Here is a 112,667-nt window from a genome sequence, read left to right on the forward strand (position 1 = left end):
AGCCGGTATACAATATCTTCATTCATATAGAATACATGAAGACAAGGTAAATGTGAATTCAGCGGAATTTTTGAAAAAAGTGAAATGAGAGCAGAAAAAGTCGAATCAAATGTTTGCTTTACGAACAATGAAGCTTTAAAATAAAGAAAATGTACATACATTCTCGGTTTTTACAACAACGCTACGAATAAAGTGAGGTACTTCTCGTGAATACAGAAACTAACAACCCTAAAGCAGTCATTGTCATTTTTGGCGCAACAGGAGACCTTGCCAAACGCAAGCTCTACCCTTCTATACATAGACTTTATCATAGCGGAAAGCTAGGTGATCAATTCGCTGTTGTCGGAGTTGGACGCCGTCCGTGGTCTCATGAGGACCTCAGAGCTGTGGTAAAGGAATCTGTTTCTTCTGATGATGCAGAAGCGAAAACAGAGGAATTCATTTCACATTTCTATTATCACGATTTTGACGTATCAAGCCCTGCTTCCTATCAATCGCTTAACACGCTTCTAACAGGCCTTGAAGATACGTACAGTATCCCAAATAACCGCATGTTCTATTTAGCTATGGCACCGGAATTCTTCGGAACGATTGCGAAGTTCCTAAAGAGTGAGGGCGTATCAGAAACAACCGGCTGGTCACGACTTGTCATTGAAAAGCCATTTGGGCATGATCTGCCAAGTGCCAAAACATTAAATGAAGAAATTCGTGATGCATTCACAGAAGATCAAATTTATCGTATTGACCACTATCTTGGTAAACAAATGGTTCAAAACATTGAGGTCATCCGCTTTGCGAATGCTATCTTTGAACCACTTTGGACAAACCGCTATATTTCAAACATTCAAATTACATCCAGTGAATCCTTAGGGGTTGAAGACCGGGCTCGATATTACGAAAATTCTGGTGCACTAAGAGATATGGTCCAAAACCATATGCTTCAAATGGTTGCCCTTTTAGCAATGGAGCCGCCAATTAAACTCAATACAGAGGAAATCCGCAGCGAAAAACGGAAAGCATTGCGCGCTCTTCGTCCTTTCTCTAAAGATGAGGTCGATCAATTCTTTGTCCGCGGACAGTATGATGCTGGGACGATGAATGGAAATGTCGTTCCTTCTTATTTGGAAGAGCAAAATGTTGATCCGAATTCAAACACAGAAACGTTTGTGGCAGGGAAACTGCTGATTGATAACTTTAGATGGGCCGGCGTGCCATTTTACATTCGTACAGGAAAACGGTTAGAAAAGAAATCTACTCAAATCGTGGTTCAATTTAAAGACATTCCAATGAACCTGTACTATGGAAACGGGAATGCCATGCATCCAAACTTACTTGTCATTCACATTCAGCCAGATGAAGGCATCACCCTTCACCTGAATGCTCGCAAGCTGGATGGCGGCACGTATGCGAAACCGATTAAGCTCGACTACCAAACAAACTACAACGACATCATGAATACACCAGAAGCATATGAAAAGCTGATTCATGACTGCTTGCTAGGCGATGCGACAAACTTTGCTCACTGGGACGAAGTAGCACTTTCTTGGAACTTCGTTGATCCGATTTCTGAGAAATGGGCAGAAAGCAAAACATTAAAACCAAACTATCCTGCAGGTTCTATGGGACCGAAAGAAGCAGATGAGCTTCTCGAAAAAGATGGTTACCATTGGTGGAATATATAAAATCATATGAAAAAAGAGCAGTCTCCCTTGGGGGTTCTGCTCTTTTTTTAACGTCCTGTTTTCGTGATTTCAACCGTTGAAAAGTCAAATTTATCATAGCGATGATGGCTAAATGAATATTCAAATGGCTGCCCTGCGTTTAAATAAGCAACCTGCTCGACTTCAAGCACGGGATCTGTTGGGTCACAGCCTAAATACTGCTGATCCAGCTGATCTGATTTAGCCGCTCTAATTTTCTTGTGCGCTCCTGCTATTTTTAAATGAAGCTGATTTGAAATGTAGCCATAGATAGAACCCAGTAGAACTTCTTCATCTATGCCCTTAATGAGATTGACAGGCATAAACGTTTTTTCTAATACGTAAGGCTCTTCATCCACAAGACGGAGCCGGATGATATCATAAACAGGTGTGGTTGAGTCAATAGATAGATGGGCTGCCACCTCTTCGCTTGGAAAATGGACATCAAAATGAATGATTTGAGTCGTGACGTTTTTATCCGCCATGACTTTTGTGAACCCTTTATTTTCATGGCCCGATACATTGATTGCCCCTTGATTAAGCGCTGCCTTTACTATAAATGTACCGTGGCCTCTTTTTCTAAAGAGCAGACCTTCTGCAACGAGTAGATCTAGCGCACGTTTCATTGTCATTCTGCTGCATTGAAATTCAGCGGCAAGCGAGTTTTCATCTGGAATGGGTTGATCTTCTGGATAATATGCTGTTCCTATTCGTTTTCTGATTTCTTCTGAAATGAGTTCGTACTTCTTCATCTCACACCACCAACTGACTTGTTTTTTCATAGCGCTTTATTCTAGAAGGAAATATGGCGTTTTTTAGCCTTCCTCTCATTTTACACTAAGGGATGTGAGCTTAAAAGGTGCCAGCCATTTTTGTTTCATCCACTTACCGTCACATAAGAAAAATACCTGCTCTTTTCAAGGAAAGAGCAAGTATTTTGATTAAAAACCGTTATTCTCTGAAACTGATTGAAACCAGTATCCACTTTTCTTAATCGTTCGTTTCCCGTCTTCTTGAAGATCAACTGAGACAAATCCATAACGATTTTTATAAGCATTCGACCAGGACCAGTTGTCCATAAAGGTCCACAGATGATAGCCTTTCACATTGCTTCCTTCTTGAATGGCTTGATGCACCCATTTGAGATGCTCAGAAATAAAGTCAATGCGGTAATCGTCATGAATCATTCCTTCTTCATCCTTAAACCGCTCTTCTCCTTCGACCCCCATGCCATTTTCAGAAATAAAGCATTCAATATTATCATAGTCTGTTTGGACTTTTTTCAATATATCGTAAATGCCCTTTTCATAGATTTCCCAGCCACGATACACATTCATTTTTCTTCCCGGCATCTCAAAAGAATCAAAATAATGGTTCGGCATAAATGGTGCTTGAGGATGAGGCATATGCTCTTTCGCTTTCACTCTTCTTGGCTGATAATAGTTGATGCCAAGAAGATCAATCGTGTTCTCTCGAATGAGTTCAAGGTCCCCTTCTTCCATACTTGGCATAAAGCCTTCTTTCTTTAAGACTTCTACTAGCTTTTCAGGGAAATGCCCCTTCACCGCAGGATCTAAGAAGGAACGGTTAAAGAAAGCATCGGCCATCTCTGCTGCTTCTACATCGCGCGGATTCTGGCTTCGCGGGTACGAAGGGGTCAAGTTTAGGATAATGCCAATCTTACCACCTTGCTGCAACTCTTTATAAGCCGCAATCGCCTTAGCATTTGATAAAAGTTCATGAAAACCGACCTGTACAGCCTTTTGGAAATCAACTTCGTTTGGATAATGAAAGCTATACATATATCCGCCTTCTACAGGAACAATCGGTTCGTTATGGGTAAACCATTTTTTCACCCGGTCGCCAAATAATTGGAAGCATAAAGCCGCATAGCTGACATAGTCGTCGACCACCTGTCTGTTCACCCAGCCGCCTTTCTCCTGAAGCGCCATTGGCATATCGAAATGGTATAGGTTCACAAATGGTTCGATATCATGTGCAATCAGTTCATTGATCACATCATTGTAAAAAGACACCGCTTCTTCATTGACAGCACCTGTTCCTTCAGGTAAAAGGCGTGACCATGATATCGACAGCCGAAATGAATTGTGGCCAATTTCTTTCATGAGACGGATATCCTCTTTATATTTTCGATAAAATTGAGATGTCACGTTTGGCCCTACGCCATCAAAAAAACGAGTCGGTTCTTGTTCAAACCAATGATCCCAAATGTTCGGTCCCTTTCCATCTCCAGGGACGCTGCCTTCTGTTTGCGTCGCAGAAGCAGAAGATCCCCACCAGAAACCTTCTGGAAATATATATGATAGTTTGTTAGTTTCCATCGACATGTATAGAGTCTCCTTCACCTTTGATGTTTGCTGCCTTCGTTTTTTCTGTTGTCGCGATTTTTTCATTTTTCACATTCATACGGTCAATAAATTTCAGGAACGGGAACCAAATGACAAACACAATCATCAGGTTAAACAACTGAAGCAGACCGCCCGCTAGTGAATTTGTTGCCATCATTCCGCTAATAAAGATCGGCACTGTCCATGGGATATTCACCCCTGTCGGCGGCGGTACAATCCCTGATGCCATCGCAAAATAAGTAATACATGTAATGACCATTGGCGCCAAAATCCACGGAATGAGAATAAGCGGATTCATGACAATCGGTAAACCAAAGATAATCGGTTCATTGACGTTAAATAATCCTGGTCCTAAGCCAAGCTTGGCTACTTGTTTTAATTGCTTACTTTTCAGGAAAATTAAAATCGTAAACACAACAGCAAGCGTCATACCGGTTCCACCCATTCCAACCGTATAGATTTCAATAAACTGCTTGCTGATGATATTAGGAACCTCACCTGTTTTTGTGTAGCTCTCTAGGTTTTGAATGGACAATGTATTCCAAATCGGATCCATGACAGAGTTGATAATAATTTGGCCGTGGAGCCCAAAGAACCAAAGAATTTGTATAAAGAAAACAGCGATCAACGTCGGAATGATACCGCTTCCAAGACCGACAAGCGGCGCCTGAATGGCATGATAAATCAAATCATGCATATTTGTTTTGAAGCCTTGTGTAATGATGATATTAATGAACAAAAAGGTTGTAAGTGTCAAAGTAGCCGGGATCAGTGCAGCAAAAGACTTGGAAACAGCTGGCGGAACCCCTTGCGGCATATTAATCACAAATTTCTTTTGGACAAAATAACGATAAATTTCAGCAGACAAAAAGCCTGTGATCATTCCTAGGAACATCCCCTTTGCACCTAAACGATCGACTGGGATAACGCCTGCAATCGTTGCACCACCTTCTTGTTCTAGTAAAAACGGAGTCAGAAGCAAGAAAGAGGCTAAAGCAATCACGCCGCCAAAGACAGCTTCCACATCATAGCTTTTTGATAAATAGTAGCCAATCCCAAATACAACAAACACACTCATAATGCTGATGGTCGCACTCGGTGCGATATTCAGCGCAGACTGGACGCCTTCCAGTGCTGTTTGACTCATGATTTTATCTAAAAATGGCAAATTCATCAGCACAACCATAATGGAACCAAAGATGGTGAGCGGGAACGCAAGCATAAAGGCATCCCGTAATACGCCTAAATAGCGGTTGTTGTTCAATCTCCCAGCAATCGGAACCAAAATGGCACTTATTTTATCAAACATTGGTTTCCCCCCTTGTTTACACCCTTTATTGTTTAAGCGATTGGAATATCGGCAGGAGCTCTCCCACAAGCTCCTTGATGGTAATGGTCGACATTAAGTGATCTTCAGCGTGCATGAGCAGTAAGGAAAAGGATGCCCTTTCTCCTCCTGCCTCTTTCTGCACGAGTTGAAAATGAATGTCATGTGCATGCCGTAAATCTTCTTCCGCTTCTTTCATAAGACCAAAAGCCTCTTCTTCTAGACCTTCTCGATATTGTTTAAGAGCTTGAAGCAATTTGCTGCGTGCATTCCCGCTGTGCAAGATCAATTGAAAGCTTACTTGTTCCTCCGTGAGCCCTTCGAGTGTTTTCTTTTCCATCCTTTAAGATTCCCCCATCAATGTAAGTGCCTGTTCATACGCTTTTTGCCCATCAGCAAGCCCGTACGCCTGCATATCAATGACCTCTACCTCAATCCCGTATTTTGTTGCTTCTTTTTGAAGGTCACCTTTTAAAAAGCTCATTTGCGGTCCGATTAACACTACATCCGCATTCGCCATTTCTTTTTTCGCTTGATCTTGCCCAACTGCCCAAATTTCTGCTTCGTCCCCAATTGAATCGGCATGTGCTTTCATCTTTGTCACTAGTAAACTCGTAGACATTCCCGAACTGCATGCTAATAAAATACGTTTCATTTCTCTCACCCCATTGTTGTAATAAAAGCGCTTCCAATTAATATTATATATTTTTATTTTTAAATGTCTAGACATTTAATTTTATTTGTCTGTATTTAATATAAAAAAGAGCGTATTGTACGCTCTTTGTCTTCATTGTCTTATCCTTTTCCTGCCTGGAACCCAGGATACTTCGTCATGCCGCCGTCTACATATAACGTCAAGCCTGTGACATAGCTCGCCTCTTTTGATGCCAGCCAGACAGCACATGCTGCCACTTCTTCTGGCTTTCCAATATAACCGATTGGAATCAGCTCAATCACACCTTTTTTCAATGCTGGATCATTGAATTTCTCCGCATTAATCGGGGTATCAATGGCGCCTGGTGCAATGCTGTTTACACGGATTTTTTTAGGGGCATATTCAAGGGCCAATGTTTCTGTCAAAAGCTTGGCGCCTCCTTTACTAGCTGCATAATGCACGAAATGAGGCCAAGGAATTTGCTGATGAACCGACGACATATTAATGATCGAGCCTTCTATCCCATGATCCGTCATATACTTCAGTGCATCACGGCATCCTAGAAACATACCTGTTAAATTGGTAGCCATCACTTTGTTCCAATTATCCAGCGTCATTTCGGTAGAAGGTACTTCATTTTCAATGCCTGCGTTATTGATCATGACATCAAGACTGCCAAATGTATCAACGGCTTTATCAATCATCGCCTGCATATCCTCTTCCTTTGAAACGTCTCCCTTGATTTTCACAGCCTGTCCGCCATTTTTTTGAATATCTGCAATGGTGTCATCCGGATTTTCTTTATCGGAGAAGTAATTGATCACCACATTGGCTTTTTCTTGTCCAAATCGGCGGGCCATCGCTTGACCAATCCCTGTACCTGCGCCTGTAATCAGAACCGTTTTTCCTTCTAAATCTGGATACATTCGTGTAACCTCCTATTTTGTAAAGCCTAGCAGCACACCGCCTGCAATGATCATCAGGCAGCCTGCAATGACAAAGCTTTTTCTAGATGCTTTCTCTTTCAATAAGTAAATGCCGCCTAGTGTTGAGATGACAATTCCTGTTTGTGACATCGAAAAGCTTACGGCTACGCCAATTAATGGAATGGCCAAAAGCAGCCCAAGATTTCCTGTTGACCAAACAAGACCGGCAATGATATTTCTAAACGTATATTTACTAAACGGATCCTGCTTTAAACTAATCGCTAAGGATGAAAGCAGCATGCCGACTGATTGCGGAACAAGTGCAGACCAGCCATCAATATCAAACCATCTTAAAATGACGACATATCCGACGTAGCCAACGGTTGAGATGAGCAGAATGATGATTCCTTTTTTAAAATTCCCTCCATTCTCGCCGCCATTCTTTTTTTGACCGAGCGATGTCATGACAACACCTGCTATGATCAGTAAAATGGCGCAAGAACCAATGAGTATGACCGTCATCGTTTGCCATTCTTTGAAGACCATAACGCCAAATAGCGTTGTGCTCACAAGCTGCATGCCGGTTGATAAAGGAACAGCTTTAGACACACCGAGAAAAGCGACACTTGAAAGCTGATTCATTTGTCCAATACTCCAAAAGATGCCTGAAATGACGGAAACCGCAAAAATAAGCGGTGTCAGCTCTGGCATTTTGATGAAAAAGGCAGCAATTGAAAATAAAAATGCACCGAGCGTAATGCCGAGGGTTTGTTGATACGCATTCCCGCCTAGTTTGACACTGATGAGAACAATACTTCCCCAAAATATCGCTGGGAGAAGTGCATATAAGATGCCCACTTCTATCCCTACTTTCTTGTCTTTTTTACATAGCATCCCTCTTTTTCGCATTTTTAGCCGAAAAGATACAAACAAAAAAAACCTTACCAAAGGTAAGGTTTTTCAGTCGTTCTCTGTTTATTTCATCCATTCAGTATGGAATACGCCTTCTTTATCTGTGCGCTCATACGTATGTGCACCAAAATAGTCACGCTGTGCTTGAATTAAATTCGCTGGAAGGACAGCTGTGCGATAGCTATCAAAGTAAGCAAGTGCACTTGAGAATGAAGGAACAGGAACTCCTTGTTCCACTGCAAGCGAAATGACTTTACGAAGTGATGATTGATAGTTTTGAGCAATATCCTTAAAGTATGGATCAAGCAATAGGTTTTTCAGTTCAGGATTACGGTCATATGCTTCTTTAATTTGTTGTAAGAAGGCTGCACGAATGATACATCCGCCGCGGAAGATCATCGCAATTTCACCGTATTTTAAATCCCAGTTATATTCATCAGATGCTGCTTTCATTTGCGCAAAGCCTTGCGCGTAAGAGCAGATTTTACTCATGAATAAGGCTTTTCTAACCGCTTCGATCAGCTCTTGTTTATTCTCAGCTGATTGCGCCGGCTCAGGACCTTCGATCAATTGACTTGCTTCCACACGCTCATCTTTCATTGCTGAAATGTAGCGCGCAAAAACAGACTCAGTAATGATTGGAAGCGGGACACCTAGATCAAGTGAACTTTTGCTTGTCCATTTTCCAGTTCCTTTTTGACCAGCTTTATCTAAGATCACATCCACAAGCGGCTGGTTTGTTTCTTCATCCACTTTTGTGAAAATGTCAGCTGTAATTTCGATTAAATAGCTGTCAAGCTCGCCTTTATTCCACTCTGAGAATACTTCATGAAGCTCCCCTGCTGACAATCCAGCAACATGCTTCAAGATAAAGTATGATTCAGAGATCAATTGCATATCTCCGTACTCGATACCGTTATGAACCATTTTGACATAATGTCCTGCTCCATCTGGGCCGATATACGTTGTACAAGGCTCGCCATCTACTTTCGCAGAGATCGCTTCTAAAATTGGTTTCACTAGCTCATGCGCTTCTTTTTGACCGCCTGGCATGATGGAAGGACCTTTTAGCGCGCCTTCTTCACCGCCGGAAACACCAGTACCAATGAAGTGAATACCACTTTCTGCAAGCTCTTGATTACGTCTTTGTGTATCCTTGTAATATGTATTTCCACCATCAATTAAAATGTCACCTTTCTCTAGGTGAGGAAGTAATGATTGAATGGTTGCATCTGTTGCTGCACCAGCTTTTACCATTAAAAGAATTTTACGCGGTGTTTCAAGCGACTGAACAAATTCTTCGATGCTGTATGTGCCAACAACGTTTTTTCCTTCTGCTTCTTGAAGAAACTCTTCTGTTTTGCTGCTAGATCTGTTATAAACGGATACGGAGAAACCGCGGCTTTCAATATTGAGGGCAAGGTTTTTCCCCATAACGGCTAGTCCAACCACACCGATTTGTTGTTTTGACATAATTCTGACGTCCCTTCTAACACACTATATTGATTACTGCTGAAATGATGTACCCTTTGAAATTACCACAACATCACCTCTTTTATCAAGTTTTCAGGCTAGTCATTTCCTCTTTCGTCCTGAAAAAAATCTTTATTAAAACTTGTCCCGCTTGTTTTGCTCTCTTTTTCCTTAATGGTGATCCCTCTTTGCACCAAAGGCTTTCCATATTTTTCTTTCAGTCCATCTAAAATGGTCTGGAGAGGCTCTTCTTTTGCATCTTCTGTATATGAAAATAAATCAAGCTGTTTAACAGCTGCTTTTCGTTCTACAAGGTCTGTCCCCGTCACACCTAAGAGCCTCACTGGCTGGTCATTCCAATGTTTAAGGAATAACTGCTTTGCCGCTTCAAATATGTCTTCCTTTCGATCCGTTGGATTCGTAAGCATGACACTTCGCGTGATATTTTTCCAGCTTGCATACCGAATCATGATGAGCAGACGATTTGCCATCACTTCTTTTCTCCTTAACCTTGCACTCACAGATTGTGACAGCTTATCAATTAACGTAACAAGTTCATCTGAATCGTCAGAATCATGAGGAAGAGTGGAGGAATTGCCGACGGATTTAAATTCGTATATTCTTTCTGGGTCCACGATGCCGTCATGTTCACCATTCGCCTTTTGCTTTAATCTCGGTCCATTGATGCCGAGCAATTCTTTTAGCGTATACTCATTCGCTTTCGCTAAGTCTTCAATGGTATGAATTCCGACCTTTTTTAATTTATCTGCCGTTTTTTGTCCAACCCCGTGCATATCTCCAGCAGGGAGCGGCCAGAGCATGTTCGGAACATCTCGTTTACGCAATATGGTGATGCCCATTGGCTTTTTCCAATTAGACGCCATTTTCGCTAAAAATTTATTCGGTGCAATGCCGATACTTGAAGGAAGCATCAGCTCCTCTACAAGCCTTGTTTGAATATCATGAGCCGTTCTTACCGCATGCTCGGCATATGGTGTATGCGTTAAATCAATATAGCCCTCATCAATAGATACAGGTTCGACTAAATCACTGTATTCTCTTAGTATTGTAAACATCTCTTGTGAGGAGCTGCGGTACCGGTCAAAGTTCGGTGTGCGGACTATGAGACCCGGACATAGCCGCTTCGCCTCCCACAAGGGCATCGGGGGCTTCACACCTAGTGCTCTTGCCTCGTAGCTGCACGTCACAACAATCCCTTTACGCTCTTTTGCATTTCCGCTGATGGCTAAAGGTTTCCCTCGTAAGGAAGGATCATACGCCATTTCTACATTGGCATAAAAAGCATTCATGTCTATATGAAAAATAATATTTGACATTGGCATAACCCCATTTTCTTGTCTACCTGTATTTTGATCAGCTGTTTCCTTATATATCAACCATGATGGATCCCTTTTATGCTCAATTATACATTGATTTATTTCATCTTTCCTCAAAAAAACCTTCTCTAAAAAAGAGAAGGTTCAACGTTCATTTACACTTTTTCTTCAAGTATACCATGTTGATATTGAATGTCCTCATATGTGAATACTTCATTTTTTTGATGATATAAATGTTTCACAACCGGAGTGGGCTGTTGATTAAAATTCATACTTAAACTTTGATTGGAGTAGTGTCCAGCCGGATCAATGTAATACTTGTAATCAATGACTCGTTCTACATCAATTTCAGCGTAAGCAATTCCCTCTGTTTCAGCTGGAACCATATCACTGATCGGTTCCCCATCCGGCCCGTAAATGCACGTATGCCCGCTTTTAAATGTTTCAAAGTAATCTCTTTGCTCCTGTGTTAAGCAAATCATCTCTTTCATTTCTTCCGTATATATAGATGAAGTCATCAGCACAAATGTCTGTGTCGCGATAGCATAATATCTGCTTGAAATTTCATCATCAAAATAACCTGGCCAAGAGGCTACATGTACCTGCTCATTTTGGGCATTCATCGCCATAAGATCAAGTGGGACTTGATGCTCCCAGCACATCAATCCGCCAAGGTTTCCAATTTCAGTTTGAAACACCGGCATCATACTTCCACTTCCGTCCCCCCAAATGAGTCTTTCTGCTACAGAAGCTCTCATTTTCCGATGTTTTCCTATTAAATCCCCATTAGGATTAAACCAAAGCTGAGCTAAATAGAGAGAGCCGCCATCTTTTTCACTGCATGATATACAAACGTACGTTTCATTTCTTTTTGCTGCCTCACTTATTTTTTGAATGGCTAAGCTAGGGATTTCAACTGCATTTTTATATAATTCATGATAGAACTTTCTCGTATATTCTGGATGACCAATAAAAGCAAACCAAGGATAACCAGGTAAAAATGCTTCTGGGAATGCCACAAGCTTTGCACCATTTGAAGCTGCCTCGTCAATCAGTTCACATGATTTCTCAACTGTTGCTTCTAAATTTAAGTAGACAGGTGCTGCTTGTACCGCAGCTGCTCGAAACTTTGGGTAAATACTTGTCATTTTCAAAACCTCCATTTCTTTTCATCCCCCTCATTATAGGATAGGAAATATGAAGTTTGGATGACATTTACTATTTTATGCAAAATAAGGAATTTAATTTAATAGAGTAAACACGCGGTTCTGTTAGACATTTAACCATGTGTATAGTACACTGTGAGTAATGAAATGGATGTGATAATCATGATTATTGATACATTCAATGAAGTCTTTTTCCTTGTTGAATTCTTTACGATTATTCTTCCAGCGCTGACGGCCATCGGCATTGCGTTTTTACTAAAAGACTGCCGTATGAACGAACATCTTGGTGGACATCGTTTGGAAGAGTTGGACGCATCTTGCTTGAATCGAACAGACTTTCTGTTTATCATATATGATCGCATTACAACTTGGATTAGTAAAGTCATTCGAATGAAAAGATCATCTAATGATGATGAAGACCATTCGCTTCCTCTCACTAATTAAATTTTTTTAATCATGAGGAGGAAACGAATTGAAACGTTTATTGACTATTTGTACGACTTTATGTTTGATGATGATTGCGTCACCTGCATTTGCAGCGAGTGCGCAAACGAATACGAGCTCTGATGGGTTTTTCCATCATTATTTTGTTCAGCCTTTTTCTGAGCTGATCATTTGGCTTGCGAACTTCTTCCATGATGATTATGGTTTATCCATTATGTTCGTCACCTTGATTGTCCGCCTGCTGATTTTCCCGCTTTTTGCGAATCAATTTAAGAAGCAAAGAGTCATGCAGGAAAAAATGGCACTGGTGAAACCTCAGATTGACCAAATTCAAAGCAAATTGAAGAAAACGAAAGAACCTGAAAAACAAAAAGAGCTTCAAATGGAAATGATGAAAGTATATAAAGAGAACAATGTGAACCCGCTGGCAATGGGCTGTCTGCCTATGCTGATTCAAATTCCAATTGTTCTTGGCTTTTACTCAGCGATCCGCTCAACACCTGAGATCGCAACTCATACGTTCTTATGGTTTAACTTAGGACAAACCGATTTATTGGTGGCGATTTTTGCAGGGGCTATGTATTTCTTGCAATTTTATGTCACGCAAAAATATGCGAAGCAATCAGGCACCCAGACAGAGGCTGCGCTGAAGCAGGCGAAAGTAATGGGCATGATTTTCCCAATCATGATGCTGTTTCTTTCAATCAATGCACCCGCTGCTCTTCCTTTATACTGGATGACAAGCGGACTACTACTCACGATTCAAACGATTATTTTAAATGTCATGTACCAAAAATCAAAAACGAAAGCTGCGGCTAACGAACAAGCCAAACCAGCTGCTGAATAAAAATAACCCCCTTATCAGAGATAAGGGGGTTTCCATTTGTCTTCTTTCAGCGTGATAGAAAACCTTTGCAGCCCTAGGAAGGACGAGTACCGGAACGGAGCGAATTTGACATTCGTGAGCACCGGCACGCAGACCTGACACCGAATGCGAGGGTTTGCCTACACGCTAAAAACCCCTTATCATTAGATAAGGGGTTTTTCATTATGCCAATTCTTCTTTCAACCGGTCTGGCAATTGATCGAGGTCCTCAATTTTCCCAAGGAACTTATTTGGGTCCACTTGTAAAATCATTTTGTTTTCTCTCTCCACAACGCCGAAGAAATATTCAGAGGCCTTCGTGTTCATATGAAATGGCTTGATCTCGCTTTGCTCGATATCGATAATATCTTTTGCATCTGAGACAAGACAGCCAATCATTTGATCGTTTACTTCAAATAGCAGCACCTTGGACTGCTCGTTCACATCAAGAGGCTTTCCGTGAAGCATCACACCTGTGTCACTGACAGGAATGACCTCTCCTCTTAATGACATCAGCCCTTTAATTTCTTTTGGAAGGTTCGATACTTCTTGTAAGTAAGGAACCTTTTCAATCGAACGAATATGCTCTACACTGATGCCAAAATCCTCTTGCCCCACCTGAAAAATAATAATCTTTTGCGTGCTCACAGAGTCTCCTGCCTTTACGATGGATTTGTCGTTTCTTCGATAATGGCGAGAACCATTTCAGCTGTTTTGACTAATTCTTCAATCGGCATTTTCTCATTTTTCGTATGAATATCTTCATATCCAACAGCTAGGTTGACAGTTGGGACGCCGTTGCCAGCAATGACGTTTGCATCACTGCCTCCGCCGCTCGTCTGCAGTTCTGAAGGACGGCCAATTTTTTCTGCCGCTTTTTTCGCCACTTCTACGACTTGATCGCCGTGTGAGAATTTGAAGCCTGGATACATGATGTCAATTTGTACATCGGCACTTCCGCCCATTTCTTTAGCGGTTTTTTCAAAGGCTTCTTTCATCTTCGCTACTTGAGCTTCCATTTTTGCTGGTTCTAAAGAGCGTGCTTCCGCCAAAATATCGACTTGATCGCACACAATATTCGTTTGTGTTCCGCCTTCAAAACGGCCGATATTCGCCGTTGTTTCTTCATCAATCCGGCCAAGCGGCATACTGGCAATTGCTTTAGATGCAATGGTAATCGCAGACACACCTTTTTCAGGCGCGACACCTGCGTGAGCTGTTTTTCCGTAAATCGTTGCGCGTACTTTTGCCTGTGTTGGTGCAGCTACGATAATCGTACCGACCTTACCATCTGAATCAAGGGCATAGCCGTATTTCGCTGTCATCAAATTCGGATCTAACGCTTTTGCTCCAACAAGTCCTGATTCCTCACCTGCTGTGATAACAAATTCAATCGTCCCGTGCGGTAAATTTTTCTCTTTCAGCACGCGAATCGCTTCAAACATAGCAGCAAGTCCTGTTTTATCGTCAGCGCCAAGAATGGTTGTTCCATCTGTTTTCACATAGCCGTCCTCAATGACTGGTTTTACGCCATTCCCGGGTACAACTGTATCCATATGAGAAGTGAAATAAATCGTATCTGCCTCTTGATTTCCTTCTAATGTGCAGACAAGGTTGCCTGCGCCGTGGCCTGTTACCGCTTTTGAATCGTCTTCAACCACTTTTAGACCAAGCTGCGAGAATTTTTCTTTTAGGACTTCAACAATTTTCTCTTCGTGTTTTGTTTCTGAATCAATCTGAACTAATTCTAAAAATTCGTCTAGTAAGCGTTTTTCATTGATCATAATGATGCTCCTCCTCTTATAGCGGCATGTTGCCATGCTTTTTTAACGGTCTATCTTCTTCCTTACTGCGAAGTACATCAAATGAGCGGATCAATCGCTCTCTCGTTTCAGCCGGCATGAAAATATCGTCTATCAGACCTGCCTGAGCCGCTTTCCATACACTTGGTTTGTTCTCAGTCTCGCGCGAAGCAGGATGAACGATTTCGTCTGCGAACGTTTTCCCCATGACATCAATTTCGGCCTCTGGCCATGCATAAACAAAGTCAGCGCCTAAGCCCTTACTATTCATCGCGACATATGCACCGCCAAACGCCTTTCTTAAAATCACAGTGATTTTTGGAACGGTTGCTTCAGCGTACGCATATAAAAGCTTTGCACCGTGGCGGATAATTCCCGCATGCTCGGCTTTCTCCCCTGGTAAAAAACCAGGAACGTCCACAAGGGTTAAGATCGGAATATGAAACGCATCGCAAAATCGAATAAACCTGGCCGCTTTATCGGCCGCGTCAAGATCAAGACTGCCTGCAAGCACCTTTGGCTGATTAGCAACAACACCAATGGAGGCTCCTTGTAGTCTGGCAAAACCAGTGACAATATTTTTTGAGAAACAAGGCTGCGTTTCAAAGAATGAGTCTGGATCGGTTATCGCCGTCACGACTTGTTTGACATCATAGGTGCGTGATGGATCCTTTGGCAAAATGCTGCCTGGATCAGCGGTATCTTGCTTTCGTGCTTCAGCCTGCATGACAGCCTGCTGTTTCGTTGGTATGTACGTTAAAAGAGTTCGAACCGCTTTTAACACGTCCTTCTCATCTTTCCCAGTATAATGCACATTTCCGCTTGTCTGATGCTGAACACTTGCACCGCCAAGACGGTCAGGACAGACCGTTTCTCCTGTTGCCTTTTCTATTACTTTCGGACCAGTTAAAAACATATGAGCTGTTTGCTCTGTCATGAAGACAAAATCAGTCAATGCAGGAGAATAGACTGCACCTCCAGCACATGAACCTAAAATAACAGATATTTGCGGGATTAGACCAGAGTACAGCACATTCCGTTTAAAAATCTGTCCGTATCCTTCTAATGATACCACACCCTCTTGAATTCTCGCACCACCTGAGTCTTTTAGACCGATGACCGGCATCTGATTCTTAGCTGCCAGATCCATTAAAGAGGTAATTTTTTTGGCATGCATTTCGCCTAATGAGCCCCCATATACTGTTGCATCTTGTGCATAAACACAAACGGGCTTACCATGAATGAGTCCCGTTCCAATGACGACGCCGTCACCAACATGCTCTGACAAATCGCCTGTTGCAAATGACTGAATTTCCATCAAGCTGCCCTCGTCAAGAAGTTCGTGCAGCCGCTCTCGAACCGTCAGCTTTCCTTTGCTTCTGTGAGCTGCTGCTCGTTTTTCGCCGCCGCCCATTAACGCTTTCTTCCGCCATTCGGACAAGTCATTGAACGATTCATTCATCGCTATGTTTCTCTCCTTTCAAGGACTCGCACAATTCAAATAACACACCTGACGTTTCTTTAGGTGAAATAAATGCAATCTGCTTTCCGCCGGCGCCCATCTGTGCTGTTTTTTGGAGAAGCTGCACCCCAAGGTGATCGAGACGGCTCAGATCAGTTTGAATGCCACCTGACTTTAGCGCAATATGATGAAGCCCCTCTCCTCTTTTTGTTAAAAAGGTATGTAGTTTACTGCGTGCTGACATCGGTTCAATTAATTCAATGTGCAGATCATGAAGTGAAGCGAAGGACGCTTTAATCTCCTGCTCAGGAATCTCTTGTATGTCTGAAAAATGCCAGTTAAATAGCTGATGAAGCGTTCGAGATGTTTCTTTAATAGAAAAGACGGCAATGGCAATATGATCGATTTGGTTCATCCGTTCACTTCCTTTGCTGATCACTTGTCGCATATGAAAAAACCAGATAAAATAAAGACAAGTGCGCTTGTCGCAAAAATCTTCGGTTATAGGGGTGCGATATGTCTCAAAAATTCATGAAATTTATGGTATTGCTTATGATTAGCCTGCTGTTAGTTTCTTCACTTTTAGCAGGAGCAGCAGCCTTTTTATAAGATTTGAATAAAAAGCAGACAAGCAGGTGATTCGTGATATCAACGAATGGCCTGTTTGTCTTTGGCAAGCGTTTCAAAGGAAGCTCTTGATTTTGTAATCCATACCTTGGTGCCAATTGGAAGCTGATCAAACAAAAGCTCTACATCTTGATTATGAAGCCTTACACAGCCTGCCGTGATAAATTTCCCAATCGATGTTTCGTCACTCGTTCCATGAATTCCGTAGGTTCTGCCATCTGTTCCTCGTGCATCAAATCCAATCCATCTTCGCCCTAGTGGATTATTCTTCGCACCGCCTTCAATATTTTTTCTTCTGTAATAGGGATCTTTCGCTTTGATCATAATGGTAAATTCACCTTCTGGCGTTAAATCCTCTGTTTTTCCTGTTGAAGCCGGATATATTTTTTGAATTTTCCCTTGATCAATAAAGGCCAGTTCATTCGTTTGTTTATTAATAATGACAAACGGGTCACCTGGAAGCGGGTTTTGTCCAAGCGGCCAGATAGGTGAAAGGGACATGGTCAGTACAGTATAAAATAAAAGACGCATAGGCTCCTCCTTTTTCATTAGATTGACCAATGAAGGAGGAACTCATGCGTCTCTATTCTTTCATCCCTTTAAAATAGCTTTTCAGTACTAAATATTGTTCCATTTCACCGAGGAAATGAAAGAGTGCAGCTCTTGCCTCAAATTCTTCTCGTGTTTGCGGGAGCGGAAGTGCATCGAACTCTTCTTTCATATCAATGAGACGTCTTAAAAACTTATGCGCCGTGTTCCCTGGGTGGATATGTTCGCGTAAGTCTCTAATATATTCTGCAATGATTTGTCCATGCTCCGTTGTGACAGAAATCGACGTAATTTTAGGCAGCACACGCTCAATGATTTCAAATTGCTTTTGTCTCATGTTGAAATAATGATAATACAGGTTTTCATGTCTTAATACATGGTTTTCAACATCACGATATGCGAGAGCTTTCGCTTCTTTGATCAATTGATGTGTCTCTGGTATTTCTTTTCCTGTCCAGTCTTGTTTCCCAGTCATTAAGTATTGCTCGATTTCCTCAAAAATTTTAGCAAAGTTGGCTTCAATCTGTTCGCTGTAGCGTTTGAGCTTTTTATCAACACTTGGCATATAGAGGTTCATAATGAGCGCTACCCCAACACCAATGGTAATCAGCAGCAGTTCATTCCAGATGAGATGCAGGGTAATCCCGCCAGACATGTATAAGTGGAGGATGATGACTGAACTTGTGACAATCCCTTCTTTAATTCGAAGCAAAACCGTTGTCGGAATAAAGACAAGCAGCATTAAACCGATCACAAAAGGATGATACCCAATCAGATCGAAAAATAAATAAGAAAATAAAATAGCAAGACTGCATGCTGCAAAACGGGCTCCCGATGCTAAGAGGGATCTTTTCTTTGTCACCTGAATACACAGGATCGTAATAATCCCGGCAGCTGAATAATTTTGCAAGCCAAGCAATTGTGCAATATAAATAGCGATCGCTGTTCCTAATGCTGTTTTCAGCGTTCGATAGCCGATTTTAAACATGATGTGATTCACTCTTTTCTGTCTTGTTTCCATTCACTTTTGTGAAATGATGAACTTTTTTTACTTTCCCCATTATAATCAAAAAAAGAAGGAGATGTTAAGTCTCCTTCTCTTTTTTCTTTATAATATTTTTTGCAAGAAGTCTTGCGCACGCTGTGAAGACGGTGATTCAAAAAATTGTACAGGGTTTGCATCCTCTACTATTTTCCCGTCATCCATAAAGATCACGCGGTCAGCCACTTCTTTTGCAAAGCCCATTTCATGTGTGACGATGACGAGTGTCATTCCAGACTGAGCCAGCTCTTTCATGACCTCTAGTACTTCCTTGACCATTTCTGGATCTAGGGCAGACGTTGGTTCGTCAAACAGCATAATGTCTGGTGTCATCGCAAGCGCACGCGCAATCGCCACACGCTGCTTTTGACCGCCGGACAAACGGTTCGGGAAATCATCTTTTTTCTCTAAAAGCCCTACCTTTTTAAGCAGGTCTTCAGCTTGCTTGATGCTGTCTTCCTTCGATTGATTTTTCACATTCATTGGAGCATACGTGATATTTTCCAGTACAGTTTTATGCGGGAACAGATGGAAATGCTGAAATACCATTCCGATGTTCTCACGCACTTTTAGTGCATTCGTTTTTGGGTTGGTGATTTCGGTGTCCTTAATCGTAATGACACCAGAAGTCGGCTTTTCAAGTAAATTGATGCAGCGAAGGAACGTCGATTTTCCTGAACCAGATGGTCCAATGACCGCAACAACTTCGCCTTCTTTAATGGTGGTGTCGATCCCCTTTAACACTTCGTTTTTACCAAAAGATTTTGTGAGTTTCTCTATTTTAATCATTTGATTTTAACTTCCTTTCCACCGATTTGCCGACAAAGGTGAGAACAAGCACGATGACATAATAGATAAGACCCGCAAAAATAAGCGGTTCAAGATAATTATACGTGACAGCCCCTGCTTGATAGGCTCGTCTCATGACATCGCCCAGTCCGATGACTGTTACAATCGCTGATTCTTTTGTCAGTGTAATCGTTTCATTCACAAGTGCAGGTGAAATATTTTTAAACGCCTGCGGAAGCAATAAGTCCTTCATCATTTTAGCATAAGGGATGCCTAAAGCAACGGCTGCTTCTTTTTGACCTTTATCAATGGCATTAATACCCGCACGAATAATTTCAGATACGTATGCCGCCGAGTTGAGTGAAAATGCCGCTACAGCAGCCCAGTATTGATCTATTTGAAACCCAAGAAGCTGAGGCAGACCAAAATAAATAATAAGCAATTGAAGCACAAGCGGTGTGCCTCGGAAAATTGACGTATAAAAATCTGCAAGCCAAATGAGTGGTTTAAACACACTAATTTTACAAAGCGTTAATAAAATTCCTAAGATAAACCCAAGGAAAAGGGATACCACTACTATAGAAAGCGTGACCTTAAGTCCTTCTAGAATAAAGGGCATCTGAGGTATTACATCTTTAAAATCCAACATGACATTCTCCTTTTATTTGCCTTCAGACGAAATCAAACAATAAAACAGGAAAAAAGTTCAACACAAGTTGAACTTTTCAGCGCTTTCTATTTTCATGAATGACGCTGATCCTTTTCCTGACTTACTTTTCATCAGCAAACCATTTTTTAATTAATTTATCAAGTTCGCCATTATCTTTCATTTCTTTTAATGATTTATTAAATTTCGCTGTTAAGTCGCTATTTTTCTTGAATGCAATGGCTGAACCTTCGTTTGAGCTGTTCAATCCAAACGCTTGGAAATCTTTTTCCTTTTTCAAGTAGCCAGCAGCTACTTTATCTTCAATAATTGCTGCATCAAAACGGCCTGCTTTAATCTCTTGAATGATATCAGAAATTTTATTACGGTCTTCAACTGTTAGGTTATATTTCTTTTGCAGACCATTTGCTTCATCCTGTTGAATAGAACCTAATTGAACGCCGACTGTTTTGTCTTTTAAATCTTTCTCTGCCTTAATACCGCTAGATTTCTTTGATACAATCAAGTTTTCAGCATTGTAATAAACATCAGAGAAATCAACTTGCTTTTTACGTTTTTCTGTAGGTGTCATTCCTGCAAGAACAATATCAGCTTTGTTTGTTTTAAGGGCTGATACAAGGCTTGCAAAGTCCATATCTTGAATTTCTAGCTTGTAGCCGTTCTTTTTCGCTAGTGCAGTTGCAAGATCTACATCAAAACCGACAATTTTATCTCCGTCTTTTGATTCAAACGGCGGATAATCTGCTGATGTCGCCATCACGAGTGTCTTGTCATCTCCTGATGCGTTTGAATTATTAGAAGAAGTTCCGCAAGCTGCGAGTGCAGCTGCAAGACCAGCTGTCATAAGTAATAATAACCACTTTTTCATATGATGATGCCTCCCAGTATTTAAAATCATGTGTCGATCTGAATATTTATTCACTATAATGTATTTTAAACACTTTCTTTTTAAGATGCAATAGTATTTTGCTAAAATTATTTTGATTCTATTGTCTTATAAAACAAAAAGCAGACCGATCTAAAGACCGGACTGCTTTATAATTATTCATTCAAAAGTCATATGTTAGATTTCTTCGCAATGCTCATCAAAAGCGGCTTGTAGTTTTGACACGACTTCCATTGGCTCGTGCCCTTCAATTTCATGACGCTCGACCATTTTAATGATTTTTCCATCTTTTAATAATGCAAAAGATGGTGAAGATGGCGGGAAGCCTTCAAAGTATTCACGGGCTCTTGCCGTTGCCTCTTTGTCCTGTCCAGCAAACACTGTCAGCAATTGATCTGGACGCTTATCGTAATGAACAGAATAGCCGGCAGCTGGTCTTGCAATACCGCCTGCACAGCCGCATACTGAATTCACCATGACAAGTGCCGTCCCTTTTTTAGTCAGTGCTTCGTCTACCTCTTCAGCTGATGTGAGCTCAGTGTAGCCTGCCTGCTTTATTTCATCTCTCGCTTGTTTCACAATATCATTCATAAATAAATTAAAATCAATATTCATGTCCGTCCACTCCTTTTGCGTACCAAAACCATTTTAACTCCATCATATCAAGGAAAACGCCTGCGGGCAAATGTGTTGTCTTTTCTTTCGCCTCTTTTTCCGAACATCGTTTATGAGCTGTCAAATTGGGGAAAAGTGATGATAAAGAGATGAAAGGGAGAACTGCGTGATGGCACAATTCAAAAAAGCGATGCTCATTTATAATGGAAATGCTGGACAAAAAAACATGGAAAAAACACTCGGTCAAACAGTGCCTCTTCTTTCTCTACATATTGATGAACTCATTCTGAAACCAACAAAGCAGCCAAATGATGCTTATGATTTCTGCCGTCATATTGATGAGACGGTGGAATTGCTCATTATATTAGGCGGAGATGGTACCGTGCATGAATGCATGAACGGTATTGGCGGTTTAGAAAAAAGGCCCGCTGTAGCAATATTACCAGGCGGGACATGCAATGATTTTTCTAGAACACTTGGTATTCCTCAACAAATGCAAAAAGCCGCTCAAATGATTGTAGACGGCGTAGAAAAAAAGGTCGACTTAATCAAAGCAGAAGATCGATACGTGTTAAACTTTTGGGGAATTGGGCTGATCGCAGATACGTCCAACAATATTAACGACAAGGAAAAAGCCGTACTCGGCAAAATCAGCTACTTCACAAGTGCCCTGCGCACCTTGCAGCAAACAGATCCTTTTCACGTACGTATTGAGACCGAAGAGGAAAGCTGGGAAGAGGAAGCCGTCATCGTTCTTGTCATGAATGGACATTTTATCGGTACAAATAGAATTGATTTGCCTAGAGCAGCGATTGATGATGGAAAAGCAGAAATCTTAATTTGCAGAAATACGAGCTTCTCTGCTTTAAAAGAAATCTTCTCAATGAACCGGGAAGAGATGGAGGATTTCACAGGCGATCTGTCTCTCATTCAAGCGTCCAGTATTCAAATCCACACTAAAGAGGAAATGGATGCTGATACAGATGGTGAGGTTTATATGACAGCCCCAGGTTCTTTAGAAGTGTTAAAACAGCATTTGACCTTTATTGTTCCAGCAGAATAAAAAATGCCCGATATCATTTTGATTCGGGCGTTTTTTTGATATAGCGTCTGTATAAATATTCAAGTGCATATCCGAGCAGTGTCCCAGCGAGAAGTGATATTCCTAAAAAGCTATTGGCTGCTCCTTTAAACCCACCGACAATCAGCAGACAGTACACGATTTGAATGATTGAAACGATCGATATGATAAGCAGTAATCGTTCAGGATGATTGCGTGATTTAGAAATGTACCGCAGAAAAGCGAAGGCAATCGCTGTGATAAACATGAGACCAATCGTTAGAAAAGCAAAAAAATCTAGTCCAGACATATCATCGCTCCTTTCTCCTAGATGTGGAAATCCCCCTCTCATGCCGGGAGGGGGAAAATATTGTTTTAATAAACAGATGTCTGCTCGTCGATGCCTTCAAGAATTTGTTTAATTCGTTGAAGGAATCTGCCGCATACAAGACCATCTAGTACTCTGTGATCTAATGAGAGACAAAGATTGACCATGTCTCTTGCCGCAATCATTCCGTTTACAATCATTGGACGCTTTACGATCGATTCTACTTGTAAAATCGCCGCTTGCGGATAATTAATGATTCCCATTGATTGTACTGAACCAAATGAACCCGTGTTGTTGACAGTGAAGGTACCGCCTTCCATATCACTTTGCTTGAGCGTTCCTTGTCTCACCTTAGACGCCAGCTCATGAATTTCTTTGGCGATGCCCTTAATGGTCTTTTCATCCGCATCCTTAATGACTGGAACAAAAAGAGCGTCATCTGTCGCGACAGCAATCGAAACATTGATTGCTTTCTTTTGCACAATTTTATCTCCGGCCCACATGCTGTTCATTTCAGGGAATTCCTTTAAGGCTTGAGCCACTGCTTTGACAAAGAACGCAAAGAACGTCAAATTAAAGCCTTCTTTTGCTTTAAACTGATCCTTCAGCTGATTCCTTCTTGTCACTAGATTTGTCACATCGACTTCCATCATCGTCCATGCATGCGGAATTTCATGTTTGCTTCTCAGCATATTGGCCGCAATTGCCTGACGGATCGGCGTGACTGGCACCTCAACATCACCAGGCATGGAAGGGACGGCAGACGCCACTTTTGCTTTAGATGACTGCGCAGGCTCCGGTTGAACGGCACGTTCATTGACAGCTGCTGTCTTCTCTTTGACGCCGCCGTTTTCAATGAGCTGCAGCAAATCTTTTCTAGTAATTCGCCCGCCTGCTCCCGTACCTTGAACAGCCGCTAAATCAATGCCATGCTCATCTGCTAAACGAAGAACGGCTGGAGAGTAACGTTTCTTTTGACTTTGATCCTCATTTGTTTGATCTGCTTCAGGCGCTTCGCTTTGCTCAGGTGCGGCTTCTTCTTTCACGCTCTGCTGCTCGCTTCCTTCTACTTCAATTTCACAGAACACTTCTCCTACTTGCAGCGTTTCGCCTTCCTCAGCCGATAGCTTTGTAATCGTTCCTGTAAAAGATGACGGGACTTCTGCGTTCACTTTATCTGTCATGACTTCCGCAATCGGATCGTATTTATTCACATGATCGCCAGGTGAAACGAGCCATTTACTAATGGTTCCTTCTGTTACACTTTCACCTAGCTGAGGCATTTTCATTTGTTCAATTGCCACTTTGAAACCCTCCTCTTTCTTAAAACGCCGCTAGCTCTCTCATTTCAGCTTCTACCTTATCCGGGTTGACCATGAAGAATTTCTCCATTGTCGGCGCATAAGGCATTGCCGGAATTTCTGGTCCTGCCAGGCGTTTGATTGGTGCGTCTAAATCAAATAAGCAATGCTCCGAAATGATTGCCGCAACCTCACTCATGATGCTGCCTTCTTTTGTATCTTCCGTTAACAGAAGCACTTTACCTGTTTTAGAAGCCGCTTCTATAATCGCTTCCTGATCAAGCGGGTACACTGTTCTCAAATCGAGAATATGAGCGGAAATGCCGTCTTTTGCAAGGCGGTCTGCTGCTTGCAGCGCAAAATGGACACAAAGGCCATATGTAATGACCGTAATATCATCGCCTTCACGTTTCACATCTGCTTTTCCAATCGGAAGAGTGTAATCCTCTTCAGGCACTTCTCCTTTAATAAGACGGTATGCACGTTTATGTTCAAAGAACAATACGGGATCTGGATCACGCACTGCAGCCTTTAGAAGACCTTTGACATCATAAGGTGTAGAAGGCATCACAATCTTCAAACCAGGCTGGTTAGCAAAAATGGCTTCAACCGATTGTGAATGATAAAGTGCTCCGTGTACGCCGCCCCCGTAAGGTGCGCGGATGACCATTGGACAGCTCCAATCATTATTTGATCGGTATCTAATTTTTGCAGCCTCTGAAATGATCTGGTTGATTGCAGGCATAATGAAATCCGCGAATTGCATTTCTGCAATTGGGCGCATTCCATACATCGCTGCCCCAATACCTACACCAGCAATGGCTGATTCTGCAAGAGGTGTATCCATGACGCGCGCTTCTCCAAATTGCTCGTAAAGACCCGCTGTCGCTTTAAATACGCCGCCTTTTTTCCCGACATCCTCTCCGAGCACAAACACTTTCGGATCTCGCTCCATTTCTTCTTTCATCGCCAGTGTAATGGCGTCTATATATGACATAACAGGCATTTTTCTTCCCCCTTACTCCGCATACACGTAACGAAGTGCGCTTTCTGCCTCAGCATAAGCTGCGTTTTCCGCTTCATCAGTAGCTTCGTTTACGATTTGCATGATTTCTTTTGTCATCTCTTCTTTCATTTCAGAAGTCATGACGTTTCCTTCGATTAAATACGTTTCATATTGGATGAGCGGATCTTTCTTTCTTGCTTCGAGCACTTCTTCTTTTTCTCGATAGCTTGAATCATCGTCATCGCTTGAGTGCGCAGTTAAACGGTAAGAGATTGTTTCAATCAATGTCGGGCCTTCGCCTCTAGCCGCACGGTCTCTCGCTTCTTTGACAGCGGCATATACTTCAAGCGGATCATTTCCATCTACGGTGACGCCAGGCATACCATACCCAATCGCACGATCTGAAATGCGTTCACAGGCCACTTGTTTATCATATGGCACGGAAATCGCGTACTTATTGTTTTCACACATGAAAATAACAGGCAGTTTATGAACAGCAGCGAAGTTAGCGCCTTCGTGAAAATCTCCTTGGTTTGATGAGCCTTCACCGAACGTGACAAAGCTGACAAAGTTTTTCTGCTCTAATCGTCCAGCAAGGGCAATCCCCACCGCGTGAGGAACCTGCGTTGTGACAGGCGATGATCCGGTCACAATTCGATTTGCTTTTTGTCCAAAATGCCCCGGCATTTGTCTTCCGCCTGAGTTTGGATCGTCTTGTTTTGCGAAACCAGACATCATTAAATCTTTTGCTGTCATCCCAAAAGCAAGGACAACCCCCATATCACGATAGTAAGGTAAGACGTAATCTTCTTCTCTATTAAGAGCAAATGCAGCGCCGACTTGCTGCGCTTCCTGTCCTTGACAAGAAATGACGAATGGAATTTTCCCCGAACGGTTTAAAAGCCACATCCGTTCATCGATTTTTCTCGCTAGAAGCATTGTTCTATATATATCAATTGCTTGTTCATCTGATAATCCTAATTCCTGATGACGCATGTTACTCATCATGTTTCCCTCCTTGATTAAAAATGGATCGCCTTCCCGTCAACAGCAAGAGCTGCCTCACCAATCGCCTCTGATAAGGTCGGATGCGGGTGTATCGTCTGCCCCACTTCCCACGGGGTTGCATCAAGTACTTTGGCTAATCCAGCTTCAGATATCATATCTGTTACATGAGGACCAATCATATGAATTCCTAAAATATCATCTGTCTTTTGATCGGCAATGATTTTGACGAATCCATCAGACTCCCCGTACACAAGCGCTTTTCCAATCGCCATAAATGGAAATTTCCCTATTTTGACTTCAAAGCCCTGCTCTTTTGCCGCCTGTTCAGTGAGTCCAACACTAGCGGTTTCTGGGTGAGAGTAAACACATTTAGATACGAGCGTTTCATCGAGCGGCTTTGGATCTTTCCCAGCCATATGTTCTACAGCAATCATCCCTTCGTGTGAAGCGACATGTGCCAGCTGAAGCCCGCCAATGACATCTCCTATTGCGTAAATATGCGATTCTTTCGTTTGATAATGTTCATTCACGACAATGCCTTGTTTTTCGGTTTGGATGTCCGTGTTTTCAAGACCTATGCCTTCGATATTAGGTACTCTGCCGACTGAAAGAAGGAGTTTTTCCGCTTCAAACGTCTGAATGTCTCCATCCTTTTCCGCTTGAATTTTCACGAGATTTTCCTGCTTTTCTACGCTATCTGGCAGTACCTTCGCATTTGTCACAAAAGTGATGCCTTTTTTAGATAACAGTTTTTCCATTTCTTTAGAAATGTCATGATCCTCTGTTGGCAAAATGCGATCTGCAAACTCAATCACAGTGACGTTCACACCAAAATCATTGAGCATAGACGCCCACTCGATTCCGATCACTCCGCCTCCGACAATCAGGATCGACTGCGGAAGCTCTGGCAGTTCAAGTGCATCATCTGATGTAAGGATGTGTGTACCATCTGCTTCAAGCCCTGGCAGCACACGCGGTCTTGACCCTGTCGCAATGATGACCTGCTTTGGAATCAGCATTTCATTTTCCTCTCCATTTGCCATTTCTACGGAGATGGTTCCTGGCATTGGCGAAAAGATAGATGGGCCAAGAATACGGCCGATCCCTTCATATACATCAATTTTTCCTTGTTTCATTAAATGTTTGACGCCGCCTGCTAGTTTTTCGACGATCTCTGTTTTTCTTTTCTGCACATTGGCAAATTGCAAGGCAATGCCGTCTGCCTCAACACCAAAATCAGCTGCGCGTTTGACGGTTTGATAAACTTCTGCACTTCTGAGCAGCGCTTTAGACGGAATGCAGCCTTTATGTAGACATGTTCCGCCGAGCTTTGATTTTTCTACAACTGCTGTTTTCAATCCAAGCTGTGAGGCACGGATGGCAGCTACATAGCCGCCTGTGCCTCCACCAAGAATGACGAGGTCATATTCAGTTGCCATGACTTGTCACACCTTTCTCGATCCGTTGATCATTTGGGTATTCTTTCGGTGCTTCTTCTTCTTTTAAAATACGAAGCGCACCTTCTGCTAACGATTGCAGCTCATTTTCACCTGGATACACGACAACATCAGAAATCCAGTCAATATAGCCGCGAATACTTGAAGTAATCTGTTTGCTATATGCAAGGCCGCCTGTTAATACAATGACGTCAACTGCTCCTTTTAAGACAGCACTCGCTGCACCGATTTCCTTGGCAATTTGATAGCACATCGCTTCATAAATAAGCGCAGCCCGCTGATCACCTGCTTCAATCATACGTTCCACTTTCACAGCGTCTGTCGTGCCAAGATAGCCCGCAAGCCCGCCTTCACCAATAATGCGTTTGAGCATTTCCTCTTGGGTATACTCACCTGAAAAACAAAGATTTACAAGATCACCTGTTGGCAGAGTTCCCGCACGCTCGGGGCTGAAAGGACCTTCGCCGTGCAGACCGTTATTGACATCGATGACTTTTCCTTTTTCATGAACACCAATGGTGATACCGCCGCCCATATGAGTAATAATCATGTTCAAATCTTCGTAACTTTTTCCAAAAGAAGCCGCTGTTTTTCTTGCGACCGCTTTTTGATTTAATGCATGAAAGATGCTTTTTCTTTCGATCGTTGGCAGCCCTGAAATACGAGCAATTGGTTTTAGTTCATCCACTACAACTGGATCGACAATAAAAGCTGGGATATTCAGGCCAAGTGCAATTTCTCTCGCGATGATTCCGCCGAGATTGGATGCGTGCTGGCCGGCATATCCTTCTTTTAGGTCTTCCACCATTTGCTCATTGACTTCATATGTGCCTCCTTCAATCGGGCGAAGGAGCCCGCCGCGCGCGCAAACTGCATCAAACTTTGAGATGTTCATTCCCTGTTCATGCAGTGTTTTCAATATGGTTTCTTTACGGAATGAAAATTGATCAATAATATGAGGAAACTGCTTTAATTCCTCATCTGTATGTCTTAGTGTCGTTTCAAAAATAGAACGTTCATTGTGAAACACACCGATTTTTGTTGAAGTAGAGCCAGGATTAATCGTGAGAATACGCCATTCTTTTGTCAGCAAAAACAAAACCTCCGTTTCAACTCATTCTTCAAATTAGCGACGACTTAAAATATGTTGACCATTTTGCAAGAATTGACTTCTTGATTTGCGCATTCTTTCAATTCGCTCTTCAGCCAATCGGTCTGCCGCTTTATAAGTTGGAATGGCATCACGGTTTGAAATTTCAATCACACGTTCAATATTTTGATAAATGCCTTCGACTTTTTTCATCGCACGATCTGCATTATAGCCATAAAGCTCATCAGCAACGTTAATCACACCGCCTGCATTGATCACATAATCAGGAGCATATACAATCCCCATTTCATGGATAAGGTCTCCGTGATGCGTTTCTCTTAGCTGGTTATTTGCAGCACCTGCAATCACTTTTGCTTTTAACTTAGGAATGGTTACATCGTTAATCGTTGCACCAAGTGCGCACGGTGCATAAATATCACATGTTTGATCGTAAATATCGTCAGGGTCGACTGCTTTTGCGCCGAAGTCTTCAACAGCTCGCTTGACAGAGTCTTTGTTGATATCTGTGACAATGAGCTGTGCGCCTTCTTCATGCAGATGTTTACACAGGTTGTAAGCGACATTTCCAACACCTTGGACGGCAATTGTTTTTCCTTCTAATGAATCGGTTCCAAATGCAGCTTTGGCAGCGGCTTTCATCCCTTTATATACACCGTAAGCAGTGACTGGAGACGGATTTCCGGATGAACCAAATGCAGGAGAGATTCCTGTGACAAAATCTGTTTCTTCATGAATGAGATCCATATCTTCTACCGTTGTACCGACATCTTCCGCTGTAATATAGCGGCCATTCAGCCCTTGAATGTAACGTCCAAATGCACGGAACATTTCTTCATTTTTGTCTTTTCTCGGGTCGCCGATGATGACCGTTTTTCCGCCGCCAAGATTAAGTCCTGCTGCCGCGTTTTTATAAGTCATTCCTCTTGCTAGACGCAGTGCATCTTCAATGGCTGCTTCTTCGTTTTCATACGTCCACATTCTCGTTCCGCCTAGTGCTGGCCCAAGTGTTGTATCATGAATCGCAATAATGGCTTTTAAGCCAGACTGCTCATCCTGACAAAATACAAGCTGTTCATAATCGTATCGTTCCATATATTTAAAAAGTTCCATCGTGTTATTCCTCCTATTACTTCCGCTTAATTTGATGTACAGATGGCAAGCGCAATTGAATAAAGCTTACTTTCGGCTGAATCAGACCGGCTTGTTAAAGCAATCGGCGCCTTCGCTCCTGCCACCACAGCTCCCACCTTTGCATGTGCAAAGTAGATGAGCGATTTATAAAGAATGTTTCCTGCCTCAATTGTTGGCACAAGCAAAATATCTGCATGGCCGGCTACATCACTCGTAATATTTTTATGAGAAGCTGCCGTTTGAGAAATAGCATTATCTAAAGCAAGAGGCCCATCAATCAGGCATCCAGAAATTTGCCCCCGCCGATTCATTTGCGCAAGACTTGCCGCAGTCAAAGTTGAATCCATTGCCGGATTCACGACCTCGACCGCAGACAATACTGCAACCTTCGGCATGTCATTTCCGACAGCTTGTGCTACTTGAACAGAATTGATCGTAATCTCTTTCAGCATATTTAAATCGGGCGCGATGTTCATCGCAGAATCCGTGACATAAATAAAGCGGTCAAAGCCCGGCACTTCGAATGCCGCGACATGTGATAGGACACTTGCCGTCCTGAGCCCATATTCTTTATTCAGTACCGCTTTTAAAAGAACGGCTGTCGGGACATGCCCCTTCATCAAAATATCTGCATGCTTCTCGCTCACTGCCTGCACGGCAATTTTGGCCGATTCTTCGGGAGAATCTGAATGTATAATATCAATCCAGTCCTCATTGATTTCATGCTGCTTCACTAGCTCCTTCAGGTTGCGTTTGTTCCCAACCAGGAGAAAGCGAGCGACCTTTCGTTCAATTGCCATCTTGATGGCATGAAGCACTTCTTCATCTTCTGCATGAGCCACAGCCGCCGTTTTATTCTGCAGCTGGGCGGCTTTCATAATCAGATCGTCAAGCTTCATATATGCCCACCTTTCCTTGTGCTCGGTTCATGTTTTATATGCAAGTTCCGTGCCAGTTTGAAATACAGTGAAATGAGGCAGTTTGCATGACATCCGCGCAATAATTTGCAGGTTAAATGCATTTTATTGCATGCTATCTTTTGCAAGTTGATATTTATCCATTTTATAGTAAAGGTTCCGAATACTGATCCCTAACGTTTTCGCTGTTTTCGTGCGATTGAATTGGTGCTTTTCAAGGGTTTGTTTAATGAGCTGCGCTTCAAATGCCTCAACAGCATCCGATAGCGTCTCTCCCTCAAATTGACTGACAGCCAGTTCCTGCTGCTCTTTTTCTTCCGGATCTTCTGACTCCATGAACGAAATATGCCCCTCATCAATCCATTCTTCTTGCGGGTTCAAAAAGATCATAGCTCGTCCAAGTACATTTTCAAGCTCTCTTACGTTTCCAGGCCACTTATATGATCGCAGTCTTTTGAGAGCCTGTTCCGTTAAGCCGCTTACGTTCCGTCCATAGTCTAAATTGATCTTTTGGATGAGACGTTTGCTTAACGAATCAATATCCTCAAGACGCTGCCTTAGCGGCGGGATGGAGATCGGATATCTGTTCATCCGATAATATAAGTCCTCTCTGAACTTTCCTTCCGCCATCGCTTTTTCAATATTGACATTCGTTGCCGTGATGACACGAACATCGACCGGTATAGCCTTTGTTCCGCCTACTCTTACAATTTCTTTCTCCTGCATGACGCGCAGCAGCTTCGCCTGTGTACTTGGCGTCATTTCACCAATTTCATCTAAAAAAATGCTGCCTTGGTTTGCCTCTTCAAACAGCCCTTTTTTCCCGCCGCGCCTTGCACCAGAAAACGCTCCTTCTTCATAGCCAAAAAGCTCTGACTCTAAAAGGGTCTCTGATAAGGCCGCACAGTTGACCCGTACAAAGCGATTATATTTCCGGTCACTTTCATTGTGGATGGCGTGCGCAAACAGCTCTTTTCCAGTACCTGATTCACCCCGGAGTAATATCGTGGCTGGTGTTTTCGCACCTAGCTTTGCCTGCTCAAGCGCCACAAGCATTTGCTCACTTTCTCCAATGATGTCTTCAAAAGTGTACTTCGCTTCAAGTGTGCGGATGAGCTGTCTTGCTTTATTTAATTCATTCGTGAGTGATTGAATTTCTGATACGTCATGAATAACGCCGACACTGCCTTTTAAGATGCCATCAACGATGACTGGTGCTACGTTGACGATCACATCCTTTTTATTCGGCCCGACTTTCATTCTGACGCCTCGAACTGGTCTTCTTGTTTCAAGTACCTTCAGATGCATGCTTTCTCCTTCAGAAATATCTGCACCTGCTGGTTTCCCCACAACTTCTTTATCTGATAATCCAGTCATTTTCGTATAAGCTCGGTTGATTAAGATCCCTTTTCCCTGCTCATCAACAACTGATATGGCTTCATCCGACGATTGAATGATCGCCTCCAGCATCGTTCGCACTTCTTTAAGGTTGGTCACTTCCTCCGCAAGCTCAACGGCATCTGTAATATCTTTAAAGATGGATAAAGCGCCTAGCATTCTCCCCGCGTCATCAATAATTGGCAAACGCGTTGTGACAATTTGTATTTGCTGATTCAGAAATTGCTTTTGATTAAATTCTGGCTCTCTCGATCTTAATATGCCTGGAAGCTTTGTGTTTGGGATTACTTCTCGTATGTGGCGGCCAATCGCATTTTTTTGCGAACATCCAACCATTTTGGCCGCTGATCGATTAAACAGGACGACTTCTTCATCCATGTTTATAAAAATCATCCCGTCGTTCGTTGCATTAAAAATGCGGTCATGCTTATAGGTTTGTTCCTTTAATATTTGAATCAGCTGCTGTTTTTCTGACATTAATTCTGAGATCACGTAAGCCATCGAACTTGGAACAATGACAGCATGCTCTGGCTTTTCTTCCATCAGTTCTTTCAGCACTGCTGAACTGCCTGTTGTTTCAATGATGATATCAATGTCATCTTTTATGTATTCTTTCCAATCCGTTGTCGTATCAATTCCATTCTTTTTCGCTTCTGCCATCCCCGGTGCCTCAAGATCAAGGTCGGCGATCGCAATGATTTGAATCGTATTTGTTTTCAGCAATGTTTCAAGCAATGCTGATCCACCCTGTCCTGCACCGACAATCAAGACTCTCTGCATCCCGTTACCCCTTTATATGAAAAAATTTGCACACCATATTTTTCCGTTGCAAAAAATTGCACAACTCTTATATTACCACGTTTTCCTTTCTTGACAAAATATTTTTTGAATTAGACAATGGAAGTAAATTACGTTTAAGGGGACATTTGATGGGGAGAATACTTGCACTAGTGATTATTTTAATACCTGGCGCGCTTGCAGCACTTGGGATTAAGCTGCTGCGTGATACTGTTTTCGGCATCATCATTGAGCCATTTCCATTTTTATGGCTGCAAGGAATTGCAGGGTTGGTATTTTTAGGGGTGGGACTTTATGTAGTGGCTGGCTTTATTTTATATAGAGACCGTAAACGAAATAAAGTGACTACTCGCTTTAAGCAGAGATAAAACATGAAAAAAAGACCCGCTGATGATAGCAGGTCTTTATTTCATTTCTTCTCTTATTTTCACGGCTCGATCAGGAAAATCAGTGAAAATGCCATCGACTCCTAAGGAAAACATGTTTTTCATTTGCTTTTCACTATTTACTGTAAACGGTCTGATCACTTGCTGAGATGCATGGAGAGCTGACAAAACCTCTTTGGTCACACCTGCACCTTTGATATTCGGATGGTAGCCTCTTGCTGGTACTGTTTTTATATACATCTCCGGCTGATGAATCACATCCATTGTGAGTACAGCTAGTTCAACATGCGGCATCAGTTTGTGAAAAAGAGCTAAACTGCCGTGATGAAACGATGAAACAAGTACACGGTCTTCTATTTGAAAATGCTCGATTTGCTTTTTTACTTTCTCCTCGATACCTGGATATCGATAAATAGAGTTTTTCAGTTCAATATTAATGATCAATGATGATTGCTGCGTCACTAGCTCTAATACTTCCTCTAAAAGCGGAATGGTTACAACACCGGTTTCTTCATAGAAAGAATGACTCGCATCTCCTACTTTTAATTCTTCATATGTATGGTCTTTCACTAAACCTTTCATATTCGTGGTTCTGTTCAGTTTCTCATCGTGAATGACAGCAAGTCTGCCGTCTTTCGTCAGCTGAACATCCAGCTCAATTCCGTCTGCTCCCGAATGGAGTGCATGCTCGAAGGCTATCATGGTGTTTTCAGGATAGATGCCTTTAAAGCCTCTGTGTGCAAAAATTTTCGTCATAGGTCACCTCTAAATATGATGCTTCCTTTCATTATGACTTGTCTTTTTTCGTTTTTCCAGTTTTGAGCACATAAAAAAACCTCTTCTGATTCGTACGAAGAGGTTGACAGATAAATTCGATCACGTAATCGCTCTGATGGCTTGCTCTGTCGTCTCTGCGTCAAGAGCAAAAAGGGAAGAAACAACTGCGACTGCTGTAACAACGGTTACACCTAACAACAACTTTTTCATAAAATAACCTCCACTTTCTTTTGAAGTATTTGTGCATCGAATTTCTTTTCAAGAAAACGAATGGCATTTTGATAATCATTTCGTTCCTTGAAGTATTTCGATATTTGTTCAGACAAATCCTCAAGCTCCACATATAATCTATTTTTTTCTATGTAGTCTAATTTTTCAGAGAATATGTCTGCTGCCCCACTATTCTCGCACATCAAATCCAAAATTTCAAATTTTACTATATATTCATTATTTTGGATATCACAACTATACAGAATACCCTCTTTAATATATTCCCTCGCCTCTTGATCTCCTAGATGCACTAAGGCGTTTGCCAGAACATATAAAGATTGGATGTAATAATGACTATTGTCACGGTGAATTTGAATGCCCATTCCTTTTTTTGCATAATGTGCGCTTTTTTCATAATCATGCTTTGCATAATAAAGAACAGCTAAATTGTGATAGCATTTCCCAATCAGCACTTCATTGTTAATGCGCTCACTTTTCTCAAGAGCTTCTTTATACTTTTTCTCCGCTTCATCGAATTGGAACAAATCAATACAATTACTTGCATGTAAAATCAAGCTGTCAATCGCCTGCGCTGTGTACTCTTCATGCGCTTTGAATGTATCAATGGCTTTTTTAATATGATTAATGGATATGAAATTTTGTTTCAGTTCGTAATAGATCGAAGCAACCTTATGGTGAAACGTTCCTACTTCAAGGTCTTCATTCACACGTTTTAGCCGCTGTTCTGCAATTTTGTAAAAACTAATGGCTTCATCATACTTTTTCACATATGCAGCATATTGGCCTTTGTAAAAGTAAAAATAAAAATTAATAATGTCATCTGCCTTCTCATCGAGCGTTCCGACACTTTTCATAATTTGATTGGCTTTTTCAATATTTCCAAGTAACATTTCATGTCTGCCGTCAACAAGCTGATAATAAAGGAGAACTTCACGGTCTTCATCTGTATTTTTTAGCAAATTCTGAATTTTCTCTTTATAGACAGCAGATTTTTCTAGGTCATTCTGAGAAATGACCCTCGTCCACTTGCTAATTTCGTTCGCTACCTCAGCAGAGTGGATTTTCAGCTTTCCCATAACCTCACCCTCTTCTTTTCATTATTATAGCATAGTAAAAGAATGTGAAAATTATTAAATTCGACAATGGGAATATTCAGTTCAAATGGCACAATCTCTAAGAAGCCAGTGACTTTAAAACGCCAATCAATCAGGTCGATAGAAATAGAACTTTCGATCTCGTTTGCTTTAATTACCAAATCCATAAGACCTTTTACTCTCATCCTTTTTCTTACGAATGAGCGTTTCTTCTTCTATTTTGTAAACTTAACGATTGATTGGCGCAGCTGATTACCACTACTTTATGTCATTTTTATTTTATTCATGCTTTATTTTTCATTTTATTCTGAAAATAAAGCTGCCCGTTTGTCCAATTTAAACATTAAGATGATTTTATCAACCCAACCAATTTTTGACAACATCTTTCAAAATAAAAAAACGTCTCAATGAAGAAACGTTTTTTCATGAAAAATATACTAGCTTGCTCTATGCTCTAAACGCAGACGATCAGCTACCATGGCAATAAATTCTGAATTCGTTGGTTTCGCTTTTGACATGCTGACAGTATAACCAAAGAGTGAGGAAATGGAATCAATGTTCCCTCTGCTCCAAGCCACTTCAATGGCATGACGAATCGCTCGTTCTACCCTGCTGGCAGTCGTGTTAAATTTCTTCGCAATGTCTGGGTACAACACTTTAGTGATGCTTCCGAGAAGCTCAATATCATTGTACACCATAGAAATCGCTTCTCTTAAGTATAAATAGCCTTTAATATGAGCGGGCACGCCAATCTCATGAATGATGGTCGTAATGCTCGCATCTAAGTTTTTACGTTTCGGTTCAGGTTTGTTACGAAGAACACTGTTTTGGATAGATGAAGAGCGATGGGTGACTTGTGTGCCGTTTCCACTGACTTGACGAATATGACCTACTAGGTTTTCCATATCAAATGGCTTTAAAATGAAATAGGATGCGCCCAAATCAACTGCTTTTTTCGTGACATCTTCTTGTCCAAATGCCGTTAGCATAATCACACTTGGCTGTTTCGTCATTTCATTGTTTTCACGGAGGCGTTCTAGTACAGCAAGACCGTCTAAATGAGGCATGATAATATCTAAGAGGAGAACGTCGGGCTCTTTATCTTTAAATAATGTCAGGCATTCCTGACCATTATACGCCACGCCAAGTACTTCCATATCTTCCTGTCCCTCAATGTACTCTGTCAAAAGGCCAACAAGCTCTCGATTGTCATCAGCTACACACACTTTAATTTTCTCCACGTTCTTTCCTCCCCAATGTCGATTCCTTTAGTCTTTTGCATTTCTCTTCTGAGTGTTCAATTCGACAAAACCATGCTATCCCCTTTAAAAAACTTTAATTTTCCGAATAATAGAGCATTATCTAGCTTTTTCTACGTTTTTCTTAACGAATCGACGATTATTGCAATTTGACAACATGCTTTTTTTCATTTTGTCGAAAAATCTCTTTTTCCTTATTTTATAACATGATGAAAGAGAAAGAAAGGGTAGAAAAAAACTGCCGGAAGATTCGCGGCAGTTTGATGATCAGCTTGCTTTTTTGTTTTTTTGATAAAGGTCGATTCCTGCTTCTGACAGCATCCATTCAATGTGTACACCGTACCCGCTAGTCGGATCATTGACGAATACGTGTGTGACTGCTCCAATGACTTTGCCATTTTGAATGATGGGGCTTCCGCTCATTCCTTGGACGATTCCGCCCGTTTTGCTTAAAAGACGCTCATCCGTTACCTTTAATACCATTCCTTTAGTTGCTGGGAATTTCTGCGGTGTTGTACTGACGATTTTAATATCAAACTTCTCCACTTTATCATGATCCACAACCGTTAAAATTTCTGCTGGGCCTTCTTTTACTTCATTTGATAAAGCGACTGGAAGTGGTTTATCAGCTATATGATTTTCAAGTTTTTCGGTTAACGTACCAAAGATACCAAAAGGGCTGTTGCGGGAGATATCTCCTATTGTTTTTCTTTCGGAAGAGAATCTCGCCAATTTTTCTCCAGGATTGCCTCCTGTGCCTTTTTCAATCGATGTCACGGTTGATCTGACAATTTCACCATTGTCGACAACAATTGGTTTTTTTGTATCCATGTCAGAAATCACATGCCCAAGGGCACCATATTTTTTAGTCGAAGGTTCAAAAAAGGTCATCGTGCCGATTCCTGCTGCGGAATCACGAATGTAAAGACCTATTCGATAGATGCCTTCACTTGCATCTTTTGCGGGTGTTAATGTTGTTTGAAAGGTTTTATGATCTCTCTTTATGAGCAAACGAAGCGTTTCACCCGTTTTCCCTGCTTTCTGAATAAATGGGGTGAGGTCATTCATTTTCTCCATTTTTTGACCATTGATTTCAATGATCATATCCCCTGATTGAATGCCTGCGGCTTCACCTGGTGATTTTTTGCCGTCTGCTGTTGTGATTTGATGAAAACCTACAACGAGAACTCCTACAGAGTGGAGTTTGACGCCAATGGATTGTCCTCCAGGAATGACTTTTAATTCAGGGAGAACGTCAACTTTTGTTTTCTTAATAGGAAATCCTTTAAAATCATAAACAATTTCAGCTTTTCCCGCCTTTTGTCCTGTAATATCCAGCTGATTCTTTTTCTCTGAAAGGCTAAAGGCTGGCGAAGAAGCATTGGCTGACGCTTCAATCGATGTGTCAATTGAGTGCTTCTGTTTTTCAAATACAGCAACATTTGTTGGGATGCTGATGTACTCCTTCACTATGCTCATAAACCCTGTACTTATTAAAGAAACAAGGAGAATCACACCAATGGCTTTTCTCATCTTTTCGGGCATTCATTTTTCACTCTCCTCGCTCCTTACCCACACCAGAACACTCATGTTTTGGCTACATCTTTACTTTTGCCTTCTTCGAGAGGATTTATAACCGGCAGCTTTAGAAAATGATTGGATAAATTGATAAAAGAAAAAGACGATTTTATGGGTATATACGCGGGCTTTTAGACAACATAAAAAAAGGCAGCTGATGATTCAGCTACCCTGTTGTTTTGACATCATTTGCTTGGTGCAATAGTTCTTTTGCGTGTTGTTTTGTCAGCTCAGTCACTTCCACACCGGCAATCATCCGGCCAATTTCACTCACTTTTTCTTCATGACTTAATGGTTTGACACTCGTCAGTGTTCTGCCCGCTTTCGAGCGTTTCGAAATGAAAAGATGTGTGTCGGCCATTGCGGCTACTTGAGGCAGATGTGTAATGCAGAGCACTTGTGACCCCGACGCTACTTTGTAAATTTTTTCGGCAATGGCTTGTGCGACTCTGCCGCTGACGCCTGTATCAACTTCATCAAAAATAATGGATGTGACGTCTTGTTTGGCTGAGAAAATACTCTTCACAGCGAGCATGACACGTGAGATTTCTCCGCCAGAGGCTACTTTCGATAAAGATTTCATCGGTTCGCCTGTATTTGTAGAAATGACAAATTGTGCTTGGTCGATTCCATTTTTCCCGAGCTGGACAGGTTTTCCGTCTAATAGCGGACAATCTGTGCTGCCAAAAGGTGCATATCGAACAGAAAAAGCTGTGTCAAATGCGGACTTCTCCATATACAAATCCTTGAGCTCCGTTTGAATTTGCTTGGCTAGTTTTTTGGCCCATTTTTTACGCAGCTCCGAAACGTTAAGTGCTTCGAGCAGGGCATCACGGCTCATCGCATCCAGTTTATTCTTGAGCGTCTGCAGGTGGCTGTCTCGATTTTGGATTTGATCTATTTCTTCTTCAATCTTCGCCGCATACTCCAAAATTTCCTCAACGGTTGTGCCGTATTTTCGTTTTAACTGCTTCATTTCATTCAGCCTGGATTCAATAAAATCAAGACGAGCCGGATCGAATTCTAATTGATCCAGCATGCTTCTCATTTGGAAGGTTGAATCCTCTAATAAGTAGTAGGAATTCGACACTTGTTCAGATAGCTTCTTCAAATCATCGTTGATCTCAGACACCTGCTCAAGCTCGCTTGAGGACATGCCCACCCAATCTAGTCCTCCTTGCTCATTACGCAAGGCGTTATACGCATTTTGAAGTGAGGAATAGATTTTTTCGTAGTTGCTGATTTGATGACGCTCTTCCTGAAGCCTCTCATCTTCGCCCGGCTCTAATTGCGCCGCCTCAATCTCCTCTAGCTGAAATTGCAGTAAATCTAACCGGTGCACCATTTCCTGCTCGTTCTCAGACAGCTGTCTGAGCTTTTGAGACGTCTTCATATATTGATCATATGCTTCTTGATACTGCAAGAGAGCCGGTGCAATTTCTTCTGCCCCAAATTGATCAAGCAAATGCAGATGATTTTCATCTTCCATGAGCAGCTGGTTATCGTGCTGACCATGTATATCAAGCAAAAGCCGTCCTACTTCACGTAAAATTGAGATGGTGACAAGCTTTCCATTAATGCGGCAAATGCTTTTCCCGCTGTTGTTAATATCACGGCGGAGGATCATCATTTCATCTGATGCGTCAATTCCTTGCTCTTCGCAAAGAGCAAATACAGGATGATCGGCTGGTACAAGAAAAAGCCCTTCCAGCTCTGCCTTTTTTTCACCATAGCGGACAAATTCAGAAGAACCTCTTCCTCCCACGAGAAGTGAGACAGCGTCAATCATGATGGATTTTCCGGCACCTGTTTCCCCTGTTAGGACCGTGAGTCCTTTTTCAAATGAAACCGTTAACTCTTCAATGATTGCAAAGTTTTTAATGGTTAGTTCTGCTAACACTCATTTGACACCTCTTTTAGTAAACCTGATTCTTTATAGAAGCTCTAAAATTTTGCTCGAAACTGTCTCTGTATCATCTGGGGTGCGGCAAATGATTAAAATGGTATCATCCCCGCAAATCGTTCCCATAATTTCTTCCCAATCTAAATTATCCATTAAAGCACCAATCGCCTGAGCATTACCCGGCATTGTTTTAAGAACAATCAAATGACTGGCAGCATCCATTTTAATAAATGCATCCATTAGGGATCGCTTCAGCTTTGACAGCGGGTTAAACCGCTGATCCGCAGGAAGACTGTATTTATATGTCCCATTGTTCGTCGGAACTTTCACTAAATGTAATTCTTTAATATCTCTAGAAACGGTCGCTTGTGTGATGTTATATCCATCGGCTTTCAAAATATCGACCAATTCATCCTGTGTTTCGATTTCTTGGCTTGCAATGATTTCTCTAATTTTAATATGCCTTTGACCTTTATTCATAAATTAGACCCCCCTAGGCGTTTCATTCTCAGTTTGTCTTCTTTACGTTCTATGTTATATGATGCATAGTTCAAAAAACAAGCATTACGTGAGATACAGCCGATTCTCGTCTTTTGACCATGTAAAAAGGAATAATAGCGAGCTATTATTCCTTTTGTTTCAATGATTTCATGTGTCAGCCGGCTCAGGGCTGTTTTTCTTTTCTTTCAATACGGAGTGGGCTTCCTTGACGACCTTCTCAAGTTCTGAAGCAGGAAGTGCCGCATTTTCTTCTTGATCAGGATGAAGCACTAAATGAAGCAGAAATTCAATATTTCCGTCTCCACCAGTAATAGGTGAAAATGATACATCCTTTACATCATAGCCTTCTTTTGCAGCAAATTGATTCATCTCTTCTAGTACACCAAGATGGACAGACGGCTCGCGCACGATTCCTTTTTTTCCAACAAGCTCTCTGCCTGCTTCAAATTGAGGCTTGACGAGTGCAATACAGTCACCACCTGGAACAAGAATATGCTTTAAAGCCGGAAGAATGAGTTTAAGTGAAATAAAAGATACATCAATTGATGCCACTTCTGGCAATCCTTCAGTAAAATCAGCTGGGACGGAATGGCGGAAATTGGTGCGCTCCATGACGATGACCCTGTCATCCTGCCTTAATTTCCACGCAAGCTGATTGTAGCCAACGTCTACAGCATATGATTTGACCGCTCCATTTTGAAGAGCACAATCTGTAAATCCGCCTGTTGAAGAGCCAATATCAATCAGCAATTTCCCTTCAACTGTCAGGTCAAATTCTTTGAGCGCTTTTTCGAGCTTTAACCCGCCGCGGCTTACGTATTTGAGAGGATTCCCTTTCACTGTGAGCGGTGTATCACGAGCAATTTTCTCTCCTGGTTTATCCAAACGGTTTTCATTTGAGTAAACGATCCCTGCCATGATGGCACGCTTTGCTTTCTCTCTTGTTTCCATTAGTCCTTGTTCGACTAATAAAACGTCAAGTCGTTCTTTCTTCGATGTCATGATCCAATTCCTTTTCTTGGTGCTGCAGGAAGCAGGTCACGTAAAGTCTCAGCAACCTTTGCTTTCGTCAGACCAATTTCTTCAAGCAGAGCATCAACACTTCCATGCTCAATAAATTCATCTGGGATACCCATGCGTTCTACTTTGATATGTGATGCTTTTTTGTCGTGTAGATATTCTAATACGCTGCTGCCAAACCCGCCTTGGAGCACAGCTTCTTCAATCGTTAAAATTGGAATCCCTTCAGAAAGAATATCATTTAGCATCGCTTCATCAAGCGGCTTAATAAACCGCGCGTTGACGACACGAATAGATTTCCCTTCTTTTTGAAGTTCCTCAGCTGCTTGCAGCGCCATTTTAATCGTCGTACCGAATGTTAAGATCACGGCATCCTTCCCTGGACGAAGAACCTCCCAAGACCCAATCGGAATGGTTTTGAGCTGTTCATCCATTTTCACGCCCAACCCATTTCCGCGCGGGAAGCGCATGGCAATAGGACCGTCATCATACTGAATGGCTGTATTGACCATGTGCTGGCCTTCATTTTCATCCTTCGGCATCATGAGCACCATATTCGGCATATGACGCATGAAGGCAATATCAAACACACCTTGATGTGTTTCTCCATCAGCACCGACAAGACCCGCACGGTCAATCCCGATAAATACATTGAGGTTCTGTCGGCAAATATCATGCAGCACTTGATCATAAGCTCTTTGCAGGAATGTTGAATAAATCGCTAAAAATGGCTTCATATCCTGCGTTGCAAGGCCAGCTGCCATTGTTGCTGCATGCTGCTCAGCAATCCCTACATCAAACATCCGCTCTGGAAATTCCTTTGCAAAACCTTCAAGTTTTGAGCCAACAGGCATCGCAGGCGTGATGGCAACAATCCGCTCATCTTTCCGTGCCAGCTTTCTGACTGTTTCACTGACAAGACCACTCCATGACGGTGCAGCAGCTGCTGGTTTTACAAAATCACCTGTATCAATTTTGTATGGACCTGTGCCGTGCCAAGTCCCAATTTTATCGGATTCTGCCGGCTGATAGCCTTTTCCTTTTTTCGTGATGACATGCAGCAGGACAGGACCTTTTGTTTTCTTTGCATATTCAAGGTTTTCAAAAAGATCTTCATAAGAATGTCCATCGACAGGACCTAAGTAAGTGAATCCCATTTCCTCAAAGAACATACCAGACACAAGTAAATACTTGAGGCTGTCTTTAATACGCTCTGCTGTGGCAGCAAGCTTTCCGCCTACAGCTGGGATTCGCTTGAATAAATATTCGAGCTCGTCTTTTACCCATTGGTATTTGCCTGCTGTGCGCAGTCTACCAAGCATTGTGTGAATCGCACCGACGTTTGGAGCAATGCTCATTTCATTATCGTTTAAGATGACGATCATGTCTTTCTTTTCATCACCGATATGATTCAAGGCTTCCAGCGCCATACCTCCGGTTAATGCACCATCTCCGATAATCGGCAGGATATATTCATCTGTCCCTTTAATATCCCGCGCCGCCGCCATACCCATCGCGCCAGATAATGAGGTTGAGCTGTGGCCCGTTTCCCAAACATCATGCTCACTTTCATTTCGTTTAGGAAAACCGCAAAGTCCTTTATATTGACGAAGTGTATCAAACTCCGCTCCTCTTCCAGTTAACAGCTTGTGAACGTAAGACTGATGTCCAACATCCCAAAGGAATTTGTCTTTCGGGCTGTCAAATACTTTATGGAGGGCAACTGTGAGTTCCACGACACCCAGGTTCGGACCGATATGCCCGCCAGAGTTAGCTAAGGACTCAATTAAAAACATGCGAATGTCAGCACTAAGCTCCTCTAATTCTGCATTTGACATTCCTTTTAGAAACGTTGGATTTTTTATTGATAAAAGATCCAATCAGGATCAACTCGCTTTCAACAAAATTTCTATCTACATATATAATGCCTTATTCCTAGGAAAACCAAGCAGGAATAAGAGTTGTCTCATCATGTTAAACTGTTTACAGTTTACCACAATTGCTCGAAGACCCTCAAATCTAGGCTGTTTTTAATGATCTCTTGAAGCGATCAGATCACATAACTCATGCAGCAGTTGCTGCTCTAATTCAAGATTTGAGACAATTTCTTTTGCACGTGTGATGTGCTCCTGCAGCTTTTCTTTTGCTCCTGAAAGCGTTAATAAAGAAGGATATGTCGACTTTTCATTCGCTGTATCAGAGCCGACCCGTTTTCCTATTTTTTCTTCGCTTCCTTCGAGATCTAAAATGTCATCACGGATTTGAAAAGCAATGCCGATATGATAGCTGAATTCTCTTAGTTTTTCGATATCGTCATCTGATGCTCCTGCCAGCATTGCACCTGCTGTGACGCTGAATGTGAGAAGCTTTCCTGTTTTACGGGCGTGAATGGATTCTAGTTCAGCAAGCGGCACTTGTTTTTGCTCTGCTTCCATGTCATCAAATTGACCGCCAACCATTCCTAGTGCACCTGCTGATCTCACAAGCTCATCTACGATTCTGAGCTTTTGGTCAGGAGAGACGCTGCTAGATAGCTGCGATGTAATAAGGCGGAAGCTTTCCGTTAAAAGGGCATCACCAGCGAGAACCGCGGTTGCTTCCCCGTATACTTTATGGTTGGTCGGCTTTCCTCTGCGAAGGTCATCATCATCCATGCAAGGAAGGTCGTCATGTATCAATGAATACGTATGAATCATCTCTACAGCACAGCCAACCGGTATGCCATCTTCTTCGTTTTTTCCGTAGGCATGTAATAAAGCAAGAACGAGAACAGGACGAAGTCTTTTCCCACCAGCTTCAAGAGAGTAAAGCATCGAAGATTTTAGTTCTTCTGGAATCTTCAATTCCTGAACATATGTAAATAAATAATCTTCAATGGCCTGTTTTCGTGTTGTTAAAAAAACCTGCAAATTACTTGTCACCAGCATCTGCCTCCTTCACTGAGAAAGGAGCCAGCTCACCGTCCTCTTTTAAGATGAAATCCATCTGCTTTTCAACATGCTGTAATTTTTCATGACAAAGCTTTGAAAGTGTCATGCCTTCTTGGAAATAATGAATGGCTTGCTCAAGTGGTACATCTCCTTCTTCGAGCTTTCCAACGATCTCCTCAAGACCTTTCATCGCTTCTTCAAATGTCATTTGTTCTTCTTTTTGTTTATTTGATTCTGTCATGATGATTGCCCCTCCTTCTCAATAACCTCACAAATCAGACGTCCATCCTTCATGGTGATAGCCAGCTGATCCTTCGTATCGACTTGGTTCACACTTTTAATCAGTTCATCGTCTTTATAGGCTAAACTATAGCCTCTTTCCATCACTTGAAGTGGATTTAATGCATTTAGTTTACCAATAACAGATTGGAACTGCGAATGTATTGTTTTCATTTGCACATTCATGCTGCGAACGAGCTGTTCTGTTTCATTGGCGTGGCGTTTTTTCGCCTGAAGCAGCTGCTCTTTTGGATGAAGCGGCTTCAGCCTGTATGTCTGGCGGTCTAGTTGACTGCGTTTTTGTTCAATTTGTCTCGTCAGTTGTTTTTGAAAACGGTCAAATACCAAATCGAATTGCTGCTCTTTTTGCTCCTGCAATCGTTTTGGAAAACGGAAGGCATAAGAGGATTGCAGCGCCACAAGACGGTCTTTCGCTTGTGAAGTTCGATTTTTCACAGCCCTTGTGAGCCGAATGTCAATGGATTTGATTCGTTCTATTAAATCGGCTGTACTTGGAACAGCGAGCTCGGCTGCTCCTGTTGGTGTGGGTGCTCTCATATCTGCAGTGAAATCACTGATTGTAAAGTCCGTTTCGTGCCCCACTGCAGAAATGATTGGAATGTCTGATGCGAAGATCGCTCTTGCGACAGCTTCTTCATTAAAGGCCCAAAGTTCTTCGATCGAACCGCCTCCTCTTCCGACAATCAAGACATCACAGAGCTGTTTTTCATTTGCTTCCTTGATCCTCTCTACGATTGAACGGGTGGCATTCTCACCTTGGACAAGCGCTGGAAGTACAATGATTTTCGCCTGCTGATAGCGCCGGTTAATTGTTGTGATGACATCTCGAACAGCCGCTCCTGTTGGGGATGTAATGACACCAACAACCTCTGGATATTCAGGAATTGATTTTTTATAGCGCGCATCAAATAAGCCTTCACTTGCCAGCTTTTTCTTCAGCTCTTCATAAGCAAGATGAAGAGCACCAACACCATCAGGCTGCATTTCTTTTGCATATAATTGATAGTTGCCGCTTGGTTCATATACTTGAATCCCGCCACGTACAAACACTTTCATTCCGCTCTTTGGTGAAAAAGGCAGCTTTGATGCGGAACGCTGAAACATGACAGCTTGCATGCGTGCGTTTTCGTCTTTTAAGGTGAAGTACACATGACCTCTTGAATGAATCTTCACATTGGATAACTCACCTTTGATCCAAATATCTTCTAAATGCGGATCAACATCAAATTTTCTTTTTATGTATTTTGTAAGGGCTGTGACCGTCACAAAGGCTTTTTCACTCATGACGTATTCCTCCTCTTCAAAAACGCACATTCATCCACCGGCAGCATGCAGGTGGATGAATGGATAAAGCTTATGCTAATGTACGTTTTGCTGATTTAACCGTATTGTGTGCAAGCATCGTAATCGTCATTGGACCGACTCCGCCAGGGACTGGTGTAATGTAAGAAGCTTTTTCTTTTGCTTCTTCAAAATCAACATCCCCAACAAGCTTCCCAGTATCCAAACGATTAACTCCTACATCGATGACAATTGCGCCTTCTTTGATTTGGTCAGCTTTAATAAAGTTTGCTCGACCGACGGCAACAACTAAAATGTCCGCTTTTAACGTATGTTCTGAAATATTCGCCGTTCTTGAATGGCAGTAAGTAACCGTTGCGTTTTCATTTAACAGCAATTGTCCAACTGGTTTGCCGACAATATTGCTGCGTCCAACAACAACTACTTCTTTTCCAGAAAGACTGACACCCGTTTTTTTCAGTAATTCAACAATGCCTGCTGGTGTACAAGGAAGGAATGTATCTTCCCCAAGCAGCATTTTCCCGATATTTAATGGATGGAAACCATCCACATCTTTCTCAGGTGAAATACGTTCAATGACGGCTTTTTCAGAAATGTGTTTAGGCAGTGGAAGTTGAACAAGAATCCCGTGGAATTGATCGTTCGCATTGTACTGATCAATCAGCTGAAGCAATTCTTCTTCTGTTAAAGAAGCATCTAAATGATCAAGCTGGAAATGCATGCCCATTGCTTCTGCTGCTTTTTTCTTCCCGCGTACGTAAGAAAGTGAAGCCGGATCATCACCGATTAGAATAACGGCAAGACCAGGTGTGACTCCTTTTTGTTTTAGCTCTTCTACTTCTTTTGCTAATTGTTCACGCTTTTCTTTTGCTGTTTCTTTCCCATCGATGATTGCTGCTGTCATGTCGAATCCTCCTATTGCTGCTTTAGGTCGTTTTTAATGTTTGAAAGTACACCATTTACAAATTTCGGTGCTTTATCATCGCCGAATAATTTGGCGAGTTCAATCGCTTCATTCATTGAGACACTAACTGGGATGTCTTCTTGATACACCATCTCGTACACAGACAGCCTTAAAATGGCTCTGTCTACATTTGCAATACGATCGAGTTTCCAATTCACTAGATGCCGAGAGATCATGTCATCAAGCTTGTCCTTTTGTTCAAGCACACCGAAAACCAGTTCCTCGAAAAAAGGATCTGATTCTTGTTCATCCAGCGCATGTGTAATGGCCTCTTTCGGATCAATATTGCTCACATCAATTTGAAATAATGTTTGTAGCGCCTTTTCTCTTGCAGTTCTTCTTTTCATTATTTACTCCTTTAACCACTTTATCCGCTTGTCGTTAAGCCATACAGAGATCATAACATATTTTGACCGTGGTCGCACCAAGATCCATGCGAGCTGTGACGAAAAACGAATCAATCAACGCGTGACGTTATCAATATTCGGAAATGACCCAAAAATGGGCTTTAAAAAACCAAAGAGGCAATGCCTCCTTGGTTTCACTTAAACCCTTCTTTACATTTCTTGATCTACTTCAGCCTCAGGTGCTTTTGTATCAAATTGAATGCCAACGACATGAATGTTAATTTCATTAATCGTTAAGGCAGTCATGTTCAAAAGGGTTTGACGGATATTTTCTTGTACAGCAGTGGATACCTTTGGAATGGATAGGCCAAATTCAACCACACAATACACATCAATTGTGATGCCTTCATCAGAGACATCTACTTTTACACCTTTACGGTGATTTTTCTTACCAAAGCGTTCTGCTACATCAGCAGCGAAATTGCCGCGCATTTCGGCAATGCCTTCGACTTCTGAAGCGGCGATCCCAGCAATGACTTCAATCACTTCTGGTGCAATTTGCACTTTTCCCAATTGATCTTCATCAAGGTTCATTTCAAGCAAATTGTTTTCTGACACGATCATTCACCTCCGAAAGCTGTGATTATTTCATGATTTGGTATGTTTCTAAAAACTTCGTATTAAAATTACCGCTCACAAATGTTTCATGTTCGAGCAATCTAAGGTGGAATGGAATCGTTGTGTAGACTCCTTCAATAACGAATTCTTGAAGCGCACGTTTCATTTTCGCAATCGCTTCTTCTCTCGTCTTACCATATGTGATCACTTTTGCAATCATGCTGTCATAATATGGCGGAATCACATAGCCCGGATAAGCGGCAGAATCAACACGTACACCTAAACCGCCTGGTGGAAGATACATTTTAATTTCACCAGCTGAAGGCATGAAGTTTTTCTCTGGGTTCTCTGCATTGATACGGCATTCGATCGCCCAGCCTTCATATACGACATCCTCTTGTGTAAGAGAAAGCTTCTCACCTGATGCAACCTTGATCTGTTCTTTGATCAAGTCTACACCTGTGACCATTTCTGTCACAGGATGCTCTACTTGAATACGAGTATTCATTTCCATGAAGTAGAACTTCTCTTCATTATAATCATAAATGAATTCGACTGTTCCAGCACCTGTGTATTCAACAGCTTCTGCTGCTTTTACGGCTGCTTCACCCATTTGCTCACGGATGTCTGCATTCAGTGCTGGTGATGGCGTTTCTTCAAGAAGCTTTTGCATTCTTCTTTGGATCGAGCAATCACGCTCTCCTAAATGAATTGTATTGCCATGCTGATCTGCAAGCACTTGGATTTCCACATGTCTAAAGTCTTCAATGAACTTTTCTAAATAGACACCAGGGTTCCCAAAGTTTTGCGCCGCTTCCTGCTGCGTGATGGTGACTCCGTTAATAAGCTCTTCTTCTGTACGAGCCACACGGATTCCTTTACCGCCTCCGCCTGCAGTTGCTTTAATAATCACAGGATACCCAATACTAGCTGCTGTTGAAACAGCATCATCAAGATCTTTTACAATTCCTTGAGAACCAGGAACGATCGGGACGCCTGCACTCTTCATTGTTTCACGCGCGACATCTTTCGTTCCCATTTTGGAAATCGCTGACGCAGTTGGTCCAACAAAGATCACATTACATTCCTCGCAAAGCTCTGCAAAGTCTGCATTTTCTGCTAAAAAGCCGTATCCTGGGTGAATGGCATCTGTCCCTGTTAATTTTGCTACACTGACAATATTCGTGACATTTAAATAACTATCTTTAGAAGCAGTCGGTCCGATGCAATATGCTTCATCAGCCATTTGTACATGCAGCGCATCGCGATCCGCTTCAGAAAATACCGCAACAGTTTCAATTCCAAGCTCTTTACAAGCGCGGATAATTCTAACTGCGATTTCTCCTCTGTTTGCAATTAATAGCTTTTTAATCATGATCGTACTCCTTACTCTGCTTTCACTAGAAAGAGGGGTTGTCCGAATTCTACAAGCTGACCGTTTTCAGCTAATACTTCGACGATTTCACCTTTTACTTCTGCTTCGATTTCATTAAACAGTTTCATCGCTTCCACGATACATACAACTGAATTTTCCTTCACCTTAGAACCTGTTGTCACGTACGGATCTGCTTCTGGTGAAGATGAAGCATAAAATGTGCCAACCATTGGGGATGTGATTTTATGCAGATTTTCAGACACAGCTGCCTCTTGTGCAGGGGCTTCGGTCTGAGCTGGAGCTTGTGCTGTAGGAGCTTGTTGAGCTGGAGCTGCTTGGACAGGAGCCACTGGTGCTTGTGCCGCAACTTGCTGAACGATTTCTTTATTTTTCTTCAGTTTGATTTTCGCACCTTCGTTTTCGTACGTAAATTCATCGATTGTAGAGTCGTCAATTAATTTAATCAGTTCATGAATTTCTTCAATTTTTAACATGGATTTGCACCCCTATGTATGGATTTATCTTTTTATTATAGGCTAGTACTAAAAGTACGTACTATACCCATCTTACAGGAGGATTTCAATGAATTCAACTACTATTGTGGCGAAGCGTCTCGCGAAAGCACCTTGGAAGGGGCGTCAAGCCGCATCAAAAAACGCCCTTTTCGGCAAAGGGCGCCAGTTCATTTTTTATTGATTAGTGGGCTCAAAAGTGACAGCTACGTTATCAAGACCTCTCATTTCTTTTGTGACCATATCAATAATATCGGCCGCTTGAGACTTTGATTTTTTATCAGAACGAACCGTGATGCTCACTTTATCTCCTTCAGCACTTACGAGCGCATCTTTATAGCCTTTTGTTTTGATCAAGGTTTCGAGCTGACGCTCAGTTCCTTCTGCCTCACTAAGTGCGGTCATTTGATCATATGCTTCACTTTTTTCTTGTGCCGTTGCATCGTCACTGGACACGATTTCGTTGAATTCTTCGCGCTGCTTGCTTCGTTTATCTTCAAGTTCTAGTCTGTATGTTGTAAAAAGCTCATCATCTGTTTGCTCTGACACAGCCTTTCCTTCTTCACCGCTTGTTTCGATATCCTCTTGTTTGCCGTTTGTTTCTTTGTCAGTGGATTTCTTATCAGCGCCTTTTTCCGTTCCTTTATCCGTCCCTTTTTCTGTTTCAACCTTTTTCTCCTCAGTGCCTTTTGATTTCGTATCTTCTACTGTCACTGCATTTTCACCCTGTGGAGACATGATATAGTACACACTTAATACGACAACTAAACTTAGCATCGTTAATAGCCAAACCGTTTGTTTTTTTAACATCATTCCGAATCCTCCTTGATTTTTTTAGGGGCAACAGCCACTCTATGGCTCGGTACATCAAGCACTCGTGTAACCGCTTCAATGATGGTTTTCTTTATTTGAACGTTGTCTACTCCTTGAGCAACAACGAGGACACCTCGAATTTCTGGTTTTTTCGTTTGAACAACGACTGGTGTTTCTTCATTGCCATTTTTGATGATGACGACTTCTTCTTCTTTTGTTTGATCGGTGACACTTCGCACGCCGCCTTCTTTATCTGTTTCCTCGGTCGTTGTACTTTTATTGGATTTGTTTTTTTCAAACACTTTTAAAGAAGTTGCATCCACATTGACCACAATTGATACATCCTCAACGCCAATGATGGTCTCTAAAATTTCTTTCAGCTGATTTTCGTATTCTTGCTCCACGTCCTCAATTGAATTCTTTGGTTTACCTGAGGATGACGGTTTGAATACCTCCTGCTCTTCTGAGGATGTTTTTTTAGATGCAGGAACCGCAGCTTGTTGTTTGCTTGACGGCGGTGACAAGATCTGACTGACTAACATGAAAGATACGCCGATAATGAATACAAGCAGCAAGTAATGGTGCTTCGTTAATTTGGGTTTTCCTTCACCTTTTTCAGGCGGCTGGAAGAATGATTTCAGCTTTTGTTTCCAGTCCTTGTTATTCATGATCTGCTGCGTCACCTCCCTCAATGTTCAGCGCGATGTGCTCAGGACTCGTATTCCAAACATCAGCAAGTGTCTCTTTCACCCTCGTGATCTCTTTGCTAGAAGATCCAGCGCTTTCCTCCTTTTGCCTGGAGAGATCAATGTCCACCTTTGCCACCGTTTCTACAGCATCACCTGTGAGCGGGGAAAGAACTGCTTTGATGCGAAATTGATCCGCCTCCATATTCTGATCCAGATGCTCCTCATCAGCCAGCACTTCTACGTGTTTCATTTCATAGCTCTCCTTCTCCAGTGGCTCCTTTGCGCTTTTTTCTAGTTGGACAGCCATTTGCTTTAAAATATATGCACGCTGAGAGGCTTGTATTTCTTTTTTTTCTAAATTCATCTGATTTTTTATTTCTTCTGACTGCGCTTCTTGCTTCCCTTTCATCAATTCTGAAAAAATTTGGTCAGGATCTGCTCGAAATAAAGCAAAAATCGGATTGAGCATCACCACGATGAGCAGCAGGCTGACGACCATTTTTGCATACTTTTGCATGCTCGAATTGGGAAGCAGAAGATCAATAACAATCGCAAATAAGATAAAGAGAATAATACTTGTGATCCATTCCGTGAGAAAGCTCAAAAGGTCTCCCCTCCTTACTTCATCATCATGGTCAGGTTACCCGCAGTGATGATGACGGTAATGCTTAAAAAGAACATGAGCGACACAACAGCAAGTGCGGCAAATATATACAGCACACTTTTTGAAATGACATCAAGACAGCTGATGATGGGTCCGCCGCCTAACGGCTGAAGGATGGCAGCCGCAAGCTTATAGATAAGGGCTAACGAGAGTACTTTAATTGCCGGGAAGGCGGCAATTGAAATCAAAATGGCGACCCCAACTAGTCCGACTGTATTTTTGAGTAAAACTGAGGCGCTGATCACGGTATCCGTCGCATCTGTAAACATTCTGCCTAGGACAGGGATGAAGTTTCCGGTAATGAATTTGGCTGTACGAAGAGCGATTCCATCCGTAACGGCCGCAGATGCACCCTGAACGGAAATGACACCAAGAAAAACGGTTAAAAAAACGGCAAGCCCGCCAATTGCCACATTTCTTAACAGCTGGGCAAGCTGGGTGACCTTGTATTGTTCGGTCAGCGTACTAATAATGCTCAATATTGCTGATAAAAAGATGAGCGGGAGAACGACATACTGTATGAAAACACCGCTCGTGTTCATTAAAAATAAAATAACAGGATGAAAGAATCCGGCTGAGACAAGCCCGCCAGATGAAGCAATAAGCGCTAGTAAAAGAGGAATAAGAGCAAGAATAAAACTGGTCATCGTTTGAATGGCCTCTGTTGCATAGGAAATCGCCACATGAAAGCTGTTGAGTGCAATAATGATCAGCACCATATAAACAAGAGCATATGCGACTTTGCTGACAGTACTTTGTTCAAAGGCATTTTGCAAAAGCTGCAAAAGCGAACAAAAGATGGTGAGTAAAATGAGAGTACCTAGGAGCTTTCCGTTTGCGATGACCTCGTGAAATAGATAATGTACAAAGGCTTTCAGCCATGTTTGGGGAGACAGCTCTTTATCGCCGTCAATCATTTCCTTCACTGTGCCTTTTTGGCTTTCTGGCAAAAAACCTCCATACTCGTCCAATATGGTTTCCCAAAAGTCACTGATAGAATGAAGCTCAAGTGCGTCAGCCTGTCCATTCGCCACTTCTTGTGCTGCTGGCTGTTCATTAGATAAAGGTTCTTTTTCTTCTGCACCTGCATGAGGAGCAATCAGCCAAAAGAAAAGCATCAATCCCATAACAGCAGTCACCCGTTTCATTGTCATCACCTCTTTTCATTTACGTCATGGACGGGATCATTCCTAAGATCGTCTCAATGATGACTGTTAAAATCGGGACTGCCATAACCAAGATGAGGATCTTGCCGCCTAGCTCTATTTTTGATGCAATGGCGCCTTGTCCAGCATCCTTTGTCAGCTGAGCGCCAAATTCCGCAATATAGGCAATGCCAATGATCTTCAATATGGTTTCAACATACTTCATATTGACGCCGGCACTTGCCGCAATTTTTTCAATCATCGAGATAATGGCATAGATTTGATCAATTAAATAAAGGAAAATCACACATCCGGTAAAAACCACAAGCATAAAGGCGAAGGTTGGCTTTTGTTCTTTGACGATTAATGCTAAAAAAGTAGCAATTAAACCAAGTCCAACAATTTGTATGATTTCGATTTGTAAGCCCTCCCCTATCCTTGAAATAGAAATACGGCTTTAATCTTTTTAAACAAATCGTCTACAATGGTTGCCACCATAAACAAAATGTAGATAAACCCAAGCAGCGTCACCCACTGAGCGTACTCTTTCTTCCCCATTTGGTCTAAAATCGTATGGAGAAAGGCCACGACGATGCCTACTCCGGCAATTTGAAAAATGACGTTTACATCAACGCCCATGCTCTCGACTCCCTTCCTCTCACATCAATAAAAGAATCAGTAGTAATCCGCTTAAAAACCCGAGGCTTCTGACCATTTTTTCATTTTTTGCTTGGGCGATTTCAGCTTCTTTCTCCTCTGATTCCAAATGGCCTAAAGCAAGCTTGATATACTTTTGCTGAGAAGTGACATCATGCTGGCCAAGTGTTTCTCCAAAGTGCTTCAGCGCCTCATATTCGCCTTTTTTCAATACGGTTTTTTTCCAAACATCCTCAAGACTTTCGTTCCATGCATGCCGTGCAGAAAAAGTTCCCTCTTTCAGCTTTTCTGCAAATTGTTCAAACAGCTGATTCACAGGAGGTCCTACCTGCGCTGCAATTTGCTCTGCCGCCCGCGCTAAAGGGGTTTGACCATACATAATTTCAGCTTCAAGAGACTGGAGAGCAAACCGCAGCTGCCGAATTTGTTTAGGTCTGTCACTATATCGTTTGGCAAACTCGAACCCGCCCCAAGTCGTGGCCGCGACAATGAAAATAGCGCCAATGAGCTTTAACACACTCCCCGCCTCCATTTCATCTCTTGGCCGTCCCCGCCGTACATCCGCCCAATCGTGCCTGGTCCATTGTTTCGATTTAATTCAACATATCGTTCAAACACACGAAGCTCCCATAACGGCTTAAATGAAGGACGTTTATATACATCTTCAAGTGAATAGCCATGAGCTGAGACGATGATGTTAACTCCGGCATGAATCGCTTCTAAAAGTGCCTCGACATCCTCACTTTTTCCGATTTCATCGACAATCATGACCTCTGGGCTCATAGACCGAATCATCATCATCAACCCTTCAGCCTTTGGACATGCATCGAGTACATCAATCCGGTGGCCAAAATGGTGCTGCGGGACCCCTCTTATACATCCGGCGATTTCAGAACGCTCATCAATAATGCCTGTTTTTCTAGGAGGAATTGTCTTTGTGCCTGTACTAGCAAGACGTGCTATATCCCGCAGAAGTGTGGTTTTCCCCGTTTGCGGGGGACCGATGATGAGTGTATTGTGCCAGTGCTCTTCATATAAATAAGGAAGAAAAGGAAGCGCAATTCCGATTTTTTCTTTGGCAATGCGGATATTAAATGAAGAGATATCTCTTAACCCTTTGACGAATCCGTTTTCAACGATCACCTTTCCTGCAAGTCCCACCCGGTGCCCGCCAGATATGGTGATATAGCCCTGTTTTAGCTCTTCCTCAAGTGTGTACATGCTGTAATTGCTCAGCCTGCCTAATAGCTGAGATGCATCTTCCCCTGTTGTGTGATAAGAAAGAAAACGTGGTTTTCCTCCCTGCATCAGTTCTATAGGACGATCCGTGCGAATGCGGATTTCTTCTATTTGCGCCCATTCTGCCTCTTTCAGCAGTCTGAGTTCTTGTCCAATCGAGTGCGGGAGAATATCCAACAAACTCCGCAACGAATTCCCCTCCTTTTTTTCTTCTCTAAAATGTATGATGTGAGCCGTTAATTATGCCAAGCCGTTTCACTTATAGATCCCAACGAGAATAAACACGACACCAATGAAAATAAATACGAGCTTGGCATAGGATAGCTGCCCTGCAATTTGATAGATTCCAATCGTCATCGTGATAATAAAAATGAGCGGCCCGATAATCGCCAATATACTATTGATGACTACCGCTTTCCGTACATCATTTGTGATTAAAATGAGGATGGCGGCCGTCAGTTCAATGGCGGCAGATAAGAACCTCATCCCTGCCATTGCAGCGACTGACGGGTGTAGACCTGGGAGAAATTGTTTCATATAGAACCTCCAGCTTTTTTTACACTATATGCTTGACTAGCTGGAAGTAGTCTTGTTTTTCAGGAAGGAAGAGAGATGAATGAGAGAATTGAGAGAAGGCCTGTCTTGAGGAGTCATTATTCCAATAAAAAAAGGCTGTAAACACGAGGTTTACAGCCTTTCTTCGTTCATTACGCTCTTGAGACGTATGAGCCGTCTGATGTATTAATCACTAGTTTATCTCCTTGGTTCACAAAGAAAGGAACGTTGACGATTAAACCAGTTTCAGTTTTTGCAGGTTTTGAACCGCCTGATGTTGTGTCACCTTTAATACCAGGCTCTGTTTCTACTACTTCTAGTTCTACTGTGTTTGGAAGTTCTACTCCCAGTGTTTCAGCACCGTACATTACGATTTGAACAGACATATTTTCAAGCAAATATTTCAGCTCATCTTTAATTTGTGCTTCACTAAGTTCAAGCTGCTCATATGAGCTTGTATCCATGAAAACATGCTGATCGCCATTTGCATACAAGTATTGCATTGTTTTTGTTTCAATTTGAGCTTTCGCTACTTTTTCGCCTGCGCGGAATGTTTTTTCTTGAATGGCACCAGTACGCAGGTTACGCAGTTTCGAACGAACAAACGCTGCGCCTTTCCCTGGTTTTACGTGCTGGAAATCTACTACTCGCCAAATACCGCCGTCCACTTCAATTGTCAGGCCAGTACGAAAATCGTTTACTGAAATCATTTTGTCATCCTCCTACATTTCACCATCATAATATGATAAGTTCTTTCGGTGAGTGGGTCAATCGTTTATTGCCGTCAGCTGTCAGGACAATATCATCCTCAATTCTCACGCCGCCGACATCCGGCAAGTAAATTCCAGGCTCAACTGTGACGACCATTCCCTCTTCTAAGACGACCTCTGATCGTGAGGAAAGGCCTGGCGCTTCATGTACTTCCATACCTAGCCCATGCCCGGTTGAATGCCCGAAGTATTGACCATAGCCATACTTTTCAATGATGTCTCGTGTGATGCGATCAGCTTCTTTTCCTGTTAAGCCTGGCTTGATTCTATCCACACCAGCGTTTTCTGCTTCTAATACGATATGATAAATTTCCTTGAGCTTGTCGCTTGGTGTTCCGACAGCAATCGTTCTTGTCATATCAGAACAATAGCCTTTATAGTAAGCACCGAAATCGAGTGTCACTAAATCACCAGATTCAATTACCTTTTCACTCGCTCTCCCGTGTGGAAGGCTTGAACGAACACCTGAGGCCACAATCATATCGAATGAAGATCCTTCAGCACCTTCTTTTCTCATGAAAAATTCAAGCTCGTTCATGACAGCAATTTCCGTCAAGCCCGGCTTGATGTAAGTGAGAATATGATCAAAGGCGTGATCTGCAATCTTCGCAGCTTCCTCTAATATCTTAATCTCTTCACTAGACTTAATCAAGCGCAACTTTTCAACTGATTCAGAGACTGGAACAAGCTCTATATCACCTGCTTTGGCTGCGTACTGCTGGTACGTGGCAAATGTCATATGGTTTTGTTCAAAACCAAGGCGTTTTACTCCAAATTCCTTTGCCGTTTGGGCAGCCGTTTCCACAATGTTTCCTTTATGTTCAATGATGTCATAGCCTTTGACTTGGTCCTTCGCTTGCTCTGTATAGCGGAAGTCCGTGATAAAAGCTGCCCGGTCCTTTGAAACGACAGCAAGTCCGGCAGATCCGGTAAAGTTAGTCATATACTGTAAATTAAAGCTGCTCGTAATGACAAGGCCATCGATCTCTAATTCGCTTAAAAGTGTTCTTAGTTTTTCAAGCTTCATGATACTGCTCCCCCTTCACTGACTAAATAACGAATCGCCAATTTATACCCTTCTAAGCCAAGTCCAACGATTTGCCCTTGGCATACTGGCGCCAGTACAGAATGATGGCGGAATTCTTCTCTCTTATGAACATTTGTGATATGTACTTCAATGACAGATAAAGAAATACTTGCAATGGCATCTCTCAGCGCATAGCTGTAGTGGGTAAAAGCACCCGGGTTAAACACGACACCATCGTACTGACCTTCTGCTTCGTGAAGCGCATCAATCAAATCCCCTTCATGATTCGATTGAAAGAACGTTAATTGGATATTTGCTCGTTCTGCAAACTGGAACAAATCCGTTTCTAAATCTGTCAGCGTCTTACTTCCATAAACAGCAGGCTCTCTTTTGCCAAGCCTGTTTAAATTGGGTCCATTCAGCACAAGAAAATGAGGCATATGACCACTCCTTCACCCTAATTTAATCTATAGCGATATCTATTTCTTTTTCCTTAGAAACCTTTCGTTTCCAAAAATATTTTATCATATGAATAGGTGATTTACACTTTATTCTGTCTTTTTCCCGAGTGCCCTCGCAAGCTTCTGACTCGTCAATTCATTATATTCAAACGAAATGCTGTACCCGACAAACATGCCATATAAAATATATAGGCAAAATGTCGTGACAATGGTGCTTTGCTGCAACTCTTGTACTTGCTTTACATCTGGGAAAATGGGATTAAACACGTAAAAAACGAGCAGCCATAAAAGCCCGCCATATATCAATCCCATCCAAAAACCTTTGATCCTTTTTAAAAGCCCATAATAAATAAAGGCCGCTCCAATCGATAAAATTCCTAACAGCACAATACTGATAAAAGTGCCAAGTCCTCCCTTTTTCCAATCTCCAAGCACAAATGGCTGAAGCAGCATATTGGGACTCACCTCTGAAAAATGAAACACATGGGTCAGAAACCCGATAAAGCCCCAAAAAACACCGCCGACAAAGCCAGTAGCAGCTGCCCTTGCCACCAGTGATGACGTTTGCACGGACTGATTTTTTTCATCTTGGTTTTTCTTTTCATCACGTTTCAATTGTGAACACCTCCAGCAAGTAGTATGTCCAAAATGTCATGAAAAAAAAGGATTTCCATGCGTGTGTGTAAAATTTTTATAACAGGGTATACTGGCTAAAAAGAGGTAGATAGAATTCTAGTAGATAATCGACCTGTGCGCTAGTGATTTCCCCTCATTTACTGTACAATAAAGGTATAAGGAAATGCATGTAAATTACAGGAAACAGGCAGGTTGATGAAATATGTCCAATCAAACAAACCCTCCAGCATATGGAGGGCAGGCAGTTGTCGAAGGTGTCATGTTCGGAGGTAAAAAGAACTATGTGACAGCGATTCGGCGAAAGGACCAGTCCATTGAGTTTTTGAAGCTTCCCCGGACCTCCAATAAACGAACCGCCTTTCTCAAGAAAATCCCCTTTGTCAGGGGTGTTGCTGCACTTGTTGAAGCAAGCGCAAACGGCAGTAAGCACTTAAACTTCTCCAGTGAGCGATATGACTTAGATCCTTCTGAAGATCATACTCTTGAAAAAGAACAAAAAGGCTCGAAATTATCAATGATTTTCGGCATTGCTGTGATCGGAGTTCTCTCTCTTCTCTTTAGTAAATTTGTCTTTACACTAGTACCTGTCTTTTTAGCAGAGCTTGTGCGCCCCATCTTTTCAGGGAACTTCGCACAAATCGCAGTTGAAACATTCTTCAAATTGATCCTTTTATTAGGCTATATTTACTTTATTTCCATGACCCCTTTAATTAAAAGAGTATTTCAATATCATGGGGCAGAACATAAAGTCATAAACTGCTATGAACAGAACCTTGACATCACAGTGGAAAATGTCCAAAAGCAATCCCGTCTGCATTATCGATGCGGCAGCAGCTTTATTTTATTCACTGTCATTGTCGGGATGTTCGTCTATTTACTCGTACCGACAGATCCTTTATGGGTGAGAGTTCTGAACCGCTTGGCGCTCATTCCGGTTGTTCTGGGCATTTCATTTGAAGTGCTTCAGCTCACGAACAAACTCCGAGAAGTGCCTGTGCTTAAAGTGCTTGGCTATCCTGGCCTTTGGCTGCAATTGCTAACAACAAAAGAACCCTCTGACGATCAAGTCGAGGTAGCCATTGCAAGTTTTAATGAACTTCTTCGTTTAGAGGAAGCGTCTCTGAAACAAGCGTCAGATTCTGCTCATCAAGTGATCTAGCTTATAAATCCGGTAAATTCCTTCGGAGGTGGACAGTTATGAATCGCCGAGTACATCCTGCTTTTACCATTATTTTCGCTTTAGGTGTTTTGGGATTTGTGTACTTACTCACAACGAACCCTGGCAGACTTTTTACCATGCTGCTATCTGTTGTGATCATTGGAGCGGCTCTATTTTTCCTATTTAGATGGCTGATGAATCGAAGAACTGGAACAGAAGGCAATCTTTATCGTAAAGCAGTCAAACAATCAAAACGTCGCTACCAGCAGCCTAAACCAAAAACGAAAAGCCAGATGAAAAATCGGGTCACTCATCTGCGAAGCGTGCCGACTGACCACAAGTCTAAGCCCGTCCTTCTCAAAAAGAAAAGCCAAACACATTTGACTGTGATTGAAGGCAAGAAAAACAAAAAGAAGAATCGCGCCTTATTTTAAAATGTCCAGCTTTTTAAAAATTGCTCGGCCTTCTGTCTGCCTAGATCGACGAGCGCCTTTTTCTTTTCTGTCATGAGTTGAAAATCAGTGGCAATGACGTGTTCTACAGGAATAAAAATAATATGACGTTCGTGTTTTGTGGCGATATGTCTTTCGTCATGAGCACCACGCATCGTTTCAAAAAGAGCGCCAAACAGTTCAAACGCATTGCGGATGGAATGTTGAGGGCGTTCTTTTTCGTTTGGCGTTAATGTGACACCGACGAACGGTCTTTTTTTCTCTTCAGCAAACAGCCAAATTGGAAAATTGCTAAGCACTCCTCCATCTACAATGGTACAAATGCCTTTTGAAGACTTCAGTTTGACAGGTTCGAAAAAATACGGCAGGCTGCAGCTCATTCGAATGGCCCTCGCAACGGAAAATCGCTCTGGATTTAAACCGTATGAAGGAAGGTCGTCTGGCAGCACGAGGATTTTTCCATTCGTTAAATCGGACGCAACAATTTTCAGCGAATCTTTTTTGAGGTCTCCAAACACGGTGACCCCTTTTCGTTTTAGCACATCGGTCAGCCATTTTTCCAGCCGGTCTCCTTTATAAAGACCGAGACGCCAGTAAATGGATATCCATCTGAGCATTTTAAACGGGATGAATTGACATCTCCTATCAAGCAATTTGTGTTCATCCATTTCATCTAAAAGCGCCCGAATTTCCTGGCTTGTAAAACCTGCTGCGATGAGTGAAGCAATGATTGCTCCAGCACTTGTACCAGCAAGGCGGACAAATTGAAATCCTCTCGCTTCAAGTGCTTCATAGGCACCTGCAAGCGCTGCCCCCTTAATGCCTCCACCTGAGAACACACCATCTATCTTCATCAAGGAGCCCCCTTTGATTTCACGCTAATAATAGTGTAGGAGCATTTGCTTTCAATTAGAACTTTAATCAAAAAGGACACCCTTAGCACGGGTGTCCTTTTTGATTAAGATTCTTGATTTGTTTGTTCGTTTTTCTTTTGAATCGCTTTCAGCTGAACGGATCGCTCATCGTTTTCTTCGAAAAATTGAACGAGATCACCGATGCGGTCAATGCTGTTCCAGCTGAGATGATGTTCAATGCCTTCTACATCATCATAAATTTTCTCTTCATCTACACCAATGATTCTTAAAAATTGCTCTAGCAGTTCATGTCTGTATACGAGACGTTTTCCAATTTTTTTGCCTTTCGGGGTTAAAATTAGACCACGATACTTCTCATAAATGAGGTATTCATCTTTATCTAGCTTCTGAACCATTTTTGTTACAGAGGAGGGATGGACAGCGAGTGCTTCTGCAATATCAGAGACTCTGGCATATCCTTTTTCTTCTATCAGCATATAAATTTGTTCAATGTAATCTTCCATACTAGGCGTAGTCATAAAACCCCTCCATAATGCACCTTTACTTAATAATCAACCCAATTCTACACCAACGTTCATTAAAAAACAAGGAGAGTCCATCGTCTTAACGCTTGTAATTCCAATCATCTGAGGCATATTTCGTTTTGGCGAGATGATGGACAAACGCTAATTCTTCATCTGTCAGCTCATAAGGTTCAAGTTCAATATTTAATCCTTTTTCAAAACCTCTTTTAAACGCTGCACGCGCATCGTCTATCGTACATGTTCGGTCTGAGATTTCATTGATGGCAACCGCTTTGTTTTTAAAGCTTCGCTGCATCCGCTCTCTCACCCGGTCGTTTGGATAAAGGAACAAATCGAACAATTTGTCCTCATCAAGGTCAATTAAAATAGATCCATGCTGGAGGATGACACCTTTTTGTCTCGTCTGAGCACTGCCCGCTACCTTTCTGCCTTCTACAACAAGCTCGTACCATGAAGGGGCATCAAAGCATACAGATGATCTTGGGTTTTTTAAGCTTTCTTTTTCTTTATCTGTACGAGGAATGGCAAAATACGCATCGAGTCCCAGCTCTTTAAAGCCCTCTAAAATGCCTTCTGAAATAACGCGGTACGCCTCTGTCACCGTCGCCGGCATTTCTGGATGTTCCTCTGACACAATCACGCTGTAGGTCAGCTCCTGATCATGAAGTACTCCCCGTCCTCCGGTTGGTCTGCGGACAAATCCAAGACCATATCGCTTGACGGCTTCTAGGTTGATTTCTTTTTCAACGTTCTGAAAATACCCAACAGATAATGTCGCCGGATCCCATCCATAAAAGCGGATAACAGGCGGGATGAGCTTCTCACTATGCCAATAAAGCAAAGCTTCGTCCATTGCCATGTTAAAGGCAGGGTCTTGGTTTCCTGAATCAATGAAACACCATTTCTCTTTTTGCATATAAAATCCCTTCTCTTTTACGTAGTCAATGTTAGATGATGGTGGTGACCACCGATTTTCTCTCTTCATCAGTCTATCAAATAGGGACGGAATTGAAAATAATTCTTACCATTTATGATGACAAGTTTCTTATGCTTTACTATAATAGTATTTGTCTAAAACGTACCATCAGACAGGCGACTGTGCTGATGCTCAAGAAGGAGTCGAGTTGTATTGTCAATATTCAACTATATCGTCCTCTCACTTTGTGGACTTTTCGTTCTTTATTCCATCGGCAGCTACATTTATCAGCAGCGCATTATGAAAACGCTGACGGAAGAAGAATTTATTAAAGGTTACCGCAAAGCCCAGCTCATTGATGTGAGAGAGCCAAATGAGTTTGAAGGCGGACATATTTTAGGGGCAAGAAATATCCCCCTTTCCCAGCTAAAGCAGCGCAAAAATGAAATACGTCCTGACAAGCCTGTTTATCTCTATTGTCAAAATAATTTCAGAAGCGGAAAAGCAGCCCAAACTTTACGTAAAAACGGCTGCCGTGAGATTTATAATTTAAAAGGCGGCTTTAAAAAATGGGGCGGCCGCATCAAAACGAAGAACTAACAAAAAAGACTCTGGGAGCATGATTCCCCCCGAGTCTTTTTTCTTTATTTTCTTTCAAAAACGAGAACTGGATTCCGCGCGGCCTTTGTTTCGTCCATACGTTTGACAACCGTAGTATGCGGCGCTTCCTGCACCACTTCAGGATTCTCTTCTGCTTCTTTCGCAATTTGAATCATTGCTTCGATGAATGCATCAAGTGTTTCTTTTGATTCTGTTTCAGTCGGTTCAATCATGATACATTCCTCTACATTAAGCGGGAAGTAAATCGTTGGCGGATGATAGCCAAAATCAAGTAATCGTTTGGCAATATCCAGTGTCCGCACACCTAATTTTTTCTGACGTTTACCTGAAAGGACAAATTCATGCTTACAGTGACGATCAAACGGCAAATCGAAATGAGCACTTAAACGGCGCATCATATAGTTCGCATTTAACACCGCATTATCGGTTACAGCCTTTAAGCCGTCTGGACCCATAGAGCGGATGTACGCATAAGCTCTGACGTTAATGCCAAAGTTGCCATAGAATGGCTTCACGCGTCCAATTGATTCTGGACGATCATCATCAAAGTAAAAACGACCTTCCTTCTTCACAAGCACCGGCTTTGGCAAATACGGAATCAAATCCTTTTTGACGCCAACAGGACCTGAGCCAGGACCTCCGCCTCCGTGCGGGCCTGTAAAGGTTTTATGAAGATTTAAGTGGACAACATCAAATCCCATATCCCCCGGTCTTGCTCTGCTTAAAACAGCGTTCAAGTTAGCTCCGTCATAATAAAGCTTACCGCCCGCTCCGTGAACGATTTCAGCCATTTCTAAAATATTCTCTTCAAATAGGCCGAGTGTATTCGGGTTTGTGAGCATTAAAGCAGCTGTTTCTTCATTGACAACGCGGCGTAAATCTTCTAAATCAACAAGCCCGTTTTCATCAGATGCAACGGTAATGGTTTCAAATCCAGCCACTGTCGCAGATGCCGGGTTCGTTCCATGAGCAGAATCAGGCACAATGACTTTTGTACGCTGATGATCTCCTCTTGCTTCATGATACGCACGGATCATCATGAGTCCCGTCCATTCGCCATGTGCTCCTGCCGCAGGCTGTAATGTCACAGCGTCCATCCCCGTAATTTCTTCAAGATGATCACCTAGATCGTACAGTAATTCTAATGCACCTTGCACAGTGTCTGCCTCCTGTAGTGGATGAACCTGCGAGAACCCTGCAAGGCGTGCAACCTTTTCATTAATTTTTGGGTTATATTTCATCGTACAAGAGCCAAGAGGATAAAATCCGGAATCAACCCCATGATTGCGTCTTGATAATGCTGTATAATGACGCATAATATCAAGCTCAGATACTTCAGGAAGCTCAGCATCCTCATCACGGATGTACGTCTCATCAAATAAAGACGGGATCTCCTGTTCAGGTACATCTAAATCAGGCAGGCTGTACCCTATTCTTCCTTCTTTAGATAATTCAAAAATAAGCGGCTGATCTTGTTTATTCATGGCGATCCCCCAATTCCTTGATAAACGTATCAATTTCTTCTTTTGTTCTTAGCTCTGTCACGGCTACAAGCATGTGCTGCTGAAGCTCTGGGTAGTCTAGCCCGAGGTCGTAGCCGCCGATGATTCCTTTTTCAAGCAATCGTTTATTGGCTTCTTTCACAGGCTCCTGTAACTTGATCACAAATTCATTAAAATGAGCCCCTTCTACATCCGCCTGCAGTCCATATTTTTCTGCCTGCGTCTTGGCATAATGGGCTTTTTGCACGTTTTGATAGGCGATGTCTTTTATGCCTGTTTTCCCTAGTGCCGTCATGGCAACAGAAGCAGCTAACGCATTTAATGCTTGGTTTGAGCAAATATTTGACGTCGCTTTATCTCTTCGGATGTGCTGCTCACGTGCTTGAAGGGTCAGGACAAATCCACGAACACCATTTTCATCTTCTGTCTGCCCGACTAAACGACCTGGCACTTTTCGCATCAGCTTTTTCGTCACAGCAAAATATCCGCAATGAGGTCCGCCAAATGCAGCTGGGATGCCGAACGGCTGCGCATCACCGACGACAATATCTGCCCCAAGTTTTCCAGGCGGCGTCAATAGCCCTAGTGCGAGGGGATTACTAGAGACAACGAACAGGCTTTTTCCTTTATACGCAATGGGTTCAATGTCTTTTAACGGCTCGACTACACCAAAAAAGTTTGGATATTGCACGAGAACTGCTGCTGTATCATCGCAGACCGCCTTTTCCAATGCAGCTAGATCTGTCTGCCCTTTTTTCGCAGGCACTTCAACGACTTCAATATGCTGTCCTTTGGCGTACGTTTTCAGCACCGCTCTTGATTCGGGGTGAACCGTTTCAGAAACAACCACTTTTTTCTTCTTTGTGTGTCCCGCAGCGAGCATCGCCGCTTCAGCTAGTGCCGTCCCGCCATCATACATCGAGGAGTTGGCAAGATCCATACCAGTCAGCTCAGCAATCATTGTTTGAAATTCAAAAATAGCTTGCAATTCACCTTGCGAAATCTCCGGCTGATAAGGTGTATATGCTGTATAAAATTCAGAGCGTGAGATGACATGATCGACAATGACAGGCTGGTAATGATCATATACACCTGCACCAAGAAACGATGCATAAGAAACTGTATCCTTATTCTTTGCAGCTAGTCGGGATAATTCCCTGACAAGTGCTGTTTCAGATGCGGCTTCTTTGATGTTGTATGCTCCTTTGAATCGAACTTTCTCTGGGATATCTGAAAAAAGCTCATCAATCGACTGAACGCCGATGACATCCAGCATTTCTTTTTGATCTTGCTCTGTTTGCGGCAAATACCTGTGCTTCATCCTCTATTCCCCCTCGTTATTTGGCTCTTTTATAAAATGGTGTTGCGACGATTTTGGCTTTTAGACGTTTTTTGCGAATTTGAATTTCCACCTCTGTTCCAAGCTCCGCCTCTGAGGTTTCGATCAAAGCAAGCCCGACATTTTTCTTTAATGTTGGGGATTGGGTGCCCGTTGTGACAATCCCAACCTGCCTTTCTCCTGAAAAGACTGGATAATCTGTACGCGGAATCCCTTTATCAATCATTTCAATGCCGACAAGCTTTCGCTTCAGTCCCTCTTCTTTTTGTTTTTTAAGTGCGGCTTTCCCGATAAAATCAGCTTCTTTATCCGTTTTGACAGCAAAACCAATGCCGCCTTCTAATGGAGAGATATCCTTTGTCAGCTCCTGGCCATAAAGCGGGAGTCTTGCTTCAAATCTCAAGGTGTCTCGTGCACCGAGTCCGCATGGAATGAGTCCTTTTGGCTGCCCCGCTTCTAATAAAGCAGACCAAAGGTGGACCGCATCTTCTGACTGGCAGTAGATTTCAAAGCCGTCTTCCCCTGTGTAGCCTGTTCTAGAAACAAGCACTTCTTTATTTGCGACCTCAGCTTTTGATAAAAACGTAAATGGCTTAAGCGATGTCACCTCTTCACCTGCCACCTCTTTGATGATGTCAGCTGCAAGAGGTCCTTGAAGCGCTAGCAAGGCGGTTTGATCAGAAATATTTTTGATCAATACATCATCCTTCTCTTGGTGCTTCAAAAGCCAATCAACGTCTTTATCGATATTTGATGCATTGATGACAAGTAAATAGTGATTTTTTTCTTTTTGGTAGACGAGCAGGTCATCTACCGTTCCGCCATCTTCATAACACATGGCTGTATATAGTGCCTTACCGTCTGTCAGCTTAGACACATCATTGGTTAATAACCTTTGTAAAAAAGGTAGGGCATCTTGACCTTTGACGTCCACCTCACCCATGTGAGACACATCAAAAAGCCCTGCTTTTGTTCGAACAGCTTCATGTTCTTCTTTAATGGAAGAAAATTGGACAGGTAATTCCCAGCCCCCGAAGTCAATGGTTTTTGCGCCAAACGTTTCATACGCATGAAAAAGCGGTGTTCGTTTCAACATCAATCGTTTCCCCCTTTTTTCTTACAGTGCACATGCAAGCTGAATTTTCAGAAAAAAATCACAGCAAAAAAGGACAGAGCGCTCCCTTTTATCAAAAAGAAGTCTCTGTCCTTGCACCTGAAAGTTTACAGCACAACATCATTGTGCGTTTTCCCCTTTGGTGGTTTGCTAAAAACCGATGAGCAAACACTCTCCAGAGTTGCGTCCGGTAAGAGTACTTTTGCCTGAGAGATTCACTGAATCATTCAGCTTGCTCCTTCGGCGCCTGCCAGTGCAAAATAACCGCCAAGTCTCTCCCCATACCATCATCCGCTCATATTTTTCACATCTATTGGACATACTATCAAAATGGGTGACTTATTTTCTAGATCACTTACCAACATCCTACCATTAGAAATGGATGAAGAGCAACAGAAAAATCATTAACATTTTTAAAACAACCTTTCGATATCGTTCGCTTTTATTCATATATCAAGTCTTTTAAAGACCTCTTAAAAAATGAAGCGTTTAAAAACAGAACAATTTTATTAGACCCTACTAGAAAGAAAGGCAGGCGACCACATTGAATATTCAAACGATTTTTGATCAGGAATGGGCAAATGAATTTCAGCAGCGGCTTTCAGCAGACGGCCCCTGGGCGAACTGGGATATGTATCGTTTAGCGACACAGGTTCAAAAAGTCACAGCCATTGATTCATTCGAGGGGCTGCAAGCTCCTGCGCATCTGCCTGCATTCACACCTTTAAAGCACCAGCTCGAAGTAGCCAGAAGAGTCGTAGAAGAAATGAATGGGAAAGCCATTCTAGCAGATGAAGTGGGACTTGGAAAAACCGTAGAAGCAGGACTCATTATCAAAGAATACATGATTCGTGGACTCGCCAAAAAGATTCTCATTCTCGTCCCCGCCTCCCTTGTGTCTCAGTGGGTACAGGAGCTGCGGACGAAATTTTATATTGATGCTGTTGAGCAAAAAAAGAGCTATGTGTGGGAGCAGTGTGACGTTGTGGTTTCTTCCATTGATACAGCGAAAAGACAGCCGCATCGAGACACGATTTTATCGATTGCGTACGATATGGTCATTATCGATGAAGCACATAAACTGAAAAACAATAAAACGAAAAACTATGAATTTGTGAGAAACCTGAATAAGAAGTTCTGCCTGCTGCTAACAGCGACGCCTATTCAAAACCGGATCGGAGAAATATTTAATCTCGTTTCCCTTCTGAAGCCAGGCCACCTAGGAAATGAACATCAATTTAAAGATGTCTTTGCCAAAAAGGACTTGCAGCTTGAAGACCATGACCGATTAAAACAGCTCGTCAATAAAGTGATGATTCGAAACCGAAGACAAGACACAGGCATCGAGTGGACAAAACGGCATGTCAAAACGATTTCCATTGATTTCTCTCGGACAGAACAAGCATTGTATGATGAAATCTGCAAGCTGAAAGAGAATCCGTCTTATACAAAGCATATGTTTTCCATTATGACCTTGGAACGAGAATGCTGTTCAAGCCGTGAGGCAGTTTATATGACAATTAAAAAAATGCAGGAAGAAGAAAAGCATATTCTCGGATCGTCTGCTATAGCGCAAATCATGGAGAAAATCAATCAAGTTGAGCAAAACTCAAAGGCGCTTGAAGTCGTCAAACTCATTCAGCAGTTAAATGAAAAGGTGATTATTTTCACCGAATACCGTGCGACACAAATTTATTTACAATGGTTTCTACAGCAAAATGGCATCAGCTCTGTTCCATTTCGGGGCGGCTTTAAGCGGGGCAAAAAAGATTGGATGAAAGATTTATTTAGAGAACGAGCGCAAGTGTTAATTGCTACAGAAGCTGGCGGTGAAGGGATCAACCTTCAGTTTTGTAACCAAATCATCAACTACGACCTCCCGTGGAACCCGATGCGTTTAGAACAGAGAATTGGACGTATCCACCGACTTGGCCAAGAGCGAGATGTCCACATTTACAATATGTCAACAAACGGAACCGTTGAGGAACATATTCTAAAGCTTTTATATGAAAAAATTCAGCTGTTTGAAAACGTCATAGGCGATTTAGATGATATTTTAACGAGAATTGATATTGAAGAAGTCGAAACAGAATTGCATCAAATTCTCTTTCAGCATGAACCAGGCGGAGACATGAAAAAGAAATTAACCCAGTTTGCTTCTTATTTAACTGAAGCACAAACACCACTTTTAGAAAAAAGACAGCAAGGCTCATAAAGGAGAGTTGATCAATGGAGCAGCGTGACATTCACACCTTTCTCATCCGTTTTTTCCAGGCGAATCAATGCAGCATATTAGAAGAAAGTGCAGGACATATGACCGTCCAGCTGACAATCGAAATGGATAAACTGATTATGAACCGTCCTTTTTATTGGCACTGGCTTGAAAAAACTGGCGGTGTACCTGAACCGCGGCAATTGACTTTCATTACAGATCAAAAAAAAGCGGGTGATACGGCCGAGGGTGAATTTATCCATTTCGGCTCCCCCCGGTTATTTCAAATATTTGAGGCGGTCAAACAACAGGGCCGTTTTATCCGGCTTTATGAACGAGTTACCCCGCTTTCAAACAACCAGATCCCACTTGAGCCATGGCTTGGTCTCAATGTAAAAATTTCTTATCTTGCAGACCGGAAGAAAGATAAGCTATTATCATTAGGCCTTCATCTCATACGCGGAGAAGTCATTGAACAATTTCAAGAAAAGCTGGAAGCCCGCGAGCTTTCGTCTCAAATTCCCGATTATTGCTTTACGATGAGCACAATGATTAAGCCAAAAAGTGGAATCAAAAGGCTCTACAGCCTTATGGAGCGTTATGCCCATGAGGAGCCAGACGACTGGGCAGTGCGAGCCGTACAAAAATGGAAGGAAGATTCCGAACTTTTAAACCAATTTTATGAAGGGACTTCAGACACATCTGTAGAATATGAAATAGAAAGACAAGCACTCAAAACTTTATACGAACCAAAAATCAGTCTTACGATTGAAAATGGCGGACTTTTTTACTTACAGCAAAAAAGAGGAGGTTGACTGATAGTCCCCTCCCTTTTATGTGACATACAATTTTCGATCAGTCTAAAGCTAAGTTTGTCTGTTTGTATTGGGCGGAAACATGACGCAAGCAAACTATGAGGTCTTACCACCTAAGTCTTTCCATTTCATGCGTTAAGTGCCTGAAATACATCATTCAGTATTTTAGGAGGGTATTTGTATGGAAAAGAAAACGAACAAATTAGACAGTGAATGGGTTCAACTATTACGCGAAGCTCGTAATGCAGGACTAACAGTTGAAGAAGTCCGTCATTTCCTCAAATCAAATGAAAAGTCCTCTAAGTCTCCCCCTCTGGTAAGAAGTCATTCTATCAAACCTTTCTGAATGTGCTATAATATCGAAAGGAAGGTGATGACATTGATTGGCCAGCGTATTAAACAATACCGCAATGAAAAAGGCTACTCACTATCAGAACTGGCCGAAAAGGCTGGGGTAGCGAAGTCTTATTTAAGCTCAATAGAAAGAAACTTGCAAACAAACCCCTCCATTCAATTTCTTGAAAAAGTCTCCGCTGTTCTGGACGTCTCGGTTCATACACTTTTAAACGAAAAAGATGAAACCGAATACGATGGTCAATTAGATAGTGAATGGGAAAAACTAGTTCGAGATGCAATGACATCAGGGGTTTCGAAAAAGCAATTTCGTGAATTTTTAGATTATCAAATCTGGAGAAAAAAGCAAGAAGAGGAGTAAAGCGCACGTTTTAGCGCATACTCCTCCAATTGCTATGCAGATCTTGATATCAGCCTAAAGACTGGCTTTATTTTTTATCTTCGCTGTGTGCTTTTTCGTTTTCTTTCACGTAGCCTTTTTCATCCGTATGCTTTTTTGGATTGATCGTTAAACCATTCCACTGAGTCGCTTCGAAGGAAAGATCAATTTGAATCGCATCGCCTTGGTATTTATTTTGGATATAGTGACCAGCTTTATCCTTCGTCTGGTCATTGATAAATTCAATGATCATTTCCATTTTATCGTAATCAAACGGATTCTTTGGAATGCCGTCATACTCTGGAGCCACTGTTCCATCAACAGTTGCTACATTAATTTTCCCACTTTCATGTAAAAACTTCTCATCGACGGCATGACGAAGCTTTTCAAATGCGGTCTGATCCTGTTTTGACGTTAATTGATGCAAGTCAAGCAGGTTTGCATGGTCTAAAATAATATTTTTCGGATAACCATTTCCACCTTCGGCTCCAACCGTAAGAACACTCACCTGAAACTGGCTGAGAAATTCTTCAGCTGTATTTTTACCGCCATTCTTCGCGGAAGATCCATCTGTAAACTGGCTGTAATCAAGACTCATCAGCACTTGGTTTATCGCTAGTGATCCCTTATTATCAAAATGAAATTCTTTCTTGATCCGATCACCAGGTTTTAAGTTCGCAAGGTTGATGGCGCCGGAGTTCTCTTTAGCAGATAAATCCAGCTCTCCTGTCGAGTAGACCGCGTTTGCCTTTTCAATATCATTAAACGCTGCCCATGTTCCCCCGCCAATTAATGCAAGACCTAAAGCCCCTGATAATACACCTAAACGAATTGATTTCTTCATTGCCATGAATAAACCCCCTAATATATTGTTTTATTGAAACCTGATTAGGTTACAAACGATTTAAGCTTGTTCCTCTGACATATGTACATCAGCTGTGTGTCTACGATGTTTCGCTGCCCCCACAAAATGAATAGTTGAATAAACAAGCAGCATGACACCTGGTATAATGAGGAGTAAAGCAGTTCCAGCTGATGTCCCTACATACGAAAGAAGCTTTCCTGCATAAGGAATGTTCACTCCCATATACTGCGCAGTCACCTGATCCGCTTTTACCAGCGTGCCGTCCTGATACATATTATTGTCACCCTTCGTCTCAAACGCTTTATTTGCTCCTTTTCCCTTCACCCCAACAATTCGGTGGGTCACAAATGACTGATCCTGCTTTGTTTGAAACGTGATAATATCTCCTTTTTTGAGCGACTCAGGTGTGGCTACCTGCTTTACGACAATCAGTGACCCAGCTGAAAATTCTGGTTCCATCGAGCCTGATAATACCTGCTTCAATTGATAACCGAAAATCTGAGGTTCTCCTCCTGTTGTTCTTGATGACAACACGACAATAATACAGGCTATCATCACCGTGAACACCATCACATAAAGAATACTCCCAGACATCTTCATCCATTTCTTCATGACTCCTTCTCCCCTTCGCCTATCATTTTTTCACTCTAAAAGACAGCCCATTTAGGACGCCTTTTCTTGACACTTTGAGAGCACCATCTGTTTAGACCAAAAGTATGCCTGATCAGATGCGCTAAACCCTTTAGGATAATAGATTTTAAATGCATAGATTCCATTTGTTTTCGCTTTATCTGTCGTGACAGTCGCTATTTCTTGCGACAATAGGGACTTTATGGAGCCCTTTTCAAGAATATGACCATCTTGTAATGGCTTCTGATCATTTCCTACTTTATGTAATTCCCACTTCCATTCAGAGTACGCGATAGGCTGTCCACTATTTTTTAGTGACATGCTCAGCCTTTGAGGCGCGCAGACTGTTCCTTCGATTATCGTTTGATCGATAAGCTCCAATTGACTTTGATCCCATTTTTTCGGCTGACAATGCTGATCTGTCTGTTCAAAATTTTCACATGTTTTCATGACAAAGTTTTTGTGCTCAACATCATTAAAAGAGGCATTCGTTGGTGTCATGATGCAAGGCGTCAAAATCAAACAAATGGCACAAAAGAGTACAAAGAGCGACTGTTTCATTGATTCCTTCAACTCCTTGAACGGTTGTTCTTTAAAAAGAACGATTATATACAGTATAAGGAAATAACTATCAAAATCAAAACGTCAAATTAGTCCATTTTGTTCTTAAACAAGAACCATCCCGAGAAAATTCTTCCATTTTCTCGTTCTTTCGCCATATTCAATATTTTTTTGTGTGACATTTGTACTTCTTAAAACTTACATAAAAATGTAGGATTTGGTCAGGATAATAAAAGGTGAGGTGATGTTAAGTGAAATATGGAAAAATCATAATAATCATGCTCAGTTTACTGCTGAGTCCTATGATCCTAGACGTAAAACCTGTTGATGCGAGAGGTTTGACTGCCGCCGCAGATCAATGGGAAACGCGAGCAGTCAAAGAAGCAAAAAAAAGATATCCGCTAACGCAAGTCTTATTTAAACAAAAAGTATGGGACCGCCACCGCGATAAGGAATCTGTGAAACAGTATCACATTACGTTAAAAGACCATACAAAAGAATTTGGGGTGTTTGTCACCATTTCCTATAATCCTTACTCAAACAAGGTGAATAAAGTGATTGTTGTGGAGGAATACAGCTAAAGTGGCATAAAAAAACCGCCTGCTGGCGGCTTTTTACTTTCGGCGGTGTCGCTGACGTTTTTTAAGCATCATGGAGAAGCCAAACGGCAGAACCCCAAATAAACGCTGTGAAAACGGCGGTTTCGTTTCCATTTTTTCCTGTTTGTGTTCCTTTCGTTCGTCTCGTGGTGTATTCATATATTTAATGATTTCCTGCGTCATATATTTTACATAGTCATTTGTTTTCAAGCACAATCACCTCTTCTTTCTTCAAGTGTTACCAGGAAGAGGATGATTTTATACACTGGCTATTCAGGGTTTGCCCATCTCATGATTTCACCAGCCTGCCCATCCAGCATTAGTTCCCGCTCATCGGATAAACCATCCTTTGTTTTCACCTTCACCAAAAGGAGGACAAGTTTTTTCTGTTGATCGCATTTTATCCCCTTCAGTGTCACACGGCCTTCTTCAGTATCAATATGGGTTTTCTGCTTCTCACAAATACGTTCTACTGTACTGGCAGCTTCACTCACCCCCACCCTAAAAAGCTGCTGTTTTTTATAAAAAGAAATCGTCAGCTCTGCACTTCTTAGCTCTTTTTGAAAGCCCATCGTTATCGCCCCTAGGATCAAGAGAAAAAATAGAATCGCAGCAAGTACATGCGGATAGATAAACCCTTCCTCTCTTTTCAAGATGTAGGAACCACCCCTTTATATGTGAAAAAAACGACTTCGTACACCTTACCAGATCCATCTGTGACTTTCAGGATAGCTCTATGCCGACTCGTTCTTACATGAAATTGTTTCACCTTATGCAATAAAGGAAGATGTCCAGCTTGATCCGTCCGTTTTCGAAGCATCTCTTGGTATTGCTCAATCGTTATCACTCGCCCTTGATCGGAAATATACTCTAACGCTTTTCCTCCTTTCACCGATTTAACAGCAGCTGCGCGACTTAATTCCTCATCTAATTGCAGGACAGTCTGTTTCCACTCCATCTGGGAAAATAAGTCAATGTCTTCAAAAGGACGAGCTTTCTCAGCTGCTGAAAAGATCAGCACACAGCCAAAAGAAAGAAACAAAAATAGCTGCAATTGCCACAAAGCTTGCAGAAGGGTAAAAGCTTGTTCATCGCTCCACTTGCCGAAAGCATATGGTCTGCTTTTTTTGTACTTTGTATGAAACACATCCTTTCTGTTTACGCCAATTGAGAACATATGTGATCTCGCCTCTCTTCTTTTTGATGGAAGGTGTTGTCCCATTTATGAACGCTTCATTCATCTGTTCATGCAAAATCTGATAAGCTTCAAGCTTGGCTCTTACTTCCTTTTTCCCCATCATGAGTTTTTCATAGACAGGCATGAGCACAAGGGCAGCAAATAGAAAGAGATGACAGGCAAACAGCGTCTCAAACGTACTAAATCCTCTATTGTTTTTGAACATGGATTCGCCCGCTTCCTAAATAAATCGTGAGTTTATACGATTGACTGCCAAATTCGACAATGAAAGATCCACCGCTGCTTGGATGTCCGTTTGCATTAAAATAGATACCTTGCGAGAATGTAGAAGTTTTGATGCTGCCATTTTTATGCTGATAAGAAGCAATGACTTCGTTACTCTTTTGATCTATTACCTGATAAGATACATGCGGCGGATGGATCTCAACATACACACGTGTTTTTTTGATAAATGCAGTATATGATGCCAATTGGAGATCTTGTTTCATGATGTTTACTTGTCTTTTCGCTTCAGCGCTCTCTATTATATTTGGGATTTTCCCTCCCATGATCGACAATAAAATCGATAAAACAAGTAAAATCAACAGCTGTTCAATCAGGGTAAAACCCTTCTCATGTAAAAGTAATTTATTCATGCTTCACGTTGCCGTTTTGAATGACAATCGCTTTTCCATTAGGACAAGTTAACCCCTTTTTGACATAACCTTCTTTTTCTAATTCAGCTAAAGATGGCGTCTTCCCATCATGCTCTAATTCATATGCCATCACTTGTGTGCTGACCATTGATTTGAGCCCTTCACAGCCCTTTTCCTGAATAGCTTGGTGATGACGTGTGATATTCGGTATGGTAATGAGTAAAAGAATGGATATTACGAGCATGACAATTAACATTTCTAAAAGGGTAAATCCTTTATCATTCATGTTTCTGTCCTCCTTCTTACACTTGCTCCATTAATTGATACATTGGTAAAAGAATAGATAAATACACGATCAGTATCAGAAGTGCTGTCACCCCATAAATAACCGGCTGCAGCCAAGAAATCGATTTTTCAATTTTCAGTTCTGCATTCTCTAATAGAAATTGGCTGTACGTGTACATTTCTCTCGCAAGCATTCCGCTGGCTTCACCATGCTTGATGATGGCTGCAAAATGTTTTTCAAAAAAAGGACTCACGCTTACTTGATGTGCCATGCTTTCTCCTTTTCTTAACTCATCCATCATTTGTTCACCTATTTCTTGAAGAAAAGGCAGGTAGCTTTGCTGTTTAAAAGCTTGCAAACTCTCGTACATCGATAATCCAGCCTGAAGCAGTCCGCTGAGCTGAAGAGAAAAAAGGTACGTATGCATCAGCTGCATCCCTTTATATAAAAAAGGTAGCTTACTCATCACCCTCAGTTTCTCAAGGGTCGACTTTTTCCTAAAAAACACAGCATAGTATCCGGTAAGACAGATACACATACAACTGGAGATGAGCAGAAAAGCATGAAGGAATTGAAAAATTCCAAACATTCCTTGAATCAGCCAAGACATGTGGGTATCCATCGATGAGTACAAAACAGAAAATTGAGGAATGATCATTTGCTGAACGAGTATCAGCACGACCAAAACCGTGAAGATGAGGAAAAGCGGGTAACGTAACATGCGTTTAAACGTGTCTAACTGCTTGACTTTTTTCTCTAAAAAACGGGCGCTTTGTTCTAAAGCACGGGCTAGGCTTCCATGCTTCTCAGAAAAACATAGTATGGCGATGACTTCACGCTGAAAATGGAGTCTCTCGAGCACCACATAAAAAGGCTCCCCTTCGTGCAGCCACTGAATACCTAGTTTTAATTGCTGCCGCTGTTGTTTTGATAACTGGATATTCACCATCACTAATGCCTCAATCAATGTATATCCTGCTTGAATCAATTGAGCAAGTTTCGATAAGAATTCAGCTTGTTCTTTTTTAGACCAGGCTTTAGAGGTTCGCTTCTTCATAAACCCAGCGATGATATGTGCTTTTTGATAAATAGCCGAGTGCCACTCCTTTCCGAATTAATCTTTGTAGTGTTTCGTATGACGAATGGGCGTATTCTCCTTTTGCCTCTTTGATACACTCACTAAGCTCCTTTCCATAAAGCAATTCAAATACATTTGTTCGTCTGACTGCCCGATTTAGTTTGCAATAAAGCTCACACGTTTCACCGCAAAAAGGACATGCGAGTTCGATTAACCGCTGAGCAGCGATTGCAACCATTGTTTGTTCGAGTTCATTCATCGTCACACCAAATTCAAGCATTCGATAAAGGGCTCCTTTTGCATTTTTTGCATGAAGCGTACTCAATACTAAATGGCCTGTCAGTGCTGCCCTAATCGCCGTTCTAGCCGTTTCAGCATCTCTTATTTCTCCTAGCACAATCATATCTGGATCATGTCTTAAAATAGCGCGTAATCCAGCGGCATACGTGATGCCGGCTTTTTCATTCACTTGAACTTGTAACACTTCTTCATTTCTCGTTTCCACAGGATCTTCAAGGGTAATAATATTTCGATTAAAATTCTTTTTTGCAAATTGGATTAATGAATATAGTGTTGTTGTTTTCCCTGAATTTGTTGGCCCAGTAAATAAAATGAGTCCATGCGAGTGATTTAAAAAGGATAATAATCTGGCTGAGGCTTTCGGAAATAATGATAGATGTTTTATTTTCGGAACATGATCCTGCGGTAAAATTCTAATCACTAAGCTCTCATCATTCACTGTCGGTAAGGTAGACATCCGAATAAACACTTGGCCGTTTCTTAGCATCACAGCTAGCGAGCCATTTTGCGGCCTTCTTTTTTCCCCGATATCCATAGAAGATAAAAATTTAAAATGTGCAATAAGCCTCTCTCCGCTTTTTTTATCAATGGTTCGCTGCTGGATTAAATCTGAGTCAACACGAAAAGACACCGAAGCTTCCTTTTCTTTTGGCACAATATGCACATCAGAAGCCCTCATGCGGCATGCTTCTTCTAGCAGCTCTTGCCCCAAATATTCAATCCCATACAAGTGGTTCACTCCTTTCTCTGACCACATTGTAGGATGGAGAAACCTGAATGACAAAAGAGCATTTTATGATTTTCATGTCTAATCAAGCATGAAAACCCTCAACTCACGATGCATCACATCATTTTTTAGAAAAGAGCATATAAAAAAACCTGACTTTTACAAGTACAGGTTTTTTGGTCATGATGTGGCTTCTTGCTGCTGCTCTTCAAAAATGCGAAATCCTCTTTTTTCTAAAGCTTTTGCAAGGCTGTGTTCAGTATTTACTTTTGAGAAATCAATGCCGAGTTTCACCACAGTTTGAGCGATCTCTGGGCGAATGCCTGATATAATCGTCTCAATTCCTAGCAGTTTCGCACTATCGACCACTTTAAACAGCTGAAAAGCAACCATCGTATCAACAACGGGAACGCCAGATATATCAATAAATAAATGCGTTAGACGCAGTCTAGATGCCTGTTCTAGTACGGATTCCAAAATGATTTTGGCCCGGTACGTATCGATTTCTCCGATCAGTGGCAAAATCCCGATTTCCTTTGATACTGGAATAACAGGGGCACTCAGTTCTTGAATCATCTCTCTTTGTGCATTCAGCTGACTGAGTGTCACGCGGTCATATTCTTCTGATAAACGCTCAATCATATCATCAAATGTGGCGTGAAAGTGCTGATTCCACTGACACACATCTTGCAGCGTCACTTCAAGCTCTGTTACTTGGGTGAATGTCTCAATCCTCGAACAGAAAATGTGGCGGAAGATCTTAAATTGTCCAATGATTTCATATAACGGCACCTCGTGCACTGCTCGATCACGAGCAATATCAACAGACCACTTTTTCAAATGGTTTTCTACTTTGTCTGACAGTGTCACAAGTGTTGCTGCAATGGTTTGAATAAACGCTGTGTTCTGTTCCTTCAGCTTCATTTCCGTTTCCTCTGAAGCATGTTTAGAATATAATGAGCCTTCTTCTGTTCTTGTCTTTAGCCATTCTTCGGTCATGACAGGGGCTTCTTTTAGGATAAATTCGTATAATTGCTTAGATTTTTCATTTTTCATTTACTTCTTTCGCTCCTTTTTCACTTCAAACTCGTGACATACAACTTTTATGTATAAATGACCGTAGATGGAGAACAATATCATTACACGTTTGATATTGGGCTATAGCCAAGTGGTAAGGCAATGGACTTTGACTCCGTGATCGTTGGTTCGAACCCAGCTAGCCCAGTTCAGCACAAAAACGAAGACGGCTGAAGCTTGTTTCAGCTGATCTTCGTTTTTTATTAGGAAACTGATTGATGAATCGCTTTCTTCTTTGATATTTTCATGAGTTCTCCGGGATTATAGCCGACCACTAATTTATTCCCATCAATGATGATTGGTCTCCGTAGTAGTTTTGGTTTTTCAATGAGAAGCTGCAAAACCTCGTTTACTTTTAAATCATTAATATTTAAATTTAAGCTTTTAAAAGCTTGACTTCTTGTGGCTAAAATTTCATCCATTCCTTCTGTTGTTAAAGAAAGAATCTTTTTTAATTCATCTAGAGTTGGCGTTTCTCTGAAAAGGTGACGCTCTTTAAAATCAATTTGATTCGCCTTTAACCAATGTTTTGTTTTGCGGCAAGACGTGCAGCTCGGGTATGAATAAAAAGTAATGTCACTCATTAGTCTTCCTCCTTAGGTCGTTAACCTTTTCTCTTATGGAGTAAGTACCCTCATGTATTTCGCCATAAACACTTTTTCTTCACTTTTTCAAAAAAATTTTTTCTACATTCGAAATAAATTGTTCACACGTTGTCAAAAATGTAAATGTTTACATAACAAGTGGTGATCAGCTATAATATGAATCAAAGGGGTTTTTTAAGGGGAGGGAAAGAAATGAATCGCATGTTCCGCGTGCTTGGCTTTTGGACGGGTATTTTTGCTGTCATGTTCTATTTAGGACATATGAAAGATGCATCGCTGCTGTTCTTCGGTCAAACCGTTCTTTTTGTATTTTTATCCTACTTGAATTTATCCGAAAGAATGTATATTTACATTTTCGGAGCGTACTTGACGATTTTCTTTGCCGGATTTACATATTATTCGATTTTCATCATGGTTCCCGGTACCGGACATTAATTGAAAAAAGCATCTCTTTTAAAGAGATGCTTTTTTCATGCTTGCGATTAAAAAGAAAATCCATTAATAAACGGATTTTGCTCCTGCTCCGTAAGCACAGTCGTTTCCCCGCCATGCCCACTTAATACAAGAGTTGATTCTGGCAATGACAATAATTTATGATGGATTGATTGAAGCAGCACTTCCTGACTGCCGCCTACTAAATCAGTTCTCCCGATACCGCCTTCAAATAGCGTATCACCAGAAATAACAAATCCTTCTTCCGCCGAATAGTAAGACACACTGCCAGGTGAATGCCCCGGTGTATGGAACATTTCTAATGTAAACGACCCAATTTGAAGCGTTCCTTCTGACGTAATCAATTTTTCAGCTTCTTTGACCGTAATTCCATTCCCAATCAAACGAGCTGAACCATTTAATTCAGCATTCGTGAGCCATTCTTTTTCATTTTCATGTACATATAGCGGCACTCCCCACTCTTCGCGTACCTCATCTGCCGCTCCAATATGATCAAAATGAGCATGTGTCAATAAGACAGCAAGCGGTGTGAGCTGTTTTTCTTTTACATAGGAAATCAGCTTTTGCGCTTCACCGCCTGGATCAAAAATTAAGCACTCTCCCTGCTCGTTTTTCCAAATATATGCGTTCGCTTGTACATAGCCTAATGGCATTCTTCTCCAATTCATTTTCATCACCTACTTTATTCATTCTTTTTTATTATGAAGGCTATTCAATAAAAATTCAAACAATCGTCAACTTGAATCTACTCGACAAGCTTTATGAAAACGGTTAAAATGAAAAGAAAGGAAATCAAGGGGATTGATGACAAAGGGGGACTTTCACATGATGCTCGTCATTATTTTTGGTCTAGTCACGATTTTAGCTGCGCTCGGCATCTATCGCTCACTAAAAAAAGTGAACGTACTTGCCATTGCTTTTGCTGGCGCTACATTTTTGGTTTTTGGATGGTTTACTGTCATGACCATCATCTATAGCGGTTATCCAACTGCACATTAAAAGCCTGCATAATAGCAGGCTTTCAGATTGTCGACAAAGGGCTAAAATGAACTTTATTTTAGCCCTTTGTCTTCTTTTCAGCGTGATAGAAAACCTTTGAAGTCTAGGAAGGACGAGCACTGGCGCAGAGCGAATTTGAAATTCGTGAGCACCAGCGCGCAGGACTGACAAAGAATGCGAGGGTTTGTCTACACGCTGAAAGCCTGCATAATAGCCGGCTTTTTTTATTGATTTAAGTGCTTATTCACGCTTTCTAATTTGCTTGTAAGCGTTGTGGTTTGATCCCGTCTGTCATCGATGCGAATATTGGTCGCTACTCGCTGCAATCCCTTTTCAAAAGGGGCTTCATGAATTCGCTGAATGACCTCAAATAAAACGGATAATTCTCCTTCAATTAACGTATTCATCGGTGTTAATTGATATTTGATTTTTCCTTCTTGTTGAAAGCCTTCTAAGATTCTTTGTACATCTGCTACGTAAGCACTGACACTTGGTGTTTCAGTGCCTATTGGAATGATGGTGACGTCTGCTATAGCCATAATTTTTCCCCTTTCAATCAAATTCTTATGTAATCTCGTCCTCATTGTACCCTATCCTTATTCAATCATGCCACGCTCACGTTGCATTTAAGCCAGGTTTGTCTCGTTCTATCGTCAAATCCGCTCTCTCTACCTTCCCGATCTTTGTAAACAGAAGCAGGCATATACCTGAAACAGCTTCAATGATGCCGCCAGCCGCAATGACATACCCAGACCCAAATATTGTTGCCATATAGCCGCCAAGGAGGGCGCCTAACGGAATCATTAAGTAGGAAATCATGTTGATGATCGCATACACTTGCGGCTGATCCTCTGCCTTTACTGACAATTGAATCATCGTATGTTCGGGTACGTTAACTGCACTTATGGCTGCTCCTAAAGCAAAAGCTGATATAAACACAAGAGGCAACAATGCGTTCATACCTGTGATGAAGAAGGCGATTCCATCAACAATCCCAGCGCCTATAAACAGCAATCCATACCGATTCACTTTTATCTTTGTCAACACAAATCCCATCAAAAATGCGCCTAGTGCAGTTGTGACTTTGATGAATGAATAGACGACTGGTCCACTATGTAAGTCTTCCGTTAAATAAATAACAGACAATGCTTCCCATGGTGCCGCAGCAAAGTTTGAACAGACACAAAAAATCGCTAATGGAAACAAAATATGATGGCTTCTAACAAGTGAAAAACCTCGAATTAATCTTTTGCCGTAAGATAATCCTTTTTTGGCTTTATCGATGATGGCTTCTGTTTGATATGAAATCATTAGCACCAATAAAGCGGACAAAAGGTAAAGTGGAATGATCACAAGCATTGTATAGCCTACCCCTACAAATGCAATCATGACACCACAAATCGTTACCGTCACAAGTCTTACTACATGACTTGCTGATTGGATGGTTGCATTTGCTTTTTGTATGAGGTCCTCATGGACAAGCTTTGGGATAATCGATACAGATGCCGGTTCATAGGAGCCTCCTGTCGCCGAATGCAGCAGCATACAGCCAATGATGAGGACTAATGGTGTGAAACCATAAAAATAACTGACCACGATCACAAGGATAATTGCTCCTCGTGTTAAATCAGCAAAACACATCCAAAATTTCAATTGATGCGGCTTCATCATGGGCGTAATAAATGGCCCAACAATGGCTTGAGGAACAAAGCTGACTGCAATAAAAAAAGCTGTCCCTATGGCCCCTTTCCCTCCTAGTACTAAAAGCCACAAGATGGTGTTGAAAGATAAACTATCAGCCGTAATTTTGCACATTTTAGAAACAAATAAATAAGTAAAATTTCTTTTCCACAGGCTTTGAGCACTCAATAGTCGACATCTCCCTAAATCATATCCTTTTTTTTACATCCATACCTTTCACAATAGCTTACATGGGGTTCTTCGTCAATTACTTCAACATTGTTTTTATTGACCATAAGCAATTGAATATTTCCCAAATATGAAAAAGCACCAGACAGGTGCTTTTAACACTTACACGCTTCCCACAAAAGCCGCTTTGTTTTTTCATAGATTGAATCAAATTGATCCATGGAAAGAGGATTTTTCCCTAGACCAAGCTCGACTGTATAGCCCTCACTATGAAATTGATAAATAAACCAATCGCGATAGCCTGCATAGCTGTCGAGATATTGGATCGGTTTGTAGCCGCTCACTTGTTCGAATCGTTTGACCGTTTCTTTTGAGATGGCTGGCTCATGGCCAAGAAAACCCCAATAGATCTCTTCTCCTTGTGTATGAAGGGCGATCAGCCGGTCAAATCGTTTTCGCAACGCAAGATTTGCCATCGCTTTCGCTTCTGGTTCTGTTAATGGCTCGCGTCCAGGATAATCACGGTAGGACGGTGCCTTCGAATGATGACGATAGTACTCGATCTCCCAATAAGCAGGGAATTGATTGTTTAAATCCACCCCTCGAATATTTGCTTTCCATTCCCGGTAATCGGAATATCCACCGTTTAGCAGTGTGAATTCTTCACGATGAAGACCTAGTGACTCCGGTCCATTACGAACTAAATCCACTCCATCTGGATTGACCATTGGCACGATGGATAAAGCGGTGGTCTGCAGGATATGAACCGCTTCGTAATGTCTTGCTTGCACCGGGTCAGACGCTGCTAAGCAAAGCGATTTCAGCCATTTTAATAAAACAGATGTCGTGATCCATTCATTTGCATGAAATGAGGCATTGAGATGAATAGAATGTAAATGCTGAACAGGCTCTGTTCGGATCTCATAAATAGGTGTATCAAGCACTGATTGGCCAATGACGCTGATATGAAGAAAAGGAAATACAGCTTTCAAGCGGCTCAGCTCTTCTTCTAATTGAGCGCTATCATATTCAAATGTTCCATTGATCCAATCATCGGATTGCTGCAGTCTGTAAGGTGCAATAAATCTCTGCACATCACCTATCGAATCACATACATGGACTCCTTCTGGAAGTCTATATCCTGGTAAAAGAAGCTCATCAGTGCTTGTTTGATTTGATAAATGAAAAGCCGCTTTTCCTATGCCAAGCTGCTTTGCCACATCATCCTTCCCCGCTTCATCCAGCTGCCATTCAATTTTTCCAAACGACGTTGTCTTCATTTACATCCCTCCTCTCATACTATATGAGCCGGCAGGCAAAAAAAGAAAACCTCTGCTTCTAAAATAGCAGAGGTTTTTTCATCTGTTAGGACGCCTTTTTCAGCTCCGTTTCACCTTCTTTTTTGGATGGTGAATGGTCCGGGCTGTTTCGATCATAAAATCTAAGGAGATCCCCGTAGATGATTTGATCAGAGAATTGAAGCTCCTGCTTCGCTTTCTCTTCATAAGACTGACACACGTTTTTATCATCTGCTGGCTCGCCTGTTTCTTTGTTGTAGCAAACACCATCTGTAAAAATGCTGTCCTTCGTAATAAAGCTTCCATCACGGAGTACTGTAAAGTCATTCGTATCTTTCGATAAAAGGTCATGACCAAATTGAATTTGTTTACTTGTATCAATTCCTAGAAGATTGAGTACAGTTGGACGGATATCGACCTGACCGCCTACCGTATCAATTTCTTTTGGATGTTGATCTGTCACCCCTGGAATGTGTACAACAAACGGGACTTTTTGAAGCTGCACTTCTTCAAATGGCGTAATCTCTTTATTTAAGAATTGTCCCATGGCTTCGTTATGGTTTTCAGAAATTCCGTAGTGATCCCCATACAAAACAAAAATGGAGTTATCGTATAACCCAGCTTCCTTCATCTTTTTAAAGAAAAGCTTAAGAGCTTCATCTTGATAACGCACTGTAGGGAAGTACTTGTTCAGCGTTTTACTCTTTGAATCATATTCATCAATGAGCTTATCTTCTTCATCTAAATCAAAAGGGAAATGGTTCGTTAATGTAATCAATCTCGTATAGAAAGGCTGCGGGATCGATTTCATTAATTCAGCGGACTGCTCAAAGAATGGACCATCTTTCAGTCCCCAGCCAACTGAGTTTTCTTCATTCACATCAAATGATTTAATATCAAAGAACTTGTCGTAGCCAAAGCTATCGTAGATAAGGTCGCGGTTCCAGAAACTTTTGTTATTCGCATGAATAACAGAAGAATGGTAGCCCTCATCCTTTAACAGCTCAGGTGTCGCTGTAAACTCATTGCTTGGATTTGTGAAGAATACAGCCCCTCTTCCAAGTGGATAAAGAGAATTATCTACTATAAACTCTGAGTCAGATGTTTTCCCTTGACCTGTTTGATGGTAAAAATTAGTAAAGTTATAACTCTTCTTGATCAATTTGTTTAAAAACGGAGTAATTTCTTTCCCGTTTAATTTTTCATTGATCACGAAACTCTGTGTAGACTCAAGTGATACAAGAATGACATTTCGTCCTTTTGCTTGACCAAATGTCTTTTCATTACGGTCCGTTTGATTTGCGCTTACATAGTTTTCAATTTCAGTTAAGCTATTACTGTCAGCAAGAGCTCGTTGGGCGGACTGCTTCGATTGCAATACCCCATCATAAATATGGAAGTTATATAAGCTGATATTTTTCACCAGCATCTCACGGTCAAATGAGCGAGTAAGCAGTTCTGGTCTTTCTGTTTCAGCTAAACCAAGGTTAAAGAAAAATGTAGCTGCCACAAATAAGTAATATGCCGCTCGTTCTTTTCGTGAAATGGTGACATCTGTTCTAAAGGAAGGCTGTTTTTTATAGAGCCAAATTAAAATGATGATATCAACGAACATCAGTAAATCGACTGGTTCAATTAAAGAGGTAATACTTGACCCGAGGTCACCCATATTGTTTGTTTGAAATAGGACGGGGATGGTTAGAAAATCACTATAGAATCGATAAAACACAATGTTGGCTAACAAAATGAATGTTAGGATAAAGCTTGTCACGATGATATATCGATTGCGATTTTTTTCTTTGAAAAATAAACCGATACCGAAGATAAACAAAAGAAAGCTAAGCGGATTAATAAACAGGATAAACTCCTGCATGAAATTTTCAATTTTAATATTGAAGCTAGATTTATAGATAACATAGGTTTTGACCCACATGAGCAATGTCGCAATCAGTAAAAATGAAATCGCCTTTAATCTTTTCTTTCGCATTGTAACCTCCTTATGCTAAGCACGCACCCAGGCTCGAGATATACCCTAATTATTGGTGCTTCTTGAAAAATAACTAAAGTATATCTTATCCTGTATATGATGGAAAATCAATGTCTTTTTCCTCATGACAAACTTATGAATATGCTAAACATCCAATTTCATGCCTATCTATCGCTTTTTTTAATAAAAATGACATCATTATGACTTTTTTGTTCAGGACAGCCATTTGGTTTTTGCCATCCATGCTCCGCCGATGACACCTGCATCGTTTCCGAGTGATGCAATCAATACTTCGACATCGTCTGCGCAAGGCGGGAAAGCATGCTGTTTCACAATGCGCTCTACTTTACTGCGAAGAAGCTCACCTGCTTTTGAAACACCGCCGCCAATGACAATTTTTGTAGGGTTTAAAGCACTAGCAAGATTCGCTAGGACAAGTCCAAGATGTGTCGTCACTTCTTCTACGACACGCATTGCAAGATCATCTCCGTTTTCTGCCGCTTCAAATACATTCTTTGCTGATAGCGAAGCGAGCGTGCCAAGTGAAGATGTATGCTGCTCGGTTTCTAATTTATCCTTTGCAATCCGGACGATGCCGGTTGCAGATGCGATCGTTTCAATACAGCCTGTTCTTCCGCAGTTACACGGTGCTCCTTGGAATGGAACGGCACAAATATGGCCTATTTCTCCTCCAGCACCTGTCTCCCCTTGAACAACTTCACCGTTTACGATGATGCCGCCGCCAACCCCCGTTCCAAGTGTGACCATCAGGATATTTTTTGCGCCATCTCCTGCACCCTTCCACATTTCACCGAGTGCAGCAATATTCGCATCATTTTCAATGACAGATGGAAGTCCCGTCTCTGCCTCTAGGTGATCTTTCAAGGGGTAGTTTGTCCAGCCCAGATTCGTTGTTTTATAGACGATTCCCGATACTTTATCTACAGGTCCAGGTGCACCCATTCCGATCCCAATAAGTGCTGATTTCGGCATACTGATCTCAACCAGTTTATGGTCAATTGATTTGGCAATATCGACTGTGATCGTCTGCCCAGATTTATCCGTAGGAATCTCCCACTTATGCTGTATTTCACCATATAGATTAATGAACGCAAGCTTAATTGTCGTACCGCCAAGATCAATACCTACAAACCAATCCCCTGTCATATGCCCTCCACCTTCACATTGTTTTTCGATTTAATTTGGCTAGTTCCATTTGAAGAATGGTCATTGCGTTTGACCATTCTGTCCGGTCAATAACGCCCGATGTATACATTTCCTTCAATTCGTCTGCCATAAATTCTAGTTCTACTTCACGATCTCCGAAATACACATAATTTCCAAATCTCATGAGCAGCTGCTGTACATCATATAACGTTTTCATTGTTTCCACCATTTCTTCTCATCAACAGATAGGATAAGCGTATTCATAAATGCGCTTTCAGTCAAGTCATTCAACGTGTTTGACTATTTTCTATATATTGTTTCAACTTTAATAATTGATCATTTTGAGGATCTTGTTTTAACGCTTTCTCTAATAGATCCTCTGCTTTCGCTGTCTCTCCTTTTTCTACAAATAGCAACGATAAATGATACAGTTTATTTGGATCATCTGGATCTTTTTCAAGAGACTTTTGCAAAAATTGAATAGCTTTATCAAGGCGGCCCTGCTGCGCTTCGGATAGTGCATAGATATGAAGTGCTTCAGCTGATGCATCTTGATCGTGCACATATTCCTCTAGTTGTTCACTTGCTTCGCTATACTTTTTCTCATCAAATAAACTTGCTGCCTCACTTGCTGCCGCTGCTTCCTTTTGATCGTCAGAATGAAACCCTGTATACAACCCAAAACCGCCAATAAAGAGCAAAGCAGCACTTGCAAGAAGCATTTTGACAGGCTGCACCTGTTTAGGCAGACGGACAGCTAATGCCGTGAAAAAACCGCCAACCAGACCGCCAAGATGCCCTGCATTATCAATACCTGATACAGTGAAGCCTATTCCTAGGTTAATGAGTATAATGACAATAATATTTGTCCCCATCGTCCGAAAGAAAAGCTTTCGGTTTGAGATGGCTAAATATAACAGTGCACCTAAACAGCCAAAGATCGCGCCTGATGCGCCGGCTGCAATTGCCGTATTAAACACAAAGCTCGCAATGGAGCCAAAAATGCCGGAAATGAAATAGATGAGCAAAAATCTTCCCGACCCATAAATTCTCTCAACAGCTGCTCCGACGGACCAAAGAGCAAAAGTATTAAAGAGTAAGTGCGTCAAACCAATATGTAAAAACATTGGTGTAATCAGGCGCCACCATTCACCATCTAAGATCAGCACATTATTTTTAGCACCGAATGCTGTTAAAGTTGCGGTATTGGTACTTCCGCCTGACAGTTCAAGTAAAAGAAACATCACCACTTGAACAGCGATCAGCAAGTAGGTGAAAATGGGTCTGCCATTTTGAAAAACGGCCAAATCTCGTTCACGCTGCTTTTCCTGATCATCAAATGCCTGAAGCACGTTCATTTTCAGCTGCATTGCATCCTCAGCTGTGTCTCGCTTCGCTTCTTCTACATCAACTGCAAGAGATGTATTCAGCCATTTTTGCAGTTCGTTTACATCGTTTTGAAGCGTGTCTGCATTAAGTAACACAGGAGTAACTGTCACCTTATTCTCTTTTTGCGGCTGACCGCTTAGGTCTTCCCAATCATCTACTGGAACATCAGTTGTAAATTGCAGCTGCAGGAGATGAAGAGATCGTTTGCGCATTGCTTCTCTGAGCTGATTGATCCGATATGTTTGCTCCTCGATATCTCGAACGATCTCTTGCCTGAAATTCACATCTTTTCTATATAGACGGATGAGATCATAACCTGAGTTTCGTGGTGCTTCAAAAAAAATTTCATTTTCTGGGTACGGACTTTGAATCATCTCGTATCCTTTTTGTCTTAATTCATCAACAACTCGCCAAAATAGACTATCTATGACATTCATACATTCGCGCTCCATTTTTTACATTATTATAGCAAGAATCGTTCTTATCCGCATTTCTAAACAAAAAAATCCCGGCTTTTGCGGGATTAGAATGCTTGGCGAATAAATTTCGTCCGAAAATATGGGATTTTCATCAGCCATTTAATTAAAAAGTGACGTACTTGATTTTGGCCTAAAATCAAATTCATGAGCCGATAACGATTTTGCACGAGAACGAATGCAAACAGTGTGAACACAATGCTCCAAATCATTTTATTCATCATATTCCCTCCTATGTTCGTATCGTGGCTTAAATAGGATTTGTTTATGCATGAACCATCGTTTTTATCGCTTACTATGGCTTCTTTTATTAACCAGCCTTCACAATCTAATCCCTTGTTCTTTTGATTGAATATAATAGACCTCTCCGCAATCTGATTGATCAAAAGAAACGTCAAAATGATGAAGATCGATTAAATCCTTGAAAGTATGAGGCAGCTTACAATTCCGCTCTAACTCTTCAAGCTTGTGCGGGAAGTAACTGTCGTATGGATTTGGTGTATGAACATATACAGCGTCTAAACCAGGGTCATGTTCGTGAATACAAATCCAAGTTTGGTATGGCCTTTCAAAGCCTTCTAGCTGTTTTAGCAGCCTATAATATAAAGCGATATGAGCTTTAATATGCTCTCTTCTTATTTTTAAGCTATTTCCCCCAAATCCAAAAAAATCAAGGTGCGTATGCCAAAAATAAAACCATGAATCATGATCAAGTTTTAAGTCACAAGTATTCACTTCCTCCCACATATGACGGAAGTATCTTTTCTTTCCGCGAAATTTTTTCAAAACATATCCCTCCGTCAGCTAAAATGTCCTTTAATGAAGAATGTTGATCGCTATCGTTCATGTGACTTTTGATCACAAGCAAGCACCTTCGCTCAACACAAAAAGCCCGTTCTTACGTATAAGCAGCGGACTTTTATTTTCGATATAAGGTACCTTTCTCACTGACCATGATTGAGACCGGGATGTCGTGTGTTTCAGCCGGAATATGCTCAGTTTGCTGTACTGTCAAACAAAGGGCAAGTGTTTCGCCGTGATAATCAGCTAAATACCGGTCATAATAGCCGCCCCCATATCCGATACGGTAGCCTTGTCGATCGAAGCATACCCCAGGAACAATGATAAGATCGATCACTTTTTTATGTACAGCTGACGATGACGCAGGATCGGGTTCCCACAGCCCAAAGTATCGGGATATCATTTTCGTTTCCAGTGTATATTCATAAAACGTCATCTCTTTTGTTTCCGGAAAACAGGTGGGTACACATACTGTTTTCCCCTCCTGCCATGCTTTTTCAATTAGAGGCTTTGTCGGTACCTCTTTTCCTCTAGACATGGTAAGTGCAATCGTATTCGCTTGTTTCCATGCTGGCAGTTGAAACAAGTGCTCATGAAGTAAAGCAGTGCTTCGCTTGAATTCCTCAGCACTCATCTGTTCCAGCTTGGCTAATGTTTGAAGACGAAGCTCTTTTTTCACACAGATCATCTCCCATCATAAAAAAACAGCAGGAAAATTCCCTGCTGCTTACTTTGTTTCACGATGTAAAGTTTGTTTTTTATCACGTGAGCAATACTTTTTGAATTCAACGCGATCTGGATTGTTTCGCTTATTCTTTTTAGTAATATAGTTACGCTCACCGCATTCAGTGCAAGCTAGAGTAATATTTACGCGCATGTTTTTCCCTCCAAACTAAAATCAATTCACATTCAGACCTAACTATAATACCACTTCTAGCTTAGGAATGCTAGAATGTTTTTTCACCAATTTCAATTTCAGTGCAATCCTGTCCGCGTTCTGATCCATATCGCACGTTCATTTCATGAAAAATGGCCTGCTCCCCTATAAAACCTCAATCTTTGTCGTACTGTATACATGAGAATCCCTCTTTTCCCCCACTGCCTCTTTTATTTTGACAGCGGGCAAGGTTTTCATACTCGTTTTTCATATAAAAAGAAAAAAGATGAAAAAAAGGTGATTTTTTCAGCAATTCCTTTTGAAACTAGCTTTTTTATGGTATAAAAAAGAAGGGTCGAAAACTGTCTGAAACAATCATGAAAGCCTTTTATGGCTTTCAGCATTAAAATATGAATAAAAGGTGATGAAACATGGAAATTGCAATTATCGGATTGCTTGTTGTCAGTATCGTACTGATCGCATTCTCATATTTTCAAAGAGAGCCGATTAAAGAAGTCGAGCAGGAACTTGAAACACTTCAACTATCTGCAATGCAAGAAATCTATAAACTGAAAAAGAAAATGAAGGTTCTTGAAGAAGAATTGCTTGAGACAAACATCGTCGTCCGCAAACATTCAGAAATTGATCCATCTATCGCAAGACAAATCATTTCAAAGCATCAAAATGGCATGTCTCCTGAGGCCATTGCGCGCGCTGAGCATGTATCTGTAGATGAGGTCAACATGATCATTAAAGACAACGAGAAGGTGCTTGTATGACGAAAAAAAGCATCCAAACGTTTGCGGCAGGCATGATTCTTGCAACTGGTGTTCTGGCGATCGTTTTTTTCCTCACTGGAAAAGATGAAGCGGCTGCTGATACAACAACAAAAGAAACGCTCGCAGCGAAAGTAACAGACACTGACGTGAAAAACTATTTAGACTCTAAAAAAGAAGTCTCCGTCAGCCGTGAAACATATCAGCAGCTTCTCGATTATAAAGAAAAAGCACTGAAAGCAAATGAAGACGGTGATTCTAAGAATGATAAAGAAACATCGGACAAGCCTAAAGGCAAATCGGTCAAATTTGTCATTAAAAACGGGATGAGCACAAGTGATGTTTCAGACATGCTTGAAAAAGACGGAATCATCAACTCGTCTAAAGATTTTAATGATTACGTGATTGACGCCGGCTACCATAAAGAAATTCGTGCGGGCAAGTTCAATTTAAAAACAGGGATGACGTTCAAACAAATCGTCAAAGCCTTAACAAAATAACAACAAAAACCCTCTGGCGGCGCTGACCTCCAGGGGGTTTTTATTATCCAAATCGACCAGATATATAATCATTTGTTCTTTGGTCATTTGGCTCAGAGAACATCACATTCGTATCATTGACCTCAACAAGCTCCCCCATTAAAAAGAAGGCTGTTCGGTCTGATACCCTAGCCGCTTGCTGCATGTTATGCGTCACAATGGCAATCGTGTATTTCTCTTTTAATTTCATAATCAATTCTTCAATCTTTAATGTTGAGACTGGATCAAGCGCTGATGTTGGTTCATCCATTAGTAAAATGTCTGGACTTGTGGCAATGGCTCTTGCGATACAAAGACGCTGCTGCTGACCGCCGGAAAGACCTAATGCAGGCGCACTTAATCGATCTTTCACTTCATCCCAAAGGGCAACATCACGAAGCGCTTTTTCAGCGATTTCTTTCAATTGCTGCTTGCTCTTCACTCCATGAATTCTTGGTCCGTAGACGACATTATCAAAGATAGACTGAGGAAATGGGTTCCCTTTTTGAAAGACCATCCCGACGTTTTTACGCAGCTCCACTAGATCGACACGGCCTTTTAAAATATTGTCACCGTTATACATCATATCCCCGGTAATTTTCACACCTGGCACTGTTTTGACCATGAGATTTAAGGTCTTTATAAATGTTGACTTTCCGCAGCCGGACGGACCGATAATCGCTGTGACTTCATGCTCTCTAATGTCTAAATCAATATGCTTCAGTGCGTGATGCTGTCCGTACCAAAGGTTCATATCATTCACACGAAACACTTCTTTTTTGGCTGTTTCAGTAGCTACTGCATTCATCAAAATCCACCCGCCTTATCCAAATCGACCATTGATATAGTCTTCTGTTTTTTGCTGCGCAGGACGTGTAAAGATACGTTCAGTGGCATCATATTCTACTAGATCACCGTTCAGGAAAAAGGCCGTATGATCAGATACACGTAACGCTTGCTGCATGTTGTGTGTCACAATGACGATCGAATAATCATTTTTCAACTCTGATAATAGCTCTTCAATTTTTGCATTTGAGATCGGGTCTAGGGCAGAAGCAGGTTCATCTAATAAAAGAACGCTGGGCTTCATCGCAAGTGTACGTGCAATACAAAGGCGCTGCTGCTGACCACCGGATAATGACAACGCCGAGCGGTGCAGACGATCTTTGACTTCATCCCACAGCGCCGCTTTTGTTAAACTTTCCTCTACCGCATCATCAAGCACTGATTTTCTTTTTTCACCCGCATACTTTAACGCATGGGTAATGTTATTGTAGATCGATTTAGGAAATGGGTTTGGTTTTTGGAAAACCATACCGATTTCTCTTCTTAAATTCACCACATTAATGCGATCATCTAAAATATTGAGCCCTTCGTACATGATCGCCCCTTCACTTCTCGCACCTGGGATCAAGTCGTTCATGCGGTTAATGCTGCGTAAAAAGGTTGATTTCCCGCAGCCAGATGGGCCGATTAATGCGGTAATTGCGTTCTTCTCAATTTCAAATGAAATGTGATTGACCGCTCTTTTTTCACCATAATAAATGCTTAAATCCTGCACCTGTAAAATCTGTTCCGCTTGAAGTGGAGCCTTTTTTGCTGCAATCTCTTTTTTTTCTGCTAGCATTTGAACCATATCCCCTTCACACCTCTCTCACATTATTTTGACGTTAGCTTCTTATGAATAAATGAACCAAGCCATCTAGCTGCTAAGTTGAATACTAAAACTGAAAGCACGAGTACGGCTGATGCACCATTTGCAATGGCCTCTGCATCTGGAATGATTCCTTGTGTATTGACATTCCATATATGAACGGCTAATGTTTCTGCCGGTCTAAAAATATTCAGCGGTGACGTATCAGAAAATGGACTCCAGTTTGTAAAATCAAGACGTGGTGTGGTGAGGCCTGCTGTGAAAAGAAGCGCTGCTGCCTCCCCGAAGACTCTTCCTGACGCTAAAATCGCACCGGTAATAATAGAAGGAATCGCACCTGGAATCAGGACCGTCTTCACTGTATGCCATTTCGTCACACCGAGCGCTAGTGATGCTTCCTTTTGATCCTTCGGTACAGAGCGAAGCGCGTCTTCTGTCACCCTGACCATCACTGGCAGATTAAACACCGTGAGCGCAAGAGCTCCTCCGATGATCGTATAACCCCAGCCTGTTAAATTAACAAACATGAGTAAACCAAACATACCAATGACAATGGAAGGAAGTGAAGACAGCACTTCAATACATGTGCGAATAAAATCAGTGACTTTGTTTTGAGGCGCATATTCAGCCATGTACACTCCGCCGCCGACACCAAGTGGTACTGTGATCAGCATTGTAATAAACAAAATGTAAAACGAGTTAAACAGCTGATCCCTAATGCCTCCGCCAGAGCCAATTGCACTTGAGCGAGTTGTCAAAAAGTCAAAATTTAATTCTTTTGCACCGTTGAAGATGATATAAGAAAACAAACCAACTAGGATCGCCGTAATAATGGCGGCACATAATCCAAAAATAAACGTGGCAAAACGATCGGTCATTTTGCTATTCATTAAATTTTCCTCCTAGACGACAAGTATCTGATAATGAGAATGAACATAAACGATACAACTAGAAGGACAAGCCCCATTGACCAAAGTGTATTGTTTTCAACACTTCCATACGTTGTGTGACCCATGTTTAACGTAATAATGGTTGTTAACGTACCAGCTGTATCCATAATGCTCTCTGGTAAATTACGCGTGTTTCCAATGACCATCTGAACGGCAAGGGCTTCTCCAAATGCTCTTGCCATCCCAAGAACGACCGCTGTCATTAATGTTGGAAGAGCTGCCGGTACAAGCACACGTCTAATCGTTTGCCATCTTGTTGCGCCAAGTGCATACGATCCCTCACGCAAACTTTTTGGAAGGGAAGCCATTGCATCAGTTGCAATGGATGTAACGGTTGGCAGAATCATAATAGACAGGACAATTGTTCCTGCTAATACGCTATGCCCTGAGCCGCTTGACTTGAAATGTCCGATAAACGGCACCAATACTGTAAGACCTATGAATCCGTAAACAACGGATGGAATCCCTACAAGCAATTCAATGACTGGCTGGAGAATTTTCCGGCCCCATGCAGGTGCAATTTCTGTCATAAAGATCGCTCCTGCGATGCCTAGCGGCGCTGCAATGAGTGCCGAGAGAAGTGTGACGGCGATCGATCCAAAGATAAAAGGAAATGCACCGTACTCCGGGTTTTCTGCTGTTGGGTTCCAATTGATACTGGTTAAGAACTCAATTGGGCTTACACCATTTACGATGAAAGATTGTAAACCCTTAATGCCAAGAAAGATGGTGATGGCGATGGATACTGCAATCATTAAGAATGCGCAGAATTTCACCAAAATACTTCCTCTTACTTCATCCATTTGCCTATTTTTCTTCGAGCTGATCAGTCGATCGCTCGCTTCTGTATGTTCTATCTGCTTCATCTTTTTCTACACTCCTATGAATGTCATAAAAGGAAAAGTGAAATGCTCCACTTTTCCTTCATCAGCAATTCAAGACCTCTTACTTATCTGATTGTTTGCCTGCCGCATCTCTTTCTACTTTCATATTAGAGACTGAGATGTAGCCTTGGTCTTTGACGATTTCTTTTTGTACTTCGTCACTCATAAGGTAATCTAAGAATTGTTTTGCTAGACCTTCCGGCTCACCTTTTGTATAAGAGTGCTCGTATGCCCAAATTGTATATTTACCGCTTTCTACATTGCTTTCTTCCGGTTTCACACCATCAATGCTAAGCGGTGTAATTTTGTCATCTGTTAAATAAGAGAATGCTAGGTATCCAACCGCACCTGGTGTTTCTGCAATCAGTTTTTTCACTGTGTTTGAAGAATCTTCTGTGATTCCTTCTGCAGGTGTTGCGCCATCAAGTGCATATTTCACAAATGTTGCACGAGTTCCTGAAGAATCAGGTCTGTTTACAAGCGTGATTTTTTGGTCTTTCCCGCCAAGCTCTTTCCAGTTTTTGATTTTACCAGTGAAGATTTTTTTCAATTCGTCCTTTGTGATGTCTTTGACACCCACTTCAGGGTTTACAGCTGCGGCCATTCCAACAACTGCTACTTTGTGGTCTTTTAAAGCTTTTGCGTCGATTCCGTCTTTCTCTTCAGCGAATACATCTGAGTTACCAATTTGTACAGATCCTTCTGAAACTTGAGAAAGTCCTGTTCCCGAACCGCCGGCTTGTACTTGAATATCGGCTTTTGGATGTTTATCCATGAATTTTTCTGCTGCCGCAAGAACTAAAGGCTGCATCGCAGACGATCCTGAGATGGTAATGGAGCCTGATGCTTCATCTTTGTTTGAAGCATTTCCTTTACTGTCTTTTGAATCTCCGCTTGAGCTGCTGTTTCCGCATGCTGTGACGAATGCTAACAATGCGATAGTAAGGAAAGTAAGCAGCCATAATTTGTTCTTTTTCATTTCAAGAATACCCCCTGAATAATTTGTCCTACGAGTAATACATTAAAGGTTCTTTATTAATTTCGTTTAAATGGAATGTTAAGGTTTTGTAAATGTCGAAGTTTTGTAGAGAAATTGCGGCGTTTTTTATGAATTTTGTCAATTTATATCGGAATTTTTGAAGAAAACGTAAAAAAACGCCCACAAAAAGTGAGCGTTTTTACCTATGAAAGGTCTAGTCATTTGTTTCTGCTTCATTTTCAATTTTGTTTTTGTTTTTCGCCTGTGTATCATCGCTTTCCTGTTTTGATTTCAGTTCAAAGTACTTGTCTAATACTTGTTCACCAATATCATTTGTAATTGGGTAGCGCTGGTTGTAGTCTTGATACACCCATGGCACGACAACGGAAATGGCCACTTCTGGATTATCAGCAGGCGCATACGCTACAAGCGTTGTGTTATAGGTCGGTGTACCGCGCTTGCTTTTAATTGGGCCGTCATAGAATGATTGAGCGGTTCCTGTTTTGCCTGCTGGATTATACTTTTTGTTGCCAAAGTTTGAATAGGCTGTCCCTCTTGGGTTCTGCATCACAAGCTTGAAGCCTTGCTGGACACGCTTGATTTCATCACTTGTCATGTCTAGCTTATTCAATACATCTGGTTTGACGGATTCCGTCACAGCTCCAATGCCGCGCTGCGGGTCTGGCTCTCTCACTTCTTTGACAAGCTGCGGACGTAATCGATACCCGCCATTTGCAATGGTTGAAACGTATTGCGCCATTTGCAGCGGTGTAAACGTATCATACTGTCCAATCGCATAGTCAAGTAAGAGCCCCGATTGTGTAGACGTTCCTCTGTAGCCCGTTGCTTCGTTTGGCAGGTCAATACCTGTTTTGACGCCAAGACCAAATTTACTGAAATTGTAGCGGAACGTATCAAATGCTTTCGGATCAATTGGGAGCGGCTGATTCTTACGATATTCGCTTTTCCCAATGGCGATCGCTGTTTTGAACATATATACGTTTGATGAACGCTCTAGTGCTGTTAAATCATTAATGACTCCCATATTTTGATAGGATTTCTTTGGCGGCGACTGGGCGATATAGAGAGGTTCATCGTATTGGGTACTTCCAATATGAATAGCGCCTGTTTTATATCCAGTCAGTACCGTTGCCCCTTTTACAGCTGATCCCATCGCATATGAGGATGTCATCGTTCCTAATGAGTAGTCATCGAATTTGTATTTTCCGTTTTTGTTAGAAATCTGCTTACCCGCAACAGAGAGAACCTCTCCATTTCTCGGGTCCATCATGACAACAAATGCGCGATCAAGAAGCTCTGTTCCCCCTCTTTGTTTCGCACTTCTCAAGTTCTTTTCAATAATTTTTTCAACTGCTTTTTGCAGCTGGATATCAATTGTAAGCACAAGGTCTTTCCCGCTCTTACCTTCTGTTAACACTTTAGAGCTTGTGACATTGCCCTGTTTATCAGTTGTACTTTGTTCTTTTTCTTTTTGACCTTGTAGCACATCTTCATATTGATATTCAAGATAGCTTTTTCCTACACGATCATTTCGGCTGTAGCCGAGTGATAGATAATGTTCAAGCAGTGACGACGGAAGACCTTCATCACTTGAAGACACACTGCCGAGCATACTGCGGAGCAGTCCTTTATACGGATAGCTGCGTGACCAGTCTGTCGTCACATCAACACCTGGAAGCTCGTCCAAATGCTCAGAGACGTAAGCAATTTCGCTTGGCTTGACATCTTCATTTTTAATAAATTGAGGTGTCAGTGCATAGCCTGCATCCATCTGCCTTTTAATGGCAAGCACTTGTAAATCTTTTTTCGTCAGTTGATTTAATTCCTTGTCTGTGATGCGTTTTAACTGAAGCTGATATAGTTTATCATCAGAAACCTTATCGTCACCCTTTAATTCCGATTCCTTTTGGACAAGCTTTTTCGCTTCATTCGGATGCGTTAAGATCCAGAAATCTTTTTTGTCACGATCTGTGATTTTTTTCGTACTCACATGAATCATATCCGCTAATTTTGATGCCACTTTGAGCCGCTCTTCTTGTGAAGTCGTTGAGGTTCTCGTATATGTAATGGCATTTAGCGCTTTATTGCTGACAATCGTATTATAGTTCCGATCGTAAATTTTTCCGCGCGGAGCAGATGAGCTGACATTCACATCCTCTTGTTTTTCTGCCTGCTTTTTATAATCTTCTCCATTGACAATTTGCACAAACCCGAGTCTAACGACAACGCCGGTAAAAATAATAAAGGCAGCTAAAAATAATAAATTTAGCCGGATCGGAAGTGTTTTGCGCCCTTCCTTCGCGTCTTTTTTGTTTTTCTTGTTTCTCATCACATCACCTTTTCTATCAAGAAAGAAATGGCACCCCTTTTTATGTATAAAAGGTGCCATCATCATTTTAGCGGTTTTTCTATCATTTATCTAGAAATTTGATGTTCCATTGGTAAGAAATTTTACCTTTCTCCCTTAATAAGGTTCGTGTGAGAAACTGGCTTTTGACCGTCAGCCTCTTTCATATCAGCTGTTTTTTCTTTCAAATGAATATCTTTTACAAAATAATAAATGAGGGTATGTCCCGCCCCGAGCACAACAAGAGATGCTGGGATTCCAAGCTCATCTCCTAGTAAGGTGACAGACAGCAGGAACAAAACAATCGAACAAATACGGCCGGCATTTAAAAATAGCTCTCTGACCACAATATATTCAATTCGGGCCTTTCTGGCATACCTTGCATGGCCGATGACATCATATGTTAAGGATACATAAGGAACAAGCAGGAGCGGATATCCTATTGCAATGGCTACCGCATACATCAGAAGTGAAACATAGGACAAGTGGAAGACAATTAAAAACAAGGCGCCGTATAAAATCAGTCCGCCAAGCATGATGGCCTTCTTCCGCCACTTTTTCTTAATCAAACGTGTAGCGAAGAAATAAGCAAAAAACGCAACACCTGAATTCACTAAACCAAACGTCCCGAGAGCAAGCTCACTGTTTGTTGCAATAAACACGAAGACACTGATTAAGAAGACAAAGACCCCTTCACGAAGCCCTTGAAAAAAATGAGCTGTTGTAATCTTACGCCAATTCTCGTCTGCATGGCGTTCTTTCCAAATTTGTTTGATAATAAATTTGCCTTTTGACTGCCTTCTTTTGAGGAAAAAGCTCATCACAACCGCTAGTGAAAACAAAAAAAGCGATAATGTGAAAATGACTGTGTAGCCTGTATCATCCGTTAACTGAGAAATGACAATCCCCGCAATGAGAGGGCCGATCATGCCAGCAGTTGAAGTAAGCACCCCGAGAAACCCATTAAAGAAGTCTCTAGTTTCAGGCTCGGTGATCTCAAAGGTGAGTACGTTAAAAGCAAGCCAGTAAAAACCATAGCCGATCCCAAGGACACTTCCCAATAAAACAAGCCGTGCGGCCGCTTGTTCTCCTGCCATTAAAACAATTAAATAAAAAGCGGCTAAAAAGATGACACCGAAACGAAGGACAAACGCCCGGTCTATTTTTTTAGCGAGCCGGCCAGCGAATAAAAACGTAATGGGCTGAAGCACCACAATGGCCAAGTTATAAATCGCAAGATCCGTGAATTTCCCGGACTGTTTCCATAAGTACACATTTACAAACGTATTCGAAAGCGCAATGGCAAGTGCATATAACCCGCCAATCGTGAGGAGGAGCAATAAATCTCTTGTAACATCCATGTCCCCGAACATTTTCTTTAATCTGCTCATACCATTCATTCTCCTTTTCTACACAATAGTCTGTCTCATCAAAAGGCAGATATGTAAAAAAAGGAGGGAAAATATAAAAAGACCTGCATCTCTAAAGAGCAGGTCTTTTCAAATCAAATGATTTATTTTGCTTCGCTGTAAAGGCGAGCTACTTCATCCCAGTTCACAACATTCCAGAATGCTGAAATGTAATCAGGACGACGGTTTTGGTAGTTTAGGTAGTAAGCATGCTCCCAAACGTCTAGTCCTAGAATTGGCGTTTTTCCTTCAGTTAAAGGAGAATCTTGGTTTGGCGTGCTTGTGATTTCAAGTTTTCCGTTGTTTACAACAAGCCATGCCCAACCAGAACCAAAGCGTCCTGCAGCTGCTGCAGCGAAATCAGATTTGAATTTTTCAAATCCACCTAATTCTTTTTCGATTGCATCTGCAAGTTCACCAGTTGGTGCGCCGCCACCGTTTGGTGAAAGAAGCGTCCAGAATAATGAGTGGTTCGCATGTCCTCCGCCATTGTTACGTACAGCTGTACGAATGTTTTCAGGCACTGAGTTTAAGTTAGCCACTAGCTCTTCAATTGATTGATCTTCAAGAGCTGATACACCTTCGATTGCTTTGTTTAAGTTTGTTACGTATGTGTTGTGGTGTTTTGTGTGGTGAATCGTCATTGTTTCCTTGTCGATATGTGGTTCTAATGCATCGTAAGCATATGGTAATTCTGGAAGTTTAAAAGCCATGGTTAAATTCCTCCTTAAAATGTATGTACTGAAATGCTTCCTTTGTAAGTCAGCAATTCACCCTACTCAAAGAGTATCAAAAGAAACAGCTTGTTTCAACGTTATTGCTCATGTTCTGAAACATTTCAGTGTTTATTTTGTATTTAGCCCTTTTGAAAAAGTTTTAAACACCCTTTTTCAACTTAGCGAAGGACATAAAATAAAAAGATGCCCAGCATCAGCGCTTGAATCAATCCTTTTGCAAAAACCCCTGATACAAATCCAATTAATGAGCCTAATCCGACTTTCACACTCGTCTTCAGGTCTTTTTGATGAACAAGGAGCTCTGCAATGACACTCCCAAGAAACGGACCAATAATAATTCCTGCAATCGGTATCACAAAAGGACCAGCTAATAACCCAATGGTGCTTCCCCAAATAGCTGCCTTGCTGCCGCCAAAGCGCTTTACCCCAATCAAGTTTGAGACATAATCTGCCGCAAATAAGACGGCAGTAAACATGGCCTGAATAAGCCAGAACGTCAGTGTAAGCGGCTCGAAGCTAAAGAAGAAACCATATAAAATAAATCCGAGAACCATAAAGACCACACTCGGAATAATTGGATAAACCAGTCCAACAAACGCAATGATAAATGCACAGCCAATCAGTATCCAATACAAAACGTCCAAGACCCTGCCGCCTCCTTTTTATATGCTGTATACATTATGCCTCATTCCTTCTATCTTAACCAGTGATGAAGGCCATACTTGTACTTGATGGATAGACATTGATACAATATGAGAAATAGAAAAGAATGTAGGAAGTGAATGGGTATTGAACGTATTTAATCTATTGTTAAAAGGAATTTATTCACCAAAAGATATTGCTAAAGCACGCTTTACAGGGATCGGTAAAGCAATTTTATTCATTTTTATCCTTTCAATCATCGCAGCAGTTCCTCAGGGGTATCATATGAGCCAAGAGGTCTCGAATGCGATGTCAGGATTTCAGCATGTGATCAAAAAAGATTTACCCGACTTTTCGATTGAAAAAGGTAAACTTCAAGCGGATCAAAGTGCACCGATAGAAAAAGAAGAAAACGGCATCACGATCATCTTTGATCCTGCTGAAAAAATAAAAGCAAGTGAGCTTGAATCAAAGCAAACGGCCATCGCTTTATTAAAGGAAAAAGCAGTGATTGCCATTGATGGACAAATGACAGATATTCCATACCAGCTCCTTGGTGGAACGCTGACAAAAGATGAACTCGCACGGGTCACAAATCAGAACCAAGCGATTATCATCCCTGTCATCTGTGTACTGCTATATCTATCAACTGCGGCTCTCATGTTTATCAGCGCAACATTCCTTGCGATGCTTGGTACATTTATTAAACGAATGCAGCAAAAAGAGCTGTCTTTCCAAATGCTTTGGAAGCTCTCCGCTTATTCACTCACATTAACAACGGTCTTTTTCGCGATCATGAGTGCATTAAACACGCCTGTTGCAAACTCATTTTTATTAAATTGGGTCATTAACTTTATCTTCTTATATCTTGTTGTTAAAGAAATACCTGCAAAAAAAAGTAAATGATCCATCCAACAAGGATTTGTCTACACAATGAAAGCTCCCCCGGCTCGGAGGAGCTTTTTATGTATGTTTATGCTCTAGGACTCATCTGGATGGATGATCGCAAACAAGTAGTGATCCTCCCACACTCCATTAATCTTTACTTTTTTACGATTTAGTCCCTCATTTTCAAAACCTGTCTTTTCAAGTACACGAATGGAACCCTTATTACTCGGCTTTACTCCAGCCTCAATACGATGGAGATTCAACTCAAAAAAGGCATAGTCAATGATTAAACGAATGGCTTCTGTCATATATCCATTTCCGCCCTGCCTTTGATCGAGTACATACCCGAGCCAAGCTCCTTCTATTGGACCTCTTACGACAGAACTTAATGAGATCGTCCCAATTAAGGCACCTGTTTCATTTAAGAAAATACCGTGCATGTAAGATTCATCTTGTGCACTTCTTTGCACACCGCGCTGAATGCGTTCAATTTGACGAGGTAACGTGAAGAAATCATCTTTGACCAAAGGTGTAAATTCCTGAAAATATGAGCGATTCTCAAGCTCTAATGTTAACAGTGATGCTGCATCATTTTCTGTTAGTGTTCTCACATATATATGCTGACTAACCTTCTTCATAAAATCCCCCCCCTGTTTATTTTATCATAATGGCCATATGAGGTTGCTCTCCTAATTACTACACCAACGCCCCAAGCAGTTTTTATTACAAGGCTTACTAGAACTAACTAGAACCATCCTTTTCAGCTTTTCTCCTCTTTTTGGTTCTATCATTTCAGGACATGCATAGACTGAAGTAAACTCTTAAAAGCGGTGAGTAAAATGCGGCGAATTCTTTTTTTACTAATCAGTTTGTTTGTCCTCTTTATTATCTTTTTTGATTTAAAAAATGGAACCATTCCTGTTGAGGAAAACCCAGCCGTTCCAGCAAGTGCCCTTCAAACAGCTGAGAAAAAGACATATAAGAACGTCACTGTAAAACAAGGTGAAACGGTCCTCTCCATCGTACATACAAGCAAGCCGCTTGATGATGTCATTAAAGATTTCGAGGAGCTGAATCAAGGTGTCAAAGCGAACGAAATCAGGGCAGGCAGCACATATAAGTTTCCTGTCTATAAGAGATAAAACGTTAATTCCTTGTCATTCATACAAAGAGACTGTTACAATATGAACTGTAAAACACGACGTACACGGCAAAGGATTGCTTGTACACTAAGGAGCGATTGACAAGTGAGTGAAGTCACACATCGTACTAAAACGCGTCCCGTCAAAGTGGGACCTTTAACTATAGGTGGAAATAATGAGGTTGTCATTCAAAGTATGGCAACAACCAAAACACATGATGTCGAAGCGACAGTCGCTGAAATTAAACGTTTAGAAGAGGCAGGCTGTCAAATCGTGCGTGTCGCATGTCCAGATGAGCGTGCAGCAAATGCAATTGCGGACATTAAAAAGCAAATTAACATCCCGCTTGTTGTGGATATTCATTTTGACTATAAGCTTGCTCTGAAAGCGATTGAAGCAGGCGCAGACAAAATCCGAATCAATCCAGGAAACATCGGAAGAAGAGAAAAAGTCGAAGCGGTTGTCAAAGCAGCAAAAGAAAAAGGCATTCCAATTCGTATTGGCGTAAACGCTGGTTCATTAGAGAAAAAAATTCTTGATAAATACGGCTATCCAACGGCAGATGGTATGGTCGAAAGTGCACTGCATCACATTAAAATTCTAGAAGACCTAGACTTTCATGACATCATCGTCAGTATGAAAGCATCTGATGTAAACCTTGCAATTGAGGCATATGAAAAAGCAGCTAAAGCCTTTGATTATCCTCTTCACCTTGGGATTACAGAATCAGGCACGTTATTTGCAGGTACAGTCAAAAGTGCAGCTGGACTTGGCGCTATTTTGAATATGGGGATTGGGAACACACTCCGCATTTCATTAAGTGCTGACCCAGTTGAGGAAGTAAAAGTAGCACGTGAATTGTTGAAATCATTTGGTCTTGCATCAAATGCAGCAACACTGATCTCCTGCCCAACTTGTGGACGAATTGAAATTGACCTCATCAGCATTGCAAATGAAGTCGAAGAATATATTTCTAAAATCAAAGCACCGATTAAAGTAGCTGTTCTCGGCTGCGCTGTAAACGGTCCAGGTGAAGCGCGTGAAGCGGACATCGGAATCGCAGGCGCTCGAGGCGAAGGCTTATTGTTCCGTAAAGGTGAAATTGTTCGTAAAGTGCCGGAAGAAACAATGGTCGAAGAACTGAAAAAAGAAATCGATAAAATCGCTGAAGAACATTATGCAAAAATGGAAGCTGAAAAAGAAAAACAAGCGAATGCCTAACAAAAAACGCCTGACTGGTGACGTCAGGCGTTTTTCTGTTCTTGTTAAAAGAACGGGGTGATAAATATGCCTAGGATGACGGAAACAATTCCGATCCCAATTGACCACGCGCCAAGCGCATGTGCTCCTTTTCTTCGTGCAATATAACCAACGACGATTGCCGCTACCCCTAATAGCACCGGCAAGACAAATAATGAGATAATCGCAATCGCGAGTGCTGTATAGCCTATCCCTTTACTGCCTGAATCGTCACCTGCATGGTCACGTCCTCGTCTATCTTCTCGATCTCTTGAAGCTTGATATGGCTCTGCAATTTCAGCAGCTGTTTCCTCTAAATAGCCATCATCATTACTAAAGTGTGTGTCGATTTCACGATCATTTCTTCTGAAATCCTCGTCTCTTTCCATGATCAATTCCCCCTTTTGGTTGATAGAAAGGAGCTTTTTTAGTATGAGCAAAAATGTCTGTTTCATGTTTGTTAAAACTTGCTGGAATTGTGAATTGATTATGTTACACTTTAAGAGTATAAAAATGAGGAGTGTGGGCATGTTACGTTTAGGAATTGATATTGATGGTACAGTGACGGCGCAGGACACCTTTGTTCCCTACTTAAATGAGTCGTTCCAATGTGCCATGACACTAGAAGATATGACAGAGTATGATTTGACGAAGCTTTTAAAGATTTCTCAAGAAGAATTTTGGGGCTGGATGGATCAGCACGAGCCTCTTATTTATAAACAGGCAGAGCCTGCTGAGGGTGCAAAAGAGATCCTCGACCAAATGAAGCAGCAGCACAAACTGATTTATATTACAGCAAGAAGGCAGCAGCATTCGGATATTACCTACAAGTGGTTTCAAGAACATGATGTGCACTATGATGCTATTGAGCTGGTTGGCGGTCATCATAAGTTGGAAGCCGTCCAAAAGCACAAGATTGATGTATTTTTTGAAGACCATCATGGCAATGCCACAATGATTGCAAAAGAAGCTGACATCCCGGTTATCCTTTTTAACTCCCCTTATAATCAAATGCCCGTTGACGACAGGATTATTCGCGTGAACAACTGGCAGGAAGCGTCTCAATGGATCAAACAATACGAACAGCGTCTGCAAACTGCTTATTAATGTAACTGAGCGAGCACCGAAGCGGAACAAACGCGAGGATTTGTCTACACGCTGAAGCCGATACATTTAATGTATCGGCTTTTTTGATGGAGCAAGCTGCCCTTCTTTCATGAGGAAATGGTACAGTGCCCCCTTCATGCCTGCCTGATTCAAGTAGTAGCAAGTTTCCAGTTTCACCTGAATGTTCTTCCACGCATGCAGTGTATGTAAATGTTTTTCAATGTTTTGTAATAAGTCTGGTCTTGCACTTACGCCCCCGCCGATAAGGATTTTCTCTGGGTTAAGAACAGTCGCTACATTGTAAATGCCAATGGCGATTCGCTTGTACCATTGATCCACCAGCTTCTCAATGGCCGGATCATGCTTCGTCTTTTCAAAAATCTCTTGGCCGTCTATTTGAGTACTTTGCGGAATTCCTTGCTTTTCTTTATAGCTCCGAATTAATCCAGCTGTTGAAGCGCTGCTGTTGAGAGTTGTAAACTGGCCATTTTCCGTTTCTGTCAGCATCATGCCAAATTCACCACCGCGGAAGGAAGCCCCGCGCACAAGCTGACCATCAGCAAAAATACCACCGCCAACACCCGTGCCAATCGTCATACAAATAAAGCTGTCACAATCTTTCGCATTGCCGCTATATTTTTCTGCGAGAGCTGCACAGTTCGCATCATTCTCCACTTCTACACGAAGAGACGTTTTCTCTTCTAAAAGTGTTTTTACATTTTGACCATTTAAGGCGATGATCGCGCCTGCAAATTCTGTATAACCTGATTCACTGTCTACAAAGCCTGGAAGACTGATGGCGATACCGTTCACATCCAACGTCCTTTGATATTCCTTGACTACATCTGCCATGGCTTCTAAAAACGGCTCAAGCTGACGGCAGTTCGTTTCATAATCACCGCTCGTGACCAGCTCTCCATCCTGATCCATTAATCCATGTTTCGTTCTCGTCCCGCCTACATCAAACACGACATAATACGCCACTTTTGACCCTCCCTTTACTCCTAAAGACGCAACTTACTTCAGTACCTTGTTCTCATTTTAATAAAACAGCCGCCCTTTGTAAAACGTTTTCAAAAAGACAAAAGGTTCGGTTTTGAAGAAGAAAATATCAATTAGAACACCATTTAGCATGAAGTTTATTATGGTATTCACCATTAAATTAGCAATAGAAAAAGCAATGGAATTGATTTTCCATTGCTTTTTAAGTTAATTTATATACTTTTCTTGGTAGGCTTTAAATTGTTCTTCGTATTTTTGCAACTTTTCCCCATCAACTTTTGAATTTAATTTCGGTTTTCGTTTTCCAATCACCATCACATCTTTATCGACAATAGGACTTGATAAAAAGATGTATGGTGCAAAACGATCACACTTCGTATTTGGAAGGGTTACGGATAACCTAGCATATTCTTCTGTCGGGAATTGGTTCGAAATTTCAAGTTCCTCGAGTCCCTCTAATTCCGATATCGGCTCTAAAGACTCGTCCTTTACTTTTATATTTGATAAGCACAGATATTTTAATTTCTTGAGGTATCTTAAAGGTTGAAGAGTATTTAAGTTTAATGAATTAAAAAGACCACCCGACAATTCTAACAATTCTAAATCAGTTTTTTTCTGCAAAGGGGCTATGTCATTTAACTTTGAAAAATCTGTTATGGATAAAGATTTTAAAAAAGTGTTTTTTGATAAATCCCATAAACTTTGTGCCTTTGTATTCCATTCAAGTGCCAATACCTCAACATCTTTAAGAGAACTTATGATTGATAAATCTTCTACTCTCAGTTCACGCATATAGAGCATTTTGGGATTAACTAAGCTCAAGATCGTATTGAATTCCTTTTGGTTCACTTTGTAAATCCACAATTTCGTCAGGTTAGAAAAAGATTTCAACCTTTCAATGTTTATTGTTTTTCCTGTGATTAACAACTCAGTGGAATGTTCATCTACATCAGCTAAATCATTAACGTATTCTGGTCGTTCATCAATATGAAAAATATATTGAGGGTGTTCTGTTAGCATTCTTTTACCTCCACATCTACTAATGACGGAATATCTAAATTAATTTTATCAGAATTTTGGAGTCAAAACGTGATCCTCGTTAGCTCCTGCCGATATTTCTTCGGAAGAAACAAGGGAATTTAATAAAATGCCTATATAAAAACAAATAAAAGAACTCCAATTCAAATACGAATTGGAGTTCTAATCAGCTGACTGATCTATTCTTTCTACCTTAAAACCGAGCCCGTTACTCTGCGGCTGGCTGTTTATGAATGAACTTCCTTCGGTTCGCAAGAAGGACACGTTCCATATATTTCAAATTTATGTCCGCTAATATGATAATCATCTAAATCGGCGTCCAGCTTGTCCATAGGACAGGCATCGATCTCCTTTGTTTTCCCACATGCAAGACAAATAAAGTGATGGTGATGATGGGAAAATGAACATTTAAAACGGAATAGTTTCTCCCCTGACAATTCCGTTGTTTCTAATATTCCAAGGTCTTCATATAGCGACAAGTTTCGGTAAATCGTATCAAAGCTGAGACCAGGGTAGTCTTCACTTAGTGCCGTCAGCACATTTTTAGCGGTCAAGTATTTATCAGAATCAGAAAACAATTGAAGCATATCTTCACGTTTGCTTGTATATTTGTAGCCTTTTTCCTTTAATAAATCAAGCGCTTCTTGTACGTTCATGATGATTCCCCCTTCTAAATTTCCCAATACTAATACACCCGATTAAAATCAAAATAGACAGCATCACAATCGTTCCGCCAGGCGCTAAATCAAGATAATAGCTTAAAATCAATCCGGCCAATACAGACAATTCACCAAACAAAATCGAGAGGAAAATCGCCTGTTTGAATCCTTTGGCAATGCGAATACTTGCCGCAACAGGAAGCGTCATGAGCGCTGACACAAGCAGTGTACCGACGATACGCATCGATGCCGCAATGACAAGTGCGACAACTAAGATAAAAATAAAATGAATCCATTTTGCTGAAATACCAGAAGCCTTTGCATGCTCTTCATCAAAAGAAAGCAGAAACAATTCTTTATATAAAAGCACAACAACTAACACAACAACGAGTGAGATCCCCACAATAATCCAAAGATCAAGTCTTGAAACCGCACTGACACTACCGAATAAATAACTAAACAAATCTGTATTAAAGCCATTCGCTAGTGAAATGAAGATGACGGAAATCCCAATACCACCTGATAAAATGATGGGAATGGCAAGCTCCTGATAATGCTTATACACAGAGCGCAGGCGCTCAATGAACAATGACCCTGCAACAGAAAAAGCCATTCCTAAGTAGAGCGGGCTTACCCCTGTCAAAAGGCCAAACTTTTTATCAAGGAATAGACTTGCGGCAATACCGGCAAGTGATACGTGACTGAGGGCATCTGCAATAAGCGAGAGCCTTCTTACGACAATAAATACACCAAGTAAGGGCGCAATAAAACCGATCAGCATACCTGCGATAAACGCATTTTGTAAAAATTCATAATGAAAAAATGGAAATAGCATTATTCATGTCCCCCATGATGATGATGGTCGTGATGAATCACTTGAATGTCATGCCCGTAAAATTGGGATAGCGCCTGATCATCCATTGAATCAAACGCTTCTGCATCCCCGTGGAAATGCAGAGTCTGATTTAAACAAGCCACATGGGTGACTTTATCAGAGACGGTGCCGACGTCGTGTGTGACGAGAATTAAAGACATTCCTTTTTCTTTGTTCAATGTTTCGAGCAGCTGATAAAAGCCTTCTACTGTCCGCTGGTCGACCCCAACTGTGGGTTCATCCAAGATGAGCAGCTTCGGCTGACTGACAAGCGCACGGGCAATAAATGCACGCTGCTGCTGACCACCAGAAAGCTCACCGATGTTTTGATGCTTTAAATCTTGTATGCCAACTGAGCGAATGGCATCTTCAACTTGCCATTTATCCTGCTTGCTCATTCGTTTAAATAAACCAATTTTCGCAGTCAGTCCGCTTGCGACGACCTCATATACAGAAGCAGGGAAACCCGTATTAAAGCTATTCGCCTTTTGAGAAACAAATCCAATTTGGTCCCAGTCTCTAAATTTTGAAACAGGCGTGCCAAATAGCTTTAATTCACCTTGCTGCGGTTTAATGAGCCCAAGCAGACATTTTAATAAGGTTGTTTTACCAGATCCATTCGGTCCAACAAGTGCTAAAAAGTTCCCTTCCTCTACTGTTAAATGAATGTGATCAATGACATTTCGCTGTCCATAAGAGTACGAAATGTCCTCCATTTCAATAATTGGCTTTGCCATGAATCCTTCCACCTTTAATCAAAATAAAAAGAATGATTACGATTTATACAACAAAAAGAAAATGGCTTTTGCCATTTTCTCTGTTCATACATACATTTCATTATATAAAAGAAAGATAAAAAAGTAAAATAAAAGCTAATGAATGGCTGTTTTGAACTTACCGCCTTTTGTTTCATGCGTATCCATAATCGTAATAAATGCTTGGCCATCAATTTCAAATACAATAGATTTCAGCTTTGTAATTTCAAGCCTTGTGACAACGGCGTAGATGACATCTTTTTCTTCATCTGTATAGCCGCCTTTTCCTTTCAGCTTTGTCGTTCCCCTGCCAAGTCGATGCAGAATCGCATCTGAAATTTCATCATAATAATCTGATACGATAATAACAGCTTTTGTTTCATCAAGCCCTTGAATAACAGCATCAATTGTTTTCATTGCCAAATAATATGTCATCACAGAATACATAGCCTGCTCTGGTCCGAAGACAAAGCCCGCCCAAATAAAAATGAACACATTGACGATCATGACAAACTCACCGACGGAGAAAGGAATTTTTTTCGTCAGAAGAATTCCTAAAATCTCTGTTCCATCCATTGAGCCTCCATTACGGATGACAAGTCCAACACCAAATCCAAGTAATAGCCCGCCAAATACAGTGGCTAAGATCGGCTGTGTTGTAAATGCCTCTACGTGATGAAGTGAAGATTCAATCACGGCTAAGCTGACAATCCCAATCACAGTGGAAATCAGAAAGGTTTTCCCAATATGTTTGTATCCTGATATCATAAATGGAATATTTAAAATGACAACAATCGTCGCGAAATTAATAAACGGGTTATCAGTAAAGAGATAATCCAAAATAAGCGAAATGCCGATGATGCCTCCATCAATAATATTGTTTGGCACTAAAAATAATTCAATGCTGACTGCTGCACATGCAGCTCCAACTAGAATCAGAAAAATTCTCAAAATAAAATGAGGCACTGATTCCTTTCTATGCTGTTTACTATTTGCCATACGTTCTCCCTTCTACACATGTTAAATTTTCAATGAACATTTTATTCACTTTACTATTTTATCATTTCACAGAATAAAATAAAATTTTTTGCACATTTTCCGTTTTCGCCCATACATTGTTACAGAGGGGAGGAATGGAATTGATTTTAATTCAAAAAATTGTCCTGCAGCGGCTCAATCAGATCACAGCAAGCGATCTGTTAAGGTATGCGAAACAGTATGGCGTCAGTTTAACGTCTAATCAAGCTGCTGAGGTTGCCAAACTCATGAACGGGAAAAACATTAATATTTTTAATGATTCAGAGCGTAACCGGCTTCTTAAGCAAGTGGAAGCGATTACTTCTAAACAGACAGCACAGACTGTGAATGATCTGTTTAACCAGTTTACAAATTAGGAAAAAAAGGGCCGCATTTAGCGGCACCTCATCATGTTGCATTCTTTTTTATTGACCCGTAATTTTATCTAGTAAGCCTTCATCAAATTGCTTTTCTTTCAGCATCGCAATTTCGAATTTGTAAGGTGGTTTTTTGTTCTTTTTATCTTCACCTACATAAGGCGTTTCTAGAATTTTCGGCACATCTTGAAGCTGCGGATGATGCACAATATAGTTCAGTGCATCGAAACCAATTTCACCAAAACCGATATTTTCATGTCGGTCTTTTCTTGCGCCTTGTACGTTTTTACTGTCATTAATATGAAGAACTTTGATTCGGTTAATACCGACAATTCGGTCAAATTCTTCTAACACACCATCAAAGTCGCTCACAATCGGGTAACCAGCATCGTGCGTGTGACACGTATCAAAGCAGACAGAAAGAGCTTCGTTATGTGTCACTCCGTCGATAATTTGGGCAAGCTCTTCAAAGCTTCTTCCGCACTCTGATCCTTTTCCTGCCATTGTTTCAAGTGCAATTTGAACCTCTTGACCTTTTACAATGACTTCGTTTAAACCTTCAATGATTTTTTGAATCCCTGCTTCTGCCCCAGCTCCGACATGCGCACCCGGGTGGAGAACAATTTGTCTTG

The 112,667-nt window shown here is 41.5% G+C and carries 130 protein-coding genes, 1 tRNA gene and 2 riboswitches (1 of these 133 running past the window's edge); of the genes, 24 read left to right on the forward strand and 107 right to left on the reverse strand.

Features of this window, described 5'->3' with window-relative positions; genetic code table 11:
- Positions 1–206 precede the first annotated feature (206 nt).
- Complete coding sequence (gene zwf, locus ACLGGR_RS11430; protein ID WP_142945949.1) at positions 207–1,682, forward strand: glucose-6-phosphate dehydrogenase; 1,476 nt, start codon at positions 207–209, stop codon at positions 1,680–1,682.
- Positions 1,683–1,729: 47 nt separating this feature from the next.
- Here zwf and ACLGGR_RS11435 read toward each other — a convergent pair whose 3' ends face one another.
- The 10 genes from ACLGGR_RS11435 to ACLGGR_RS11480 form a co-directional block, all read right to left on the reverse strand.
- Complete coding sequence (locus tag ACLGGR_RS11435; RefSeq protein ID WP_024422902.1) at positions 1,730–2,452, reverse strand: GntR family transcriptional regulator; 723 nt, start codon at positions 2,450–2,452, stop codon at positions 1,730–1,732.
- Positions 2,453–2,641: 189 nt separating this feature from the next.
- On the reverse strand, positions 2,642–4,048 hold the full coding sequence (locus ACLGGR_RS11440; RefSeq protein ID WP_410973100.1) for a glycoside hydrolase family 1 protein: 1,407 nt from the start codon (positions 4,046–4,048) through the stop codon (positions 2,642–2,644).
- Positions 4,032–5,378, reverse strand: coding sequence for a PTS cellobiose transporter subunit IIC (gene celB / locus ACLGGR_RS11445; protein ID WP_252056252.1), 1,347 nt, complete (start codon positions 5,376–5,378; stop codon positions 4,032–4,034). The genes ACLGGR_RS11440 and celB overlap by 17 nt, the downstream gene beginning before the upstream one ends.
- Positions 5,379–5,403: 25 nt before the next feature.
- Positions 5,404–5,736 carry a PTS sugar transporter subunit IIA gene (locus ACLGGR_RS11450; protein ID WP_142945952.1) on the reverse strand — a complete coding sequence of 111 codons (333 nt, stop codon included), beginning with the start codon at positions 5,734–5,736 and terminating at the stop codon, positions 5,404–5,406.
- A gap of 3 nt (positions 5,737–5,739) precedes the next feature.
- Entirely contained in the window at positions 5,740–6,051 is a 312-nt protein-coding gene (locus tag ACLGGR_RS11455; RefSeq protein WP_024422905.1) for a PTS sugar transporter subunit IIB, read from the reverse strand.
- Between the two features lie 140 nt (positions 6,052–6,191).
- Positions 6,192–6,977: a glucose 1-dehydrogenase gene (locus ACLGGR_RS11460; protein WP_142945953.1), complete on the reverse strand. Its 786-nt coding sequence runs from the start codon at positions 6,975–6,977 to the stop codon at positions 6,192–6,194.
- A 12-nt stretch (positions 6,978–6,989) separates the two neighbouring features.
- Positions 6,990–7,835 (reverse strand): GRP family sugar transporter, encoded by an 846-nt coding sequence (locus tag ACLGGR_RS11465; protein ID WP_185907644.1) that lies wholly within the window; start codon positions 7,833–7,835, stop codon positions 6,990–6,992.
- A gap of 117 nt (positions 7,836–7,952) precedes the next feature.
- On the reverse strand, positions 7,953–9,362 hold the full coding sequence (gndA, locus tag ACLGGR_RS11470; protein WP_024428028.1) for an NADP-dependent phosphogluconate dehydrogenase: 1,410 nt from the start codon (positions 9,360–9,362) through the stop codon (positions 7,953–7,955).
- 98 nt (positions 9,363–9,460) lie between these two features.
- Positions 9,461–10,705 (reverse strand): DNA polymerase IV, encoded by a 1,245-nt coding sequence (locus ACLGGR_RS11475; RefSeq protein ID WP_410973167.1) that lies wholly within the window; start codon positions 10,703–10,705, stop codon positions 9,461–9,463.
- Between the two features lie 149 nt (positions 10,706–10,854).
- A complete protein-coding gene (locus tag ACLGGR_RS11480; protein ID WP_142945955.1) occupies positions 10,855–11,847 on the reverse strand; it encodes a carbon-nitrogen hydrolase family protein in 993 nt (330 codons plus the stop codon).
- Positions 11,848–12,027: 180 nt separating this feature from the next.
- On the opposite strand from ACLGGR_RS11480, the gene ACLGGR_RS11485 reads away from it, so the two are divergent.
- Positions 12,028–12,309: a hypothetical protein gene (locus ACLGGR_RS11485; RefSeq protein ID WP_024422910.1), complete on the forward strand. Its 282-nt coding sequence runs from the start codon at positions 12,028–12,030 to the stop codon at positions 12,307–12,309.
- A gap of 28 nt (positions 12,310–12,337) precedes the next feature.
- Positions 12,338–13,156 (forward strand): membrane protein insertase YidC, encoded by an 819-nt coding sequence (locus tag ACLGGR_RS11490; RefSeq protein ID WP_142945956.1) that lies wholly within the window; start codon positions 12,338–12,340, stop codon positions 13,154–13,156.
- 201 nt (positions 13,157–13,357) lie between these two features.
- Here the strand turns inward: ACLGGR_RS11490 and ACLGGR_RS11495 are convergent, their stop codons facing one another.
- Genes ACLGGR_RS11495 through ACLGGR_RS11510 form a run of 4 tightly spaced genes read right to left on the reverse strand, consistent with a single transcriptional unit; the run spans position 13,358 to position 16,853 of the window.
- Complete coding sequence (locus ACLGGR_RS11495) at positions 13,358–13,822, reverse strand: chemotaxis protein CheW (protein WP_034280289.1); 465 nt, start codon at positions 13,820–13,822, stop codon at positions 13,358–13,360.
- A 14-nt stretch (positions 13,823–13,836) separates the two neighbouring features.
- Complete coding sequence (locus tag ACLGGR_RS11500) at positions 13,837–14,958, reverse strand: tripeptidase T (RefSeq protein WP_034280287.1); 1,122 nt, start codon at positions 14,956–14,958, stop codon at positions 13,837–13,839.
- Between the two features lie 16 nt (positions 14,959–14,974).
- Positions 14,975–16,438 (reverse strand): acyl-CoA carboxylase subunit beta, encoded by a 1,464-nt coding sequence (locus tag ACLGGR_RS11505; RefSeq protein WP_410973101.1) that lies wholly within the window; start codon positions 16,436–16,438, stop codon positions 14,975–14,977.
- Complete coding sequence (locus ACLGGR_RS11510; RefSeq protein WP_251216564.1) at positions 16,431–16,853, reverse strand: VOC family protein; 423 nt, start codon at positions 16,851–16,853, stop codon at positions 16,431–16,433. The genes ACLGGR_RS11505 and ACLGGR_RS11510 overlap by 8 nt, the downstream gene beginning before the upstream one ends.
- A gap of 101 nt (positions 16,854–16,954) precedes the next feature.
- On the opposite strand from ACLGGR_RS11510, the gene prli42 reads away from it, so the two are divergent.
- Positions 16,955–17,047, forward strand: coding sequence for a stressosome-associated protein Prli42 (prli42, locus tag ACLGGR_RS11515; protein WP_149126490.1), 93 nt, complete (start codon positions 16,955–16,957; stop codon positions 17,045–17,047).
- Positions 17,048–17,086: 39 nt separating this feature from the next.
- On the opposite strand, the gene ACLGGR_RS11520 is transcribed toward prli42, so the two are convergent.
- The 6 genes from ACLGGR_RS11520 to ACLGGR_RS11545 form a co-directional block, all read right to left on the reverse strand.
- Complete coding sequence (locus tag ACLGGR_RS11520; protein WP_410973102.1) at positions 17,087–17,596, reverse strand: L,D-transpeptidase; 510 nt, start codon at positions 17,594–17,596, stop codon at positions 17,087–17,089.
- 52 nt (positions 17,597–17,648) lie between these two features.
- Positions 17,649–18,602, reverse strand: a complete 954-nt coding sequence (locus ACLGGR_RS11525; protein ID WP_024422917.1) for an aromatic acid exporter family protein — start codon at positions 18,600–18,602, stop codon at positions 17,649–17,651.
- Between the two features lie 120 nt (positions 18,603–18,722).
- The gene (gene artM, locus ACLGGR_RS11530; protein WP_034280282.1) at positions 18,723–19,445 is read right to left on the reverse strand and encodes an arginine ABC transporter ATP-binding protein ArtM; all 723 of its coding nucleotides are present in this window, start codon (positions 19,443–19,445) and stop codon (positions 18,723–18,725) included.
- Positions 19,438–20,094, reverse strand: a complete 657-nt coding sequence (gene artQ, locus ACLGGR_RS11535; protein ID WP_003215691.1) for an arginine ABC transporter permease ArtQ — start codon at positions 20,092–20,094, stop codon at positions 19,438–19,440. The genes artM and artQ overlap by 8 nt, the downstream gene beginning before the upstream one ends.
- Positions 20,095–20,215: 121 nt before the next feature.
- Entirely contained in the window at positions 20,216–20,980 is a 765-nt protein-coding gene (locus tag ACLGGR_RS11540) for a transporter substrate-binding domain-containing protein (protein WP_142945960.1), read from the reverse strand.
- 195 nt (positions 20,981–21,175) lie between these two features.
- A complete protein-coding gene (locus ACLGGR_RS11545; RefSeq protein WP_251216561.1) occupies positions 21,176–21,613 on the reverse strand; it encodes a BrxA/BrxB family bacilliredoxin in 438 nt (145 codons plus the stop codon).
- Between the two features lie 169 nt (positions 21,614–21,782).
- On the opposite strand from ACLGGR_RS11545, the gene ACLGGR_RS11550 reads away from it, so the two are divergent.
- Positions 21,783–22,676 (forward strand): YegS/Rv2252/BmrU family lipid kinase, encoded by an 894-nt coding sequence (locus ACLGGR_RS11550; RefSeq protein WP_410973103.1) that lies wholly within the window; start codon positions 21,783–21,785, stop codon positions 22,674–22,676.
- Between the two features lie 13 nt (positions 22,677–22,689).
- Here ACLGGR_RS11550 and ACLGGR_RS11555 read toward each other — a convergent pair whose 3' ends face one another.
- The 9 genes from ACLGGR_RS11555 to ACLGGR_RS11595 all read right to left on the reverse strand — a co-directional run bounded on the left by ACLGGR_RS11555 (position 22,690) and on the right by ACLGGR_RS11595 (position 33,110).
- On the reverse strand, positions 22,690–22,983 hold the full coding sequence (locus ACLGGR_RS11555; RefSeq protein ID WP_024428019.1) for a YesK family protein: 294 nt from the start codon (positions 22,981–22,983) through the stop codon (positions 22,690–22,692).
- A gap of 65 nt (positions 22,984–23,048) precedes the next feature.
- Positions 23,049–24,305: a dihydrolipoamide acetyltransferase family protein gene (locus ACLGGR_RS11560; RefSeq protein ID WP_410973104.1), complete on the reverse strand. Its 1,257-nt coding sequence runs from the start codon at positions 24,303–24,305 to the stop codon at positions 23,049–23,051.
- A gap of 19 nt (positions 24,306–24,324) precedes the next feature.
- Positions 24,325–25,308: an alpha-ketoacid dehydrogenase subunit beta gene (locus ACLGGR_RS11565; protein WP_003215848.1), complete on the reverse strand. Its 984-nt coding sequence runs from the start codon at positions 25,306–25,308 to the stop codon at positions 24,325–24,327.
- Positions 25,309–25,320: 12 nt separating this feature from the next.
- The gene (locus ACLGGR_RS11570; RefSeq protein ID WP_039179824.1) at positions 25,321–26,313 is read right to left on the reverse strand and encodes a thiamine pyrophosphate-dependent dehydrogenase E1 component subunit alpha; all 993 of its coding nucleotides are present in this window, start codon (positions 26,311–26,313) and stop codon (positions 25,321–25,323) included.
- 17 nt (positions 26,314–26,330) lie between these two features.
- Positions 26,331–27,755 (reverse strand): dihydrolipoyl dehydrogenase, encoded by a 1,425-nt coding sequence (gene lpdA, locus ACLGGR_RS11575; protein WP_410973105.1) that lies wholly within the window; start codon positions 27,753–27,755, stop codon positions 26,331–26,333.
- Positions 27,745–28,866 carry a butyrate kinase gene (gene buk / locus ACLGGR_RS11580; protein WP_075623470.1) on the reverse strand — a complete coding sequence of 374 codons (1,122 nt, stop codon included), beginning with the start codon at positions 28,864–28,866 and terminating at the stop codon, positions 27,745–27,747. Before buk ends, lpdA begins: the two co-directional genes overlap by 11 nt.
- A 33-nt stretch (positions 28,867–28,899) precedes the next feature.
- A complete protein-coding gene (gene bcd, locus ACLGGR_RS11585) occupies positions 28,900–29,994 on the reverse strand; it encodes a branched-chain amino acid dehydrogenase (protein ID WP_144521062.1) in 1,095 nt (364 codons plus the stop codon).
- A gap of 26 nt (positions 29,995–30,020) precedes the next feature.
- Positions 30,021–30,914, reverse strand: coding sequence for a phosphate butyryltransferase (gene yqiS / locus ACLGGR_RS11590; RefSeq protein WP_095408969.1), 894 nt, complete (start codon positions 30,912–30,914; stop codon positions 30,021–30,023).
- Positions 30,915–31,037: 123 nt separating this feature from the next.
- Positions 31,038–33,110, reverse strand: a complete 2,073-nt coding sequence (locus tag ACLGGR_RS11595; protein WP_410973106.1) for a sigma 54-interacting transcriptional regulator — start codon at positions 33,108–33,110, stop codon at positions 31,038–31,040.
- Between the two features lie 149 nt (positions 33,111–33,259).
- Here ACLGGR_RS11595 and ACLGGR_RS11600 point away from each other — a divergent pair, with 149 nt between their 5' ends.
- Positions 33,260–33,496 carry a DUF2627 domain-containing protein gene (locus ACLGGR_RS11600; protein ID WP_252056266.1) on the forward strand — a complete coding sequence of 79 codons (237 nt, stop codon included), beginning with the start codon at positions 33,260–33,262 and terminating at the stop codon, positions 33,494–33,496.
- 36 nt (positions 33,497–33,532) lie between these two features.
- On the opposite strand, the gene ACLGGR_RS11605 is transcribed toward ACLGGR_RS11600, so the two are convergent.
- The 29 genes from ACLGGR_RS11605 to ACLGGR_RS11745 all read right to left on the reverse strand — a co-directional run bounded on the left by ACLGGR_RS11605 (position 33,533) and on the right by ACLGGR_RS11745 (position 58,860).
- Positions 33,533–34,270: a glycerophosphodiester phosphodiesterase gene (locus ACLGGR_RS11605; protein ID WP_410973107.1), complete on the reverse strand. Its 738-nt coding sequence runs from the start codon at positions 34,268–34,270 to the stop codon at positions 33,533–33,535.
- Positions 34,271–34,497: 227 nt separating this feature from the next.
- Positions 34,498–35,598, reverse strand: a complete 1,101-nt coding sequence (locus tag ACLGGR_RS11610; protein WP_410973108.1) for a response regulator aspartate phosphatase — start codon at positions 35,596–35,598, stop codon at positions 34,498–34,500.
- Positions 35,599–36,053: 455 nt separating this feature from the next.
- Entirely contained in the window at positions 36,054–36,857 is an 804-nt protein-coding gene (gene spo0A, locus ACLGGR_RS11615; RefSeq protein ID WP_024422935.1) for a sporulation transcription factor Spo0A, read from the reverse strand.
- Positions 36,858–37,142: 285 nt separating this feature from the next.
- Entirely contained in the window at positions 37,143–38,420 is a 1,278-nt protein-coding gene (gene spoIVB, locus ACLGGR_RS11620) for a SpoIVB peptidase (RefSeq protein ID WP_251216551.1), read from the reverse strand.
- 199 nt (positions 38,421–38,619) lie between these two features.
- The gene (gene recN, locus ACLGGR_RS11625) at positions 38,620–40,353 is read right to left on the reverse strand and encodes a DNA repair protein RecN (RefSeq protein ID WP_251216550.1); all 1,734 of its coding nucleotides are present in this window, start codon (positions 40,351–40,353) and stop codon (positions 38,620–38,622) included.
- A gap of 33 nt (positions 40,354–40,386) precedes the next feature.
- On the reverse strand, positions 40,387–40,836 hold the full coding sequence (gene ahrC / locus ACLGGR_RS11630) for a transcriptional regulator AhrC/ArgR (RefSeq protein ID WP_024422938.1): 450 nt from the start codon (positions 40,834–40,836) through the stop codon (positions 40,387–40,389).
- A 168-nt stretch (positions 40,837–41,004) separates the two neighbouring features.
- Positions 41,005–41,859, reverse strand: a complete 855-nt coding sequence (locus ACLGGR_RS11635; protein ID WP_126681609.1) for a TlyA family RNA methyltransferase — start codon at positions 41,857–41,859, stop codon at positions 41,005–41,007.
- Entirely contained in the window at positions 41,856–43,757 is a 1,902-nt protein-coding gene (gene dxs / locus ACLGGR_RS11640; protein ID WP_410973109.1) for a 1-deoxy-D-xylulose-5-phosphate synthase, read from the reverse strand. The genes ACLGGR_RS11635 and dxs overlap by 4 nt, the downstream gene beginning before the upstream one ends.
- 150 nt (positions 43,758–43,907) lie before the next feature.
- Positions 43,908–44,804 (reverse strand): polyprenyl synthetase family protein, encoded by an 897-nt coding sequence (locus ACLGGR_RS11645; protein ID WP_285846178.1) that lies wholly within the window; start codon positions 44,802–44,804, stop codon positions 43,908–43,910.
- Complete coding sequence (locus tag ACLGGR_RS11650) at positions 44,788–45,048, reverse strand: exodeoxyribonuclease VII small subunit (RefSeq protein ID WP_003215880.1); 261 nt, start codon at positions 45,046–45,048, stop codon at positions 44,788–44,790. The genes ACLGGR_RS11645 and ACLGGR_RS11650 overlap by 17 nt, the downstream gene beginning before the upstream one ends.
- Entirely contained in the window at positions 45,045–46,391 is a 1,347-nt protein-coding gene (gene xseA / locus ACLGGR_RS11655) for an exodeoxyribonuclease VII large subunit (RefSeq protein WP_410973110.1), read from the reverse strand. The genes ACLGGR_RS11650 and xseA overlap by 4 nt, the downstream gene beginning before the upstream one ends.
- Positions 46,392–46,461: 70 nt before the next feature.
- Complete coding sequence (folD, locus tag ACLGGR_RS11660; protein ID WP_142945977.1) at positions 46,462–47,313, reverse strand: bifunctional methylenetetrahydrofolate dehydrogenase/methenyltetrahydrofolate cyclohydrolase FolD; 852 nt, start codon at positions 47,311–47,313, stop codon at positions 46,462–46,464.
- Between the two features lie 11 nt (positions 47,314–47,324).
- Positions 47,325–47,720: a transcription antitermination factor NusB gene (nusB, locus tag ACLGGR_RS11665; protein WP_142945978.1), complete on the reverse strand. Its 396-nt coding sequence runs from the start codon at positions 47,718–47,720 to the stop codon at positions 47,325–47,327.
- Positions 47,721–47,930: 210 nt separating this feature from the next.
- Positions 47,931–48,338 (reverse strand): Asp23/Gls24 family envelope stress response protein, encoded by a 408-nt coding sequence (locus tag ACLGGR_RS11670; RefSeq protein WP_034280262.1) that lies wholly within the window; start codon positions 48,336–48,338, stop codon positions 47,931–47,933.
- Between the two features lie 25 nt (positions 48,339–48,363).
- A complete protein-coding gene (gene accC / locus ACLGGR_RS11675; protein ID WP_039179872.1) occupies positions 48,364–49,713 on the reverse strand; it encodes an acetyl-CoA carboxylase biotin carboxylase subunit in 1,350 nt (449 codons plus the stop codon).
- An 11-nt stretch (positions 49,714–49,724) separates the two neighbouring features.
- On the reverse strand, positions 49,725–50,207 hold the full coding sequence (accB, locus tag ACLGGR_RS11680; protein WP_142945979.1) for an acetyl-CoA carboxylase biotin carboxyl carrier protein: 483 nt from the start codon (positions 50,205–50,207) through the stop codon (positions 49,725–49,727).
- Between the two features lie 195 nt (positions 50,208–50,402).
- Positions 50,403–51,035, reverse strand: coding sequence for a SpoIIIAH-like family protein (locus ACLGGR_RS11685; RefSeq protein WP_186318657.1), 633 nt, complete (start codon positions 51,033–51,035; stop codon positions 50,403–50,405).
- Positions 51,035–51,706, reverse strand: coding sequence for a stage III sporulation protein AG (gene spoIIIAG, locus ACLGGR_RS11690; protein WP_251216545.1), 672 nt, complete (start codon positions 51,704–51,706; stop codon positions 51,035–51,037). The genes ACLGGR_RS11685 and spoIIIAG overlap by 1 nt, the downstream gene beginning before the upstream one ends.
- On the reverse strand, positions 51,699–52,331 hold the full coding sequence (spoIIIAF, locus tag ACLGGR_RS11695) for a stage III sporulation protein AF (RefSeq protein WP_410973111.1): 633 nt from the start codon (positions 52,329–52,331) through the stop codon (positions 51,699–51,701). The genes spoIIIAG and spoIIIAF overlap by 8 nt, the downstream gene beginning before the upstream one ends.
- A 14-nt stretch (positions 52,332–52,345) precedes the next feature.
- The gene (spoIIIAE, locus tag ACLGGR_RS11700) at positions 52,346–53,539 is read right to left on the reverse strand and encodes a stage III sporulation protein AE (protein WP_073979624.1); all 1,194 of its coding nucleotides are present in this window, start codon (positions 53,537–53,539) and stop codon (positions 52,346–52,348) included.
- A 19-nt stretch (positions 53,540–53,558) separates the two neighbouring features.
- The gene (spoIIIAD, locus tag ACLGGR_RS11705; RefSeq protein WP_087978339.1) at positions 53,559–53,972 is read right to left on the reverse strand and encodes a stage III sporulation protein AD; all 414 of its coding nucleotides are present in this window, start codon (positions 53,970–53,972) and stop codon (positions 53,559–53,561) included.
- The gene (spoIIIAC, locus tag ACLGGR_RS11710; protein WP_003153142.1) at positions 53,969–54,175 is read right to left on the reverse strand and encodes a stage III sporulation protein AC; all 207 of its coding nucleotides are present in this window, start codon (positions 54,173–54,175) and stop codon (positions 53,969–53,971) included. The genes spoIIIAD and spoIIIAC overlap by 4 nt, the downstream gene beginning before the upstream one ends.
- Before the next feature lie 19 nt (positions 54,176–54,194).
- A complete protein-coding gene (spoIIIAB, locus tag ACLGGR_RS11715; RefSeq protein WP_142945982.1) occupies positions 54,195–54,710 on the reverse strand; it encodes a stage III sporulation protein SpoIIIAB in 516 nt (171 codons plus the stop codon).
- A complete protein-coding gene (gene spoIIIAA, locus ACLGGR_RS11720) occupies positions 54,704–55,621 on the reverse strand; it encodes a stage III sporulation protein AA (protein WP_095408985.1) in 918 nt (305 codons plus the stop codon). Before spoIIIAA ends, spoIIIAB begins: the two co-directional genes overlap by 7 nt.
- Before the next feature lie 66 nt (positions 55,622–55,687).
- Positions 55,688–55,969: a YqhV family protein gene (locus ACLGGR_RS11725; RefSeq protein ID WP_024422953.1), complete on the reverse strand. Its 282-nt coding sequence runs from the start codon at positions 55,967–55,969 to the stop codon at positions 55,688–55,690.
- Positions 55,970–56,139: 170 nt separating this feature from the next.
- The gene (efp, locus tag ACLGGR_RS11730; protein ID WP_024422954.1) at positions 56,140–56,697 is read right to left on the reverse strand and encodes an elongation factor P; all 558 of its coding nucleotides are present in this window, start codon (positions 56,695–56,697) and stop codon (positions 56,140–56,142) included.
- A gap of 25 nt (positions 56,698–56,722) precedes the next feature.
- Positions 56,723–57,787, reverse strand: coding sequence for a M24 family metallopeptidase (locus ACLGGR_RS11735; protein WP_185907646.1), 1,065 nt, complete (start codon positions 57,785–57,787; stop codon positions 56,723–56,725).
- Complete coding sequence (gene aroQ / locus ACLGGR_RS11740) at positions 57,781–58,224, reverse strand: type II 3-dehydroquinate dehydratase (RefSeq protein ID WP_142945985.1); 444 nt, start codon at positions 58,222–58,224, stop codon at positions 57,781–57,783. Before aroQ ends, ACLGGR_RS11735 begins: the two co-directional genes overlap by 7 nt.
- A 108-nt stretch (positions 58,225–58,332) precedes the next feature.
- Positions 58,333–58,860 carry a YqhR family membrane protein gene (locus ACLGGR_RS11745; RefSeq protein ID WP_142945986.1) on the reverse strand — a complete coding sequence of 176 codons (528 nt, stop codon included), beginning with the start codon at positions 58,858–58,860 and terminating at the stop codon, positions 58,333–58,335.
- Positions 58,861–59,083: 223 nt separating this feature from the next.
- On the opposite strand from ACLGGR_RS11745, the gene ACLGGR_RS11750 reads away from it, so the two are divergent.
- Together ACLGGR_RS11750 and ACLGGR_RS11755 are read left to right on the forward strand one after the other, a co-directional pair.
- The gene (locus ACLGGR_RS11750) at positions 59,084–60,040 is read left to right on the forward strand and encodes a DUF1385 domain-containing protein (protein ID WP_410973112.1); all 957 of its coding nucleotides are present in this window, start codon (positions 59,084–59,086) and stop codon (positions 60,038–60,040) included.
- Positions 60,041–60,078: 38 nt separating this feature from the next.
- Positions 60,079–60,474 carry an SA1362 family protein gene (locus ACLGGR_RS11755; RefSeq protein WP_039179905.1) on the forward strand — a complete coding sequence of 132 codons (396 nt, stop codon included), beginning with the start codon at positions 60,079–60,081 and terminating at the stop codon, positions 60,472–60,474.
- Here the strand turns inward: ACLGGR_RS11755 and ACLGGR_RS11760 are convergent.
- From ACLGGR_RS11760 to ACLGGR_RS11770, 3 genes are all read right to left on the reverse strand, one after another.
- The gene (locus tag ACLGGR_RS11760) at positions 60,471–61,346 is read right to left on the reverse strand and encodes a patatin-like phospholipase family protein (RefSeq protein ID WP_142945987.1); all 876 of its coding nucleotides are present in this window, start codon (positions 61,344–61,346) and stop codon (positions 60,471–60,473) included. The two genes, ACLGGR_RS11755 and ACLGGR_RS11760, sit on opposite strands and share 4 nt — an antisense overlap.
- A gap of 104 nt (positions 61,347–61,450) precedes the next feature.
- The gene (gene mntR, locus ACLGGR_RS11765) at positions 61,451–61,885 is read right to left on the reverse strand and encodes a transcriptional regulator MntR (protein ID WP_003215946.1); all 435 of its coding nucleotides are present in this window, start codon (positions 61,883–61,885) and stop codon (positions 61,451–61,453) included.
- Positions 61,886–61,970: 85 nt separating this feature from the next.
- Entirely contained in the window at positions 61,971–62,807 is an 837-nt protein-coding gene (locus ACLGGR_RS11770; protein WP_034280239.1) for a lipoate--protein ligase family protein, read from the reverse strand.
- A gap of 219 nt (positions 62,808–63,026) precedes the next feature.
- Here ACLGGR_RS11770 and ACLGGR_RS11775 point away from each other — a divergent pair, with 219 nt between their 5' ends.
- Entirely contained in the window at positions 63,027–63,407 is a 381-nt protein-coding gene (locus ACLGGR_RS11775) for a rhodanese-like domain-containing protein (RefSeq protein ID WP_024422963.1), read from the forward strand.
- 44 nt (positions 63,408–63,451) lie between these two features.
- On the opposite strand, the gene gcvPB is transcribed toward ACLGGR_RS11775, so the two are convergent.
- From gcvPB to gcvT, 3 genes are read right to left on the reverse strand one after another with little or no spacing between them, the layout of a single operon-like run.
- The gene (gene gcvPB, locus ACLGGR_RS11780; RefSeq protein ID WP_340866895.1) at positions 63,452–64,912 is read right to left on the reverse strand and encodes an aminomethyl-transferring glycine dehydrogenase subunit GcvPB; all 1,461 of its coding nucleotides are present in this window, start codon (positions 64,910–64,912) and stop codon (positions 63,452–63,454) included.
- Entirely contained in the window at positions 64,905–66,251 is a 1,347-nt protein-coding gene (gene gcvPA / locus ACLGGR_RS11785) for an aminomethyl-transferring glycine dehydrogenase subunit GcvPA (RefSeq protein WP_410973113.1), read from the reverse strand. The genes gcvPB and gcvPA overlap by 8 nt, the downstream gene beginning before the upstream one ends.
- A gap of 16 nt (positions 66,252–66,267) precedes the next feature.
- Positions 66,268–67,365 carry a glycine cleavage system aminomethyltransferase GcvT gene (gcvT, locus tag ACLGGR_RS11790; protein WP_410973114.1) on the reverse strand — a complete coding sequence of 366 codons (1,098 nt, stop codon included), beginning with the start codon at positions 67,363–67,365 and terminating at the stop codon, positions 66,268–66,270.
- A gap of 103 nt (positions 67,366–67,468) precedes the next feature.
- A riboswitch (glycine riboswitch) is annotated at positions 67,469–67,564 on the reverse strand.
- A gap of 3 nt (positions 67,565–67,567) precedes the next feature.
- Positions 67,568–67,674: riboswitch (glycine riboswitch) on the reverse strand.
- A 253-nt stretch (positions 67,675–67,927) separates the two neighbouring features.
- Here gcvT and ACLGGR_RS11795 point away from each other — a divergent pair.
- The 4 genes from ACLGGR_RS11795 to sinR all read left to right on the forward strand — a co-directional run bounded on the left by ACLGGR_RS11795 (position 67,928) and on the right by sinR (position 71,125).
- A complete protein-coding gene (locus ACLGGR_RS11795; protein ID WP_410973115.1) occupies positions 67,928–69,598 on the forward strand; it encodes a DEAD/DEAH box helicase in 1,671 nt (556 codons plus the stop codon).
- A gap of 14 nt (positions 69,599–69,612) precedes the next feature.
- On the forward strand, positions 69,613–70,410 hold the full coding sequence (locus ACLGGR_RS11800; RefSeq protein ID WP_410973116.1) for a YqhG family protein: 798 nt from the start codon (positions 69,613–69,615) through the stop codon (positions 70,408–70,410).
- Between the two features lie 181 nt (positions 70,411–70,591).
- On the forward strand, positions 70,592–70,756 hold the full coding sequence (locus tag ACLGGR_RS11805) for an anti-repressor SinI family protein (RefSeq protein WP_080967832.1): 165 nt from the start codon (positions 70,592–70,594) through the stop codon (positions 70,754–70,756).
- A 33-nt stretch (positions 70,757–70,789) separates the two neighbouring features.
- Positions 70,790–71,125, forward strand: a complete 336-nt coding sequence (gene sinR, locus ACLGGR_RS11810) for a transcriptional regulator SinR (RefSeq protein ID WP_024422969.1) — start codon at positions 70,790–70,792, stop codon at positions 71,123–71,125.
- 67 nt (positions 71,126–71,192) lie between these two features.
- On the opposite strand, the gene tasA is transcribed toward sinR, so the two are convergent.
- The 3 genes from tasA to tapA are packed head-to-tail and all read right to left on the reverse strand — an operon-like array spanning position 71,193 to position 73,199.
- Complete coding sequence (gene tasA / locus ACLGGR_RS11815; protein WP_142945993.1) at positions 71,193–71,993, reverse strand: biofilm matrix protein TasA; 801 nt, start codon at positions 71,991–71,993, stop codon at positions 71,193–71,195.
- 54 nt (positions 71,994–72,047) lie between these two features.
- Positions 72,048–72,620 (reverse strand): signal peptidase I SipW, encoded by a 573-nt coding sequence (gene sipW / locus ACLGGR_RS11820; RefSeq protein ID WP_251216540.1) that lies wholly within the window; start codon positions 72,618–72,620, stop codon positions 72,048–72,050.
- Positions 72,621–72,671: 51 nt separating this feature from the next.
- Positions 72,672–73,199: an amyloid fiber anchoring/assembly protein TapA gene (gene tapA, locus ACLGGR_RS11825; protein WP_410973117.1), complete on the reverse strand. Its 528-nt coding sequence runs from the start codon at positions 73,197–73,199 to the stop codon at positions 72,672–72,674.
- Positions 73,200–73,501: 302 nt separating this feature from the next.
- Between tapA and ACLGGR_RS11830 the strand changes: the two genes are divergently transcribed.
- Positions 73,502–73,780, forward strand: coding sequence for a DUF3889 domain-containing protein (locus ACLGGR_RS11830; RefSeq protein WP_251216729.1), 279 nt, complete (start codon positions 73,502–73,504; stop codon positions 73,778–73,780).
- 33 nt (positions 73,781–73,813) lie between these two features.
- On the opposite strand, the gene ACLGGR_RS11835 is transcribed toward ACLGGR_RS11830, so the two are convergent.
- From ACLGGR_RS11835 to ACLGGR_RS11875, 9 genes are all read right to left on the reverse strand, one after another.
- A complete protein-coding gene (locus tag ACLGGR_RS11835) occupies positions 73,814–74,008 on the reverse strand; it encodes a YqzE family protein (protein WP_024718846.1) in 195 nt (64 codons plus the stop codon).
- A gap of 59 nt (positions 74,009–74,067) precedes the next feature.
- Positions 74,068–74,451 (reverse strand): hypothetical protein, encoded by a 384-nt coding sequence (locus ACLGGR_RS11840; protein WP_410973118.1) that lies wholly within the window; start codon positions 74,449–74,451, stop codon positions 74,068–74,070.
- Positions 74,448–74,975: a competence type IV pilus minor pilin ComGF gene (gene comGF, locus ACLGGR_RS11845; protein WP_410973119.1), complete on the reverse strand. Its 528-nt coding sequence runs from the start codon at positions 74,973–74,975 to the stop codon at positions 74,448–74,450. The genes ACLGGR_RS11840 and comGF overlap by 4 nt, the downstream gene beginning before the upstream one ends.
- Positions 74,887–75,201, reverse strand: coding sequence for a competence type IV pilus minor pilin ComGE (gene comGE / locus ACLGGR_RS11850; protein WP_142945999.1), 315 nt, complete (start codon positions 75,199–75,201; stop codon positions 74,887–74,889). The genes comGF and comGE overlap by 89 nt, the downstream gene beginning before the upstream one ends.
- Positions 75,185–75,631, reverse strand: a complete 447-nt coding sequence (gene comGD, locus ACLGGR_RS11855) for a competence type IV pilus minor pilin ComGD (RefSeq protein ID WP_410973120.1) — start codon at positions 75,629–75,631, stop codon at positions 75,185–75,187. Before comGD ends, comGE begins: the two co-directional genes overlap by 17 nt.
- Positions 75,624–75,917 carry a competence type IV pilus major pilin ComGC gene (gene comGC / locus ACLGGR_RS11860; RefSeq protein WP_061109348.1) on the reverse strand — a complete coding sequence of 98 codons (294 nt, stop codon included), beginning with the start codon at positions 75,915–75,917 and terminating at the stop codon, positions 75,624–75,626. The genes comGD and comGC overlap by 8 nt, the downstream gene beginning before the upstream one ends.
- A 16-nt stretch (positions 75,918–75,933) precedes the next feature.
- A complete protein-coding gene (gene comGB, locus ACLGGR_RS11865) occupies positions 75,934–76,974 on the reverse strand; it encodes a competence type IV pilus assembly protein ComGB (protein WP_410973121.1) in 1,041 nt (346 codons plus the stop codon).
- The gene (comGA, locus tag ACLGGR_RS11870; RefSeq protein WP_251216535.1) at positions 76,955–78,025 is read right to left on the reverse strand and encodes a competence type IV pilus ATPase ComGA; all 1,071 of its coding nucleotides are present in this window, start codon (positions 78,023–78,025) and stop codon (positions 76,955–76,957) included. The genes comGB and comGA overlap by 20 nt, the downstream gene beginning before the upstream one ends.
- 177 nt (positions 78,026–78,202) lie before the next feature.
- Complete coding sequence (locus tag ACLGGR_RS11875) at positions 78,203–79,078, reverse strand: STAS domain-containing protein (RefSeq protein WP_410973122.1); 876 nt, start codon at positions 79,076–79,078, stop codon at positions 78,203–78,205.
- A gap of 98 nt (positions 79,079–79,176) precedes the next feature.
- On the opposite strand from ACLGGR_RS11875, the gene ACLGGR_RS11880 reads away from it, so the two are divergent.
- A tRNA-Gln gene (locus ACLGGR_RS11880) sits at positions 79,177–79,247 on the forward strand.
- 55 nt (positions 79,248–79,302) lie between these two features.
- On the opposite strand, the gene ACLGGR_RS11885 is transcribed toward ACLGGR_RS11880, so the two are convergent.
- Positions 79,303–79,683, reverse strand: a complete 381-nt coding sequence (locus tag ACLGGR_RS11885; RefSeq protein ID WP_007501232.1) for a Spx/MgsR family RNA polymerase-binding regulatory protein — start codon at positions 79,681–79,683, stop codon at positions 79,303–79,305.
- A gap of 213 nt (positions 79,684–79,896) precedes the next feature.
- On the opposite strand from ACLGGR_RS11885, the gene ACLGGR_RS11890 reads away from it, so the two are divergent.
- Positions 79,897–80,139, forward strand: a complete 243-nt coding sequence (locus ACLGGR_RS11890) for a DUF2626 domain-containing protein (RefSeq protein WP_003217440.1) — start codon at positions 79,897–79,899, stop codon at positions 80,137–80,139.
- Positions 80,140–80,186: 47 nt separating this feature from the next.
- On the opposite strand, the gene ACLGGR_RS11895 is transcribed toward ACLGGR_RS11890, so the two are convergent.
- Positions 80,187–80,825 (reverse strand): MBL fold metallo-hydrolase, encoded by a 639-nt coding sequence (locus tag ACLGGR_RS11895; RefSeq protein ID WP_410973123.1) that lies wholly within the window; start codon positions 80,823–80,825, stop codon positions 80,187–80,189.
- A 157-nt stretch (positions 80,826–80,982) separates the two neighbouring features.
- Here ACLGGR_RS11895 and ACLGGR_RS11900 point away from each other — a divergent pair, with 157 nt between their 5' ends.
- Positions 80,983–81,156, forward strand: coding sequence for a DUF2759 domain-containing protein (locus ACLGGR_RS11900; RefSeq protein WP_003217333.1), 174 nt, complete (start codon positions 80,983–80,985; stop codon positions 81,154–81,156).
- Between the two features lie 224 nt (positions 81,157–81,380).
- On the opposite strand, the gene ACLGGR_RS11905 is transcribed toward ACLGGR_RS11900, so the two are convergent.
- From ACLGGR_RS11905 to rpmG, 11 genes are all read right to left on the reverse strand, one after another.
- A complete protein-coding gene (locus ACLGGR_RS11905) occupies positions 81,381–81,695 on the reverse strand; it encodes an MTH1187 family thiamine-binding protein (protein ID WP_410973124.1) in 315 nt (104 codons plus the stop codon).
- A 76-nt stretch (positions 81,696–81,771) separates the two neighbouring features.
- Positions 81,772–83,025, reverse strand: a complete 1,254-nt coding sequence (locus ACLGGR_RS11910; protein ID WP_142946006.1) for an MFS transporter — start codon at positions 83,023–83,025, stop codon at positions 81,772–81,774.
- Between the two features lie 155 nt (positions 83,026–83,180).
- Positions 83,181–84,305, reverse strand: a complete 1,125-nt coding sequence (locus tag ACLGGR_RS11915; RefSeq protein ID WP_410973125.1) for a M14 family metallopeptidase — start codon at positions 84,303–84,305, stop codon at positions 83,181–83,183.
- An 85-nt stretch (positions 84,306–84,390) separates the two neighbouring features.
- Positions 84,391–86,310: an LTA synthase family protein gene (locus ACLGGR_RS11920; RefSeq protein ID WP_142946008.1), complete on the reverse strand. Its 1,920-nt coding sequence runs from the start codon at positions 86,308–86,310 to the stop codon at positions 84,391–84,393.
- 213 nt (positions 86,311–86,523) lie between these two features.
- Positions 86,524–87,477 carry an ROK family glucokinase gene (locus ACLGGR_RS11925; RefSeq protein ID WP_251216531.1) on the reverse strand — a complete coding sequence of 318 codons (954 nt, stop codon included), beginning with the start codon at positions 87,475–87,477 and terminating at the stop codon, positions 86,524–86,526.
- Between the two features lie 13 nt (positions 87,478–87,490).
- The gene (locus ACLGGR_RS11930) at positions 87,491–87,694 is read right to left on the reverse strand and encodes a YqgQ family protein (protein WP_048238888.1); all 204 of its coding nucleotides are present in this window, start codon (positions 87,692–87,694) and stop codon (positions 87,491–87,493) included.
- Between the two features lie 70 nt (positions 87,695–87,764).
- A complete protein-coding gene (locus tag ACLGGR_RS11935; protein ID WP_410973126.1) occupies positions 87,765–89,303 on the reverse strand; it encodes a rhomboid family intramembrane serine protease in 1,539 nt (512 codons plus the stop codon).
- An 86-nt stretch (positions 89,304–89,389) separates the two neighbouring features.
- A complete protein-coding gene (locus tag ACLGGR_RS11940; RefSeq protein WP_162473402.1) occupies positions 89,390–89,563 on the reverse strand; it encodes a hypothetical protein in 174 nt (57 codons plus the stop codon).
- Between the two features lie 100 nt (positions 89,564–89,663).
- Positions 89,664–90,128 carry a hypothetical protein gene (locus tag ACLGGR_RS11945; protein ID WP_410973127.1) on the reverse strand — a complete coding sequence of 155 codons (465 nt, stop codon included), beginning with the start codon at positions 90,126–90,128 and terminating at the stop codon, positions 89,664–89,666.
- A gap of 133 nt (positions 90,129–90,261) precedes the next feature.
- Positions 90,262–90,822, reverse strand: coding sequence for a 5-formyltetrahydrofolate cyclo-ligase (locus tag ACLGGR_RS11950; RefSeq protein ID WP_410973128.1), 561 nt, complete (start codon positions 90,820–90,822; stop codon positions 90,262–90,264).
- A 48-nt stretch (positions 90,823–90,870) separates the two neighbouring features.
- A complete protein-coding gene (gene rpmG / locus ACLGGR_RS11955) occupies positions 90,871–91,020 on the reverse strand; it encodes a 50S ribosomal protein L33 (protein ID WP_008360061.1) in 150 nt (49 codons plus the stop codon).
- Between the two features lie 431 nt (positions 91,021–91,451).
- Between rpmG and ACLGGR_RS11960 the strand changes: the two genes are divergently transcribed.
- Complete coding sequence (locus ACLGGR_RS11960) at positions 91,452–91,799, forward strand: hypothetical protein (RefSeq protein WP_024422989.1); 348 nt, start codon at positions 91,452–91,454, stop codon at positions 91,797–91,799.
- A complete protein-coding gene (locus ACLGGR_RS11965) occupies positions 91,796–92,296 on the forward strand; it encodes an endolytic transglycosylase MltG (protein ID WP_024422990.1) in 501 nt (166 codons plus the stop codon). Before ACLGGR_RS11960 ends, ACLGGR_RS11965 begins: the two co-directional genes overlap by 4 nt.
- 43 nt (positions 92,297–92,339) lie before the next feature.
- On the opposite strand, the gene pstB (ACLGGR_RS11970) is transcribed toward ACLGGR_RS11965, so the two are convergent.
- The 9 genes from pstB (ACLGGR_RS11970) to ACLGGR_RS12010 form a co-directional block, all read right to left on the reverse strand.
- Complete coding sequence (gene pstB / locus ACLGGR_RS11970) at positions 92,340–93,122, reverse strand: phosphate ABC transporter ATP-binding protein PstB (RefSeq protein ID WP_041106885.1); 783 nt, start codon at positions 93,120–93,122, stop codon at positions 92,340–92,342.
- 15 nt (positions 93,123–93,137) lie between these two features.
- Entirely contained in the window at positions 93,138–93,950 is an 813-nt protein-coding gene (gene pstB, locus ACLGGR_RS11975) for a phosphate ABC transporter ATP-binding protein PstB (RefSeq protein ID WP_034280171.1), read from the reverse strand.
- Between the two features lie 23 nt (positions 93,951–93,973).
- A complete protein-coding gene (gene pstA / locus ACLGGR_RS11980; protein ID WP_410973129.1) occupies positions 93,974–94,858 on the reverse strand; it encodes a phosphate ABC transporter permease PstA in 885 nt (294 codons plus the stop codon).
- Complete coding sequence (pstC, locus tag ACLGGR_RS11985) at positions 94,858–95,784, reverse strand: phosphate ABC transporter permease subunit PstC (protein WP_024422994.1); 927 nt, start codon at positions 95,782–95,784, stop codon at positions 94,858–94,860. The genes pstA and pstC overlap by 1 nt, the downstream gene beginning before the upstream one ends.
- Positions 95,785–95,863: 79 nt before the next feature.
- Positions 95,864–96,781, reverse strand: a complete 918-nt coding sequence (locus tag ACLGGR_RS11990) for a phosphate ABC transporter substrate-binding protein (protein WP_048238894.1) — start codon at positions 96,779–96,781, stop codon at positions 95,864–95,866.
- A gap of 214 nt (positions 96,782–96,995) precedes the next feature.
- A complete protein-coding gene (locus ACLGGR_RS11995; protein ID WP_285846171.1) occupies positions 96,996–99,131 on the reverse strand; it encodes a peptidoglycan D,D-transpeptidase FtsI family protein in 2,136 nt (711 codons plus the stop codon).
- Between the two features lie 122 nt (positions 99,132–99,253).
- On the reverse strand, positions 99,254–100,540 hold the full coding sequence (locus ACLGGR_RS12000) for an MFS transporter (RefSeq protein WP_095409022.1): 1,287 nt from the start codon (positions 100,538–100,540) through the stop codon (positions 99,254–99,256).
- Between the two features lie 122 nt (positions 100,541–100,662).
- Positions 100,663–101,271 carry a superoxide dismutase SodA gene (sodA, locus tag ACLGGR_RS12005; protein ID WP_007501264.1) on the reverse strand — a complete coding sequence of 203 codons (609 nt, stop codon included), beginning with the start codon at positions 101,269–101,271 and terminating at the stop codon, positions 100,663–100,665.
- A gap of 182 nt (positions 101,272–101,453) precedes the next feature.
- Complete coding sequence (locus ACLGGR_RS12010) at positions 101,454–101,939, reverse strand: DUF456 domain-containing protein (protein ID WP_039180001.1); 486 nt, start codon at positions 101,937–101,939, stop codon at positions 101,454–101,456.
- Between the two features lie 145 nt (positions 101,940–102,084).
- Here ACLGGR_RS12010 and ACLGGR_RS12015 point away from each other — a divergent pair, with 145 nt between their 5' ends.
- Positions 102,085–102,843, forward strand: a complete 759-nt coding sequence (locus ACLGGR_RS12015) for a DUF1189 domain-containing protein (RefSeq protein ID WP_142945440.1) — start codon at positions 102,085–102,087, stop codon at positions 102,841–102,843.
- Positions 102,844–102,917: 74 nt separating this feature from the next.
- On the opposite strand, the gene ACLGGR_RS12020 is transcribed toward ACLGGR_RS12015, so the two are convergent.
- The gene (locus tag ACLGGR_RS12020) at positions 102,918–103,463 is read right to left on the reverse strand and encodes a GNAT family N-acetyltransferase (RefSeq protein ID WP_251216523.1); all 546 of its coding nucleotides are present in this window, start codon (positions 103,461–103,463) and stop codon (positions 102,918–102,920) included.
- A gap of 201 nt (positions 103,464–103,664) precedes the next feature.
- On the opposite strand from ACLGGR_RS12020, the gene ACLGGR_RS12025 reads away from it, so the two are divergent.
- Positions 103,665–103,967 (forward strand): hypothetical protein, encoded by a 303-nt coding sequence (locus ACLGGR_RS12025; RefSeq protein ID WP_039180007.1) that lies wholly within the window; start codon positions 103,665–103,667, stop codon positions 103,965–103,967.
- Between the two features lie 105 nt (positions 103,968–104,072).
- Positions 104,073–105,188: a flavodoxin-dependent (E)-4-hydroxy-3-methylbut-2-enyl-diphosphate synthase gene (ispG, locus tag ACLGGR_RS12030; protein ID WP_024423001.1), complete on the forward strand. Its 1,116-nt coding sequence runs from the start codon at positions 104,073–104,075 to the stop codon at positions 105,186–105,188.
- Positions 105,189–105,232: 44 nt separating this feature from the next.
- Here the strand turns inward: ispG and ACLGGR_RS12035 are convergent, their stop codons facing one another.
- Positions 105,233–105,595: a DUF308 domain-containing protein gene (locus ACLGGR_RS12035; RefSeq protein WP_039180010.1), complete on the reverse strand. Its 363-nt coding sequence runs from the start codon at positions 105,593–105,595 to the stop codon at positions 105,233–105,235.
- 139 nt (positions 105,596–105,734) lie between these two features.
- Between ACLGGR_RS12035 and ACLGGR_RS12040 the strand changes: the two genes are divergently transcribed.
- Positions 105,735–106,313, forward strand: a complete 579-nt coding sequence (locus tag ACLGGR_RS12040) for a 5' nucleotidase, NT5C type (protein ID WP_142945443.1) — start codon at positions 105,735–105,737, stop codon at positions 106,311–106,313.
- A gap of 66 nt (positions 106,314–106,379) precedes the next feature.
- On the opposite strand, the gene ACLGGR_RS12045 is transcribed toward ACLGGR_RS12040, so the two are convergent.
- The 6 genes from ACLGGR_RS12045 to ACLGGR_RS12070 form a co-directional block, all read right to left on the reverse strand.
- The gene (locus ACLGGR_RS12045) at positions 106,380–107,297 is read right to left on the reverse strand and encodes an ROK family protein (RefSeq protein ID WP_410973130.1); all 918 of its coding nucleotides are present in this window, start codon (positions 107,295–107,297) and stop codon (positions 106,380–106,382) included.
- Between the two features lie 225 nt (positions 107,298–107,522).
- Complete coding sequence (locus ACLGGR_RS12050) at positions 107,523–108,335, reverse strand: leucine-rich repeat domain-containing protein (RefSeq protein ID WP_410973131.1); 813 nt, start codon at positions 108,333–108,335, stop codon at positions 107,523–107,525.
- 245 nt (positions 108,336–108,580) lie between these two features.
- Positions 108,581–109,009 carry a zinc uptake transcriptional repressor Zur gene (gene zur, locus ACLGGR_RS12055; protein ID WP_142945446.1) on the reverse strand — a complete coding sequence of 143 codons (429 nt, stop codon included), beginning with the start codon at positions 109,007–109,009 and terminating at the stop codon, positions 108,581–108,583.
- Positions 108,987–109,847: a metal ABC transporter permease gene (locus ACLGGR_RS12060; protein ID WP_060596671.1), complete on the reverse strand. Its 861-nt coding sequence runs from the start codon at positions 109,845–109,847 to the stop codon at positions 108,987–108,989. The genes zur and ACLGGR_RS12060 overlap by 23 nt, the downstream gene beginning before the upstream one ends.
- A complete protein-coding gene (locus ACLGGR_RS12065; protein WP_142945447.1) occupies positions 109,847–110,623 on the reverse strand; it encodes a metal ABC transporter ATP-binding protein in 777 nt (258 codons plus the stop codon). Before ACLGGR_RS12065 ends, ACLGGR_RS12060 begins: the two co-directional genes overlap by 1 nt.
- Positions 110,624–110,758: 135 nt before the next feature.
- Positions 110,759–111,640 carry a YitT family protein gene (locus ACLGGR_RS12070; RefSeq protein ID WP_142945448.1) on the reverse strand — a complete coding sequence of 294 codons (882 nt, stop codon included), beginning with the start codon at positions 111,638–111,640 and terminating at the stop codon, positions 110,759–110,761.
- 140 nt (positions 111,641–111,780) lie between these two features.
- Between ACLGGR_RS12070 and ACLGGR_RS12075 the strand changes: the two genes are divergently transcribed.
- Positions 111,781–112,035, forward strand: a complete 255-nt coding sequence (locus tag ACLGGR_RS12075) for a DUF2624 domain-containing protein (protein ID WP_323647940.1) — start codon at positions 111,781–111,783, stop codon at positions 112,033–112,035.
- A gap of 48 nt (positions 112,036–112,083) precedes the next feature.
- On the opposite strand, the gene ACLGGR_RS12080 is transcribed toward ACLGGR_RS12075, so the two are convergent.
- Positions 112,084–112,667, reverse strand: partial view of a deoxyribonuclease IV gene (locus tag ACLGGR_RS12080; RefSeq protein ID WP_410973132.1) — the 3' portion only. 310 nt of this gene lie beyond the right edge of the window; the window shows 584 of its 894 coding nt (coding positions 311–894); its start codon lies off the right edge, out of view; it ends in the stop codon at positions 112,084–112,086.

This window comes from Bacillus sp. BD48 (genome assembly GCF_046566805.1).
Taxonomy (GTDB): domain Bacteria; phylum Bacillota; class Bacilli; order Bacillales; family Bacillaceae; genus Bacillus; species Bacillus safensis.

Excerpts from the sequence above, each read along its gene's own strand:
- ACLGGR_RS11435 (WP_024422902.1), bottom strand. The coding sequence starts at position 2,452 with ATGAAGAAGTACGAACTCATTTCAGAAGAAATCAGAAAACGAATAGGA.
- ACLGGR_RS11440 (WP_410973100.1), bottom strand. The coding sequence starts at position 4,048 with ATGTCGATGGAAACTAACAAACTATCATATATATTTCCAGAAGGTTTC.
- celB (WP_252056252.1), bottom strand. The coding sequence starts at position 5,378 with ATGTTTGATAAAATAAGTGCCATTTTGGTTCCGATTGCTGGGAGATTG.
- ACLGGR_RS11450 (WP_142945952.1), bottom strand. The coding sequence starts at position 5,736 with ATGGAAAAGAAAACACTCGAAGGGCTCACGGAGGAACAAGTAAGCTTT.
- ACLGGR_RS11455 (WP_024422905.1), bottom strand. The coding sequence starts at position 6,051 with ATGAAACGTATTTTATTAGCATGCAGTTCGGGAATGTCTACGAGTTTA.
- ACLGGR_RS11460 (WP_142945953.1), bottom strand. The coding sequence starts at position 6,977 with ATGTATCCAGATTTAGAAGGAAAAACGGTTCTGATTACAGGCGCAGGT.
- gndA (WP_024428028.1), bottom strand. The coding sequence starts at position 9,362 with ATGTCAAAACAACAAATCGGTGTGGTTGGACTAGCCGTTATGGGGAAA.
- ACLGGR_RS11475 (WP_410973167.1), bottom strand. The coding sequence starts at position 10,705 with ATGCCAATGTCAAATATTATTTTTCATATAGACATGAATGCTTTTTAT.
- ACLGGR_RS11480 (WP_142945955.1), bottom strand. The coding sequence starts at position 11,847 with ATGACAAGTATTTACCCAAAGTTTCGAGCAGCTGCGGTACAAGCAGCA.
- ACLGGR_RS11485 (WP_024422910.1), top strand. The coding sequence starts at position 12,028 with ATGATTATTGATACATTCAATGAAGTCTTTTTCCTTGTTGAATTCTTT.
- ACLGGR_RS11500 (WP_034280287.1), bottom strand. The coding sequence starts at position 14,958 with ATGATCAATGAAAAACGCTTACTAGACGAATTTTTAGAATTAGTTCAG.
- ACLGGR_RS11505 (WP_410973101.1), bottom strand. The coding sequence starts at position 16,438 with ATGAATGAATCGTTCAATGACTTGTCCGAATGGCGGAAGAAAGCGTTA.
- ACLGGR_RS11510 (WP_251216564.1), bottom strand. The coding sequence starts at position 16,853 with ATGAACCAAATCGATCATATTGCCATTGCCGTCTTTTCTATTAAAGAA.
- prli42 (WP_149126490.1), top strand. The coding sequence starts at position 16,955 with ATGTCTCAAAAATTCATGAAATTTATGGTATTGCTTATGATTAGCCTG.
- ACLGGR_RS11520 (WP_410973102.1), bottom strand. The coding sequence starts at position 17,596 with ATGCGTCTTTTATTTTATACTGTACTGACCATGTCCCTTTCACCTATC.
- ACLGGR_RS11525 (WP_024422917.1), bottom strand. The coding sequence starts at position 18,602 with ATGTTTAAAATCGGCTATCGAACGCTGAAAACAGCATTAGGAACAGCG.
- artM (WP_034280282.1), bottom strand. The coding sequence starts at position 19,445 with ATGATTAAAATAGAGAAACTCACAAAATCTTTTGGTAAAAACGAAGTG.
- artQ (WP_003215691.1), bottom strand. The coding sequence starts at position 20,094 with ATGTTGGATTTTAAAGATGTAATACCTCAGATGCCCTTTATTCTAGAA.
- ACLGGR_RS11540 (WP_142945960.1), bottom strand. The coding sequence starts at position 20,980 with ATGAAAAAGTGGTTATTATTACTTATGACAGCTGGTCTTGCAGCTGCA.
- ACLGGR_RS11545 (WP_251216561.1), bottom strand. The coding sequence starts at position 21,613 with ATGAATATTGATTTTAATTTATTTATGAATGATATTGTGAAACAAGCG.
- ACLGGR_RS11550 (WP_410973103.1), top strand. The coding sequence starts at position 21,783 with ATGGCACAATTCAAAAAAGCGATGCTCATTTATAATGGAAATGCTGGA.
- ACLGGR_RS11555 (WP_024428019.1), bottom strand. The coding sequence starts at position 22,983 with ATGTCTGGACTAGATTTTTTTGCTTTTCTAACGATTGGTCTCATGTTT.
- ACLGGR_RS11565 (WP_003215848.1), bottom strand. The coding sequence starts at position 25,308 with ATGCCTGTTATGTCATATATAGACGCCATTACACTGGCGATGAAAGAA.
- ACLGGR_RS11570 (WP_039179824.1), bottom strand. The coding sequence starts at position 26,313 with ATGAGTAACATGCGTCATCAGGAATTAGGATTATCAGATGAACAAGCA.
- lpdA (WP_410973105.1), bottom strand. The coding sequence starts at position 27,755 with ATGGCAACTGAATATGACCTCGTCATTCTTGGTGGAGGCACAGGCGGC.
- bcd (WP_144521062.1), bottom strand. The coding sequence starts at position 29,994 with ATGGAACTTTTTAAATATATGGAACGATACGATTATGAACAGCTTGTA.
- yqiS (WP_095408969.1), bottom strand. The coding sequence starts at position 30,914 with ATGAAGCTTGACGATCTGATTATGAAAGCCGCCCAGCTGCAGAATAAA.
- ACLGGR_RS11595 (WP_410973106.1), bottom strand. The coding sequence starts at position 33,110 with ATGCAGAGAGTCTTGATTGTCGGTGCAGGACAGGGTGGATCAGCATTG.
- ACLGGR_RS11600 (WP_252056266.1), top strand. The coding sequence starts at position 33,260 with ATGGGGAGAATACTTGCACTAGTGATTATTTTAATACCTGGCGCGCTT.
- ACLGGR_RS11605 (WP_410973107.1), bottom strand. The coding sequence starts at position 34,270 with ATGACGAAAATTTTTGCACACAGAGGCTTTAAAGGCATCTATCCTGAA.
- ACLGGR_RS11610 (WP_410973108.1), bottom strand. The coding sequence starts at position 35,598 with ATGGGAAAGCTGAAAATCCACTCTGCTGAGGTAGCGAACGAAATTAGC.
- spoIVB (WP_251216551.1), bottom strand. The coding sequence starts at position 38,420 with ATGCCCGAAAAGATGAGAAAAGCCATTGGTGTGATTCTCCTTGTTTCT.
- ahrC (WP_024422938.1), bottom strand. The coding sequence starts at position 40,836 with ATGAATAAAGGTCAAAGGCATATTAAAATTAGAGAAATCATTGCAAGC.
- ACLGGR_RS11635 (WP_126681609.1), bottom strand. The coding sequence starts at position 41,859 with ATGACATCGAAGAAAGAACGACTTGACGTTTTATTAGTCGAACAAGGA.
- ACLGGR_RS11645 (WP_285846178.1), bottom strand. The coding sequence starts at position 44,804 with ATGCTGGTGACAAGTAATTTGCAGGTTTTTTTAACAACACGAAAACAG.
- ACLGGR_RS11650 (WP_003215880.1), bottom strand. The coding sequence starts at position 45,048 with ATGACAGAATCAAATAAACAAAAAGAAGAACAAATGACATTTGAAGAA.
- xseA (WP_410973110.1), bottom strand. The coding sequence starts at position 46,391 with ATGAGTGAAAAAGCCTTTGTGACGGTCACAGCCCTTACAAAATACATA.
- folD (WP_142945977.1), bottom strand. The coding sequence starts at position 47,313 with ATGACAGCAGCAATCATCGATGGGAAAGAAACAGCAAAAGAAAAGCGT.
- nusB (WP_142945978.1), bottom strand. The coding sequence starts at position 47,720 with ATGAAAAGAAGAACTGCAAGAGAAAAGGCGCTACAAACATTATTTCAA.
- accC (WP_039179872.1), bottom strand. The coding sequence starts at position 49,713 with ATGATTAAAAAGCTATTAATTGCAAACAGAGGAGAAATCGCAGTTAGA.
- accB (WP_142945979.1), bottom strand. The coding sequence starts at position 50,207 with ATGTTAAAAATTGAAGAAATTCATGAACTGATTAAATTAATTGACGAC.
- ACLGGR_RS11685 (WP_186318657.1), bottom strand. The coding sequence starts at position 51,035 with ATGTTAAAAAAACAAACGGTTTGGCTATTAACGATGCTAAGTTTAGTT.
- spoIIIAG (WP_251216545.1), bottom strand. The coding sequence starts at position 51,706 with ATGAATAACAAGGACTGGAAACAAAAGCTGAAATCATTCTTCCAGCCG.
- spoIIIAE (WP_073979624.1), bottom strand. The coding sequence starts at position 53,539 with ATGAAACGGGTGACTGCTGTTATGGGATTGATGCTTTTCTTTTGGCTG.
- spoIIIAC (WP_003153142.1), bottom strand. The coding sequence starts at position 54,175 with ATGGGCGTTGATGTAAACGTCATTTTTCAAATTGCCGGAGTAGGCATC.
- ACLGGR_RS11725 (WP_024422953.1), bottom strand. The coding sequence starts at position 55,969 with ATGAAACAATTTCTCCCAGGTCTACACCCGTCAGTCGCTGCAATGGCA.
- efp (WP_024422954.1), bottom strand. The coding sequence starts at position 56,697 with ATGATTTCAGTAAACGATTTTCGTACTGGCCTGACAATTGAAGTGGAC.
- aroQ (WP_142945985.1), bottom strand. The coding sequence starts at position 58,224 with ATGCCTCATTTTCTTGTGCTGAATGGACCCAATTTAAACAGGCTTGGC.
- ACLGGR_RS11750 (WP_410973112.1), top strand. The coding sequence starts at position 59,084 with ATGTCCAATCAAACAAACCCTCCAGCATATGGAGGGCAGGCAGTTGTC.
- ACLGGR_RS11755 (WP_039179905.1), top strand. The coding sequence starts at position 60,079 with ATGAATCGCCGAGTACATCCTGCTTTTACCATTATTTTCGCTTTAGGT.
- ACLGGR_RS11760 (WP_142945987.1), bottom strand. The coding sequence starts at position 61,346 with ATGAAGATAGATGGTGTGTTCTCAGGTGGAGGCATTAAGGGGGCAGCG.
- mntR (WP_003215946.1), bottom strand. The coding sequence starts at position 61,885 with ATGACTACGCCTAGTATGGAAGATTACATTGAACAAATTTATATGCTG.
- ACLGGR_RS11770 (WP_034280239.1), bottom strand. The coding sequence starts at position 62,807 with ATGCAAAAAGAGAAATGGTGTTTCATTGATTCAGGAAACCAAGACCCT.
- gcvPB (WP_340866895.1), bottom strand. The coding sequence starts at position 64,912 with ATGAATAAACAAGATCAGCCGCTTATTTTTGAATTATCTAAAGAAGGA.
- gcvPA (WP_410973113.1), bottom strand. The coding sequence starts at position 66,251 with ATGAAGCACAGGTATTTGCCGCAAACAGAGCAAGATCAAAAAGAAATG.
- gcvT (WP_410973114.1), bottom strand. The coding sequence starts at position 67,365 with ATGTTGAAACGAACACCGCTTTTTCATGCGTATGAAACGTTTGGCGCA.
- ACLGGR_RS11800 (WP_410973116.1), top strand. The coding sequence starts at position 69,613 with ATGGAGCAGCGTGACATTCACACCTTTCTCATCCGTTTTTTCCAGGCG.
- ACLGGR_RS11805 (WP_080967832.1), top strand. The coding sequence starts at position 70,592 with ATGGAAAAGAAAACGAACAAATTAGACAGTGAATGGGTTCAACTATTA.
- tasA (WP_142945993.1), bottom strand. The coding sequence starts at position 71,993 with ATGGCAATGAAGAAATCAATTCGTTTAGGTGTATTATCAGGGGCTTTA.
- sipW (WP_251216540.1), bottom strand. The coding sequence starts at position 72,620 with ATGAAGAAATGGATGAAGATGTCTGGGAGTATTCTTTATGTGATGGTG.
- tapA (WP_410973117.1), bottom strand. The coding sequence starts at position 73,199 with ATGAAACAGTCGCTCTTTGTACTCTTTTGTGCCATTTGTTTGATTTTG.
- ACLGGR_RS11830 (WP_251216729.1), top strand. The coding sequence starts at position 73,502 with ATGATCCTAGACGTAAAACCTGTTGATGCGAGAGGTTTGACTGCCGCC.
- comGF (WP_410973119.1), bottom strand. The coding sequence starts at position 74,975 with ATGTTCTCAATTGGCGTAAACAGAAAGGATGTGTTTCATACAAAGTAC.
- comGE (WP_142945999.1), bottom strand. The coding sequence starts at position 75,201 with ATGTTCAAAAACAATAGAGGATTTAGTACGTTTGAGACGCTGTTTGCC.
- comGD (WP_410973120.1), bottom strand. The coding sequence starts at position 75,631 with ATGAATAAATTACTTTTACATGAGAAGGGTTTTACCCTGATTGAACAG.
- comGC (WP_061109348.1), bottom strand. The coding sequence starts at position 75,917 with ATGAATGATAAAGGATTTACCCTTTTAGAAATGTTAATTGTCATGCTC.
- comGB (WP_410973121.1), bottom strand. The coding sequence starts at position 76,974 with ATGAAGAAGCGAACCTCTAAAGCCTGGTCTAAAAAAGAACAAGCTGAA.
- ACLGGR_RS11875 (WP_410973122.1), bottom strand. The coding sequence starts at position 79,078 with ATGAAAAATGAAAAATCTAAGCAATTATACGAATTTATCCTAAAAGAA.
- ACLGGR_RS11885 (WP_007501232.1), bottom strand. The coding sequence starts at position 79,683 with ATGAGTGACATTACTTTTTATTCATACCCGAGCTGCACGTCTTGCCGC.
- ACLGGR_RS11890 (WP_003217440.1), top strand. The coding sequence starts at position 79,897 with ATGAATCGCATGTTCCGCGTGCTTGGCTTTTGGACGGGTATTTTTGCT.
- ACLGGR_RS11895 (WP_410973123.1), bottom strand. The coding sequence starts at position 80,825 with ATGAATTGGAGAAGAATGCCATTAGGCTATGTACAAGCGAACGCATAT.
- ACLGGR_RS11900 (WP_003217333.1), top strand. The coding sequence starts at position 80,983 with ATGATGCTCGTCATTATTTTTGGTCTAGTCACGATTTTAGCTGCGCTC.
- ACLGGR_RS11905 (WP_410973124.1), bottom strand. The coding sequence starts at position 81,695 with ATGGCTATAGCAGACGTCACCATCATTCCAATAGGCACTGAAACACCA.
- ACLGGR_RS11915 (WP_410973125.1), bottom strand. The coding sequence starts at position 84,305 with ATGAAGACAACGTCGTTTGGAAAAATTGAATGGCAGCTGGATGAAGCG.
- ACLGGR_RS11920 (WP_142946008.1), bottom strand. The coding sequence starts at position 86,310 with ATGCGAAAGAAAAGATTAAAGGCGATTTCATTTTTACTGATTGCGACA.
- ACLGGR_RS11925 (WP_251216531.1), bottom strand. The coding sequence starts at position 87,477 with ATGACAGGGGATTGGTTTGTAGGTATTGATCTTGGCGGTACGACAATT.
- ACLGGR_RS11930 (WP_048238888.1), bottom strand. The coding sequence starts at position 87,694 with ATGAAAACGTTATATGATGTACAGCAGCTGCTCATGAGATTTGGAAAT.
- ACLGGR_RS11935 (WP_410973126.1), bottom strand. The coding sequence starts at position 89,303 with ATGAATGTCATAGATAGTCTATTTTGGCGAGTTGTTGATGAATTAAGA.
- ACLGGR_RS11940 (WP_162473402.1), bottom strand. The coding sequence starts at position 89,563 with ATGAATAAAATGATTTGGAGCATTGTGTTCACACTGTTTGCATTCGTT.
- rpmG (WP_008360061.1), bottom strand. The coding sequence starts at position 91,020 with ATGCGCGTAAATATTACTCTAGCTTGCACTGAATGCGGTGAGCGTAAC.
- ACLGGR_RS11960 (WP_024422989.1), top strand. The coding sequence starts at position 91,452 with ATGGAAATTGCAATTATCGGATTGCTTGTTGTCAGTATCGTACTGATC.
- ACLGGR_RS11965 (WP_024422990.1), top strand. The coding sequence starts at position 91,796 with ATGACGAAAAAAAGCATCCAAACGTTTGCGGCAGGCATGATTCTTGCA.
- pstB (WP_041106885.1), bottom strand. The coding sequence starts at position 93,122 with ATGAATGCAGTAGCTACTGAAACAGCCAAAAAAGAAGTGTTTCGTGTG.
- pstB (WP_034280171.1), bottom strand. The coding sequence starts at position 93,950 with ATGGTTCAAATGCTAGCAGAAAAAAAAGAGATTGCAGCAAAAAAGGCT.
- pstA (WP_410973129.1), bottom strand. The coding sequence starts at position 94,858 with ATGAATAGCAAAATGACCGATCGTTTTGCCACGTTTATTTTTGGATTA.
- pstC (WP_024422994.1), bottom strand. The coding sequence starts at position 95,784 with ATGAAGCAGATAGAACATACAGAAGCGAGCGATCGACTGATCAGCTCG.
- ACLGGR_RS11990 (WP_048238894.1), bottom strand. The coding sequence starts at position 96,781 with ATGAAAAAGAACAAATTATGGCTGCTTACTTTCCTTACTATCGCATTG.
- ACLGGR_RS11995 (WP_285846171.1), bottom strand. The coding sequence starts at position 99,131 with ATGAGAAACAAGAAAAACAAAAAAGACGCGAAGGAAGGGCGCAAAACA.
- ACLGGR_RS12000 (WP_095409022.1), bottom strand. The coding sequence starts at position 100,540 with ATGAGCAGATTAAAGAAAATGTTCGGGGACATGGATGTTACAAGAGAT.
- sodA (WP_007501264.1), bottom strand. The coding sequence starts at position 101,271 with ATGGCTTTTAAACTTCCAGAATTACCATATGCTTACGATGCATTAGAA.
- ACLGGR_RS12020 (WP_251216523.1), bottom strand. The coding sequence starts at position 103,463 with ATGAAGAAGGTTAGTCAGCATATATATGTGAGAACACTAACAGAAAAT.
- ACLGGR_RS12025 (WP_039180007.1), top strand. The coding sequence starts at position 103,665 with ATGCGGCGAATTCTTTTTTTACTAATCAGTTTGTTTGTCCTCTTTATT.
- ACLGGR_RS12035 (WP_039180010.1), bottom strand. The coding sequence starts at position 105,595 with ATGGAAAGAGACGAGGATTTCAGAAGAAATGATCGTGAAATCGACACA.
- ACLGGR_RS12040 (WP_142945443.1), top strand. The coding sequence starts at position 105,735 with ATGTTACGTTTAGGAATTGATATTGATGGTACAGTGACGGCGCAGGAC.
- ACLGGR_RS12050 (WP_410973131.1), bottom strand. The coding sequence starts at position 108,335 with ATGCTAACAGAACACCCTCAATATATTTTTCATATTGATGAACGACCA.
- zur (WP_142945446.1), bottom strand. The coding sequence starts at position 109,009 with ATGAACGTACAAGAAGCGCTTGATTTATTAAAGGAAAAAGGCTACAAA.
- ACLGGR_RS12060 (WP_060596671.1), bottom strand. The coding sequence starts at position 109,847 with ATGCTATTTCCATTTTTTCATTATGAATTTTTACAAAATGCGTTTATC.
- ACLGGR_RS12065 (WP_142945447.1), bottom strand. The coding sequence starts at position 110,623 with ATGGCAAAGCCAATTATTGAAATGGAGGACATTTCGTACTCTTATGGA.
- ACLGGR_RS12070 (WP_142945448.1), bottom strand. The coding sequence starts at position 111,640 with ATGGCAAATAGTAAACAGCATAGAAAGGAATCAGTGCCTCATTTTATT.